The following is a 115,343-nucleotide window of genomic DNA, read 5'->3' on the forward strand; positions in this document are numbered from 1 at the left end:
AGGACCAGTTTAATGCCGACGAGCACCGGCGCTATACCGAAAGCCGGTACAGCATGAGTACGGTAGCAGCGCTTACCGGTCTGAAAGACCAGGCCTTGCTGGACTTTATGAATGCTTATCCCATACCTTACGATTTTGCCCGTACAGCTACCGATGTGGAAGTGAAGATGTGGGTATTGTATAATTACAGGATATGGTCCGGCAAAAGAAAATAGGGACAGCTTGCGCGTGTTAACTGCTCAGATGCACTGCTGGCCCGTATTCCGGCGTGCAGGTATGAAGATTGTTTATGATTACCCTTTAAGGAAATGGACGTTACCGTTTCCCGGGCTTAAGGATGTACCTGGCCTGCAGGCAAAGAAGATCAGATCGATTTTACGGGCGCTGTTAAAACGTCGCCATTGCGCTGGTCGCTTTCGATCTGCCCGTCGCGCATCAGCAGCGTACGGTCGGCCATAGCGGCCAGTTGTTCGTTATGGGTAACGATTACGAAGGTCTGGTTATAAGCTGCTCTCAACTCCAGGAACAATTGGTGTACTGCCTGGGCATTGGCCGTATCGAGGTTGCCGGTAGGTTCGTCGGCGAAGATCACGGCCGGGCGATGTACGATGGCCCGGGCTATGGCTACCCGTTGCTGCTCTCCGCCCGAAAGCTCGCCGGGCTTATGGTTGAGCCGGTGTCCCAGTCCTACGGTCTCTAAGATCGCTCCCGCAGCGGCCTGTGCCTCTTTTTTGCCCTGGCCTGCAATCCATAAAGGCATGCATACATTTTCGATGGCGGTAAACTCGGGCAGCAGGTGATGAAACTGGAATACAAAGCCCATGTTCTGATTCCGGAATGCTGCCTGTTTTTTGCGGGACAGCCGGAACAGGTCCTGGTTCATCAGTTGTACCCGGCCGCTATCCGGCACGTCCAATGCACCCAGCAGGTGCAGCAAAGTACTCTTGCCGGCTCCCGAAGGACCAGCAATCGCAACAAATTCCCCCTTACCGATATGTAAAGAAACATCGCGCAGCACCGTTAACCGGCCGTATTTTTTCGAAAGATTCTGGGCGTCGAGCATGTAGGCTTATTTTCGGATCAGCTTGTAGTTTTCAAATTCAAACAATCTTTTTCCCGTTAGTTTATTCAGCAGGAACATAACACGGTCTTTAAGGCTCATATTCGACTGCGCAGGATCGTAGTCGAAGGTCCAGTCCTGCGCCGCGATGGTCTCGTTCATATAAACAGGATGCGGCTTATCGAAGCGTTCCAGGCGATCGACCTCGTTAAAGTCGAAAGGCTTTTGTGTCGTATGGTTGTGTACCCATTCGTCGTTATGCCAGAAGCGGTTGAAGTAGTCGGCTTTCCGTTTCATGAGGGCCGGGTTGCGCGAGTAGGAATAGTGGTAAACCGGCACATGGCTGTTGAGCACCCGCAATTTTTCGCCGGCCTCGCCGGCCCGGTAGGCTTCCTCCGAACTATACTTCCGGAATCCCTGCGAGTCTTTGTACGACCAGATGCGCCCCGTATTGCGGAACGCGCGTATCTCGAAAGGGTGGGTCTTGCGGGTATTGCGGATATGGTTAAAGTCGCCCCAGAAATGATAAAAGGGGAATAACAGGCCTTCTACCTGCGGGTCTTTATCGGCAGTGTAGATGAGTTGCCGGAGGCGGGCCTGGTCGTTTTCGTGTAATACCTCGTCTACCTGCAGGTGCACGGCCCATTGCCCGCTTACCTGGTCGAGCCCCAGGTTCGATTGCTGTGCAAAAATGGTACCGCCTTCCCTCATCTTTTCATCCCATACCGTGTCTATAATTTTGATGCGGGGATCGTTCAGCGCTACGATAGCTTCGCGGGTACCGTCGGTCGAATCGCCTACTACCACGATCAGTTCGTCTACTACAGGCAGCAGTGATTGTAACGAAGGGATAAAAGGGTAGCCGTATTTAAAGCCGTTTCTGACATAGGTAAAGCCGCTGATTGTCATCATGTATCTGCTATCGGGGAATAAAAAACAAATTTACCATTTTAATTAAACTATCCCCGGTATAAAATTGTCTGAATGGAAACGCAAAGGGTACGCCCTGCTTAATAACAAAAAGAAAACGTACCAAAAAGATACAATTGTTCGTTTTTGGTAGGGAAACCTTACATTTGCACAAATCAACATCACATAAAAAAATATTAAAATATGTTTTGGACTTTAGAATTAGCTTCTCACCTGGAGGACGCGCCCTGGCCCGCTACAAAAGATGAATTGATTGATTATGCGATACGTTCGGGCGCTCCGCTGGAAGTAGTAGAGAACCTGCAGGAACTGGAAGACGAAGGTGAAATGTACGAAGGTGTAGAAGATATCTGGCCCGACTACCCGACACAGGAAGACTTTTTCTTTAACGAAGACGAGTATTAATTAATCAAAAGCGATGCAGCCTGTGATATACAGTATGCTTCGTGCTTTATAATATTAAGCGCTTCAGAGCGTACACAGCATCCCTTCCCCGGGGATGCTATTTGTTATCGTAATAAGTGGCGTTAAGCGAAGTAGAGAACAGCAGGGAGTATAATACCACGAACGCCATACTGGTTACCAGGGTTGCCAGTACTTTAATCAGCAGGTAGCCCATGCTGCTGAAACTCCAGATCTCGATAATGTAAAACACAAGATGGTGCAGCAGCAACAGCACTGCAGAATAGGTGAGGAAAGGCGTCCAGCCCATGCTCTTGATATTGGGCGAGGTATTGGGATATTCGGAAAGCCTTTTGGGTAATAGCGCCACCAGTACATTGGTACGGAAGAAAGCCATCAGTACGCAGGCCGCAGCATGTATGCCACCGGTGTCCATAAAGGCATCTATGGTAACGCCCATGGTAAAGCTCGAAATAAGCAGGAACCATACCGGTGTAGACAAGGGCAGCACCAGGATGAATAAAGGGTAAATAAAGGGAGTATAGGGCGGAAATCCGGAAGGATTGGCCCACCAACGCAGCGGTATCTTATTAAGCAATAAGACCTGGATCAGTACCAGCAGTACAAAACGGAAAATATTGCGGAGGTATATACTCATTGTGCTATCATAATGGCCGGGAGGTATTCCCTGTGCCTGGCTTTTAAATTAATGCGCAGGTTTGGCGGTTTCTGCTTCTACCTGTTTTTTCTCTGCTCCCATTTTATCGTCTACCACGTAAACATACTGCAGGCTCCTGAAATTTGTCGACAGGCGCACTTTCAGGTTTTTGGCACTGCTCGCTTTCATCGTATCCACCTTTGCTACCGTACCGATCAGTACGTTTTCGGGGAAGAAAGAATAGCCTGTAGTGTACACGCTATCGCCTTTTTTTACTTTGATATAGACCGGCACTTTTTCCGTAACCACGTATTCGGGCGAGCCCGGGTTCCATATCGTGATCAGGTTGGAAGTACCGTCGGGGAGTTTCGAACTTATTTTACGGTCGCTCAGTACAGATACTACGCGGGCATAGTGGGCCGATACGTTGGCCACCCTGCCTACCACACCATTGCCGCTCACTACGGCCATGTCTTTCTGCACACCGTCGCTGGCGCCGCGGTTAATGGTTATAAAGTTGATCTTGTCGTTGCTGATCGAGTTGTTGATAACGCGGGCAGGAATATAGTTGTATTGCGCGTAGCGAATGGTTTTGAGCACACCCTGGGTATTGATGCTGTCCTTTTTGCTCGTATCTCTTACCGTTATCGGGATGCGTACGGTGCTATCGCGGAACTGGTCGATATTGCTTACCTGGGCGATCGCATTGCGCAGCCGGGCATTTTCGGTAAGCAGGCTGTCGTTCATCTGTTTCAGCTGGAAATAGTAAACGACATCATTCTGCTTTTTGTACATATACCCGACAACCGAGTTGGAGGAACTGACGATATCCACTCCCTGCATATTACGGTTCTTGGATATCAATGCCAGGCTTACCACTTCCAGGATCAGGAAGAGGATAAGGTTCCAGAAGCGGCGGATAAGAATAAGAAAGTTGCGCACAAAAATATCGGGTGAAAGGAGAAGGGCCTAATGGCCCTTCGGTATTATTTCATTAAGAATGTAAAACGGTTAATGTTTTTCAGCGACATGCCGGTACCGCGTACTACGGCGCGCAGCGGATCGTCGGCTACATGAACCGGCAGTTTGATCTTATGCGAAATACGCTTGTCGAGGCCGCGCAGCAGGGCGCCACCGCCGGTCAGGTACAGGCCGCGACGGTAAATGTCGGAAGCCAGTTCGGGTGGGGTGCTTTCCAATGCTTTAAGAATAGCTTCTTCGATTTTGAAGATGGATTTATCCAGCGCTTCGGCTACTTCCTGGTAGGAAACCTGGATCTGCTTGGGGATACCGGTTACCAGGTCGCGCCCGTTTACGGCGATGTCGTCGGGTGGGTTATCGAGTTCTTTCAGCGCCGAACCTACGTGGATCTTGATCTGCTCGGCCGTACGTTCGCCGATGTTGAGGCTGTGGTAGCGGCGCATAGCTTCCATGATGTCGGTGGTGAACTCGTCGCCTGCAATACGGATACTCTGGTCGCATACGATACCGGCCAGCGAGATTACCGAGATACCGGTAGTACCGCCGCCTATATCGATAATCATGTTACCGGTAGGTTCTTCTACATCGATACCAATACCCAGCGCTGCGGCCATAGGCTCGTGGATCATGTATACTTCTTTGGCGCCAGCCTGTTCTGCGCTGTCGCGCACCGCACGTTTCTCTACCTCGGTAATGCTGGATGGAATACAGATAACCATACGCCAGCTCGGTGGAAATAAAGGCTTCTTGGGATATACCATTTTGATCATCTCCCGCAGCATGCCTTCCGCCGCGTCGAAGTCCGCAATCACACCGTCTTTCAGGGGACGTATCGTCTTCAGGTTATCATGGGTTTTTTCATGCATCATCATCGCTTTCTTACCCACCGCCACAATTTTATTTGAGGACCGGTCTTTTGCTACGATCGACGGTTCATCTACTACTACCTGGTCGTTATGAATGATTAATGTATTGGCTGTGCCAAGATCTATGGCAATTTCCTGTGTTAAAAAATTGAACAATCCCATTGTCTGTCGGAACTCCGAAAATATTAAAAGAGGTGAAAATATTAGTTGTTGAAAGATAACTGCAAAATTGCAAAAAATAAATGTCTTTATCCAAGAGTTTTCCTAAAAAAAGTATAATTGTCCAAACAAAACGTACCGTGTCATAGGTCTGTAGTTTATATATGTTATTTCTGTGTTGCCAGGAAGCAGCGCTGGCCTGACATTTGTCACCGGGATGTAAATATTTTGCCCTGAAAACCAAAAAATCAGGGTTGCTTATATGGTTATAGTACTTATGTAGTAACGATTACTTAATTTTGCAGCCAAATTCGAAAAATGATACAGACAGATATAGCTATTATAGGCGCTGGTCCCGTGGGTTTGTTTGCAGTGTTCGAGGCAGGATTGCTGAAGATGCGTTGCCACCTTATCGACTATCTGCCGCAAATCGGCGGGCAGCTTTCCGAGATCTACCCGAAAAAGCCAATCTACGATATTCCCGGTTATCCTTCCGTACTGGCACAGGAACTGATCGATAATCTTAAAGAGCAGATACAGCCGTTCCATCCCTCCTTTACGCTGGGCGAGCGTATCGAAACCCTGGAGAAAAGAGGCGAAGCAGACTTCCTGCTCAAAACCAATATGGGTACCGAGATCGAAGCCAAAGCCGTGGTAATTGCCGGCGGATTGGGTTGCTTCGAACCGCGTAAACCTGCAGTAGAAGGCCTGGACGAATTCGAAAACGGTAAAGGCGTAAACTACATGATCCTCGAGCCCGAGCATTTCCGCAACAAACGCATGGTACTGGCCGGCGGCGGTGATAGTGCACTCGACTGGACCATTCACCTGGCCAATATCGCAGAGCGCGTAACCCTCGTACACCGCAGCGAAAGCTTCCGTGGTGCGCCCGATTCCGTAAACAAAGTAATGCAGCTTGCCGAAGAAGGAAAGATCGACCTGATCCTGAATACCAACCTGACACAGGTACATGGCAACGGGCACCTGCACAGCGTATCCATGCAGGACGCCAAAACCAAGGAAGAACAGACCATCGAAACCGATTACCTGATCCCGCTGTTCGGCCTTAGCCCCAAGCTCGGCCCTATCGAAGGCTGGAACCTGAACATCGATAAGAACGCGATCGAAGTAAATACGGAAGATTACTCGACCAATATCCAGGGTATATGGGCCATTGGCGATATCAATACTTATAAAAACAAGCTGAAGCTTATCCTGTGCGGCTTCCACGAAGCAGCGCTGATGAGCCATAGCGTTTATAAATACATTAACCCGGGTGTGAAATACACGATGAAGTATACTACCGTAAACGGTATCGCTGAATTCTAATCCCGGTTGCAAAAGCCTGTAAAGCCCGTCGCTACTACAGCGACGGGCTTTTTGCTGGTGCAGGCCATAGCGAATAAGCAAGGCGGTATGGCTCCCCGCAGGCTTGACGCGGAACATAAAATTGCATAGCTTTGCAGACCGGTATGCGCATTGCAAACCCGGCATTCCTAATCTTAATATTTTTTATGGAAGATAACCTGATAACCGTCTATGTACAAGACAGGAACGGCAACGAAAACGCGCTGGAAGCCCCTACAGACATGAGCCTTAGCCTTATGGAACTGCTGGTGGCCAACGAGTATGATGTGCTGGCTACCTGTGGTGGTATGGCCCTCTGCGCTACCTGCTGCGTAGATGTGCTGGAAGGGGAGGAGCACCTGAGCGAAATGAGCGATGATGAATATGCCATGCTCGATACCCTGCCCGACCTGCTGCCCAATTCGCGGCTGGCCTGCCAGCTGAAGCTGAGCCAACAGATGAACCATCTTAAAGTAAAACTGCACGGCGAAGGCTAGGTAAGTTTGTATACAAGAAACAATAACGGCCACAAGCTTTGTGGCCGTTATTGTTTTTATAAACGATCGTCGTTGCTTACCGGTTTTACCAGTTCATGGGTCTTTACAAACTTGCACCAGGCGCAATCAGGCTCGTTACAACCCCGATCAAATTCCTGGTTCCTGATGCGTTTATCGGCTTCTTTGATCTGCTCGGTTACCGTAAGCAGGTCGGCCGGGGTAATGGGCACAAAATACCGTACAAAATCGCCTGCATCATTCTTTTCGATATAATCAAACAGCCCGGCTTTCATATGCCAGTGCTGCGCCTGTGCATAAGGGTTATTGTCGAGCAGCAGCCGGTAAAATACCATTTGCCGCCAATAGTCGCCGCCATTGGGATGGCTTTCGCTGGGGGGTAATAATTCCTTCTTTTTACTGTACTCCGGGTTGCCCGTTTTATAGTCGACCACGGTACACTCATTGCCTTCAAATTCGATCTTATCCAGCTTGCCTTTTACCGGTACGCCGGCTACTTCCATATTGCCAAGCATGCGTTCTATAACTACTACTTTATTGAAGTCGCGGATGTAATGGTCGTAGTACTCGGTAAGGATCTTGGCGCCTAGTTCCTTGCGGCGTTTATACTGGATCTCGGTAAAGGCATCTTCATGACGCCAGAGCATTTTTTCAAAGTCCTGGATCATTTCCTCTTTACCCGGGAATTGCTTCTCCGGGGCATCGATCATTTTTTTGAAAAGCTTTTCGAGGGCATAGTGTATGGCAGTACCAAAGGCCATTGCATCGTTCTTGGCCACAGGCACCTGTAGTATGGTCTCGTAATAGAAGGCTATCGGGCATTTCAGGTATTTGTTCAGGGCCGAGGCGCTCATGACGAAACGTTCCAGCCTGCTTTCCAGCAATTCTTTTTTAGCGAGCGCTATCTGTACCGGTGGTACCGGTACAAAGGCCCAGTGCAGGTAATCCATTACCTGTTCTGTAGACACATAAGACAGGGCCTGTTCGGCAGCCTGTTTTTCGGTCTCGCCGAGTTCGTCTACAAATTGCGAAGCCTCAAGATCCTTGCCGGCATTGTCTTTGAGCGCATAAGAGAGCTGCAGGTATTTTTTTGCACGGGTAAGCGCTACGAAAAATACGCGGCGCATTACCTCTTCTGTCGCGCTGTGCTCTTCCGAATCGCCGGTTTGGGTAAGGGTGTCGGGTAGCTGGAAGCCACGGCTGGCGCCACGTTTCTTCTCCCAGAAGTTTTTGGTAAGCCCGATCAGGAACACGTATTCGAACTCGTGTCCCTTAGCGCTGAACGCGGTATAAAAGCGTACGCCGTTTTCCTGCCGTACTACTTTCTGCACGGGTACGGTAAGGCCTTCGATCTGCATATCGTCGATAATACGCAGGAAGCCTGAAATCGTGATCCGGGGCTGGCGGGCGCATTCTTCCTTGGCAAAATTGAAAAAGGTATGCAGCACCTGCATCTCCCATACCTGGTTATCGCCCTTCAGGATGTTAGCCATCAGGCCGGTATCGTAAAGGATCTTTTCGAGCAGCATCGGTATCGTCAGGTTGCGGGCCTGGTGTATCCATTCCTCGATAGCCATACCAATGCGGATCAGTGCCGGCGAGGATTCCAGGTCCATAGCCATCAGGTGCAGGCTGTCGAGCAGGAGGAACCGCCAGTATTTATGTTTGGTATCTTTCTCCTGTTTGTGAAGGCTCAGGTGGGCCAGGTCTACCGGCGATATGCCCAGTTGCGGTACATGCAGCAGCTCAAACAGGTACATCTCGCCGCTGAAGGGTTTCTTCTGTTCGGCTTCGATATACTTCAGCATATGGATCAGCTGCTGGATCATGGGCAGGTCCAGCACGTTTACCGGGCGTTTTACCCAGTAGGGTATACCCTTGCGCTCCATCAGGTCTATAATGTTATTGGCCTGTTTGTGCTGCGAATAGAGGATGGCCACATTGCTGAGGTCCACGCCCTGCTGCTGCAGCGTTTCGATCTGTTGTACGATGTCCGCTTCTTCGTGCAGGATGTTGTGATAGGCCTTCAGCACGGGTTTCACCGGTTGATCCGCTACAAAGCGCGGGTGTGCCGACCGTATGTTTTTATCCAGCGCCAGTTCCTGCAGTTTTACGATAAGCCGTTCCTGGTTATGGTTGATCAGCAGGGTTGCCTTATCAAGTATCTCCTGGCTGGAGCGGTAATTTTCTTTGAGCACGATCACCTTAATGTCGGGCTGGTAGCGGTTATAGAAGTCTACAATGTTTTTAAGCCTTGCACCCTGGAACTCGAATATACTCTGGTCGTCATCGCCTACGATAAATATATTGGGACTGTTCCAGAAGTCCATCAGCAGGGTAAGCAGCTCGCTCTGGGAGCCGCTTGTATCCTGGAACTCATCGACCAGCACATATTGAAAACGCTCCTGGTAGTTACGCAGGAAGTCTTCATTTTCCTTAAAGGCCTGGAGCACCCAAAGGATCATATCGCTGAAGTCGTAACGGCCCAGGGCCTGCATGCGTGCCTGGTATATGGGGAAGAGTCTGGCGGCGGCCAGCGTACGCTCCATGCGTGCCGTTTCTTTGTCTATATCCTTCTGTTTTACATCGCCCGCTTTAATGCCCTGCTTGGCATTGGCCCGTTTATAGATAAAGGCTTCCCGGTTGGGCAGGTCGGCCAGGTAGGCTGTAACCGCCTGTTCCACTTCGGCAGGTTGCCAGTCTTCGGTCTTCATCAGGTCGAAAAGACTGTGCAGGTTCTGGGCATCGTAATAGATATTGCCTTTAAGCCTGCGCAGGATATTGCCTTCCGGCAAGGCCTCCAGGATACCATGCAGGATCTCGGTGCGTTCCAGGTCGCTTACGGGTTGCAGGTCGCGAAGGCCGAAGTATTCGGCATTGCTTTGGATCAGGCTGTTGCAAAAAGCATGGAAGGTGAAGATGTGCACGCGGTGGGCATCTTCGCCTATAATCTGGAGCAGGCGCTTGCGCATGGCTACGCTGCCCTCGTCGGTATAGGTAAGACAAAGGATCTCGTAGGGTTGTACCTGGGCTTCGCTGCGCAACAGGTTGGCGATACGCATCGAGAGGATCTCGGTCTTACCGGTACCCGGTCCTGCAATAACCATCACCGGTCCTTCTGTTGTATCCACTGCTAATCTCTGCTTTTCGTTCAGCTTCTGGTAGCGGTCCAGGAAGAGGCGTTCATTTTTGATCATTGCTGTCTTTGCTTTCGTAGCGCAAAGGTAACATTCTGCGGGTCCAAAATAAAGGCATGTTCCTGTGCTGGCGCCGGGTAGGATTTGATGTGCTGCATACGCAAAAAAACGCCCGGCATCAGGCCGGGCGCGGGGGTAAATATCGGTATGGTATTACGCTTAGAGGGCAGTAAGGTATTCCGCAGAGGAATAGCCTTCCACGCCGTCATTGGTGCGGATCAGGAACCAGGCGTCGTTGTATTTGCTCAGCAGGGTTACTACGGAGTCGTGGCCCGCTTTGCCCAGGATAGGCTGGTCGGTACCGGGTCCTTTACGGATGTTGAGGTTAGAGCTCTGGGTAGTTACCTTCAGCTGTGTTGCAGCGGCAGCAGGCGATACATTGATGTTCATAACCACATCGCCGCTCCGGAAGTCCGGGTCGATTTTGTCGTATACGTTCCACAATTTATCTTTTACTTCTCCGCTTGGAACTTCTCCGTCGATGTACAGCACATTATCCTGCTCGCGTACCTGCAGGTTAGTAGCTCCGCTTGCATTGGCTGTATTGATCAGCTCTGCATATTTATCTTGTAAAGCCATTGGATTTGTTTTTTGAAGTGAATAAAAAGCCGGCGCTTATTTTACGGTAAGTTTATTGTCTACTTTTTTAGGCTTGATGCTGTTCATGGCTTGCATCAGTTTGGGCAGGTCCGCTTTCTTGATCTCGCCGGTAAGGGTAACCACGCCATCTTTCACGGCAACGGTTACGCCGTTGTATTCTTTTGCAGCAGCAGCTGCGGCAGTGGCCAATGCCTCGTCGGGGTTAATTTCTACCGGTGCGGGCATCGGTGGTGGCGGCGGTGTGGTCGTATTGTTCACTACAGACTTAACGCCTTCTACGCCTTTTGCAGCCGTTTCCATGGCGGCTTTGGTGGCATCATCCGATATGGGGCCGCTCAGGGTGGCTACCCCATCCTTTACTTCTACCGTTACACCGGGAGCCAGTGCTTCGATCTTAGCCTTGGCTGCGGCATCTTTTTTTTCCTGGGAATTACAAGAGGCCATGCCCATTGCCATGCCGGTAACGAGCGTAAGCGCCAATGCGGTGTGCTTTAAATTCATAATTGTGTGTTTTGAATTGTTAGAAAGATAATCGCGTAAAAAAGGAAATACAATGTACACAATTGTTTATATCAAAACACATGCCAATCAAAAGATTAACGTTAAATTCTTATATTTCTTAAAAGACATAAAAAAAGCCAGCCCGGGATGAACGGGATGGCTTTTCAAAAAAATGTGTGCTGGTTAGCAGTATTGCTCGTAAGCCTGTTGCAGGTTAGCGGCGATCATGGCAGCAGAGCGGCCTTCGATCATGTGACGCTCGATCATATGCACCAGCTGTCCGTCTTTAAAGAGGGCAATAGCCGGGGAAGAAGGCGGGTAAGGCAGCAGGTAAGTGCGGGCCTGTTTTACCGCATCCAGGTCGAAACCGGCAAAAGAAGTTACGGTACGGCTGGGTTTTTTACCTTCTGTCTGCAGGGATTGCAGTACACCCGGACGGGCAGTACCGGCGCTGCAGCCACATACGGAATTAATAACCAGCAGGGTAGTACCTTCCTGGGGTATAGTATTGTCGACTTGTTCGGGCGTTAAAAGTTCCTGGAAACCATGCTCTGTCAGCTGGTTTTTCATGGGGATCACTAATTCGGCAGGATACATGATATTTATATTTTTGTGAAATTATTAGAGCACAAAATTAAGTCATTTCGGGCGGTTAACACAGCGCAAAGGTTCAGCTTTTTCTATAGCAGGATAAGATTTTTGTGCCGCGTTGCCTAAGTTTGCAGTCCATAGCGCTAAAACCTGCTTTATGCCTCACTTACACCCCCTTACACCGCAAGTTTTGAAAAACCTGCTCGCCCTCCGCGAAGGCGAAACTAAATTTGGATCCTGCATTGGCCTTGCATCCGGCGATAACTGGCTGCAACAGCCCGAATTCCGCGATGCCACTTTCGTACTGCTGGGCCTGCCGGAGGATATCGGGGTGCGGGCCAATGGTGGTATAGGCGGCGCGCATACCGCGTGGCCGGCCTTTCTGAAGAGTTTGCTCAATATCCAGGAAACAGAGGTATTGAGCGGCAGGGATTTTTTCCTGCTGGGGCAACTCGACTTTACTGATTGGCTGAACGCCTGCGTCGATGCAGGTACCGAAACCCTGAGGAAATATACCGCAGGTATCGACGAACTGGTCTACCCGCTGATCCGCGATATCGTAGCCGCCGGGAAAATACCCGTGGTTATAGGCGGTGGGCACAATAATGCTTACCCGCTTTTAAAAGGATTGTCCCTGGCAAAAGGGATGACGGTTAATGTACTCAACCTCGACGCTCATTCCGACTTTCGCGTAGCCGAAGGACGGCACAGCGGCAATGGTTTCCGGTATGCCTACCAGGACGCTTACCTGAAACGCTATGCCATGCTGGGACTGCACGAGCCCTATAACAGCAAAGGGATCGTAGCCGAACTACAGGCCAACGACGACCTGCTGCCGGTATTCTGGGAAGATATTTTCCTGCGGGAAAAAGAAGCCTGGCCGGCGGCCCTGCAACGTTGCCTGGATCATGTAAGCGGCGCTGCATTCGGCGTAGAGCTCGATGTGGATTGTATCGAAAATGTACTGAGCAGTGCGGCCACACCTGTGGGTATTACCGTACAACATGCCCTGCAATACCTGTACCGTTGCGGCTGCTCGCCGCATGCGGCCTACCTGCACTTGCCCGAGGGCGTAAGCCTCCGTGCCGACGGCCTTTCCGATCCTTTTACCGGTAAGTTGCTGAGCTACCTGGTGCAGGCCTTCGCCAAGGGGGTACTGGATAGGAGGCTTTAGGTATTAGATATGAGATATGAGATATGAGATATGAGATATGAGATATGAGATATGAGATATGAGATATGAGAGGGAGTATTGTCATCCTGAGCGCAGCGAAGGATCTCCTGCTATGAGTATCAGGTAGCAAGTATCAAGTATCACGAAGGGTTCGTTGTCATCCTGAGCGTAGCGAAGGATCTCATCCGTTAGCTGGCTTTAACAGCGTGAAAAGTAACAAGTATCAGAGGGAGTAGTGTCATCCTGAGCGCAGCGAAGGATCTCATCAATTAGCCGGCTTCAATGGAGCGCACCTACCACTAGTCAAGGTTGTGCCTGAAGAACACGATCGCCTTGTCCAGTACCTGCTGCATTGCAGGGGGCAGGACCGGTTCCGTCCAGGGATGCCTGCGGCCGAATACATGATCGGATGGCAGCAGGTATAATTCGGAGTCCGGTTGTGCTTCGTGTATGGCATAGGCGCTGCTGACCGGTACACTGGTATCTTCGGTGCCATGGCAAACCAGGACAGGCACTTTTATCCTGGCGGCTGCTGCCAGGATGTTCAGCCTTTTGCTGTGTTGCTGATAGTCTTCGTAGAGCTGGTAGTACAGGGGCATTTCCTGTTTGGTGCGGCCATTGGTATAATATTGTACACCGGTCTGTTGCCATAGGGCCAGCTTTTCCTGCGGCCAGTTGGTCCAGGGTGTTTTACATTCGGCTATGGCGGCCCAGGTACATAAGGCTTTAATGCGGGAGTCTTCGGCCGTTTTAATAATACTGATGCCGCCACCCATGCTGTGCCCGATCAGGCCTATGCGGCTGGTATCCAACAGTCCGGCCAGCCCGTGTCGGTCATCCTCCAGCCAATCGAACACTATGCTGAGATCGGCAAGCTGCAGGCTGTAATTGTTGTGGCCAAAGGCTTCCAGGTCGGCAAAGTCCTGCAGGTGTTCTGGTGTAGTACCGTTATGCGAGAAGTTGAATTTGAAAAAAGCAAAGCCCGCATCGGCGAACCGGTTGGCGATCAGCGCACCATTCCCCCAATCCTTGAAACCGTTAAAGCCATGCGCATAAACGATTACCGGCTGGTTATCGCCTTTTGCCGGGTTTATGGTCAAATCGGCGGTTATGGGCCGGTTATTACTACCCGGGAATTGGAAAGATTGCTGGATCATAATCTTGCATTTTAAGCATTGCGGCTTCTAACGTACGTTATTCAATAAATATAAAACCTCCGACCAAGGCCGGAGGTTTTTAATAAAATAGTTTTTTAGTCGATGGAATAGCTCATTTCACCACCTTTCTCATCTTTCAGCTGTATGCCTTCTGCAGCCAGCATATCCCTGATCTTGTCGGAAGCGGCATAGTCCTTACGGTTGCGGGCTTCTTTACGCATCTCGATCACCAGCTGCAGTACCGCGTCCAGTTTCGCGTCCCGGTTCTGCTGCAGCGGCTTCAGGCCCAGGATATCTTCCAGGTAGGTCTTAAAGGTATGCAGCATCAGTTCGTGGGTAGCGGAGCTTATGGCACCGGCCTTTACCTGTCCTCCTTTTATCCCGTTAATGGTAGGCGCCAGCTCAAACAGGTTGGCCAGTACACGGGCGGTATTGAAGTCATCGTTCATATCATCTGCGCAGTTATGGCAGAAGGTCCGGATATTGGCGTCCAGTGCGGCATCTGCGGCTTCGGCATTGGCCGGCACCGGCAGTTTTTGCAATACCTCGTAGGCTTCCCATAAGCGGCGCAGGGCTTTTTCTGAAGCCTGCAGTGCTTCGTTCGAAAAATCGAGCGTGCTGCGGTAGTGTGTTTGCAGGATGTAAAACCGGATCACCATCGGGTGATAGGGTTGTTCCAGCATGGGATGATTGCCGCTGAACAGCTCGGTCAGCTTGATCACGTTGTTATAACTCTTGCCCATTTTGCGGCCTTCGATCGTGATCATGTTGTTGTGCATCCAGTAGTTAACCGGGGCGCAACCATGCGCGATGGTGCTTTGCGCGATCTCGCTTTCGTGGTGCGGGAATTGCAGGTCCATACCACCGCCGTGGATATCGAAACGCTGACCGAGGTATTTGCTGCTCATGGCCGAGCACTCGATGTGCCATCCTGGGAAACCTTCTCCCCAGGGGCTTTTCCAGCGCATGATGTGCTCGGGAGGGGCATTTTTCCATAAGGCAAAATCGGCACGGTCTCTTTTCTCTTCCTGGCCTTCCAGCTCGCGCGTGGTCTCCAGCAGGTCATCGATTACGCGGCCGCTGAGTTTACCATAAGGATATTCGGATGCATATTTTTTTACGTCGAAATATACCGAGCCGTTCACTTCGTAGGCATAACCCTTGGCTATAATATCTTCGATCATGTTGATCTGTTCGATAATGTGGCCCGTAGCGGTAGGTTCGATAGAAGGTTCGAGGCAGTTGAACTCCTGCATGCCCCAATGGTACAAGCTGGTGTATTTATGAACAAGCTCCATAGGCTCGAGCATTTCGAGCAGGGCTTTCTTGGCTACTTTGTCTTCGGCTTCGCGGCCTTCTTCTTCGAAGTGGCCGGCATCGGTAATGTTGCGTACATAGCGTACTTTGTTGCCCAGGTGTTGCAGGTAACGGTTTACCACATCGAAGGTGATGTAGGGACGGGCATGGCCCAGGTGGCTTTCGCCGCTTACGGTAGGACCGCATACATACAGGCCCACATGGCCCGGCGTTATCGGCTCAAATTTTTCTTTTTGGCGGCTATAGGAATTATATAAATGAAGTTCGGACATATACGGGTCGAGTGAAAGGCAAAAATAAGATTTAGTTGCCAATGGCGGCGCAATAAAAGCTATCGGCCTATTGGTAAGGCAAGATAAGCGCCGGGCGCCGGTTTACGGCCGTTAATTGCCCAAATGCGGTATTGCCGGTGCCTAAACCGCTTCTGCCGGAATAAACGTATTTTTGCAGCCTGTTTATTATTGATTTCATTCCTAAATAGAATGCCTCAAACCATTACACTCCGTCTTACGCCCGGCGAGGCCGCCCGGGAAGCCGCTATCCGGCAATATGCAGCACATACTTTACAGGTAAAACCCGGCAGGATCAATGCGGTGCAGGTCTTGCGCCGTTCTATCGATGCCCGTGGCAGTCAGATCATGATGCAGCTGCAGGTCAACGTGTTTATCGAAGAGCCCTTTGTCGACGCCTTTAGCTTTACACCACAGTTGCAGGACGTAAGCCGCGCCGAACCGGTAATCGTTGCCGGGGCCGGACCGGCCGGGCTCTTTGCCGCATTGCGGCTTGTGGAACTGGGCTATTGCCCCGTAGTGCTGGAGCGCGGTAAGGATGTGCGCAACCGCCGCCGCGACCTGGCCGCCATGAACAAACAGGGTATCGTAAATCCCGAATCCAATTACTGTTTCGGAGAAGGGGGCGCAGGTACCTATAGCGATGGTAAATTGTATACGCGGGCTACCAAAAGAGGCAATGTATTGCGCAGCCTGCAATGGTTCCGGCATTTCGGCGCCGAAGAAAAGATCATGTACGAGGCGCATCCGCATATCGGTACCAATAAGCTGCCCGGTATTATCGTAGCCATGCGCGAGGCTGTGGTAGCCTGCGGCGGACAGGTAATGTTCGATACCAAACTTACCGACCTGCTTATCGAAGGCGATAGCCTGAAGGGTGTGGAGGTGAATGGTAGTGAGCAGATCCGGGCCAAAGCGCTGATCCTGGCTACCGGTCATTCGGCGCGTGATATTTTTACCCTGCTGGACCGGAAGCATATTGAAATAGAGTCCAAGCCTTTTGCGCTCGGTGTCCGTATCGAACACCCGCAGGCGCTGATCAACCAGATCCAGTACCGTTGCGACCCCGCAGTGTTCGGCGATATGGTAGGCCCCGCTTCCTATTCGCTGGTCAGCCAGGAGCTGGGGCGTGGCGTGTTCTCCTTTTGCATGTGTCCCGGGGGCATTATCGCCCCGGCTTCCACTTCCGAAGGCGAATTGGTCGTTAATGGCTGGTCGCCCTCCAAGCGCGATAATCCCTATGCCAACTCGGGTATGGTGGTAGCGGTCGACGAGAAAGACTTTGCAGCATATGGTTTTAAAGGTAACCTGGCGGCCATGCATTTTCAGCAGATGGTGGAACAGAAGGCCTGGCAGGCGGGCGGCGGCGCTTTAAAGGCCCCGGCGCAACGCATGACCGACTTCGTAAAAGGAAAAGTATCGGCCTCATTGCCGAGCTGCTCTTACCTGCCCGGCGTTACCAGTACCCTGTTGCAGGAAGTGTTGCCCCAGGAGGTGTTCCAGTCTTTGAGCAAGGGCTTTGTAACCTTCGGTAAAAAGATGAAGGGTTATTATACCGAAGAGGCGATCGTAACGGCTACCGAGTCGCGCACTTCTTCGCCGGTACGCATCCCAAGGGATAAGGATAGCCTGCAGCATACCCGTATCAAAGGGTTATTTCCCTGTGGCGAAGGCGCCGGTTATGCCGGTGGTATTATCTCTGCCGCTATGGATGGTGAACTGGTGGCCGAAGCGGCTTCCGCCTATTGCCGCAGGTAAGGCCGGGACTGTTGCCTGTCGCGGTTTTCGCAACAATTTTTATACCACACGATATATCAATTAAAAGGGCTTGCATCTTGCAAGCCCTTTGTTTTATTTTACCACTACCTGTACGGTATTTCTTGTTTTTTGTTCGAGTAAAATTACCCGGCCTTTGGTCAGCTCTTCGAGTATCGAAGGCGTATAGTGACGCACCGTAAGCAGTTGCACATCGTCGTTCTTCAGCACCTTATAATCTTTTTCGAGTTCCTGCACCAGCGACTGGATCTTGTCTACGCGGTTGTCTACGCAGACCACCAGGCTGATGGCCGCATTCTGGATCAGGTTGATCTTGACATGCTGGCCGTAAAAAATATTATAGAGGTTACTCAGGTTGTCTTCAGTAATAAAAGAAAAGTCGCGGCTGGTGATCTGCAGCAGGATCTGGTCTTTTTTCAGTACGATCAGGGGTGGGTATACAAAGGTATCGGTCGTGTTCTTGATCACGGTACCCTTCAGTCCCGAATCCAGGAAGCATTTTACATACAGCGGAATATTCGCGTTCTGTAAGGGTTTAATGGTTTTGGGGTGGATCACCTGCGCACCATAGTAGGCCATCTCGATCACTTCGTGATAGGTAATCTCTTCTATTTTTACCGTATTGGGAAACAGCTTGGGATCCGCGTTCAGCAAGCCTTCCACGTCTTTCCAGATGCTTACGGAAACGGCAGGCAGCATAGCGGCAAACAGCGCAGCCGAGTAGTCGGAACCTTCGCGGCCCAGGGTAGTGGAGTTATTGTCGGCCGTACTGCCGATAAAGCCCTGGGTAACCACGATATTATGTTTAGCCAGCGCCGGGGCCATCGTTTTCTGGACCTGTGCTTTCGAAAATTCGAAATCTACGACCGGGTCGCGGTAGATCTCGTTGGTACGGATAATATCGCGGGCATCGATCCATTGGTTGGTCATACCCTGCTCGTTCAGGTAAGCGCTGAATATAGAGGTCGATAATATTTCGCCGATGCATACCACCTGGTCGTATACATAGTCGTTCGATTGCAGGCCGGCATCGTCGATAGCCCAGTGCATTTCGGTGTAATACTCATTCAGCCTGGGTTGCAGCTCTTCAAAGCCTTTGGGGCTTAGCAGGGAGGCAGCATAGGTATTGTGGGCTGCTTCCAGCGCTTCTATCTTTTGGAGCGCTTCTTCCCGTTTGCCTTCCAGAGCCGAAGCAACTATTGCTTCCAGCGCATTGGTCGTTTTACCGTATGCCGAAACGACCACAACCAGTGGACTTCCGCCGTATTGAATAATGGGCAATAATGCCTGCATCCTTTCTGGTGTGGCTATGGATGCGCCGCCGAATTTGTAAACCTGCATTTTTTGGATAAACAGTTATGGATTTGGATAGAATGAAGGCCCCGGTATGCTTTGGCCCGGGGCCCCTTGCTTGTCATATTATTGTAAGGCCGACAGTGCATGTTCCAGTTTGCTGAACACTTCGGGCAGTTCTTCGAGTTTGCAGGTGCCCACGCTGATGCGGTACCAGGGCGATTCGCGGTCGGCGCCGAAGCAATGGAAAGGTACGATGGCCAGACCCGCTTCGCTCAACAGGTACTGCGTTACATCGGCCTGGTTGCTGATCTCCTTGTCGCCCGCTTTTTTGCCTTTCAGGTCGATCTTTACCGTAAGATAGATCGCCGCCTGGGGTACAATGGCATCTACCGTATAACCTTTCTGCTTCAGGGCTTCAAAGCCTTTGTAGATGGTCCAGAGGCGCTCTTCGATGTTCTTTTTGATATGTACCAGGTAGGTATCTACCGCTTGTTCGTCGGCCAGGAAATCGGCTGTGGCTTTTTGTTCGGCCATAGGCGCCCAGGCGCCGATATGGCTCAGCAACGCCTTCATCTTGGCAATTACCGGTACCGGGCCCAGGGCCCAGCCCACCCTTACGCCGGTGGCGGCAAAGGCTTTGGAGATACCGTCGATCAGGATGGTATATTCCTTCATTTCAGGACGCAGCGCTACGGGGTTGTAGTGGCGGGTATCGCCGAAGGTAAGGGTAAAGTACATCTGGTCGAAAAGTACATACAGCTTCTTCTCATCGGGACCGCGGCTTTTGTTTTCTTCCAGTACCAGGTCGCATATCTTTTCCAGTTCCGATTGGCTCAGCGTGGTGCCTGTCGGGTTTTGTGGTGTGCAAAGACAAAGCAGGGCGGCGCCTTTGATATGCGGAGCAATATCGGCGGCCGTTGGCATAAAGTCGTGTTCCGGTGCGGTAACGATCTCGCAGGCCTGGCCCAGGTTCAGGTTGGTATAGTGGTTGTTGTTCCAGGAGGGAACAGCGTAGATCACTTTGTCGCCGGGGTTAACCACGGTGGCAAACAGGGAGTAGATCAGCGGGCGGCCGCCGCTTGCGATCTGTACTTCGTTCACCGCATAGCTAATGCCCTGGTGTTTGCCGATAAAGGCTGCTACCTGTTCGCGCAGCGGCAGTATACCATCGGCGGCGGGATAATTGGTAAAGCCGTCGCGGTAAGCCGTTACGATAGCGTCTTCCAGCTTTTTCGGTATCGGGAAAATAGCCGGGGCAAAATCACCGATCGTATAGTTGTATATCTTTTCACCATTCCTGATCCTGTTACTGATCTCGTTACCCAGTTTTACGATTTCGGATCCTACCAATGATTCTGCTAAATTGCTGAGTTTGCTCATTAATTTTTTGGTTTTTAAAATGAAAAAAGAGGCTTACCCGGATAAGGTAAGCCTCTTTGTATATGGTTGCAGGTACACAATACAACACAGGATTACCTTTGAAGGGTAAAACGTTTCATGTTTTTATATACCTTATTGAAATGCTTATTGTTCATTGCTCAGGCTGCGAAGATAGTATTCCTGGTTTATTTTACAAAATGATAACCCGTTTTTTGCCGCTCCGGGCTCCTTATTTTCTATAACAGGGCATCAGCAGAGGCGCAGTTTCGAGGGGCTTAACCCGTATTTTTTCTTGAAGGCCGCCGAAAAATGCTGTACATATTCATAACCGCAGTAGCCCGCGATCTCGTTAATACTCTTACCCGTATCGCGCAACATTTTGCGGGCCTGCTGCATGCGCAGGTCGCGCAGGTAGCCGAATACCGTGGTGCCGAATATTTCCTTGAATCCCCGTTTCAGCTTGAAGTCGTTGAGTTGTACCTGCCGGGCCAGTTCGGCCAGGGAGTAAGGCTCGTCCATATGTTGTTCGAGCAGGAAGCGGGCATGGTGCAGCTTGTCTATATCCTGGGGCAGTATACCGGCTTTGAGCCGCGACTTACCGGTACTTTCAAACTGTTCTACCTGCAGCATCAGCAGCTCGAGGGTTTTGCCTTCGAGGAAGAGGCGCTTCAGCGCACCCTGCTTGTTACAATTGCTCATTTCGGCAATGATCATGGCCATCGGCGCCGTAATGTCCATATTATGGCGGTGCATGCATGAGGCCTGCTGTTTTTCCACCCGTTCGCTAAACCGTTCGAGGGTGGCATTACCACTGTTCAGCCGCCGGAAGTATTTTTCGGTAAAGTGGATTTCGAATACCTGGTTCTCTTCCTGGTGTTTTTCGGCGGTCATGCGGCCCTCGAAGCAGGGCATGTAATATATATTATGCTGTTTGTCGCTGAAGATGTACTCCTCCGTACTGTTCCAGAGCCGGGCTTTGCTTTTGCCGGCCAGGCTAAAGTGCATTTCGATCACGGGCGTATCGTTTTCGGCAAAGAGTTCGATATTCTTGTTCAGCTGCAATCTGCCATGGGCTATGTGTACGCCTTCAAACCAGATCTCGTTAAAGGCGGCTTTACCCAGTTGATGCTCCAGCCGGGTTTGCTTTTCCTCGACCCCGTGATCGCTTTTGAAATCCAGGGGAAGGTGGCGTTCGAAGATAATTTCAGGGTAGTCGCCCGAGGTAAGCCGTACCTGCATAAAAATCCGTTTTGCGTAATTGAAAATCCGTTTTGCGTAAATAAATGGTTGCGGGATTAACCATATTTGCGCCACGAAATTAGGTCTTATTCCTCAACCCTGCACTTTTGTTATGCCTAAAATTCCCAAATGGCTCGGCGATACGATGGAAGTTGTTTTCCGTAAAATGGTACACCCGGCAACGGTTGTCGCCGTGGAATACATACCGCCGCGGCTTAAGCGGGTAGTACTGCAAGGCGACCTGGGGCAGTTGAAATTCGTACCGGGCAATGTGGTCGAATTCCGGGTTAGTGACCGGGAGTTCCGGCATTATACCCTTTCGGCCTTTGACCCGGGCAGGGGGCAGTGCGAGGTGTTGTTTTACCTGCACGACCGTGGTGTGGGCAGCAAATGGGCGGCACAGCTGCAGGTGGGCGATACCGTAAAAATGATGGGCCCGGGCGGCCGTATCCGCTACAACCGCGAGTTGCAGCACCATTTTTTCTTTGGCGATGAAACCTCGCTGGGGCTGGTACAATGCCTGCAGCAGGAGGCCCTTAGCCGCGGACACCAGTACCGGGCCGTGGTAGAGCTGGAAAAAAAACATTACTGCCTGCTGGACGCGATGGGGCTACAGGCGGCGGCCGTAGGCAAGTCGTACGAAAAACCCGGGGGCGAGGCTATTGCGCATGTAGAGGCTGCCATCCATTTCGAGGCCTGGCTGCAGGGCATGTTTTACCTGACGGGCAGGGCGCGGTCGATACAAGCCATGCGCCGGTACCTGTTGCAGCGCGGTGTTGCATCGGGCCGTATCCGTTGTGAACCCTACTGGGCAGAAGGTAAACAGGGCCTTTGAACGGGGAGTGCAAAAGCTAAAACATGTAAAAAAATATTAGTTCTTTTTGTTGAGAACTAAAAGCTGCTTACCTTTGCGCCCGTTATGGAGCAGTTCAGAGCAAAAATTGAAGAACACGGTAATCATTACGAGAAGCAGGGCTTTTCGCCTGTAGCCTCCCGGATCATGATCTACCTTATTTTACACCCCGAGGGTGAAGCTACGTTCGAAGATATCGTAAGCTATTTCGGCGTGAGTAAAAGTGCGGTGTCCAATGCCCTGAAGTTATTGTCTGCGATGAAGATCGTAACGGAAATGACCAAGTCGGGCGGGCGTAAGCGGTATTTCAGTTCCAATTTCAAAGAGGTGTTTTCTACCGAGTGGGCCGTAAAAGGCTACCGCGAAACCCGCGAGATATTGGAAGATATCCGCAAGATCCGCAAGCAAAAAGATAAGGTTACCGAGGAGTTGGGCGTTATTATAGAGTTTATACGGTTATTGGAAATAGAGTACCCGAAGATCTACGAAAAGGCGAGAAAGAATAAACAGAAAAAGTAAATACTAAAACGGTAGTCATAACGTTTACTGTTTGGTTCTGAACTTAGAGAACTTCATTCACCGATGAAAATTGTTGGTTCGTCGAAGAAGAGCCACCGTTCGGATAAAATCGTTTTCCTGCCGGGATACTGCATATTAATTTCGCAAAAGAAAATTAAAACCAGGTGCGTGCGATATAGTTGACAGGTCACTATACCGGCGCCCGGAAAAAATTAAAGAGTTGGTAGCAGGCGCATGGGGGTAAAATTGATTTTAGTTGTCTTATCCCTTAACCATATCAATACCTCATGCTCGCATCTGCTTATTACCAATCGAAATTTCAAAATTATACAGAGATGAAGAATAGTTGTGACGCCGATATGATGCAATGGGACAAGTTCTTTTCAGAGATGAAGGATTCGCTTTTGTTCCAGATGCATCGCATCCACAGCATTATGTTCAGGGTTGCCAACGGCCTTATTCAAAAGGCTGCAGTGCCGATCAAGATCGAACAACTGCCGGTACTGATGACGGTCTTCGACTTCAGGAAATTATCACAACAGGAAGTAGCCGACATCATCAGCCGCGATAAATCTTCTGTACAACGCACCGTTGTGGCTTTACAGAAAAAAGGCCTGGTGCAGGTAGAAGCCGACGAAAAAGATAAACGCAAAAATATACTCAGCACTACCGAGACCGGCACCTTTGTCGCTACCCAGATCAGGGACATTATGCGTAAAGTGGAGGAGGAGATATTTTCGGCTTTCGAATCGAGCGACAGGCTTACCACCATCAACGTTATCAAAGAAACCGCCGACCGGCTGGAAGGCGCTGCATACGGCTGATACAGCACTGCCAGGCAGCCCCGCCGCATACAAGAATTTTAAAACTACAATATGAAACCCCGGATTAATATACTGGCGGCTTTGCTGCTGTCTGTTGCGGGCCTTAAGGCCCAGGCGCAGGAAGCACAGCGCCTCACACTGAAAGAAAGTATCAGCTATGGTTTACAGAACCACCGTTCCATACGCATCAACAGGAATAATGTTGCCGCCGCACATGCCAAAGCCCAGGAAGCCCTGTCGGGTTACCTGCCACAGGTAAGCATCAATGCCGGTCTTGATTATAACATCAAGCTGCAGCAGAACGTGATTCCCGCGGGTAGCCTTCCCGGCCAGACCGAAGAACAACGGATCACTTTCGGTACCAAATACAACTCCAGTACGGTAATACAACTGGACCAGAAGATCTACGATCAAAGCCTGATCACCGGTCTGAAGGCCAACAAGTATAACAACCAGATGGCCGATCTGAACGAAGAAGACAATAACCAGACATTGATCTATAACATCGCTTCTTCCTATTACCAGATCATTGTTACGCAAAAGCAACTGGACCTGCTGTACAGCAACAGGGACCGCTTTGAAAAGGTACTGCGCGTAACCCAGCTGCAGGCCGACCAGGGTGTGGCTAAAAAGGTAGATGTAAAACAGGTACAGGTTAACCTGAACAATGTACTGTCGCAGATCTCCGTAGCCGAGAACAACCTGAAGCTGGCTAAGAACACGCTGAAGAATAACATGGGGCTTTCGCAACAGGAGGACATCGTGCTTACAGATACGGCGCGCTGGCTGAATACCAACCCGCCAAGCAAGCTGTACACGCCTTTCGACTACAAGAACACGGTTAGCTTCCAGTTGCAACAGGCGCAGGTAAACTTGTACGACATTAACCGTAAATCGGTACGCGACCAGGCATTGCCTACGCTTTCGATATATGGCCGCTATGGCGCCAACGGTTTCGGGCAGGACAATATCAAGCAGGCCTTCGATCCTTTGCTGGACTATTCGGCAATGGGCGTAAAGCTATCCTGGAACATATTTACAGGTCTGCGCAGGCAGGCGCAATACAAACAGGCAACTATAGACTTCGATAATGCCAAGGAAAAACTGAAGCTGAACGAAGACCTGCAGAACCTGCAGTTCCAAAACGCCGGAGCCGCTGTAACCCGTGCCCAGAGTACTATTGCAACCAATAAAAATAATATGGAGCTGGCCAGCGAAGTGTATGAGAATGCTACCCTGCAACACAAACAGGGTGTGGCTACCATCAGCGAACTGCTCAACGCCGAGCTCTCTTACCGCGAGGCCCAGAACAACTATATCGGTTCGCTGCTGGATTATTACCTGGCCGATCTCGATGTACAAAAGGCCAATGGCAACCTGAGAAATTACTTCTATAAACTGTAAACTGCCCTCATCAAAAAACTAAAGAACATCCTCATTCAAATACCTGTTTATAATGAAAAAAAGAATCATAATCATTGGTGTAATCGTATTACTGATCGCGGCAATCGGCATAAAGCTGGCCGCGAACAAGAAGAACATTGATGATAAGAAAAAACCGACATTGACCTCTAATGTGTCTATACCGGTAAATACCGTAATCGTAGGGCTGCTGGATGCGAATAACCAACTGGTAAAAACAGGTAACCTGGTGCCTTTTAAGGAAGCCGACATTATGGCGATCAGCTCCGGTAAACTGGTATCGGTAAACTTTAACCTCGGCTCTATGGTAAGCCAGGGCGGCGTTGTAGCCCAGGTAGATAACCGTATGCTGCAACTGAACCTGGAGCAGGCAAGGCTTGCAAAAGATAAATCCGATAAAGACTACAAACGCTACAAGACCCTGCTGGAAGGCGAAGCGGCTACCGAAGTAAATTACCAGGACGCTAAGCTGAACTCTGAAAATGCAGGCAACCAGATCGAATTGCTCCAGAAGCAAATGGCCGACAATAATATCAAATCGCCGGTAAGCGGCCAGGTGGTATCCAAAGTGAAAGAAGCCGGCGAGTTTGTAAACCCGGGTACCGTACTGGGCCACGTGGTCGACATCAGCCAGCTGAAAGTAAATGTACTGGTAGGTGAGAAAGACGCGTATACCCTGCAAACCGGTCAGAAGGTAACGGTTACCACCGATATCTATCCCGATGTGAAGTTCGAAGGTAAGATCACCTTTATCAGCGGACAGGGCGATGCTACCCACAACTACCAGGTAGAGATCCTGCTGCAGAATAACGGGCAGCATAAGCTTAAAGCCGGAACCTTTGTGTATGCGGACTTTGCAAGAGAGAGCCAGCAGAAACTGATGCTGATCCCGAGGTCGTCACTGGTAGAAAGCCTGAAGAATCCTTTTGTATACGTGATCGAAAATGGTAAGGCCGTAGTGCGTAAGATCTCCGTGGGCCGCGAGTTTGGCGACCAGATCGAAGTGTTGTCCGGCTTACAGGAAAAAGACCAGGTGATCACTGCCGGACAGGTAAATATCAAGGAAGGCTCACTGGTTAAAGGCATCGTGGCCAAGTAAGAAACCTATTACAGGATAAATGCTGCACACGCAGGATTTCAAATCTAATTTTACATGAAGAAACTTACAGAACTGGCCATAACCCGGCCCCTGTTAATTACGGTTGTGTTTGTAATTCTCATCCTATTCGGACTGATCAGTTACAACAGCCTTAACTATAACCTGCTTCCTAAATTCGATGCCCCGATCGTTTCGGTGATCACCACCTACCGCGGTGCTTCTGCAGAGGAGATCGAAAGCACGGTTACCAAAAAGATCGAAGATGCGATCTCTTCGCTGGAAGGTATCGACAAGATCAACTCTTCCTCCATGGAAGGCGCTTCCATGGTGATCATCCAGCTGCTTAACGGGGTGGATGTAAACAAGGCGCAGAACGATGCCCAGCGTAAAGTGGATATGATCCGGGCAACCTTACCCAAGGAGCTCGACGACCCGATCGTAAATAAATTCTCTTCCGACGATATTCCTGTATTGCGTATGGGTGTTACGGCCAATGCGGATGATAAAACATTGTATGACCTGATCGATCAGCAGATCAAACCCCAGTTATCCAATATACCGGGTGTGGGACAGGTAAACCTGATCGGCGGTAACGAGCGCCAGTTGCGGGTTAACCTCAACAAGAACAAACTGGAATCCTACGGCCTGTCTGTATCGCAGGTAGCCAATGTCGTGAACATGGCGAGCCTCTCCACCCCTGCGGGTAAAGTGGAAACAGCCGAATCGGAGTTTGCGATCAAGTTCGATGCCAAGTTCACCAACGGTGAACAACTGCGCAATATGATCGTAGCCCGGCAGCAGGACGGTGGTAAGATATACCTGAAGGATGTAGCCGAAGTAGTAGACGGGCAAAAGGATGTAACGACTATCAACCATATCAACGGCCTGCCTTCTATCGGTATACAGATCCTGAAACAGACCGATGCCAACGCGGTAGAGGTAAGTAAGCTGGTGCAGAAACGCCTCGATAAACTGAAGCAGGATTATAAGAATATCAATATCGATTTTAAGATCGCTTCCGACCAGTCGGTGTACACCCTGCAATCGGCCCATGCGGTAATGGAAGATCTGATGCTTGCCGTAGTGATCGTATCGCTGGTAATGCTCATGTTCCTGCATAGTGTACGCAGCTCGCTGTTTATCCTGGTGGCGCTGCCGGCTTCTATGATCCCCACCTTTATTATGATGTACCTCTTCGGTATGTCGTTGAACCTGATGACGCTGATGGCCCTCTCGCTGGTAGTAGGTATCCTGGTGGATGACTCTATCGTAATCCTGGAGAACATTATGCGGCATATGGAGATGGGCAAGAACAAGCGGCAGGCCACGATCGACGGTCGTGCGGAGATCGGCTTTACCGCCATGGCGATCACCCTTGTGGATGTGGTGGTGTTCCTGCCAATGGCCTTGGTAAACGGTATGATCGGTAATATCCTGAGAGAGTTTGCCCTCGTGGTGGTGTTCTCTACGCTGATGAGCCTTATGGTCTGCTTTACGCTTACACCGTTGCTTGCAGCCCGTTGGGGTAAGATCGTGCACCTTACCAACAAGACGTTATGGGGCCGTATCAGCCTGTGGTTCGAGCGGATGATCGATAACATGCGCGATAGTTATACCAGTATCCTGAAATGGTCGCTGGGACATAAGCGCTGGGTATTTATTGCCATCATCCTCATGTTTGTGGGCACCATAGGCCTGATGGCCGGCGGCTTTATCGGCGGGGCCTTTATCTCCGAAGGCGACCAGGGCGAGATGGTGATCAAGCTGGAGCTCGATCCGAACTCCTCGGTATACCAGACCAACCAGGTAACGCAACAGGTGGAACGCATGCTGATGGCCGATTCCAACGTAACCACGGTATTCTCCAATATCGGTACATCGGCCAATGGCGGTCTGGGTTCTGTAAGTAACAGTAACTACGCCGAGGTTAACGTGAAGCTGGTAGATAAAAAGGAACGTAAGTTTTCGGCCAACGAATTCGGGAGCCGTATGCAGGCCCGCATCTCCCAGATACCGGGTGTAAAGGCTACGATATCGCAGGTAGACATTACGGGTAATGCCAACCAGGCGCCGATCCAGATCCTGGTAAAAGGCAACGACCGTGAAAAGATACGCCTGGCGGCCAACCAGATAAAGAAGATCGTGGAAAATACGCCGGGTACGCAATATGTAGAGTTCAGCACCAAGAACCCGAAACCCCAGATCGATGTACAGCTCGACCGCGAGAAGATGTCGATCTACGGGCTCAATGCAAGCGAGGTGGGTGCAGCCCTGGGTAGCGCATTCCGGGGTAACGACCAGTCGAAATATAAATTCGAGGGTAACGAGTACGACATCATGGTACAGAGCGATGACTTCGACAAGTCGAGTATCGACGATGTGCGGAACCTTTCTTTTGCCAACGCACAGGGACAGGTATTCCAGTTATCACAGTTTGCCAATGTTACCGAAACACTGGGTGAGAGTGTGCTCGAACGTATGAACCGCCTGCCTTCCATCACGATCAACGCCAACCTGAACGGCCGTTCGGCCGGTACGGTATCGGGCGAGATCACCGAATCGATCAAAAAGCTGAAAATACCGGAAGGGGTAACCTGGCAGTATGGCGGCGATATCGAATCGATGCAGGACTCATTCTCGAGCATGCTGGCTGCACTGGGTATCGGTATCCTGCTGGTATACCTGATCATGGTGGCCTTGTATGAAAATGCCATTTACCCGCTGGTGGTACTGACCGCGCTGCCGCTGGCAACCATCGGCGCCTTCATGGCCCTGGCGCTTACCATGAACGAGATGACGATCTTCTCGATGATCGGTGTGATCATGCTGATGGGTCTTGTGGCGAAAAACGGTATCCTGCTGGTCGATTTTACCAACCAGCGTAAGGCCGAAGGTGCAGGATTGATCGAGGCGCTGATCGATGCGGGTAAGGAACGTTTCCGCCCGATCCTGATGACGACCATCGCCATGATCGTGGGTATGCTGCCCATCGCCCTGGCTACGGGTTCCGGCGCTGAGGTGAAGAATGGTATGGCCTGGGTAATTATCGGCGGTCTGACCAGCTCGCTGATCCTGACCCTGCTGGTGGTGCCTTGTGTATACTATATCGTGGATAAGATCCTGAACCGTTTCCGCGGCAGAAGGAGAAAACGCCTGGTGAAGAAAGTACAGGAAAGACAACTGGAAGCCAAAGTGGTTTCTATCTGATAAAAATTGTTTTATAGTTTTTAAAAAGTGCAGGGCTGCGCCACACCGGTGCAGCCCTTTTGTTTTGGAAACCCTAATGGTTATGATTTATTGCCGGTAGTAGCGTTTCTGTACCTGCTTTATTACTTTTGCCCCCAAATCAACACATCATGAAAAAAATACTGATCGTAATGTCCCTGTTGCTGGCCGTAACACAGGCAAGGGCAGGGGATTGTAAAGGCGTAAAAGAACGCGTCGATCCTTTTAGCAACAAAGCCGAGAAAACTGCCCAGTTTACAATCGGCGGTATGTTTACCAAGTGGACTATTGAGATGGAGCAGAAAGAAGGAGCGGCAACCATGCGTTGGGGTATTGCCGCACAAGGCGAATTTAACCAGAAGCTGGACATAGGTACCAAACTGCTTTTACGCCTCGAAGATGGTACTATTCTAACACTGGGCACTATAGAAGCCAGTACCCCGGTAACGCAGGCAGTAAGCGGCGGCGGCGCCGTAAATGTTTTTTCTGTTTACTATTTGAAATTTGCTCTGTCAGAAGAAACACTGGGCGCATTATCCAAATCGGTTGTTACCGATGTGAAAATTGATGTACCGGGTTTAAAAATAAAGAACCCGACGCTAAAAGGACGGCAAATGGAAAAGATAAAAGACGTGAGCAGTTGTTTCCTGAATAAATAATTACCTGGCCGGCAGCACCGGCAGGATCGCCCTGATCCCGCAGGTGCCGCCTTTTTTCCTAACTTGCGCTCATGAATCCCGAACTCCTCCCGGAACTGGTTAGTTTTAAAATGCCGTTTGGCAAATACAAGGACACGATCATTGCCGATCTGCCCGAAAACTACCTGGTATGGTTTGCCACCAAGGGTTTTCCCAAGGGAAAACTGGGTATGCTGTTGCAGACCATGTACGAGATCCGGCTCAACGGGTTGGAGTACCTGCTCAAACCGCTGCGTACGCCCGGCTCCTTTTCTTAATAAAATGATAAATTAGATGCGGATCAGCCCCGATTGGGGTGACTTCAGGGTACCCGGTATCCCTGCCAGGCATATTCTGCACGTACAAAAGCGTTTCATTGCGTACTTTTGCGCACCCTTTGAACTTTTTTAAGCAACATCTGTTGCCGTAAGGGCGATTAATCGTTTATTTATCAGTTTGTTAAATAAATGCATAAATAATTCTTCAAAAAAATTATAATCCAGTATGTGGCAACGTCTCGCTGATTTTGTACTCCGTTTCCGAATTATCCTGTTGCTGATTATCCTTGTCATTACCGGAATCATGGGGTATTACGCTTCGAAGGTGGAGTTGAGCTACGATTTTACCAGTGCTATTCCTACCGATAACCCTAAATACCAGGACTACCAGAAATTCAGGAATATGTTCGGGGAAGATGGCAACACCATGATGGTAGGGGTACAATCCGAAAAGTTCTTTACACCTGAAATGTTTACAAGTTACGTAACCCTGACGCAGGATATTGCCAAAGTAAAGTCGGTGGAAAACGTACTGGGTATCCCCGCGACGGTAATGGTCGTACAGGACAGCGCCAGCAAGCTGGGCGTCCGCAAAATATTTCCCGATAACCTGGCCGGGGCCGATATCGACAGCCTGAAACAGGTATTTATGAACCTGCCTTTTTACAGGGGCCTGCTGTATAATGATAAGACCCACGCTTATGTCATGGCCATTACCATCAATAAGCAAACCCTGGCCTCGAAAGACCGTACCCGGGTGATTAACGAGATTATCGCGCTGGGCGATAAATTCGGCAAACAGTTCAACACCGAGATCCATTATTCCGGGCTGCCGCATATCCGCACCCAGATGGCCAATAAGGTGCAACACGAGGTACGCCTCTTCCTGATGCTCTCCTTCGCCCTTACGGCCGTTATCCTGCTTATCTTCTTCCGTTCCATACTGGCTGTACTCACTTCCATGATCGTGGTAGCGATCGGGGTAATCTGGTCGTTTGGTACCCTTACCCTGCTGGGTTATAAGATCACGATCCTTACCGGTATGATCCCGCCGCTGATCGTGGTGATCGGTATTCCCAACTGTGTGTATTTCCTCAATAAATACCATACCGAATACGGTATACTCAATACCAAGGTACCGGCGCTTAATGCCATGGTGAGCAAGATGGGCGTAGTAACCCTGTTTACAAATCTTACCGCAGCCATAGGCTTCGGGGTGTTTTACTTTACCAAAAGTATTATCCTGAAAGAATTCGGCCTGGTGGCCGGGCTTAATATCATGGCCCTGTTCTTCATCTCCCTGGTCATCATTCCTGCGGTATTCAGCTTCTTACCACCGCCCAATACGCGCCACACCAGCTACCTCGACAGCAAATGGATCAATAGCCTGCTGGATTCGCTGACGACACTCGTATTCCACAACCGTAAAAAATTATACCTCGTTACCATCCTGGTATGCGTTGGCGCTGTAATCGGTATGGCGCGCCTTAAAGCCGTAGGCCATATCGTCGACGATCTGCCGCATTCGGATAAGATCTATACCGACCTTAAGTTTTTCGAAAAGAACTTTAAAGGCGTAATGCCGCTGGAGATTATCGTAGATACGAAAAAGAAATACGGCGCCATCTCTTCGCTCGAAACCTGGGAGAAGCTCGACTCGCTGACCAACCTGCTCGAAAGCCGCCCCGAAATAGGAGGTGGTCTTACGCTGATCAAGGGCATTAAATTTGCCCGCCAGGGTTATGCCGGTGGTAATATTGAAGAATACCGCCTGCCCGATGCCGTAGAATTCGGCGCTTTGCGGCCTTCCCTCATCAGTATGCTGCGTAAGCGCGACAATGCGAATCCCAACTCGATGAGCAAACTGCTCAACTCCTTCGTGGATACCAGTATCCAGAATGTAAGGATCAGTGTGCGGATCATGGATATCGGTTCGGTGGCTATGCCCAAACTCCTGGACGAGATCAAGCCGCAGGCCGAAAAAATATTTGATACGGCCCGCTACAACCTCACCTTTACCGGCACCAGTATTACCTTCCTCGAGGGTAGTAAGTTTATCATCAACAGTCTGCGGGATAGTCTCTTCTGGGCCTTTGGTATGATCCTGGTATGTATGATCGTACTGTTCCGCAACTGGCGTATCGTACTGATCGCTATAGTAACCAATATCGTACCGCTGGTTATTACCGCCGGTGTGATGGGCTGGCTTAATGTGCCGCTGAAACCCTCTACAGTACTGGTGTTCAGCGTGGCGCTCGGTATTACGGTCGATGTAACGATACGGTTCCTCGTCAACTTCAAACAGGAACTGGCCACGCATAACGAAGACATTGAAATGACGGTGCGCCGCAGTATACACGATACGGGTATGAGTATCATCTTTACTTCCCTGATCCTGACGGCCGGTTTCGCGGTATTTGCCGTATCCGAATTCGACGGTACGAAATCATTGGGTTACCTGACCTCGCTTACCCTGTTGCTGGCCATGGTGATTAACCTGACCCTGCAGCCCGCGTTGCTGCTGTGGATGGATAAGGCCAAAAAGAAAAAACTGGATAATAATAGTAACGGGGATAACAACCCGGTGAAATAAGTAAAAGGGAGCGATGCACATCGCTCCCTTTTTTATGCTTAACGCAGGATCATTTTTGTAAGCGCTCCGATGCAGCCCAGGTGCAGGCCTTCGTGGAACGGCAGGAACCTTAATGCCTCGTCGATATTATTGATGTCGACGCCATAACGTGTGGTCCAGCTTACATAATCTTTAAACAGCCCCTGGTCGTAGTCGCGTTCCAGTTGCTCCAGGGAGGAGAAGAGCAGTTCCCGGATCTGTTCTACGGCTGTAGCGCTTACAGCGCCTTCGGGCCTGGTGCCGGGTTTGTAGCGGTTAAAAAACTCTTCGCCGGTAAAGGGAGGCAGGCCCATGCGTACATAACATACGCCTTGTTGGGCCGCTACCATATGGCCCATGTTCCAGATAATATTATTGTTGAAGCCGGCAGGTATCTCGTTGAGCTGGTCGAGGGAGAGGTCCCTGATGGCATTAAGCAGGAAGAGCCTGGGTTTCCGCAGTATTTCCAATTGTTTCTTCATGTTGTGCTTATGATTAAAGAGCAAAAATGGTATAGCAAGCTACGTTATTCGGGGCATTGCACAATAGGCTTATTCCTAATTATTGACCATCGGTTTCAGCCGGTTGTCTTTATTGCGCAGGTCCAGCCCGCCTTCATATACCGATTTCAGGTTGACGAGGTAAAAGGACCAGCCGGTGGCGCAGCCCAGGCGTATATGCTGCCGGGCCTCGTCGGTATCGGGTATCCCGCTTTGGGTAAGGGTTATCAGTACATAGTCGTCCTGTTGCTCCAGGCTAACCTCCACCAGGCAGTCGCCGGCGAAGGAAAAGGCGACCTGGTCGGTACCGTTGGCCGCTTTGATGGTACCCTGTTCGGTTTCTGCATAGAGGAACCAGGTCCAGTCGTAGGTACAGCCGCTATGGTAGGGTGTGCGTGGGTCGAGGGTAGCCTGGTGTTCTTCCTTAAACACGGCTTTGCTCAGGAACCAGGTTTCGATGCCCGCAGCGGTGGTCCAGGCTTGGTACAGCGCTTCCAGCGGCGCTTTGATGGCAATTTGCCGGGTAAACTGCGACCAGTTAAAGTCTTTCATAAAGTGGTTTTTAGGTTATGGGCGATGGTATTGCCCGGTAAAAGCAGTACCGTATTACTTCAAATATACGCACCGGTTGCGGTATTTAGGGCAGGGTGGCTAAAAGGCATGGTCCGGCAGCCAATATTAAAAAATAGTATAAAGGGCGGTTTTATTTGCCCGGGCCGGCTTAAAACGCTAATTTTGCGGCGCTTGGAGGAACAACAGGTGGCCGGAGGCGGCGGGCTGCACTTGTTCTTTATTTTTTAACCAGCCTGCTGCCCAATATATTATGAAAAAAATAGGCGATTACCGCAAGTTGTTCGGTGTTAACAAAGACGCGGAGCTTAAAGATCTGAAAACGATTTACCGCAACCTGATCAAAGAGTGGCACCCCGATAAGTTCCAGGACGAAGATGGCAAATCAGGCGCTGAAGAAAAAAGCCGCCAGATTATCGAAGCGTACCATTTCCTTGTGAGCATAGCTCCCGAAACCCGCGAACAGATGCTGCCGGAGTACAACGAAACCATTGCGACCACGCTCGTAGACTTTTCCTACAAAGGCATTACGCTGGTGCTCAATTTTATGGACGGCAGCAGCTACGAATATTTCGAAGTGCCCAAAGCCATTTATACCAAACTGGTCAACTCCGACGTGCCGGGCCGTTTTGCCCGCAGGCATATCTGCCATTCTTTTGTATACCGTAAGGCAACAAAAGCGGTGGAAGCCTAGTTGTAACGATATTTGTGGAAAGGCTGCCTCTTAGGGGCGGCCTTTTTTTATGGGTGGTATTGGGCGCATTTTAAATTAAAGGAAGCTGCGGCAATCTGACAGGGGACATTTACTATCTTCCCGCGGCGTTGCGGGTGCAACTTCCCTCCTGATCGTTTCTTTCCGCTATGGTTTGCCCGGGAATGCTGCGTAACGAAATAAATATATATTTTTGGAGCGAAAAATGTCGTCCATGAAAAAGTTACAACGATATGCCGGTCTGGCCGTACTCCTGCTGGGGCCCGCTTTGTTTACCTCCTGCAAAAATGAATTCCAATGTACCTGCACCGATGCCCAGGGCAAGGTAAACATCACGACCATCGAAGGCTCGAGCAGGGCCGAAGCTAAAACCGCCTGTGAATCGGTAACGATTGCGGGAGAAACCTGTGTCTTGAATTAAGAACAGGTGCGGATTAAATAAACGGGAAGGGTGGGGGTTAAACAGCCCGCTCTACCTTAATGCTGCCGATGCGCAGTTTTTCGATAGAGAGTATGGTGAAGTCGAAATCGCCGTAGCTGATCCTTTCGTTTACCGTAGGGAATTTGCCGGAGATCTCGAGCACAAGACCCGCCAGCGAATCGCTTTCGCCACGCACCTCGTCGAAGGTTTCGAAAGGCAGGCCCATGGCCCTGCACATATCATTGATCAGCATTTTGCCTTCGAAAATATAGTTGTTGTCGTCGATCTTGCGGAAGTTCAGGTCGTCTTCATCAAACTCATCGCGGATATCGCCGATAATCTCTTCCATAATGTCCTCCAGGGTTACGATACCCGAAGTGCCGCCAAACTCGTCTACGACCACGGCAAAGTGGATGCGTTTCTGCTGGAACTCGTGCAGCAGGTCCTCGATCAGTTTGTGCTGGTGTACAAAGTAGGCCGGCCGTATCAGCGAATGCCAGTCAAACTCGTCGATCTCGCTGTAAGGCAGGAAGTCCTTGGTATGCACCATACCTACGATCTCGTCGATATTGGTTTTGTATACCGGCATGCGGGAGTAACCGGCGGCGAGCATTTTATCGCGTACTTTCGGAAAACCCCAGCTTTCCCGGATGGCGTTTACGTCCATACGCGGGTGCATGATCTGTTTTACGGTGATACTGCCGAATTTCATAATGCCCTTGAAGATGTCGACTTCCTCTTTGGTAGCCGTATGGCCCATGCTCAGTTCAACGGCTTCTTCAAACTCGGTGCTGTCCATCTCCATCAGCTTTTTACGCGCCTTTTTACGGTCGATATAGTCGGTAGAGTCGGTAAGCATAATGGCCGCGGGCCGGAATATGCTGAACAGTACTTTTACGATCGGGGCCGAAAAGAGGCTGAGGCGTACATTGTTTTCGCGGGCATACACTTTAGGCAATATTTCGCCGAAGAGCAGCAGTAGGAAAGTGATACCGATAAAGATGACCACGAACGAAATAATGGGGTTCTCTTTAGGCGGCAGGAAAATATGGGTCATGTAATTGGCCGTAATGATTACGGCTATGGCCAGCGTATATTTCGATGCCCTCAGCGTCGACAGCAGCAGGTCGGGTTTCTCGAGCAATTGCACGACCTGGCGCGAACCGGGCTGCTCCTTGGTCTTCAGGTAATTGACATCTTTGGTGTTCAGGGTAAAAAATGCGACCTCTGCCCCGGCAGCAACGGCTGTCAGGAAGAGTAAGGCGAGTACCAGGATGATAAATGCCGTTACATGGGTGGCAGGCAGTATGACCGGAGCGGCATCCCATAAGATTGCCGTGAGGTGTTGGCGCATAGAACTGGGAACAATTGCTGTCAGAAATTAATAGCAAATATAAGCAAGTAGTATTCTATTCCGATAGAGGAAATTTATAAAATATTAAAAGGGTAAAATAGAATTCGAACCGTCATCTTTCGGCATGCCAAAGTCCAGGTCGTCGTCGTCGGCTGTATTTTTTATGGATGAGGTGCTGATCGTCGCTTCGGTAAGGTGCTCGTTATCTTTCCGTTTTTCCAGCATCACCAGGCTTTCTCCCACGATCTCGGTCTGGAACCTCCTGTTCTTGTCTTTGTCCTCCCAACTACGGGTACGCAAACGGCCCTCAATGTAGACCAGGCTGCCTTTATGCAGGTATTTGCTCGCCAGTTCCGCCAGGCCGCGCCACAGTACCACGGTATGCCATTCTGTTTCCGATACCACATTCCCGTTACGTTCTTTTCGCATTTCAGTAGTTGCCAGGGGGAACTTGGCCACAGGTATGTCTCCTTCGATATATTGCACATCCGGGTCCCTGCCCAGATTCCCAACCAACATAACTTTGTTAACGCCTCTCATGATTTGGTCTTTTAATCTGTTATAGAATTTTCCTATTAAGTGTAAAAAGGAATCTAAAAATAGTTTTTTCTATTAAAAAAAGAAAGAATTGTTTTGGGAAAAGCATAATTTTTCAATAAGGCCTGCTTTACCCAAATGCCCTCGCCGGGCAGTTCCGGTTTCTTTTCCAGGCCGACCAGGTAAAAATCGCTGATGATAAGCTGGTGGGTAAGCCGCTGGCGGTTGCTGAATACGGGGGCGGGCAGCTGTGTAATGCCTGCAGGTGGTATATCGCCCGGCTGCAGGGTGGCCTGGCCGGTCTCCACCAGGTAAAATTCAAACAGGTCCTGCCAGATATCCTTCTCCCGGCGTTGGCGTATAAACACCTCGTCGCCAACCTGTAATACAAAATAATGGAAGTAGCGCTCCGTTACTTTAATCTTTTTGCCTTTTACCGGCAGCAGGTCTACCATATCCCGCCTATAGGCCTGGCATTCGGGCGCCAGTACACAGGTGGTGCAGGCCGCAGCTTTGGGTTTGCATACCGAAGCGCCAAAATCCATGATCGCCTGGTTAAAAGCCGCAGGTTGTTCGGGGTCGAGCAACTGCTGGACAAGCTCCTGGAATTGTTTTTTGCCTGCCGTGCTGTCGGTTTCGGTGTCGATACCGAAATACCGGGCCAGCACCCGGTATACATTGCCATCGAGCACGGCATAAGGCAGGCCAAAGGCAAAGGAGGCAACGGCGGCGGCGGTATAATTACCTACGCCTTTCAGCGCCAGTATTTTTTCGTAGTCTGCGGGGAACCTGCCTTTATAATCGCGGCTTATGGTCTGGGCGGCAGCGATCAGGTTGCGGCAGCGGTTATAATAGCCCAGGCCTTGCCACAGGCGGAATACCTCGGCTTCCGGCGCATCGGCCAGGCGGTGCACATCGGGATACTGTGCAATAAAGCGTTGATAGTAGGGCAGGCCCTGCTCGGCGCGGGTTTGTTGCAGGATGATCTCGGAAAGCCAGATTTTGTAAGGGTCCGTTTCGTTTTTCCAGGGGAGTTGCCGGTCGTTCTCTTCAAAGTGCCATTGCAGCAGGTTCCGGGTAAAAAAAGTCCTTGCAGTAAGGGTTGTGGGCATGTACAGCGGTTAACCAAACAAAGATAATATATTTGCCTAACTTTACTGTTCACGCTACTCTTTGGTATAAACAAAATAACTAATGTTTAAATTCAGACTGCCCGGCTGGATGCTTTTCCTGATCTGCGCCGGTTTTTCAATCCCCTCCTTTGCACAAAAGGAGATCGATAAAGAGGCTTTAGGCCGGTTGACCCAACTGGAAGATTCGCTGGTGGTTTTGGCCGATTCGATGTACAATACGCCCATCCCCGATTTCAGGATCGATTACTGTGTCCGGTTTACCAAAACACTACGCCAGGCGCTCGATATCCCCAATTCATTTTATTATCCTTTTACCAAACTGGAACAGAAAGTACATATCCTGTACCCGGAAGATAAGAGCTTCCGCATCATCAACTGGATGGTAGCGCCTTCCGATATGGTACGGCGTTACTACGGCGCCATACAGATGCAGGGCAGCGCCCTGAAGCTGTTCCCGCTGCGCGACTTTTCGGATAAACTGGAACGGGGCGCCGAAACGGCTACCCTGAATGCCGACCAGTGGTATGGTTGCGAATACTACAAGATTATGACGCAAACGATACAGGGCGAAAAAATGTACCTGTTGTTCGGCTTCAATTCCAACGGGATGAGCAGCAATAAAAAGATACTCGATATCATGTCGCTTACAGAGAGCGGCCCCGTGTTCGGAGCGCCGGTGTTCCTCCTGCCTGATGCCCGCGGGCAGCGGCTTATGGCGCAGAACCGGGTGATACTCGAATACAAGAAAGCAGCACAGGTATCGCTGAACTACGATGCTGCCAAAGGCATGGTGATGTTTAACCGGCTGATGTCGGAGATCAACGATCCTAACCGGAAAAATACCTATATCCCTACCGGCCAGACCGATGGTTTGCGCCTGGAAAACGGCCAGTATATCTATGTAAGAGATGCTATACCGGTACTGAAGCTGCAGGATGGCCAGGCCCCCATAGACGGGGTAATGTCGGGTGGTAAGTAGCAGGTGCCGATAAAACCGACCGAACCGCAGAGGAGAAAAGACATCGTTCACCGGATTAAATAGTATAGCAGAAGTATATGGCAGTAGAAAAAGTATGGAAGATAAAGCATGCGGACCAGGCCATCGTCGACAATATCGCACAAAGTATAAAGATACATCCTGCCCTGTGCCGGTTGCTGGCCCTGCGCGGCATGACGGACTACGACAGCTCGAAAGATTTTTTCCGGCCTGTTATGCAGCATCTTCACGACCCTTTCCTGATGAAAGGCATGCAGGTGGCGGTAGACCGCATCGGGCAGGCCATCAGCAGGGGAGAGAAGGTGATGATCTACGGCGACTACGATGTGGATGGCACTACTGCCGTATCTGTGGTATATTCCTTTTTTATCAAAAATTTTCCTGCCGGTCTTTTCAGTTTTTATGTGCCGCATCGTTATCGCGAAGGGTATGGCCTTTCGCAGGAAGGTATAGATACTGCGGAGACCCAGGGCGTGACCCTGGTGATTACCCTCGACTGTGGCATTAAATCGGTAGAACGCATAGCCTATGCGGCCGGCAAGGGTATCGACGTGATCGTATGCGATCACCATACCCCCGACGATCACCTGCCCGATGCCGTGGCTATTCTCAACCCCAAACAACACGACTGCCCTTACCCCTTTAAAGAGCTGAGCGGCTGCGGTATCGGGTACAAACTGATCAGCGCCCTGGCTCAGGTGCACCAATTGCCCGAAGAAAACGTGGTCAAATACCTGGACCTGGTAGCGACCAGTATAGCCGCCGATATCGTACCGATGGACGGCGAAAACAGGGTACTGGCCTACTATGGCATTAAACGGGCCAACGAGCAGCCCTGCCTGGCATTACAAACGATCAAACAAATGGTCAGTATAGACCGCGATCTCAATATCTCCGACCTGGTATTCATTATTGCCCCGCGCATTAATGCCGCCGGCCGTATGGACGATGCCCGTAAGGCCATCGACCTGTTTATAGAAGAAGACCCGCTGCGTTCCAAAGAGCTGGCCGAAGTATTGCATGCCGATAACTTCGACCGTAAGGAGGTAGACAAGAGTATGACCGAAGAGGCCATAAACCTGATGCAACAGGACGTAGCAGGCGCCAATAACAAGTCTACCGTGCTGTTTCAGCCCCATTGGCATAAAGGCGTGGTGGGCATTGTGGCCTCCCGCCTTATCGACCATTACTACCGGCCTACCATTGTGCTTACGGAGTCTAACGGGAAAGTAACCGGCTCGGCCCGTTCGGTAAACGGGTTTAATATTTACGAAGCGATACACCAATGCGGCGACCTGCTCGAAAACTATGGCGGGCATTACTTTGCCGCAGGTATGACCATGCACCCCGATAACCTTGCTGCCTTCCGCGAACGTTTCGAACAGGTGGTACGCGATACGATAGAGCCGGGCTCCCTGCAACCGGTTATCGATATCGATGCAGAGATCCGGCTGAGCGATATTACACCCGGTTTTTTCAATATTATCCGGCAGTTCGAACCCTATGGACCTACCAATCTCAGGCCGGTGTTTATGAGCCGGGCCGTGAGCGACTGGAAAGGATACAGCCGGGTAGTTAAGGAGATGCATATCCGCTTTGTGGTTGCCCAGCAGGAAGGGTTCAGCATAACCGGCATTGGTTTTGGCATGGTCGATAAATTCGGCCTGGTAGCCGGCGGTCAGCCCTTCGACATTATTTACACCATCGATGAAAATGAATGGAACGGATCGAAAACCCTGCAGTTAAAAGTAATTGATATCCGTGCTGCGGAAGCGCAGGCGATAAACGATAAATAACCACGATTCATGAATGTTCAGATAGAGCCCAGCTGGCAGCAAGTGCTGGCGCCGGAATTCGACAAACCTTATTTTGCCGGTATCGTACAGTATCTTAAAGCCGAAAAGGCCGCCGGTAAAGAGATCTATCCTGCAGGCCCGCTTATATTCAACGCCTTTAACCTGACCCCCTTCGACAAGGTAAAAGCGGTATTGATCGGGCAGGACCCTTATCATGGTAAGGGGCAGGCTCATGGACTCAGTTTTTCGGTGCCTCCGGGCATTAAGCCGCCGCCCTCGCTGATGAATATGTACAAAGAGCTGAAGGACGACCTGGGTATCGATGCACCGGCGCATGGTTGCCTGGAACACTGGGCCAGGCAGGGTTTGCTGATGCTCAACGCATCGCTTACCGTAGTGGCAGCCACGCCTATGTCGCACAGCAAGATAGGGTGGGAACAATTTACCGACGCGGTTATCCGTACGGTGTCTGATAAGAAGGAAGGCGTCGTTTTTATTTTATGGGGCCGGTTTGCCCAGCAGAAAGAAGCGCTGATCGATAAAAGCAAACATTTTGTATTGAAGGCTGCGCATCCCTCGCCCTTTTCGGCGCACAGCGGTTTCTTCGGCAGCAAACCTTATAGCCGTACCAATGAATTGCTGGTACAGCAGGGCAAAACGCCCATCGACTGGAACCTGGACTGAGTTTATTTTTGAAATCTATTGCGGGGCCGGGGTACGCCCGGCAGCTACCCGCGGTTTGTTTAATACAGTATCGTGAATATGGAAAAGAATGCAGAAAAATTAAGAATCGATAAATACCTCTGGTCTATCCGGGTATTTAAGACCCGGTCGCTGGCAGCAGATGCCTGCGAGGCGGGCAGGGTACGGTGGAACGGTAACCCGGTAAAGGCTTCGAAACAGGTAAATGTGGGCGAGCAATACGATATCCGTACACCCGAACGCCGCTGGAACATAGAAGTAACCGGCCTGTTGCAGACCCGCAAGGCCTATCCCGAGGCCGTTAAGTTTTATATCGATCATACCCCCGAAGAGGATAAGACCATTACCGGCAGCCAGGCTTCCAGCTTCTACACCGGCAAGCGGCTCAGTAAAGTGGGCCGTCCTACGAAACAACAACGACGGGATCTTGATGAGTTCCTGGATAATTAAGAAAAAGGCAGGGTCGTGCAGCAGCACGGCCCTGTTTTCTTTACAGGCGGACCGGCCTGTTTATGTAACCTGGTTGTTTTCTGCCACCTGAAGAAGTGATTTTCAGTACCGGGTATGTTAAAAATATTTGAAGGCCCGGCCCAACTTTTTTATGAGAAAACACTATCTTGCTAGTATACTGGCGCAATACACAAAAAAGTTGAACTAAACCCGATATGATAAGAAATATACGCACTAAGCTGACGGCGGGTCTGCTTATGTTTGCCGTGGCCCATGGTTATGCCACCGATAACCATTGGAAGCAGTTTGCCGGACGAACCGCCCCGTCCAGTCTGCCCATGACCACCAAACCCAAAGACTACAAAATATTTACGCTCGACCAGCAGAAAATGCTGGCCTTCCTGAGCAACCTCGGTACCGACTACGACAAGGGGGAGTCGATACTGCTGCCTACGCCCGATAACAAGTACCGGGCGTTCCATGTGTGGAAAACACCGATGATGGAAGAGGGACTGGCTGTGCAACATCCCGAGATCCAGACTTTTACCGCGGTAGCCGAAGACGACCAGAACGTAACGGCCAAACTCGACTATACCCTCTACGGCTTCAGGGCCCTGGTACTCGACGGCAACAGTTCTTTTATGATCGATCCGTACAGCGATGCAGCCGACGGTTATTATATTTCTTTTTACCGCAGCGATTTCCTGTCCCAAACGGTTGCCCATGCCTGCGAGGTAGGCATGTTTCCCGAACTGCAACCTTCGGATAACGCTACGCAAACCGTAACCGGCGGTCCTAAAAGCGACCTGGCCCGAACCCATGGCACCCTGCGCAGGACCTACCGTCTTGCCGTAAGTTGTACGGGTGAGTATGCCCTCGCTGCTGTCGGGCCGGGCGCCAGCAAAGCGCAGACCCTCAATAAGATCGTATCTACGGTAAACCGGGTAAACGGCGTATACGAAACAGAACTTTCGGTTTCGATGAAGCTTATCGCACGCAATTCGGACATCATTTACGTTAACCCTGTTACCGATTCCTATAACTGTAATACCAACCTGGCCTGTCTCATTAACGAGGTACAGACCAAGATTACCTCGGTGATCGGCGATCAGAACTACGACATCGGCCATATACTCTGTACGGCCGGTGGCGGACTGGCGCAGGTACGTGCCGCCTGCGGGACTGGTAAAGCCAGAGGTACCAGTACCTCCGGCGGGCCCGACGACTTCAGCACCATGTTGCATGAACTGGGGCACCAGATGGGCGCCAACCATACCTTCAGCGCCAATAGCGGCGGCTGTAACAACAACGGTAATACAGGCACAGCCTACGAAGCCGGTGCTGGCATCACGATTATGTCGTATGCCGGCCTCTGCGATCCGAACAATGTAGGCAACGGTCAAAACTTTTTCCACATCAACAGCCTGGACGAAATTACCACCTACCTGGGTGGCGCAGGCGGAACCTGCGGTACCACCACGCCGGGTACGGCAGCAGTAATGCTTCCCCAACTGGTGGATACCTATTTTATCCCGCGTAATACGCCATTCGAGCTTACCGGGCCTAAAGCAACCTCTACACAGCCTGCAGCGGCCATTACCTATAGCTGGGAGCAGTACGACCTGGGTAACTTCGGCGGTACAGAAGCCAATAACAGCGCCGCCCCTGCCGGCCCGCTGTTCAAGTGTTACCTGCCCGATACTTCCCGTTCCCGCTCCTATCCAGAGTATGGACGCATAACGAGCGGCGGTTACGGTACGGGTGCTGCCAGCGCCGGCCAGCGCCTGCCTACGGTTGCCCGCGAGGTACATTTCAAATTGGTAGCCCGGAGCAAATACCAGGGTTGGGGCACCTTTAATTTCAGCGATAAGGATATGGTGCTGAAAGCCGACCAGAGCGCTTCCGACTTCAGGGTTACCTCGCAGGCTACTGCAGAAACCTGGCAGCCGTTTACGCAGAAACGTGTGGAATGGAGTGTGGCCAATACCGATAAAGACTCCGTTAAATGTAAATGGGTAAACATCTACCTGTCGCGCGACGATGGTAAGACCTTTCCTTACCTGCTCGTGGCCAATGCCCCGAACAACGGCGCATACAATGTAACGGTACCCAATGTGTATACCCAGCAGGGCAGGATTAAGGTAAAAGGTTCGGGTAACGTGTTTTTCGATATCAATAAAGGACAACTTACCTTAAACGGCGATCCTACCGGGGTTAAAGACCTGGACCTGTATTCGGCCCTGAGCATTTATCCTAACCCGGCTACCAACCGTGTACACATCAGTGTTAAAGAGAGCTCCGGCGCTACCCTTAAAGTGATCCTGTACAATGTAGTGGGACAACGTATGTGGAGCGGCGATCTTCAAAAAGAAACAGACATTCCTGTAGCAGGCTTCGCAAGGGGCAATTATCTCCTGCAGGTAGTGAATACCAATACTGGGGCTAAATCGACCCATAAAGTTGCTTTGCAATAGCGGTTAATCAACATGTTTACCGGCGCTGCTCTCTCCAGGGCAGCGCCTTTTTTATGCCTGCAACTATAGCGGCGTATCGCCATGTTGACTTCAATCGTACATATTACCGTTTCGTCGGTTCTAATTCCTTATTGGTCGGCAAGTATAAGCAGAATGAAAATCAGGCTTGGTAATTTAGTCCCCGGACACCATTTTTAATCAATCACGAAAGCCTCTTTTATGAAATTAAAATTACTCTTACTCTCTGCCTGCTCGATGATGGCTATGGCTGCAAGCGCCAACAAGCTTACGATCACCGTACAGGACTTTAAGTTTACACCGGCCGATGCGACCATCGCACTGGGCGATACCGTACTGTTTACCTGGATCAATGGCTCGCATACGACTACCAGCAGGACTATTCCGAGCGGCGCAGCTGCCTGGGATCACCCGATGACCGCCGCCAGCACTTCGTTCCAGTACGTGCCTACGGTAGCCGGTGTATATAACTATGTATGTGTACCCCACGAATCTATGGGCCATATCGGTAAGTTTACCGTAACCGGCGGTACCGGCGTAAAAGATTACGAACTGGGCAAAACAGCGCTGGACGTATATCCTAACCCTGCATCATCCAAACTGAGCATTGTTTTTAAAGAATCTAAAAAAGCATTTGCCGTAGCCGTTACCGATATCTCCGGCAGGACCGTGATGGCTCCGCGCATGGTAAATGCCGAAGGCACTACGCTGGACATCAGCCACCTGCCCGAAGGCATGTATATAACCCGTATTGAGCAGGATGGTAAAACGCTGTTGCGCAAGTTTACCGTTGCCCGCTAAAGTTTTGTTGTGTGTTGATTGGTTTATATTGACGAAAGGCCGCCAGACGCAGGTGGCCTTTCTCTTTTTTTAATCCTCCGCTCCTTCCTGCTCCAGCCGGCGTAACAGGCCCCGGATATTTTTCAGCAGGATCTCTTTCTCCGCCAGGGCTACAGGCGCAATGATACGACGTACCGGTTCGGTATAAAACGAGGCAATGTGGGCAATGTCGGCCCCCCATTCCGTAAGTCTTACCGAATGGCTCCGCGCATCATCCGGGTCTTTGTGCCGGCCGATCATGTGCTTGCGCTCCAGCGAACGTATGGCTTCACTCACCGTGGGTTTGGTGAGCATAAAGTGCCGGGCCAGCCCGCTGATCTTTACACTTTGCGCTTCCCGGATATGGATCAGCAACTGGATCTGCAGCGGACTCAGGTCGTGCTCGCGCGCCTGCTCCCACAAGAGGGCGCGATAAGCATGGCCAATGGCTTCGAGGCCGCTTACGATCGCGGTGTCTATATCCTGCTTTTCTGAATGAGGCATGGTGGTTGCTTTTGTTAGTTTTTGGTTAAAGGCCATGGGCTTTTATAATGTTAGTAGTGCTAACTAAATGCGGCGCTGACCGGAACCGGGGTATGATCTTATCGTTAAGCGCTACAAATATAGTTTGTAATCCTAACTATTTACTGTTTTCAGGCGCGATTCCTGCTAACGCAGGTATATATGCGTTTTTTGCGCCTGTGTGGTGTTTGCCGCTTCGGTATTGATACTTATATCTTTGCGACCCTAATTGCAGATTTTATGAGTTCGAAATTTTACACAATGGCCCTGTTGGCCCTGTTGAGTTGCCAGTGCCTGCACGCGCAGGAGCCCGAAAAAGAAGAAGACGACAGCATTGATAACCCCGTAATGGAAGCGGACGGTGTGCTGTCGACAGCGCCCACCGATACCACGGGCGATAAGGTTTATTATCTCCGTCCCATTAATGATATCGTGATCCAGGAAAACCGCCTGCAGATCCCTTTTGCGGAACAGAACCGGAATATCCGGATCATCGATCAGAACCTAATCCGTACCCTGCCCGTTAAGTCGGTAAACGAATTGCTGACCTATGTATCCGGTATCGATGTGCGGCAGCGCGGCCCCTGGGGTACCCAGGCCGATATCGGCATCGATGGCGGCACCTTCGACCAGTCGCTGGTGCTGATCAACGGTATTAAGATCAGCGATCCGCAAACGGGTCATAATATGATGAACCTGCCCATTCCCCTCGACGCTATCGAACGCATCGAAGTACTGAGAGGTCCGGCCGCACGCCTGTACGGCGTTAATGCCCTGACCGGCGCCATCAACATCATTACCAAAAAGCCCACCAATACCGGTATTACCGCCCATGTGTATGCCGGCAGCAGCTTTAACCGCGATACCAGCAATAACAAGCTATACGGCGGCTACGGTGTACAGGTATCGGGCAGCCTGGCCGGCGACAATGCCCAGCATTATTTTTCGCTGGGCCGCGAGCAGGCTTCGGGGTATCGCTACAATACGGCGTTTAACAACAACAAGGCCTTCTACCAGGGCAACCTGGACCTGGGTAAGGCCAGTTCGCTGCAGCTTATGGGCGGCTTTATCTACAACGATTTCGGGGCCAATGGTTTTTATTCCGCACCGGCCGACAAGGAATCGAACGAAACGGTGCAGACCGGCCTGGCCGGCGTAGGCGCTACCATAGCCGTAAACCCGTACTGGACCATGAAACCCAGGCTGAGCTACCGCTATAACCACGACGACTATATCTTTATCCGCCAGAAACCGGAGGTATACCATAACCGGCACGAGACCCATGTAATCGATTTTGAGTTCAACAATACCTTCGACACCGACCTGGGTACTTTTGGCCTGGGGCTCGAAGCGCGCAACGAACGCATCAACAGCAGCAACCTGGGTAACTGGGAACGCACCAACTACGGCTTCTTTGGCGAGTATAGTTTTAATAAGGTGAAAAACCTGCTGGTCAATATCGGGGCCTATGCCAATTACAATTCCGACTTCGGCTGGAAAGTACTGCCGGGTATCGATATGGGCTACCGGATCTACAAGGGTTTACGGGTATTTGCCAATGCCGGCCTGGGACAGCGCCTGCCTACCTATACCGACTGGTATTATAAAGGCCCGCAGAATATCGGTAACGACAAGCTGGCGCCTGAATATTCGTACAGCGTAGAGGGCGGCTTGAAATACAACGATGAAAAATTAAACGCATCGGTTAGTTATTTCAGCCGTACTACCGACGACTTTATCGACTGGGTAAAAGATACCATAACCGCACCTTGGCAACCGGTAAACTTCCACAAGATCGTAACACAGGGATTCAGCCTCTCGGCCGACTACCGCTGGCGTAACGAAAACCGTAATGCGCCTGCCGTAGCGTTGATTACCGGCTTATCCTATACTTACCTGCAATCGACCATTAAAGACGAAAATAAGGGCGGGGCTACAGAACAGCTTTCCCGTTATGCGCTCGAAAACCTGAGGCACCAGCTCTGTGTTAACGCCAACCTCGAATTGTTCAGGATGATCAATGTAACCCTCGCAGGCCGCTACCAGCAACGGGTCAATTACAAGGATTACACCCTGCTCGACGCCCGCGTGGCCTTTACCCGCAAGGTATGGAGCGTATATGCCGACATTACCAACCTGACCAATGTGCAATATATCGAAGCCGGCGCCGTACCGATGACGGGGCGCTGGTTTACCCTGGGCTTTAAATGGGCCTGGTGGCAACACTAATCTTCCTCTTTATCATACTCCTAGCACAAAAAGAGCAGCGCCCGGCGCTGCTCTTTTTGGTATTATGTTTTTTTAATTATTTGTAACAAAATATTATATTTGTAATACCTGAAAATACGACTATGAGAAACATTTTATGGCTTTTAGCCCTGCTTGGTGCAGGATGGCAAGCACAAGCGCAGGTTCAATCTTCCTGCCAATCGACCGCAGTCCTGCAAACCCTTTACGGCAAAGACATAGCGCATATGGCGCTGGTTTACCTGTACGACATGAATTTGCCCGATACGGCGTTGATCGACATCCCGCAACCTTATATCGATTCGGTAGAACGGGCCATGGCGGCGGTTTTTAATTTGGATAACCAGCTGGAGGCCGACTCGGTAATGCGCCGGCACTGTATCCGCCAGGATCGTCGCATCGAGCCCCAGCACCTGTCCGGCGCCCGCAACGGCGTTTTCCTGCGGGTAAAAATAGATACCTCCAAAACCTGGACGAATGGTTGGAGCAGTCTTAATGCCGTTACCGGTTATGCCGCACTGGATGGGCTAATGGCGCATTACAACTTCTGGGTAGAAAATTATACTGGTGTCGCAGGCTCCCTATACGACCACTCCGCTACCATCCGTACTGACCGGATCATCAATGCCAAGGCCTTTGCCGATAGCCTGTCGAAGCTGGAGGGTATTCAGCATGTCTGGTATGTACCTGCCGCCGGCGATGGTAATTATATCCACTACGGTTGCGATAACGGCGTGGCCTATCTGTTATTCCGGCTGGGCTGGGCCGATTGTCCGCTGGGCTGTACGGCCGAGAAACTTTGGTACTACAGAGTAGACACCCAGTGCCGGGTTACGCTGGATTCCGTAAAGACCTTCCCGGCGCCCGGTACTTACCCTGTCCCCAGCAACTGTGGTATTACCGGCTTCCGGGATCCGCAGCAGGATATCGCTGTTTCCGTTTATCCCAATCCTACCACAGGCGGCGTATTGCTGCAAACCAGCGGCAATAAAAGTTACGACTACAAGCTGCTGGACCAGCAGGGTAGGGTATTGCTGAAAGGCAGGGTAAATGGTAAGGAAACTTTACGGCTGGATGCTTATGCTAAAGGTATTTACCTGCTGCGCCTGTCCGATGCAGGCGGTAAAGGGCGTAGCGAAAAGATCCTGTTGCAATAGCAGGGCTTAACGCAGTAAACCTATATTTTGAAAAAAGAGCAGGACCGGAAGTCCTGCTCTTTTTGGATGTTATCTTTTTTTATTTTTCGTAACAAAAAATTATATTTGTAATACAAAAAAATAACCACCCTATGAAACAAGTATTATGGATTTTAGCCCTGCTTTTTGCAGGATGGCAAGTGAATGCGCAGGTACCCTCATCCTGCCTGACCAATACGGAACTGGAAGCGCTTTACAGGAAAGATATAGCACACATGGCCCTGGTTTATATGTACGAAACACATGCATCCGACACTACGCTTATCGACATTCCCCAACCCTATATCGATTCCGTAAAAAGAGCCATGGCAGCCGTTTTTAACCTTGGCGCCCAACTGGAAGCCGATTCTGTAATGCGGCGTCATTGTATCCGGCAGGACCGGCACATGGAGGGCTTTCATTTATCGGGCGCCAGGAATGGCGTTAACCTGTACGTAAAGGTAGATCCTTCCAAGACCTGGACCGACGGTTGGAAAAGTCTAAATGCCGTTACCGGTTATGCTACACTGGATGAGTTAATGGCCCATTGCGGCTTCCAGGTAACCGGGTTCAATAATACATCGGGCACGGCCAATATCAAAACCGCCGAGATCATCAATGGCAAAGCCTTTGCCGATAGCCTGCTGAAGCTGGACGGTATACTGGAGGTCTCTTTTATACCGGCTGTGGGGGATGGTAATTATATCCGCTACACGTACAATAACGGCGCGGCTCACCTGGTGTTCCGCCTGGGTTGGGGCGATTGCCCGTCGGGCTGCACGGGCAACAAGCTATGGTATTATACCGTAGACGGGCAGTGCCGGGTTACCCTGGACTCCGTACGCACCATCCAGGCGACTGGTACTTACCCTGTTCCCAACAACTGTGGTATAACCGGGTTCCGCGATCCGCAACAGGATATCGCTGTTGCCGTTTATCCCAATCCTACCACAGGCGGCGTATTGCTGCAAACGAGCGGCAATAAAAGTTACGACTACAAACTGATGGACCAGCAGGGCAGGGTATTGCTGAAAGGCAAGGTAAATAGTAAGGAAACTTTACGACTGGACGCTTATGCCAAAGGCATTTACCTGCTGCGCCTGTCCGATGCAGGCGGTAAAGGACGTAGCGAAAAGATCCTGTTGCAATAGCAGGACTTAACGCAGTAAACCTATATTTTAAAAAGAGCAGGACTTCCGGTCCTGCTCTTTTTTGATGTCATCAAAGCCGTTCTGGTACCTGTTCCAGGTACAGCTGTATTTTATCGCTTACCGGTGTGAGCGGTACCCGGTCCTGCGTGGCCAGCCGGTCTATAAATAAAGTGCCGCGTATATGATCCGTTTCATGCTGGAAAATAACGGCGGTATATCCTTCCACCATCTCTTCGCGCCGTTGTCCTTTGCTATTGGTATACCGGACCCGGATCGTATAGTTCCTCAGCACCTCTTCCTTACCGCCGGGTACCGAGAGGCAGCCTTCCTTCCCTTTTTTCAGCAGGGCCGAGCGCCAGGTAATTTCAGGGTTGAGGTAGAGTTCGAAGGGTTTGCCTGCTTTATCGAAGCGCTGTACCCAGAAGAGGTTGCGATTAATGCCTACCTGGGGCGCCGCGATACCCACACCCGGGTTGGCGGTGTCGCGCATGGCCAGGTACATGCGCCTGGCCAGCAGGGGCAGCAGGGGATCGGCGGGGTTGATGTCCTGCGAATTACGTTTGAGTACCAGGCTGTCGCCGGGCCGGTCGATCTGTATTACCCGCAGTTTTGTAGCGGTATCGCCCGAGGTGATCAGCGCCTTTTCACCGGCACTCAACCGTTGTGCAGCGGCGCCGGGAACCAGGCCTGCCAGCAACAATCCTGAAAATAAAAACTTCTTCATAGTTTATACGATGGTACTGTTGGATTAAGGTATGAAATTAAGGCATTTATGTATAATGCCCGCCAGGTAAGGCCTGCAGCGGACATAATTCCTGCATAAACTTGTTTGTTTGGGCCGGTCCATTGTATATTTGCGAAAAAATACATATATGGATTACAAAGAATAAATTATACAACAGGTAATGTTTTGGTAACATTAGTTTGGCAATTTTGCCCTATAATTAAACAATCGGATATGAGGTTAAAATTCAACATGCTCTTCCTCCTGCTCTTTGCATTTACGGGCTGGAGAACATTTGCACAGGTTACCACTGCCGGCCTTACCGGCTTCATTAAGGACCAGGAAAACAAGGGGTTGCCCGGCGCAACGATCAAGGCGACCCACGTACCTTCGGGAACGAGGTACGGCACCATGACGCAAACCGATGGTAACTTTATCATCCAGGGTATGCGTGCCGGTGGTCCCTACACCGTAGAGATCACCTATATTGGTTTCGCCCCCAAAAAAGTAGAGGGTGTTTACCTGGTACTCGGCGAAAATTTTGTACTGAACGAAGGTATCAGCCCCGGCGAAGATGGCGAAACCATTAAAGAAGTACAGGTAGTCGCCAACAAAAGCAAACTGCTGAATAGCGAAAGGACCGGCGCTGCGACCAATATCAGCTCCACCAATATCGCCAGGATGCCTACACTGAACCGTAGCCTGTCGGACATGACCCGTTTATCGCCCCAGGCCAGCGGTGTGGCAACACCCGCAAGCAGCAGCGGCGGTTTTGCAGGTCGCGATGGCCGTTATAACAATACCCAGATCGATGGCGCCAACTTCAACAATGGCTTTGGTCTGAGCTCCGATCCCATGCCGGGTGGTGGCAACCAGCCCATCTCTCTCGATGCGATCGAAGAAGTACAGGTAAATATCGCGCCCTACGACGTACGCCAGACCGGCTTTACCGGCGCCGGTATCAACGCCGTTACCCGTAGCGGTACCAACGAAGTTACCGGTTCTATCTATGGTTACTTACGTCCAAACAGCTTTACCGGCTTAAACGTCGGCAGCGATAAACTGGATAAGACGGCACGTACTTCCAACAAAATTATCGGTGCAAGGCTTGGCGCGCCACTGATCAAAAACAAATTGTTCTTCTTCGGAAACTTTGAATATGAAAACAGGCAGTCGAGCGGTAATACCTGGTTGGCCGACCGGGGCGTAAAGGGTGCTAATATTACCCGTGTAGCAGCTTCCGATCTCGATGCCGTAAGCAACCTCCTGAAAACCAAATATGGTTACGACCCGGGCGCTTACGAAAACTACGCCAACAATTACCAGAACAAAAACTTTAAAGCGTTGCTCCGCCTCGACTGGAACATCAGCGATAAACATAAGTTTACCCTGCGTTACAACCAGATGACCGGTACCAGCGAACAGGGTACCAATAACAACTCCGGTCCTAACAAACGTTCTTCTGTAAACAGGATCAGCAGCGAGTCGATTGCTTTTGAGAATGCCAACTACTCGTTCAAAAACAAAGTACACTCCCTTACTGCCGAACTGAACAGTAATTTCTCTTCCAAAATTTCCAACCAGTTCCTGGCTACCTACAGCCGTATCCAGGATACCCGCGAAACACCGGGCGCCCTGTTCCCCTTCGTGGATATCTGGAAAGACGATAAGAATTACATGAGTTTCGGTACCGAACTGTTCTCTTACAACAACGACGTAATCAACCACAACTTCTCTTTTACCGATAACTTTACTTACCTCACCGGTATCCACACCATTACAGCGGGCCTGAGTTTCCAGACCATGAGTTTTGGTAACAGCTATATGCGTATGGGCACCTCCTACTACAGGTTTGCTTCTGTAGCCGACTTCCTGAATGGTGGTAAGCCTTCTGTTTACGGTATTACTTATCCTTTCGACGGAAGCGATGGTTATGCCAAAGTAAAATTCGGTATGGGCGGCGCTTATGCCCAGGACCGCCTGGCCCTGAGCCAGAACTTCAACCTGACCGTAGGTCTGCGTGTAGATCTGCCGCTGTTCCTCGACAACCCGCCTAACAACCCGGCACTGGATACCTTATCCCTGCTGGATCAAAACGGTAACCGCACTACTTATACTACCGCACAATGGCCTAAATCCAAACCATTATTCTCGCCACGTGTCGGCTTTAACTGGGACGTAATGGGCGACCGTAGCCTGCAGGTACGTGGCGGTACCGGTATCTTTACCGGTAATATACCGTTTGTATGGTTTACCAATATGCCTACCAATGCCGGTGTACTGCAAAATACCTTCGAACCGGTGGATAGCGCTACTTTAAGCAAGATTACCCATTTCGAAAAAGATCCGGAGTACTGGGTAAACCAGCTGCCGGATAAATTCCCTAAAAAACCAGGTACCAAAGCACCGGGCAGCGCTGCCCTGATCGACCGCGATTTCAAAATGCCACAGATCTGGAGGTCTAACTTCGGTGTGGACTATAAGATCCCGGGAACTCCTTTAGTAGCTACTTTCGACGTTATCTACAATAAAGACATCAACGCGATCTACCAGTTCAACGCTAACCGTAAACCGGCTGCAGGTGTACTGAATTACTCCGGCGATAACCGCGAATTCTGGAATGGCGCCAACAATGCCCGTTACAACGCGGCAACCGGCAACATCATCCCCGTGCTGAGCAATACCAGCAAAGGATACTCTGTAACCACTTCTATCGGTGTTACCCTTACACCATGGCATGGTTTCTCCGGAACCCTGTTCTACACCTACTCCGGTGCTAAAGACATTAGCGGTAACCCTGGTTCTGCCGCCGGTTCTGCCTGGAGCAACAACTACTCGATCAACGATCCGAACGAGCAACTGATGGGCTACTCTCAATATGCCGTGCCACACCGTATCATCGGTTCGCTGTCTTACCGTAAAGAATACCTGGGTCACCTGGGTACTACGCTTTCCCTGTTCTTCCAGGGTGCTAACCAGGGCCGCTTTGCCTATACCTATAACGGTGATATCAATGCCGACGGGGTAAGTCTCGACCTGTTGTATGTACCGAAAAATTCTGCCGATCTGAACTTTGCCGAATACAGCGTGAAATATAAAGACGCGAACAATGCAGAGCAGACGGTAAAATTCACACCTGAGCAGCAACGCCAGGCTTACGACCAGTTCGTAAACAACGAGAAAGCGCTGCGCGACAGCAAAGGCAAATATGTAGAGCGTAACAATGGCCTGATGCCCTGGATGAACCGCTGGGATTTCCGTTTACTGCAGGACATCTTTACCGGTGTCGGTAAAAACGACCGTCGCCACACGCTGCAATTCAGCCTCGATATCCTGAACGTAGGTAACCTGCTGAACAAAGACTGGGGACTGTACAAGCAGCTCAACGGTGGTTCTGACTACAACTACGCCCTGCTGAGCGTAACCAAAGTAGATGCAACCGGCGTGCCTACTTTCAATATGATCAATATTAAAGACAACGCAGGCAGGCCCGTACTGCCTACCACACCGTACCGCAACCTCTTCAGTGCTTCCAACACCTGGGGTATGCAGATCGGTCTGCGTTATACCTTCTAAGCGGGAACTACTTCCTGCCCCCATACCAACAGGCAGCCGTACCCTACGGCTGCCTGTTTTTTTTCGTAAAGCTAAAATGCTGAAAAGTAAGGCATTGGATTTTTGGGCGATGTTATTTATTGTTGATTTTCAGTTGTTTGTTGGTATCGATTACTGCCTGTTAAGCATTCTTAAAAGGATGGGAGATACTGGCTGAAAGGGATATCTTTGAAAATATCTAAAATTAACTCCTATGAAAAAGACCATTCAGAAAAAACTTACCCTGGACAAAAAAGTGATCAGCAACCTGGCCCTGCAACAGCAACAGGCCGTACTGGGCGGTAAATCGGGTTACGAATCGATTTGCTACTGTACCGGCGGCTGCGCTACGCACCCGGGCGTATGCGCCTGATCTACCGGGGGGCAACGGTTCTATCCGTTGCCTGGTAAAATAAAAAAAGCAACCCGGACCGGGTTGCTTTTGCTATAAAATAAGGGGGTGTATTTATTCTTCTTCGGTGGCAGCGGCGGCTGTACCTTTTTTTACTTTATCTCCTTTTTTCTTACCGCGGTTATCGCGGGCCATCCTGGAGTAGATCGATATGTCTTTGCTGAACAGGAACTGGAACAGGAGCACGGTATAAGAAGTATGGTACCCGAGTGTATTGTAATAATTGCCGGCAAATTTCCTGATCTTAGGCAGTTTGTTCCAGGGCACGGACGGGAAGTCGTGGTGCTCGTTATGATAGCCGACATTCAGGTTTACGGTATTCAGCGGACCATAATAACTTTTGGTTTCCTGGTCGCCATGGGTAAGGAAGTGCTCCTGTACCCAGCGTGCGCCCAGGGGGTGCAGGCCGATCGAGAAGAAGAAGCTGGCTACGAGGTATACCGTGGCTTTAGCGCCAAAGAAATACACGATCGCGCCCATAAATACAATTTGTATGATCCAGTTCAATACCGTCCACTTATCGAAAATAGAGATCTCTTTGGTAAGACGTAAAGGGCGCAGGGCCTGGAATACAGGGTAGAACAGCAGCCACAGGGCCTTGCCCACCGGCGCATTATTGATCAGCTTGGCTTCCCAGCGGAAGGGCATATCGGCATCTACCGCTTCCACACCCTGGAAGGAATGGTGTTTGAGGTGATACTTGGTAAAGGAGATCGAGCTCGGAAATACCTGGGGCAGGTTAGCGATCAGGCTGGCAATGGTGTTCAGCGTCCTGTTTTTGAATACCAGGTTATGGGAGCATTCGTGTACACATACATACAGCGTATGGCAGGCAAAGGCGCCTACCAGGTAAGCAACGATAAACACGATCCACCACGACACGTCTTTCAGAAAATACGACAGTGCGATCTGGATGCCTACGCATAAAAGAATGACTAAAAAAGTATAAGGGTTCCGTCCGATCAGCGATCGTATTTCCGGGTGATTCTGGATGATTTCTTTCGTCCGTGCTTTATGTGGCTCGGGGTCCTCAGACCAGCGAAAAGAGGTTAATTTTGCCATCTCAATATTTAATCTTTAAATGAATCTTCAAAAGTAACAAATTCGTAATAATTTTGACTTAGCATTTTCCTATCCGCTCATTTTTTCAAACCTCCTCAATTCATGCGCCGCTTACTTGGCTTGCTTTTCCGTTGGTTCCTGCAGGGTCTGATCATTATCGGTCCTATCGGGATTACGGCATACACGATCTATATTGTTTTTACCAGTGTCGATAACCTTATCCCCATCGGCAATATTCCCACGGGCATCGGGTTTGTATCCGTCGTGCTTATCATTACCCTGATCGGTTATATGGGTACCCGGTTTTTTATAGGCCGCTGGCTGGTAGAGGCTTTTGGTCACCTGCTCGAGCATACGCCCGGTATAAAGCATATTTACTCTGCGGTAAAAGACCTGTTGGATTCTTTTATGGGCGATAAGAAGAAATTCAATAACCCGGTTTGGGTAAAAACGAATGCAGAACCTGAGATCTGGCGCATTGGCTTTCTCACCCAGAACGACCTGGCGGCAATGGGGCAGCCGGGTAAGGTAGCCGTATACCTGCCGCATTCCTATGCTATTTCCGGTTGGGTAATTATTGTGTCGGAGGACTATGTAAAGCCGGTATTGGAAATGAATGCCGCCGAAGCCATGAAGTTTGCGGTAAGCGGGGGAGTAGCCGGGCATGGTACTGTCGAGCAGCACCACACCGGGCTTTAATTTTTTTTCGTGACTAGTGTTTGGTCAGTAGTACAGTGGCATACGCCATTACGCCTTCTTCGCGGCCTACAAATCCCATTTGTTCGGTAGTGGTCGCTTTAATGGATATTTCGTCCCGTGATATGCCCAGGGTAGCTGCTATCGCCTCTTTCATTTTTGGGATATGTGGTTTCAGTTTGGGCTCCTGCAGGCATACTGTAGAGTCGATATTGACGATCCAGTATCCTTTTTCCTTTACCAGGTTGTAACAGCGGCGCAGCAGCACCTTGCTGTCTATGCCTTTATACTTCATATCCGTGTCGGGAAAGTGGGTGCCGATATCGCCCAGGCTTACCGCCCCGAGCAGGGCGTCGCAGATCGCGTGTAATAAAGTGTCGGCATCCGAATGGCCTACCGCGCCTTTCGTATGCTCCAGCTGGATGCCGCCCAGCCAGAATGGAATCCCCGTTTCCAGTCGATGAAAATCAATGCCGTTTCCGATACGTAATTGCATGGTGAAAAAATGAATTAAGGTGTTGTGAATAGACCGTTTACAATAATAACTGCAGGAGATGAAACCCGCAGTTATAGCAAAAATAAAAAAGCCTCTTTTACTTTGCAAATGTAAAAAGAGGCTTTTATATTAAATTAATCTCTTTTATCAGAGATTGTTAGGTAAGGTGGCAGATTAACTTCGGAAACACACAGCCAATTGATATTGCCCCGGTAGATCCGCCACCTTAGTATCTTGTGCTTGTTTATCCTTCTTTCTTGCCAAAGGCGCCTTTGTCGAAGTCGAAGGTAAGCGAGAAACGCAGGGTATTGGAAAGCGGGTTACGCGCTACACCGGAACCCGAAGGTACCAGGTAGGAGAAGTTAAGACCGAATACGCTGTAACGTACGCCCAGACCACAGGTAAAGTACTGGCGGTCGCCGTTGTTTTTGTTTTCGTAGAAATAACCGGCACGTACGGCAAACTGATCCTGGTACCAGTACTCACCACCTACGGATACGGTAGTACCATAACCCGGAGGCGCTTTACTGAAGGAGCTCAGCATACCGGAGATTACCCCTTTTTCAGGCAGGGCCAGCGAATCGCCATTAACGCCTGCATAGGTAACGGGGGCAGGTACCAGGGCCTTGTTCAGGTCCAGGGAGCCGGTAATTTTATTGTAGTTGTCGATTTTGTAAGTATAAGCAACACCGATACCCAGGTTTACCGGAAGGAAGTCCCTGCGGGTTTCGGAATAGCTGATCTGGGAACCTACGTTGGAAAGCACGGCGCCGGCAGAGAATGTTCCGCTGCGCTCTTCGCTGATCTCTTTTGTTTTGCTATAGAAAACACCGATATCGCCGGCAAAAGCCTTACCGGGTTTGTAGCTGGCAGAGTTGTCCTGGGCAGCACCGGCGGCGATATTAGAGCTGATATAACGCAGGGTTACACCTAACGACAGGTAAGGAGAGAACCGGCGGGAGTAACCTACGTCGAAGGAGAATTCCCTGGGTTTACCACTTCCTGCAGGCGTAGCGTCGATGGTTGTATAGTCGATATTACCGAGGTTGAAATAACGGAGTGAGCCACTGATCGCCTGGTCGTTGTTTTCACCGAATTTTTTATAAAGAGATACATAACCCAGGAATACGTCGGGAACGAGATCCTTTAACCAGGGGGTATATGTTACTGATGCACCGAAATCCTTTGTGTTGGTTGCCACCTTGGCCACGTTCCAGTACTGGGCGTTGGCATCCGGAGACAAAGCAATACCCACATCACCCATTGCACCGCTGCGGGCATCCGGGGAGATTCGCAAAAAGGGAACCGCAGTGGTAATTGTACCTACCTGCCCGTTTAACCCTGTTTTTTGTGCATACGATCCTGTAGCCATCAAACCGGATAATACGGTTATCCCGGCAATTGCAAAGCGTTTAGCCATTCTTCTTCTTAATTTGTTAGGAAATAGTAATAATAGTTAATGTAGATATATTGCTGCTATAGGCTATGGATTATATTTTACTATCCTTTCGTTTAGGGAGGGCAAAGATAAGGGATTTTATAAAAAACTAGTTTAAACTTATGGTAACCGGCCGGCGGTATTTCCGGACAGCCGGTTACCAGAGTTATTAACGGAGCAGGACCAGTTTTTGGTATGCTGTGGCTGAAATTCCTTTTTCGGTTTTGGCGGTAAGACGATAGAAATAAACGCCTTTTGCCAGCCTGTAGCCGCCATAACCGCAGCCGTCCCAGGTAATTTCGGTACGGTTGCCTTCGGCTTTAAAGCTCTGTTGTATGGTTCTTACCAGGCCGCCCGCGGTATTGAATATCTGCAGGGTCACGTCCATCTGTTCGCCTTCCTGGTTGTGCTGGAATACAATTTGGGTCTTATCCTCAACCGGGTTGGGGTAGTTGTACAGGTCGCTGATAAAGCCGGCACCTTTGTTTTTTACTTCAAAGTGTACGATGCCTTCTCCCGAGTTATTGTACACATCCCAGGCCTTAACGCGGATGGTATGCTTGCCGTCGGGCAGGTTGTACAGCGGAAAATTAATATAACCATTACGGTAATCATTTTCCAGCGGGGTATAATAATCGTTCATGGTCATCGGGTTCTGCACATCTTCATCGAGGATGGCTACGATATCGTGCCCGATCGCACTACCCGAAAAGTTAATACCGTTATCGTCGTACAACTTTACAAACAGCAGCGGGTTGGGGCCGGTTACGCCACCGTCGCGGAACTTGTCGTTATCGATATAAGGCTGCACTACGGGACCTTCGTTATCAACTTCGGCATCGGTATTGTAACCGCCTACGGTGATATTGGTATCGATGCCCGAAGCATCGGTTGTTTCACTGTTGGCATAATAGCTTATTTTACCCAGGCCGTAATCATAGTTCAGGTCTTTGGGCGCCACGAAGGTAACGCTGAATACCCCGTTGGTAACCGTTCCCCTTGTCTTGGCAATGGTATTGGTCTGCACTTTAAACGATGGGGTAACGCCAACTACCGTAGGGCGGCTGTTGATGGTTTGTACAGAACGTACCTTGTCGAAAATAGACACATATACTTCGCCGTTAAAGTCGGTCAGTACATTGTTGTTCTTATCGGTTATCGAACCGGTCAGTTTATAACGTCCCAGTGCTGCAATGGTATCGGAGGGTATGGAGCTGCCGTTGTTCTCGAAGAATACCTTGTCGGTACGCACTTTATGCACCGGCATCTGCAGTTTAAGCGCCGGGTCGCCAAGCACTACGTATTTGTGGTTGTTACTGCTGGCGCCCGGTGTAGCCGTGGCATTTTTTGCAGCGGCCAGGGCCTCGCCCAGTGTGCGCCAGTTGCCCGAACTATTGGGCGTAAACTGCATACGGGTATAGGCTTTGTTCACTTCTGTATTCTGGAACTGGTATACCACCTGTGTGGTGGTGATCATGGCAATGGAGCCGCCTTCCGGATTAAGCATAAGCCTGGCGCCTGCAGAGCGGTGTCCCGGATCGTCGAACCGGCCAAAGTCGCAGGTTGCGGTAACAATAACCGGCAGCTTATTCTTATTGGTCCAGGAGCCGTAATCGTCGGCCGTAAGGATCGCTTCTTCTGCCCAGCGGTCGGGGTTGCCGTGGCCACTGTAGCTCATCAGGAAGGTACCGTTATAGATCTGGTCGTTAATGGTTTTGTTTACGGAGGGATAGCGCGCACCGCTCGGTGTGTTCACTACTGGGAAAGCGTCGGAGTAAATCTTGTACAGGTTATATTGCCTGTCCGACAGGCGGAAAAAGTCGCTTACGGTTTCGCAATCCATCAGGTGGTTCATACCGCCGGGACCTTTGTCCTTATCGTCGGCTACATAAGATACAACGTTTTTCCAGGGACCGAACGAATTGGGGCTGGCGTAGTTTTTGATCTTCTGTACCGCTTTCAGGGCTTCATCCAGGTTGTAGGCCGGTATACGCCCGGTACCGATATCGAGCGCGCCCACATCATCTATGTTATCGCCGTCATCGAGCAGGGCATAGAAGTCGTCGGAACTGTAAGCTCCGCCGCTAAAGCTTTCGCTGATCACGCTTTCGTAAGTCTGGAAGGTGGGTACGAGATTGGTATTGTAAGCCAGGCGGTTTTTATAGTCGTACGAGGCAGCACCGAACAGCAATACGTTCTTGATCATATCCTCTTCGCTGGATGCGCGTTCGTAAAACATTTTTATAAAGTTGCGGATGCCGCCTATGTCCTGTCCGCCCGAAGAGAATTCGTTATAGATCTTGTCGAGGGTGGCTACCGTAACGGTAATGTTATCATGTTGGCGGTGGAAGTCCGCAAGGGCTTCTGCCGCTGGTTTCAGGCTGTCGTTGGTAATGATCAGCAGGTCGGTGGGTCCGAGGCCGTGCAGGTTCTGGTTGGCCACCAGTGCGGGTGAGGCTGCTGTCGGGGTATTGTACTGCGCACCGTCGAAGGCAATAAATTCGCGCAGGCGGTTGCCTTCCCGTACTACCGTATAGTCGCTGCCGTTGAGGGAGCCCGTAAGCGCTACCGGCGCCAGGGGATTGGTTACTTCCCATACATTCAGCCCGGCAGTGGCATTGCTGATCTTAAAGGCCGCTTGCTGTCCGCTGCCCAGGCCCGCGGTTTCCCAATCGCGGAAAGAGAGTTGGTTTACGCCGGCCATCGATAAATTACGGCGGTAGTTGAACCGGATATAATCGACATAGGCAATACCGGTACCGCCCGATTGGTAAGACAGTTGTACGGTAAGGTTGCCGGTGCCCGGGTTGATCGTAAGGGCATCGCTGCCCAGAGCCGCGGCTACAGCTGCAAAGCTATTGCCTTGCGTACCCAGTGCAAAGTTTTTGGCTACTACGTTATTGAAGCTCAGCCGCAGGTTATTGCTCGCAGCATCGCTGGTATTGCCTACATAGGCTTCTACGGTTATCGGACCGGCAACATTGCCCAGGTTCACGTTAAAGGAAGGGTTCAGTGAGCTGCTGTTTACTGAGCTCATCCGGTGGCCCCACCACACTTTACCGATGCCGCCGATATTGAAACTGTCCACATCATCGGCGTAATAATCGTTGAAGGTGGTACTGGTAACGTTTGCGGTGCCGGTTGCCGCCTCTGTCTGGATGCGTTTACCGGGTCCCAGGTCATAGTTCAGGAAATAGTAGCTGTAATCTTCGTAGTAGTTGTTGCTGTGTACAAATCGCTGCCGCACCGAGTCTTTTTCCCAAAGGCGCGGGCCGTTGGCATAGAAAAGCACATAGTCGCCCTGGGCAAAAGAAGAGCCGGCACTGTGCACACTGATGGCATTTTCGACCAGGTCGTCAGGTTGGGTGCTGTCTGCTTTTTCGGGCAATACTGTGCCCCCGTTGCCATAGATCCGGATATTGGCCGGATTGATGCTTCCGGGGCTGATACCCAGGCTTTGCAGGAAGGCATAGTCGATTTTGTAAATGCCGCGGGCCGGTACCTTTATCTTGTACCAGGTGCCGCTGTTCAGGATCGAGGTGTTGACCAGGGTGGGTTTATGGGCATTACCGCCTTGGGGCGTAGTGCCTTCTTCAAACTGGGTAACCTCCAGGTCGTAAGCCTGGAGCCTTTCGATACGGCCGTTCAGTTTGCGGTAGGCTGGAATGGTAATATAGGCGACCGGGCGTTTGCGCTCCCGGGTTACGATCACATCCGGTTCGAAGGTGTTGCTGGCCGGCGTCTGCAACGGCAGGCCGGCGACAACAGTGGCACGTACATTGCTCATTTTTATAAGCGGCGTCCTGTCGCTTTCCAGGTATATTCTCTGGGTAAGGGTACCCTTGCTGCTGATATCTGCCGGATCGACCTGGGCCGCGCTTGTTGTCACCTTCGTGTTTTGCTGTGCAACAACAACCGCACCGGTACTGCATAACATCCACAGGCACACTAAAAACTTGTTCATTCCAGAATAAAATTATTTGAAAATAATAAAGCAGTTTTTATATTAAACGAAAACTGCCGCCCAAAAAGTATCAGGACCTGATGGGTTCTCAAAATTACGATAAAACAGACATATTACGGGCGCAAATTCGTTAGGGCCGGCAACGATGCCGGTCGCATATAATAAAGCCTGCAGCATATCCGAAAGGTTATCCTGCAGGCATTTATGGTGTTATTTTGTATGTTTTTTATTTATATTTTTAGCGATGCCCGCTTTTATATCCTGTTCAGGATGCGGCTTACCGAACGGCGCAGCAGGAGCCAAAGCAGCGCCAGGATCAGTACCAGCAGTACCGGCAGTATCCAGGCATCGGTAATACTGATCCGGAGTTCCATTTTGCTGAGCCACTGCGCCAGTACCAGGTGGCAGGCCAGTGCAATACCGGCCGCCACGATTACTGCCGAGCCGAGCCAGGGCAGGAAGAAACGGTTCAGTATTTTCTTCAGTGTTTTGGGCGCATAACCCAGTTGTTTCATCAACCGGATATGGCCTGCAGCACGTTGTACCGTAAGCTCGATAAAAAGAATAAAAGCCAGCACGGCCATACCCACCACGATAAGCGCCACGGCGCCCACCGAGGTCACGATAGCCTGTACCGCGGTACGGATGCGGTTCCAGCGCAACTGGTCCTCGTTGGTGGTATAGTTTTTGGCTTTCAGGAAGTCTACAAAACGTTGGTCCGAAGGGTCCTTTACTTTCAGGATAAGGCGCGACGAACGGTTGGCGGTAGTATCGCCGTAACGCTTGTTCATGGCCTGCATAAAGCCCTGGGGCACCAGCACCGAACTGATGCGGTCGGTAAAGCCCACAATCTGTGCACGGTATTGCTCCTTGCCCTTGGCTACCGTAATCTGGAACGGAATGGCCTTGATCGAGGATTGGGAAAGCTGCGGCAGGCCCTGGCTCAGGGCAAAGCCGTAGTTATACAGGTTCAGGAAGTCGTTGGACATAATGATCGGCAGGGTAGGCTGCCCATCCTGCCAGGACCAGTCTTCTGGTATGGCATCGAGGTATTTGTCGTCGACCGATTCCAGGAACATTTCTGTATAAAAACCCAGGTTGCCACCCAGGCTGGCCGATACCGGGTAACGGTTGGCTGTGAGCGGGCCCACTTCGCTTACACCGGGCAATTGCCGCAGTTGGGTGATATCGGTTTCGGTAAAGAGATTCTCGACCGTATTGCGCTGCATGCTTTCATTGGTCACTTTTTTACCAATCACCACAAACGACGACATACTTTCCTGTTTGTCTTTACCCGAAAGTACCTGGTTGAAATCGGACCAGGCCAGCGCTGCGGCAAAGAGCAGCAGCAGCCCGATACAGAGTGCTGCCCAGGATCCGTACATCCGGGCTTTCTGGCTGCCCGGCCTTAGTAATTTCAGGATAATCTTGTTTTGTTGCATGTATTCAGATAAAGATAGTGTGCCGGTTAGCGCCGGAAGATCAGCGAATATACGGTCTGGTTGTCGTTTTCGTCGCTTGCCGTTATCACCAGTTTGTGGTTGCCCGGCGTGCAGTGCTCATCAAAAGTATAGGTATAGGTATTACCCGCTCTTACAAAACAAAGCCAACGGCCATCGAGCTCGGCCCTGAACTGTTTTACGGAAGTCATTTTATCGGTTACCTTAAACCGGATGTTTTTGGCTTTGCTTAAATCCGGGCCTTTCTGCAGCGGCTGCAATACCGGTGGTACGGTATCCACGCCTACGCAATAATTGCCGAAGGTACGTACCGGGGCCCAGGCCCAGCCTTTATCGTAGCGGGCCGCAGCGCCGTCCTGCGGGTTATTGCCGGGTAGTGAAGCGGCCTTGATATGATGGATAAAAACGAGTTTGTTGCGCAGGTCGAAGGGCAATGCCTGGTTGATCTTGAGACCGAGATCAGTACTGCTTTGCAGCGGTATCTTGGCATCGTGCAGCTGCAGCACATCCGAATAGTATTGTTTGGACGGACTTTCGGTATAGCGGAAACAGATCCTGTCGTAGAGGGCCTGCTCATCGGTTACGAACGAGGTATTGCGGGTTTGCAGGGCGTTGCTTTTACCCGGCATCCAGGTATTGGTGCAGGTTTTAACCGTGGTTTTGCCAGCATAACTTACCGTAAAGTTTACCTGGGCTTTGTTGCGATGGGCATCTTCGAGCTCGATGCGTACCTGGTGCTCTTTACCATCGCTTATATCCAGCATGCCGTTCTGTGTATTAAGATCGGTGTATACATCCAGCTTATTGCCTGGCAGGCGATACAGGCCCTGGTACCAGGTGCCTTTTTCTTCCTTGGTCTTAAAATCGGCATAGGCATTTACATAACGGTTCTGCGCAAAGTCGATCTCGCGCAGTTCTGTTGCGGCCTGCAGGGTTTCGTCGAGGTAGAGTTTCATGCGGTATACGCCCAGCCAGTTGGTACTGTTGTTGATATAGTCCTGGGCCTGGATACCGATATACAGGTGCGGACTACTGCTTTTGTAAGCGCCCGTCTTGGTGGTATAACCACTGCCTTTTTTCAACAGGGGAATAAGCGCCGGTTGTTGTTCATAAATACTTTCATCGGCGTTGTACACGGCGATGCTCCTGGCTTCCGGCGCACGGGTATCGGTAATGGGCAGGCCAAACAACATGCCATTCAGCACATGCCCGCTCGTATTGCTCCGGATCTCGAAATGCAGGTGCGGACCGGTACTGCCGCCAGTGGTGCCGGAGTAGGCCACCAGTTGTCCCTTTTTTACGGCAAAACGGTTGGCCGGTAAAGACAGGTCGCAGCTCCAGCTTTCCTGTTCGTACTGCTTTTGTTTCAGGTATTGCTGCAGTTCGGGGTAAAAGTCGTTGAGGTGGCCGTATAAGGTCGTATAACCGTTGGGATGGGTAATGTAAATAGCATTGCCATAACCTGCGTGGGAGATGGTAATACGCGATACATAACCTTCGGCCGCAGCATACACGGGCATGTTTTCCTGCTGGTTGGTTTTGATATCGATGCCGGTATGAAAGTGATTGGGCCTGCACTCGGCAAAGCCGCCTGCGAGGGATATGGGAATGTCGAGCGGGTTACGGAAATAGTTTTGCGGATAGTCCGGCTCCCCCTGCGACCATGCCGCAAGCGGAAGCATACAACATAAAACAGCGCTGGTTAACTTCATGCCTTTTGGGTAATAATACGCCTGCCATCAGGCCGGCGTGGTTACAGGATAATACTGCAAGATAAAATATATTGGGGAACTTATATTTTATGCCCCTGCTGCTACCGGCAGGGCTGTATAAAACAAAACGCCGGGCGACTGCAAGCAGGCGCCCGGCGCAGGGGATCATGTACGATTTAAAATAAAGTTTCCAGGTGCTTTTCCAGCTCGTATTCGGTCGTTATCAATACATCGCGGGGTTTGCTGCCGGCTGCCGGCCCTACAATGCCGGCTGCTTCCAGTTGATCCATAATACGGCCGGCCCGGTTATAGCCCAGGTTGAATTTACGCTGTAACATAGATGTGGAGCCACTTTGCGAGTTGACCACCAGGCGGGCGCATTCTTCAAACATCTTATCGCGTTTCGAGAGGTCGATCATTTCTTTCTCGGCACGTTCGTCTTCGGCGCCTTCGTATTCCGGCAGCTCAAAAGCGGTAGCATAACCTTTCTGGTTGCCGATAAACTCGACGATACGTTCTACTTCGGGCGTATCGACAAAGGCGCATTGCAGCCGCAGCAACTCGCTGCCATGCGATACCAGCATATCGCCGCGGCCGATCAACTGGTCGGCGCCACCGGCATCCAGGATGGTACGGCTGTCGACCTTGGCCGATACCTTAAAGGCCATACGCGCCGGGAAGTTGGCTTTGATAATACCCGTAATTACGTTAACCGAAGGACGCTGTGTAGCAATGATAATGTGGATACCTACAGCACGCGCCAGCTGTGCCAGGCGGGCGATCGGCATCTCCACCTCTTTACCCGCAGTCATGATCAGATCGGCAAACTCGTCGATAACCAGCACGATAAAAGGCAGGTACTTGTGCCCGTTATTGGGGTTCAGCCTGCGTTTAATAAACTTCTCGTTGTACTCTTTAATGTTACGGGCGCCGCCGTCCTTCAACAATTCATACCGGTTATCCATCTCGATACACAGCGCGTTAACGGTGTTTACCACCTTCTTGGTATCGGTAATGATGGGCTCCTCTTCGTTAGGCAACATGGCCAGGTAATGCTTTTCGATCAGCCGGTAAATGGATAGTTCCACCTTCTTCGGATCGACCATCACGAACTTCAGTTGCGAAGGATGTTTTTTATACAACAGCGAAACCAGGATGGCATTGATCCCTACCGATTTACCCTGGCCCGTGGCGCCGGCCATCAGCAGGTGGGGCATCGTGGCCAGGTCTACGATATAGTTTTCGTTATCGATCTTTTTACCCAGGGCAATGGGCAGGCTCATTTTGCTGTTCACAAACTTTTCGCTGGCCAGCAGGGTACGCATAGGTACCATCTGCTTATTGGTATTGGGCACTTCGATACCGATCGTACCCTTGCCCGGTATAGGCGCTATGATACGGATACCCAGCGCGGCCAGGTTCAGCGCGATGTCGTCCTCCAGGTTACGGATCTTCGATATACGTACGCCCTCGGCCGGTACGATCTCGTACAGGGTAACGGTAGGTCCTACCGTTGCGGTAATGCGCTGGATCTCGATACCGAAGCTGCGCAGGGTACTGATGATCTGGTTCTTGTTTTTTTCCAGCTCTTCGCGGTCCAGCGAAATAGCGCCCTGTTCCGTTTCGTCGAGCAGGTCGAGCGTGGGGAATTTATAATTGGGCAGGTCGAGCGAGGGGTCATAGGGTTCGCCGCTTTCCACGGTAATATGACTGCCATGCGCAGGTACTGCTGTTGGTTCTTCTACCGTCCTGATCTCGAAGTCGAGCATGCCATCGGTTGTGGCTTCTTCTTCTTCATAAACCTCTTCTTCGTAGGCTTCTTCTTCCCAGGGTTCTTCTTCCATTGCCGCCGGATCTTCGGCTACGGGCTCGTTGATCACCAGCTCGTCGGCCTGTGGCAACTCCAGGTGGATGCCCGGTTTGCCGGTAGCGGCGGGTTGGGATACCGGGGTTTCCGGTTCGCTGCGTTCCACGATGGTCATTTCCAGGTTGCTGCCGTCCCAGGGTTCTTCTTCCGGTTCTTCTTCCGTAACGAAGGGCTCTGCCATCCCGTTACGGTTCAGTTTGTTGTTGCTGCCGGTTACCATTGCCGCTTCTTCGTCCGTTTCGGACAGTACCGGCGCAGCTTCCATATCCTGCTTATCCAGGCGGAAGCCTTTAAACCGGTCGTTGTTATCGCTTGCGGTTTCGGCAGTTGGAGCATCGTCCATAGCGGCATCGCCGGTAGGATTAACCGCCGGCATGCGTGCCGGTATCAGCTTGCGCGCCCTTCGCAGCAGGGGTTTAATGTCCCACTGGAATACGATAAAGGCAAAGAAGCAAAACACCGTGATCAGCATAAATAAGCTACCGGCCTTGCCGGCAAAGCCATTGGTCCATTCGATCAAACCGTTGCCCAGTGCACCGCCCAGCGGGAAGGCCATTTGCGGGAAGGCGAAGGAGAACAGCGGGCATACGAATAAGAAACCCAGGGCCATCCACCGGATCCATTTAAAAATGGGGATCACGATGCGCCCGTATACGAGGTTTACGCCCCAGGCGCCCAGCCATATGGTAAACAGCAGCGAGGCGATACCTACGCCACGGTACACCAGTATATGTGCCGCGGCTGCACCCAGCCGGCCGCACCAGTTTTCTACCGGGGCCTTGTCATGAAAAAGAAAATTGAATAAACCCCGGGAGGAAAGCAGGTGGTGCTGATCCTGCTGCCAGGTAAAGCAATAACTGATTACCGACAGGGTAAAGAAACTGCCCAGTAACAGGCAGAGAAAACCGAGCGCCAGCCTGATATTCCGTTTCCTTGCTGCACTCATACTACTGTTCTGACCGGCATTGGATGCCTTTTTACCCGGGGAATTAGAAGCTGCCTTTTTGGTCTTTGTTGCTGCCATTTGTAATTAAACCTCTGTAATTTGTACTATAATATTAAACTAAAACACAAAAGTAATCTTTAATTCTTTCCCATATAGATTGAATTAATGTGGGTATTGATGCCGGTAATTCCGGCAAAAATCCCCGTACCTTTGCGTGCTTCCAGGTGCAAATGAAGGTTTTTTTACTGTTTGATTACTGTTAATTTCCTGAAGCAGCCTGGTAGCTACACCTGAGCATTACACAGCCCTTAAATTTTTAGCATTTTGGAGAAAAAGAAGGCAGGCGGCCTCTCGCTGCTGAAACGTATATTTTCCTATACCCGGCCTTACCGCACCCGGTTGTGGACCAGTATCGTGCTGGCGATCGTGCTGGCGGTGCTGGCTCCCGTACGCCCTTACCTGATCCAGCTTTCGGTCGACCACTATATTTCCAATAAGTTATTGCAGGGGCTCATTACCATTACGGTCATCCAACTGGGTATCCTGTTGCTCGAAAGCGTGCTGCGCTTTGTATTTATGTATACCACCAACTGGCTGGGCCAAACGGTAGTCAACGATATCCGGCAAAATGTATTTAAGAAGATCGTGCACCAGCAGCTTTCCTTTTTCGACAATACGCCCATCGGTACGCTTACCACGCGTACGGTAAACGATATCGAGGCCATCAACGATATCTTCTCCGAAGGCCTGATCTCGATCATTGCCGATGTGCTTACCATTATCGCTATTATGGTGATCATGCTCTATACCGACTGGCGGCTTACCCTGGTATCGCTGTCCGTGTTCCCCGTGCTGATCCTGGCTACCTATTTCTTTAAAGAGAGCGTTAATAAATCGTTTCACCAGGTAAGGAATGCCGTGGCGCGCCTCAACGCGTTTGTACAGGAACACATTACCGGTATGTACGTGGTACAGTCGTTTGCCGCCGAAGACCGCGAGATCGCAAAGTTTACTGAGATCAATAAAGATCACCGCAACGCCAATATCAAAGCCATTTTCGCTTATTCCGTTTTCTTCCCCATTGTAGAGATCATCCTGGCTATTGCTATGGGCCTGCTGGTATGGTATGGCGCCTCGCGTATGCTCGATTATAAAGTTACCCAGGGTGTCATCATCGCCTTTATCATGTACCTCAACCTGTTGTTCCGGCCGCTGCGTATGCTCGCCGATAAGTTCAACACCCTGCAGATGGGCCTGGTGGCAGGCGAGCGCGTGCTTGGGGTGCTCGATAGCGAAGAGTACCTGCACAACAACGGCACCTATGTGCCCGCGGAAGTAAAGGGTAAGGTAACATTTGAGCAGGTAGCTTTCGAGTATAAAAAAGATGTACCGGTACTGCGGGGCATCTCCTTCGAAGCCCGTGCCGGCGATACCGTAGCCCTGGTAGGGCATACGGGCGCGGGTAAAACTTCGATCATCAGTATCCTGAACCGCCTGTACGAGATCAAATCGGGCCGTATCCTGATCGACGATAAACCACTGGAGGAGTACGATATCCATGCCCTGCGCAGGCATATCGGTATCGTGCTGCAGGATGTATTCCTGTTTTCAGGTACGATCTACGAAAACATCACCATGCGCAACCACGATATACCGCTGGAGCGGGTTATGGAGGTCTGCCGCCTGCTGGGTATCCACGATTTCATTATGCGCCTGCCCGGTCATTACGAGTTCAACGTGATGGAGCGGGGCAATATGCTGTCGCAGGGACAGCGGCAATTGCTTTCCTTTGCCCGTGCCCTGTTGTACAATCCTTCTATACTCATCCTCGACGAAGCCACGGCCTCGGTCGATACCGAATCGGAGATCCTGATCCAGCAGGCAATCGAAAAACTGATCCAGGGCCGCACCGCCATCGTGATCGCGCACCGCCTGTCTACCATCCGTAAGGCCAACCAGATCATCGTCCTGGACAAAGGGCATATCGTGGAGCAGGGCGCGCACGACGAGTTGCTGCAGCTCAAAGGCATCTATCAAAAGATGTATACCGCTGCCATGTCTTCCGAACAGCAGATGGCCTGATTATAAAGAACAGTTAATTTTATACGTCAATTTTTGCATTATTTTTCACTATCCTTTAACGGTTTGGGCAAGATTCCTCTATATTTGGAATCTAACAAAACCTTGAAATGAAAAGATACCTTTTGTCCGCTTTGCTGATTGCGTCTGCAGTCGGGGCAAATGCCCAGCAGTGGTTAGGCAACTATCCCTATGTGGCACAGGAAGTAAATAATGATCATTTAGGCTTTTTTGCAGAATTGGGCGTAAACTCCAGCAGCGGGTTTGTAGACCGGCAGGGCTATTCGGCCACCGCCAAAGGCGCGCTCAGCATGGTACCCAAAGCAGGCGTATATTACCAGAAAGGTTTTGGCGAACGTTTCTCTATCCGCGGTTCTATCGCTTTCGGCAGGGCCTCCTTTGCCTACAAATATGCGCCCGCTTACGACAGTATGGGCGCCGACCAGAACGCCTATGCCACCAAGAAGGCGAAATACCAGACCATCAAACATCCTACCGCCTTTGTACAGCCCCAGATCGACCTGGGATACCTGTTCGGACCGATTAAGAAAATGTATATGATCGAACTCCGCGCCGGCGTAGGTATGCCCATGTACCTGGGTAAATCGGACGACTCTGCTTCGGTGGCGGCGAAGGGCCTTATCCGCTACAAGGGCGATAATGCGGGTAACCTGGAGTACTTTTCGACCGAAACCGGCCACTACGGCAAACCCGGCACCTGGGGCATCCTCGTCGCTGATGTTTATGTAGGATTGCGCTGGAAAAATACCAATAGCCCCCTGCTTAACCGTTCCGGCCTGGGCATACAGGCAACACTGCCCCTGAGCATTACCAATGCCGGTTATTCGCAGATCGAATATAAAGAGCGGTTCCTGTACTACTATATCGGTGTCGACAAAGTCAATATGGGGCTGTTCTCCTTCGGTATACGTTATAGCTATAATTTCCTGTAGCGGGGGTATGTTAAAATGCCGCTATCGCAAATGAGCGGAATTATAAAATGCTTACCTTTGAGATATGATGTTGAGATTCGTTCTTTTCCTGCTGATAATATTCCTGCTCATCCGTTTTATGATGCGTTTTCTCCTGCCCGTGTTTAAGATCACGCGGATGACGCACCAGAAGATGAACGAGATGAAAAAACAAATGGATCAAATGCAGCACAATACCGGCAAACGTTCCGGTAAGCATATTGACGGAGATTTTATCGAGTACGAGGAAATTAAATAAACTTCCCACCCGCGCATGATGGCGGGATATACAAAAGCCCGGACGTTGTATAACGTCCGGGCTTTTTCTATACAGGCAGGTTGCGGCTAGCGCAATACCATTTTATAATCATTGATCATGCGACGCATATTGATCAGGGCATACCGCATACGGCCCAGGGCAGTATTGATACTTACGCCGGTTATATCCGAGATCTCTTTAAAGCTCATTTCTCCGTAAATACGCATCACCACTACTTCCCGCTGCTCTTCCGGCAGGCGGTCTATAATCTGTTGCATCCCGGCCTCCGACTGGCGGCGGATCATCACTTCCTCGGCATGCTCCTCCTTAAGGGGAAGCAGCGAAAAGAAGTCGGTACCATCGGGCATCGTAACCTTTACCTGCTGTTTTACTCTTCTGAAATGATCGATACAGAGGTTATGCGCAATACGCAGCGCCCAGGGCAGGAATTTACCCTGTTCCGCATACTTGTCATTGCGGATACTGTTCACGATTTTCAGGAAGGTATCCTGGAACAGGTCTTCGGCAATGTACTTATCTTTTACCAGCAGGTAAATCGAAGTGTAAACATTGCTTTGATAGCGATGCACCAATTCTGTAATAGCGGATTCACTTCCTGTGCGGAACAGTTGAACTAATGCGTGGTCTGAATGTTGCTTCAGGCTATTTGTCATAAGAGATAAAATTCTACAAAGGTTTAAACAATGCGTGCACGTTGTGTGATTGCCGGTGCGAACTGGTTTAAAGTATAAAAATGTAGATTTTTCAGCCTATAAGCATTTGTAATTGAAGGGTGGCAAAAATAGTGTTTTCACAAAAAGAAAGTTAAAAAGGACTATTTATTTTTAAGAATTCTTTCTGTTAATAGATAGACGAACAAATAGGTAAGCCCGTTGGGTGGTCCGGGTTTTTTTTTGATAATTTTTCAGGAGTTGTTAAAAGGACACTCTTCTGCCGCAATCAGGGCTTACGCAGCGAGAAGTTGGCAATGATCGGGTAATGGTCTGATAGTCCGACGTTAAGCCTTTCGAAGCCCTCGGCTTTTAACGCCGTATCGTCGAAGAAAATGTAATCGATACGCAGGGTGGGGAATATGTGCTGGTAGGTGCGGCCTATGCCGGCGCCTTTGGCAATAAAAGCATCGGCCAGTTTACCTTTTACCCGGTCGTATACATACGATCCCGGTACGTCGTTAAAGTCGCCGCAGATAATAATCGGGTAATCCATTCGCCTTTTGAGCGAATCGATCTGGTTGGCCAGGTCGGCCCGGCGGGCCGATGCGGTATAAAGCTTGCGCAGTAAGGATTTGGATTTATTTTTCTCCTGGGCATCAACACCTTCCGACTTTACCTCCTGGATATAATCCATCTCCTTGCGGCCAAAGCCTACCGAGGTCAGGTGGGTTACATTCAGGCTCAGGGTATGGGTACTGTCGATCACGACTTCCACGCTCAGCATGTTGTAGTTTTGAAACAGCTCATGCCGTTGCTCGTTGCGGAGCGGGTATTTCGAAAATATGGCATGCCCGGTACAGATGGTATCGTTTTTGCCGGCATTGCTGGTAATTGTTCTTTTGCGGAGCTGGTTTTCCACCGAAAACTCTACAAAGGGATATCCCATCTGCTGCAGGATCGCGGTATAGGGTTCCGTTTCTTCATTCTTGTTCCAGTAAAACTCCTGCAGGCAAAGAATGTCGGGGCTCTCCTCCCGGATCAGTTTTATGATTTTAGCGCGCGATGTTTTGTCCTTGGTCCATTCGCCGAGGTCGAACATATGCACATTCCAGGTCATGATCTTCAGTCCGCCGGCATCGGGCGTTATTTTGTTGCTGCCGAAATAGTTGATCCCGGCCAGGGGTCTTACCACATTCCAGCACAGCAGCAGGGTAGCCAGCGAGAGCAGCGACCGCCATTTCTTACGGGAAAAAAGCCAGCTTATAACAAATATGATGTTGGCCAGCACGGCAAACAGGCAGGAGAAGCTGATCAGGCTCAGCAGGGTAGGTTTATGCGCAGGATCGTGGATCGAGGCCCACTTACACAGGAACAACCATACGATTACTCCTAAATTGAGTAACAGGTAAATGCTCCTGAGGATCTTTGAGAAAATTGCGGGCCGTTTCAAGATGTCGGTATAAAATAGGAATAAAGCCGGTGGGCTGTGGGCGATGCGGGCTTAACCTTCTTTGCTGGCGCGCATCAGCAGCTCTTTCTCTTCTGCAGTAAGCGAATCGTAGCCTTTCTGCGATATTTTATCGAGCAACATATCAACCGAGTCTGCAGTGGATACTTCCTTTTCCTGTTTTACCTGTTTTAAGGCCTGGTTCCTTCTTTTCTGGTGGTGTGCCGGGTTGAACTCTTTGGGGGTAACCCAGCCCTGCATGGTATTACCGGTATTGTATAACCAGAGACCGGGACGGTTGCCGGCACGCAGGGTGCGGATATAAATAAAACCGGTAATTGCGCCGGTTCCGGCCAGCACCAGCATGCCCGGGCTGTTCGGCGCAAAATTGAGACCATTGAGCAATAGGAAGATCACCAGCAAAACCCATAGCGGTATGGCCAGGTTCTCGCCCAGGTGGAAACGGAAGCCCGGCGCCAGGGTAATGGCGCCTATGGCAAAAGCCATAATACCGGGCAGCGCGCCAAGGTACATCAGGCCCTGGGTGGCCGGCCAGAAGGCCGATACGCCAATATAGGCCAGGCCGGATATGAGTGAAGAGATGATATATAAAGGTATGATTTCCTTATAGCCCACCAGGTTCTGGATCACCGAAGCAAAGCAATACATCCACAACATATTGCTGAGCAGGTTCCAGAAGGAAGTATGGCCCAGCAGGTACGTTGCCAGTATCCAGGGGCGGTGCATAAACACATCCCAGGATTGCAGCGCCACTTGCGGCAGTACAATATTGTGGAATACCGTTTTGGGCTCATCAGAGAGGACGAGGATAATAATGTTTACCGCATGCAGCAAAATAAACCCCATACCCAGCACCGCTACCAATTGCATAACCGCATTATGACTGTAATTGGACAGTAAACCCTCTTTTCTTCTTGTAAATTCTGTTTTCATAAAAACTATGCAATTCCGTAGCAAATTAACAATAAATCGGTAAAACGAAGCGGCAAACCTGTCTATTTAACGATTAGTTTTCGTGTACAGGTTGTATTTTCTGAAGCGGAGACAGCCCATTTTACTAATAATACAGCCACCCGGTGCTTTGGTTCAAATTTGTCATAAATAGCAGGATGGCCGGTTGGCGGCTTCTTTTGCTACGACAAGATAATGAAAAAACATCCATGTTAAAAATGTTTAAAATAATATGGGCTGCCGGGCGTAAAGCTTACTTTTATCCATATGCCGGACCCAAAAACGGCGTGCATATAAACCATCTAAAAATCTGAGGTTATGAAAAAAAGAAGCCTGCAGGCCAAACTGGCCCTCAACAAACAAACAGTAGTAACACTTACCGGTGAACAGGCCGAAACGGTTAAAGGCGGACAAAGCCTGGCCTGTATCCAGAGCCGGCTGAGAAGTTGTATCGCCAATTGTGCCAGTGTAGTTAATGCCTGTATTACCCAAACCGAATTCCAGACCTGCCGTTGCGTATAAGCAAGCCGGCTACCAACTGAGAGCGCCTTATGATCCGGTCATAAGGCGCTTTATTTATATTTTTTAAGATGTTTAATACCGGTTGATATTCCTGCCGGACATACTCCAGATTCTTAGCAGGATAAAGGCAAACAACATGCCGCCGAGATGCGCAAAGTGGGCAACATCATCGCCAGGGCTACCTTGCAAACCAAAGAACAGTTCAATGGCCGCATAAATTGCTACAAAGTATTTTGCCTTTAAGGGGAAGAGAAAATAAATATAGATCATCAGGTTGGGGAACAGGTAGCCGAACGCGAAAAGCAGGCCAAAGATGGCTCCTGAAGCACCTACCATAGGTATGTAAGGGTTAGGGGTGCCCAGAGACATAACACTCTGGTAGCAGATGGCTGCGCCGATACCACAAACAAAATAAAAGATAAGGAACCTTTTGGGGCCCATCACGTTTTCCAGGGTATTGCCAAACATCCACAAGGCAAACATGTTGAAAAAAATATGACTTAATCCAATGCCTACGCCGAACTGGGCATGCATGAACATATGAGTTACGAGTTGCCAAGGGCGGAAAAAGGGAGAACTCCAATGATATAAGGAAAGATTCTGGTAGAGAAAATTAGATATGGTAGCACCGGTAAAGTTTGAGGCGATATAAACCAGTACATTGATAATAATCAGATTCTTTACAACTGGGGGCAGGATCTGGAAGCCCCCGGGACGGTATTCATTCATGGACAAAATTGATTTTGGATACTAAGCTCGTCTAAGGAATTCAAAATTAAGGAAAACGAAGGTACAACGTTAGTCTGCACAAATTGTTGTATTGTTGCGGTGCCGTACGCCGGTCCTGACGGGGCCTGGGTACCGGCAACAGTAACCGAAACAACAGCATGAAAGCTTTTCTTCTCGCGGCGGGCCTGGGTACCCGGCTCAAACCCTTTACCGATCATCATCCCAAGGCCCTGGCGCCGGTGCACGGGCGTTCCCTGCTCGAGTGGAATATCCGTAACCTGCAACGGTTCTGCATTTTTGATATCGTGGTGAATGTGCATCATTTCGCAGACCAGATTATCGATGTGCTGGAACGCGAAAAAGGTTTCGGCAGCCGGGTGCAGGTATCCGACGAAAGCGATGCGGTACTGGAAACCGGGGGCGGGCTGAAAAAGGCGATGCCATTTTTTGAAGGCGCCGGCACCCTGCTGGTCATGAATGTCGATATCCTCAGCAACTTCGACCTGGACCGTATGCTGGAGCAGCACCGGCAAAGCGGCGCAGCGGTGACCCTGGCGGTGCAGCAACGCGAAACATCCCGGTATTTTTTATTCGATGAAACACGCCAGCTCCGGGGCTGGGAAAATATCAAAACCGGTGAACGCCGCATTCCCGGCGACTTCCAGGTTGCAGACCTCGGGCCTTATGCTTTTAGCGGTATCCAGCTCATGGAAGAAAGTTTCCTGCCGGGTATCCGCCAGGAAGGGAAGTTTTCGCTGGTCGATGTATACCTCGACCGTTGCGTTACGCAGAAAATTATAGCCTGGGATCATACCGGCGATGCCCTGCTCGATGTGGGCAAACCCGAAAGCCTGGAACGCGCCGCAACCCTATTTCCCGATACGATTCAATAATGCGATAAGCGCCCCGCCCGGGCAGCGGCATGACAGTATATATTATATGATGACCGAAAGACAATTATTTCAACAACACCTTGCGCCCACCTCGCCCGAGCCTATGGCTTTTCCTGTAAGCCGTGCGGCAGGCGCTATTTTATACGATGATGCGGATAATGCCTTTATCGACCTGATCGGTGGTATCAGCGTCTGCAATGTGGGGCATTGCCATCCCAGGGTGGTGGCTGCTATCCGGGAGCAGGCAGGGCAATACCTGCATGTCATGGTTTATGGCGAAGCCCTGCAGAGTCCGCAGGTGCAATATGCGCGCCTGCTGGCCGAACAACTGCCCGCTTCGCTGGATTGTGTCTATTTTACCAATTCGGGAGCCGAAGCCGTAGAGGGCGCCATGAAACTCGCCAAAAGGCTGACGAACCGTACCGAGATCATTGCTTGTCACAACAGCTATCACGGGTCTACGCAGGGGGCGCTGAGCCTGCTGGGCGACGAATATTTCCGTAATGCCTTCCGGCCTTTATTGCCCGATATCCGGCATGTACAACACAATAACTTTGAAAGCCTTGCGTTCATTACCGGGCGCACTGCCTGTATCGTGCTGGAAACAGTACAGGCCGAGGGTGGGGTACTGGCGCCGTCCTTATCGTGGATGGAGGCCCTGCGCCGGCGTTGCGACGAAACGGGTGCGCTATTGGTGCTCGATGAAATACAGGTTGGTTTTGGCCGTACCGGTACCTTGTGGGGCTTTGAACAATATGGCATCGTGCCCGACATTTTATTGCTGGGTAAGGCCCTGGGGGGCGGTATGCCGCTGGGGGCCTTTATTGCGTCCAACGGGAAGATGCAGGCCCTGGCCCATAACCCGGTACTGGGGCATATTACTACTTTTGGCGGGCATCCTGTAAGTTGTGCCGCCGGTAAAGCAGCGCTGGAAGTGATGCTGGAAGAGCGTTTGTGGCAGCAGGTGCCGGCCAAGGAGCAATTGTTCCTGTCGCTGTTGCAGCACCGGGCCATAAAGCAGGTGCGCAGCAAAGGGCTGATGATCGCGATAGAGCTGGACAGTTATGAAACGGTGTTGCAGGTAATCGGGGCGTGTACCCGGGGGCAGGCTGCCGACGGGGCGTATAAAGGGGTGTTTACCGACTGGTTCCTGTTTGCCGCCAACTGTATCCGTATCGTTCCGCCGCTTACGATTACCGAAGCCGAAATCACGAGCGCCTGCCGTATATTGCTACAGGCCATGGATCAGGTGGTTGCGTAAGCCTTTTCAAACAGATAACAATTTATTTAGAAAGATTTATTGCAAATCGCTAAACGATTATTCCGGTATGCAGTCTTAATAACAGGAACACAAGACAGTTTTTATTTAAAACTTTTAATTATGAAAAATTTCAGCAACCGGACAGGCGGATTTATTCCTGCTCTTATTCTTGCTGTAATGTTGATGATCGGCGTGGGTATACCCAAAACCTACGCTCAATATGGCGACGACCAATATGGAAGCTATAATGATCTGAGTTATCAGAACTTTTATGACGATCTCTCTCCTTACGGCCAATGGCTCAACGACCCGCAATACGGTTATGTATGGGCGCCTAATGTAGGCAGGGACTTCCGTCCTTATTATACAAATGGTTATTGGATGATGACCGAATATGGTAATATGTGGATGTCCAACTACAGCTGGGGCTGGGCGCCGTTCCACTACGGCCGCTGGACCTTAAGCAGCTATTACGGCTGGATCTGGATTCCGGGCAACGAATGGGGACCGGCATGGGTAAGCTGGCGCCAGGGCGGCGGTAACTACGGTTGGGCGCCCATGGGACCCGGCATCAGTATCAATATTTCTTTCGGATCGGGTTATTATGTACCGAACTCCTGGTGGACATTTATTCCTTACGGCAATATCTACGCCCGCAATTTCCAGCGTTATTACTCGCCCCGCCAGACGGTAAATATTATTAACAACACGACCATTATTAATAATACCTATGTCGATGCCCGTGCCCGCAGCACTTATGTGGCCGGTCCGCGCCGTACCGATGTAGAGGCCGTTACCCGCCAGCGTGTGAATGTATATGATGTAAACACGAGGAGCAGGGCCGGCAGCCCGAGTATAAGCGGCCGTACCGTTAGCGTATACCGCCCTTCTGTGCGGGAGAGCGCTACGCCGGCAAGGGGCCAGCAGCAGGTAACCCCGGCGCCCAGGCAGTTTAAAACACTGGACCGGTCGGTGGTAACCACACCCGGTGGTGCAAGGCAGCCCGACAATGGCAGCAGGTCGAATAGTAACAACAACGGCAGGTCGGGCCAGGTGCGCGAAAGCGGTGTGCAGCCCAATCGCCAGATACAGCAACCCGATGCTACACCGGTACGCAGCAGCAGGCAGGACCAGCAGAACAATACCCGTATCCAGCAGCAACAGCAGCAAGACGTGCAACGCAGCCAGCAGTTACAACAACAGCGGGCACAACAGGAGCAACAGCGTAACCTGCAATTGCAACAACAGCGCACACAGCAGGATCAACAACGTAACCTGCAATTGCAGCAGCAGCGGGCACAACAACAGGATATGCAACGCAGCCAGCAATTACAGCAGCAGCGCGACCAGCAACAGCAGCAGCAAAGAATGCAGCAACAGCAGGACATGCAGCGTAACCAACAGTTGCAGCAGCAGCAGCGTATGCAACAGCAGCAAATGGAGCAGCAACGTAACCAGCAGATGCAGATGCAACGGGCCCAACAGCAGCGCGATGTGCAAATGCAGCAACAGAGAAGTATACAACAGGCTCAGCCACAACGTGTTGAACGTTCTGCTCCCGTAGAGCGCTCCGCACCGGCAGGCGAACGTTCGATAAGAGGACGCTAATAAAAAAACAGCCTGTAAATGTTTTATTTTGAATGAGGTACTTCACAAAAAGTGCCTCATTCTTTTGTGAAGAAAGTCAAAAAAAATATTTTTAAAATGGCTTTGCTTTTCAAAAAGAATATTCTATCATTGTAACTCTTTTATAGAATTAATATTATCATTGCAGGGAAATTTAGCATTGCAATAGTTTTTTTACAGCAAAACACACTGTTTTTTTATTATGAAAAGAACACTATTAGGCTTGAGTTTGTTATGTGTCGGAACAGCGACCATCTTTTCGGCCTGTTCATCAAAAACCAAGGGTGTTTCGGATAAAACCGGATGGAACTACAACGACAGCCGCTTGGGTGGTTTTGATGTTACCAACTATCCCGGTCAGCAAACGGGACCTGGTTTAGTACCAATCGAGGGCGGACGCTTTACAATGGGACAGACTGAAGAGGATCTGACTTACGAAAGAAATAACATCCCACGTACCGTTACCGTTTCTTCTTTTTATATGGATGAGACAGAGGTGGCCAATGTTCACTATCGCGAATATATCTACTGGTTGCAACGTTCATATGGTGCTGACTATCCCGAGATCGTAGCTAAAGCACTGCCCGATAGTACGGCATGGCGTGAGTCGCTGTCTTACAACGAGCCGTATGTAAACTACTATTTCCGTCACGCTGCTTATAACAACTATCCCGTTGTGGGTGTGACCTGGTACCAGGCTAACGAATACTGTAAATGGCGCAGCGACAGGGTTAACGAAATGCTGCTGATCAAAAACGGTATGCTGAAGAAAAATGCCAACCAGGTAAATGAAGACGTTTTCAATTCTGAAACCTACTCAGCGGGTCAATACCTCGGAACTCCGGGTAAAGGCCAGCGGCGCGACCTGGATCCGAATGGTTCCGGACGTCGTAACGCCAGCTACTCTGATGGCGTGCTGCTGCCTGACTACCGCCTGCCTACCGAAGCAGAATGGGAATACGCTGCTTTAGGTTATATCGAAAATAATCCTGAACCCCGCACTAAACGCCGTCGTGGTGAAGAAGCGGTTACCGATCGTAAAGTTTACCCTTGGGGTGATGTGCGTAGTACCCGTTACCAGGGTCGTGGCGCTTCCCGTGGCGAATACATGGGTAACTACTCCCGTGGTGGTGGCGATAAAATGGGTGTTGCCGGTGGCCTGAACGATAATGCTGATATCCCTGGCCCGGTTTATTCCTACACGCCAAACGGTTTCGGTCTGTACAACATGGCCGGTAACGTAAGCGAGTGGGTGCTGGATGTTTACCGTCCTACTTCCCTGCAGGATGTAAACGGATTCCGCCCCTTCCGTGGTAATGAATTCCGCAAAAACAGTGTTGAAGCTGACTTTACCCTGACTGAAAAAGACAGCCTGGGTAACCTGACCAAACTCAATGTAGATAGCAATGACCTCGCTGGCCGTTACGACCACGACTACGAAAGCTACGATGCCCGTTCTGCCGGCGATGGCGACAGCACTTCCGGTTATGTATACGACTATGGTAAAACAACCCTGATCAACAACGACAGCCGCGTAATCAAAGGTGGTTCCTGGAACGACCGCGCTTACTGGATGTCTCCTGGTACACGCCGCTTCATGCAGGCCGGCCACACCAGCAAAACCGTAGGTTTCCGTTGTGTAATGGATCGCCTGGGTAGCCCTGGTTTCAACAACGATCCGGGTGGCAACCAATTCAGCCGACGCAAACGTAATAAAGGATAATATTAAAGTTATAACGAAGCCCCTTTCTGAAACAGGAAAGGGGCTTTTCGGTTTTAGGTGAATAATCCACATAATCTACTTGTCAATAATGAAAAGATTTAATGTCCGGGCTTATGGTATATGGCTGAACGAGTCCGGAGAAGTACTGGTAAGCGACGAAAAAATAAAAGGCCAGCGGATCATCAAATTTCCCGGCGGCGGCCTGGAATTGGGCGAAGGGCTGATCGACGGTCTGAAGCGCGAATGGAAGGAAGAGCTGAGCATCGCAGTGGCTATCAGCGAGCATTTTTATACCACCGATTTTTTTCAACCTTCTGCATGGGACGATTCGCAGGTGATAAGTGTCTATTATAAAGTGCAACCCCTGGAGTACATTCCTATCCCCTATTACAACGGCAGCGAGCACTTTTATTTTGTACCGGTAGATGCGGCACTGGAGTCGCTGCTCAGTCTGCCGATCGATAAAGTGGTTGCCCGGAAATTACTTTAACTTTGTAAATAATATAAGCCGGTGTGCCTGCAAGGGCAGGCCGGTATAGGCGGTTATACTAAACGGATAAGGAATTACGTTAATGCCTTTATTGGAAAGATCATGAGTAGATTTTTTAAAACCTGGATGCTGGTGTTACTGGTCAGCATCCCCGCTGCACTTTACGCCCAGTTGCTGCCGCCCGACAGGCCCGAGCAGGATGCCTGCGGCGCGCTTAGCCTTTGCGGCAATAGCTTTACCACGCCTTACGGTTACCAGGGTATCGGTAACAAATCGGATTTGCCCAATACGCCCTGTGCTTCGGGCGAAGCCAACTCCATGTGGCTAAAGCTGAAAGTAACCGCACCCGGGATAATCGTTTTTACCATTACGCCGGCAGTAGTTACAGACGATTACGATTTTGCAATAGTCAATGCGACCAACCAGGATTGTAACAACCTGGGAACAGGCCCCCTTAGTGTAATCCGTTGTAACTTCAACAACAACTCCCCGGTAACCAATAACGGGGTGGTGGGCCTTAACCTTACCTCCAATGCACTTACGGTAACCAGTGGCGCCAATAACCAGCACTTCCTGCGCAGGATCGATGCCAGCGCCGGCGACACCTACCTGATCATGATCAATAACTTTGGCGGTGCAGGCGGTCCGAGTTCGGGCTTTACCATCGACTTTACGGGATCTACGGCTACGTTCGATAACGGGCCCAGCCCGCGGTTGGTAAGTCTTACCCAAACCTGCAACACCAAAAACGAAGTGCTGATACAGCTTTCGGAAGAGGTAAAATGTAACTCGATCGCTCCCAATGGCAGCGACTTTATGCTGGTACCCGGGGGCACCATAGCCGGTGCATCGGGTATTAATTGTAATGCCTCCAACCAGGGATATACCGACAAAATCAGGGTTACCTTTTCGCCTGCACTGGCGCCGGGCAACTATAGGCTGCGTGCCAAGACGGGTACCGATGGCAATACCCTGCTCGATCTTTGTAATAACCAGCTGGCCTTACCCGATTCGCTCACCTTCAGGGTGTATAACCTGGATACGACCGTTACCCGTACCATATGCCCGGCCCAGTTGCCTTATACCTGGAACGGTATCGTGGTTACCGCGGGCGGCAACAATGTGGCCCAGTTTCATAAAACAAGCGTAATAGGCGGCTGCGACTCTTTAACGCGGCTCAACCTGGTTGTAACCAATGTGATTACCGCTACGGTGAACCGCCGCATCTGTCCTTTCCAGATGCCTTATACCTGGAACGGCATCGTGGTCACTACTCCGGGGCCGGCAGCTGCGGTATACAATACCGTCAATGCCGCCGGTTGCGATTCGGTAGCTACGCTCAATCTCTCCGTACAGGTTGCGGCCAACCAGTCGCTGACGATGTCGGGTTGCGGCAAAGTCGTGATCAGGGGTAATACCTATACCCAATCCCAGATCGTAAAAGACACGATTGTCAGCAGCATTGGTTGCGACAGCCTCTACCGTACCATTAATGTGGTGGTGCACCCGGTTAACCCGACCACGATCGTAAAAGATACGGCGGGTTGCGGCAAAGTCGTATTTAACGGGGTTACCTATACGCAGAGCATAACCCTGCGCGATACCGTATCGAACCAGTTCGGCTGCGACAGTATCTACCATATCGTGCATATCATCGTATATCCCAACGAGCCGGCCAGGGTAACGAACAATGTGGGTGATTGCGATGTGGTTTCGTTTGAGGGCAATAAATACCTGAATGATACCACGCTGGTCGATACCTTCCGTAACTGGCTGGGTTGCGACAGCCTGGTACGCACCACGGTGATCTATGTAGAGCGGTTTAAAATGAAGATAACGGCCGATCCGCCGCAGCCGGTAAAAGGAGATTATGTCCTGTTTACGACCGAAGCCAATGTGTCCGGTTACCGGGTTAATGCCTGGTTCCCTCCCGATTTTTTCAACAACCAGTTTGCCCTCAGCAACAGTACCCTGCTGCCCAGGTCGGATACGGTTAAAGTAGTGGGGCAAAGCCCGCTGGGTTGTGTGGATACGGCCATCCTGTATATCAAGGCCGATTCGCTGATACCGGTGGTGATTATGCCCAACGCCTTCTCGCCCAACGGGGATGGATTGAACGATGTATTCGAACCTAAGTTTGTAAACAAAAGCGGGTATGTCGTGAAATTCTTCCGGGTATTTAACCGCTGGGGACAATTGGTCTACAAAGCCGAAGGAACGCGCAGGGCAGCCTGGGACGGCTATTATTACAACAAGGACCAGAAGGCAGATGCCGATACCTACTACTACATCGTTTCGGTCGAATTTATAGATGGTACCAAGGAGACGATCAAGGGTGATGTGGTCCTGCTCCGGTAGCAGCCTCGAAGTAATGTAAAAAGCCCCTGTTCGTATGGAACAGGGGCTTTGTTTTGCACTTCGTATCAGGGAAAAATATAAATACAGGCAAGGGTCAAAAGCAGCGCCAGGTAAAGCAGGTAGCCGGCGCAAACGGCGCGCCAGTAAGGATACCATTTTTTACGGTTGCCACAGGCAAGCAGCCTGGCCGAAATAAAAGCCTGTATAAAAAAGAGCTGCACGACAAACGGAAATACAAGGGCCAGCAGGATGTATCTTTTCTTCAGGGCTGTCGCGGGCAGGAACAGGGACCGGTACTGTGCGGCAAGCTGTTGTTCTTCTGCCGTTGTTATCCTGCGCTGATCCCACAACCACTGGACGTGTAACCTGAGGGAAGACTCCAGGCGCTCGTTTTGCAGGAGTGCATAAAGCTGCCGGTTACTTATCTGCTGCATCAGGGTTGTACTTTCAGCTTCATACCCGGTTGTATCTTTTTGGCAGAGGAGAGTTTATTCCATTTCTGCAGTTGCGATACGGTAATATCGTACCGCTCCGCGATACCAAAGGCCGTTTCCCCTCTTTTTACCGTATGGCTTTTGGCTTTGGCTTTTGCTTTGGGTTGCTCTTTATGTTTGTCTTTACCTTTAGCAATGGCCTCCCTGCTGTTCCTGCGGCTGGGCTCGGGTTTGGGCTGGGCGGCGCGTGCAGCCTTTCTTGCCGGCACGGTAGCTACTTCATCGTCGCCGGCATAGTCAGTAGCTGCAGCTGGTGTACCGCTTTGCTGCGGGCTAAAGTGTTCTTTGCGGTCGGCATATACCGAGCGGTCCATATGCGCTTTCAGTTTTTCGAGCGCCGTCATTTTACTTTCGTCGGCTTTCTTTTTCTGGCTGCGTTCGTTGGCAATGGTTTCTTCAACCGGAGTTTCGTCGGCGATGTTTACTTTCTTCTGCGTACGGTTCGCTACTGTTTTTTCCAGCGGTGCGGCAGTCTCTTCTTCATGCACTTCCATCTCGGCGGCGGTAGGCGTGGCTTTCCGGTTTGTCGGCACATAAGCATTGTCAGTTGCGGCAGCAGGCGCTTTAGCGGCATACACAGGGCTGGTAGGACTGGTCGCCCTGGCCCGGCCTGCGGTATATACTTCCGGTTTGTTGTCCGACTCGCCCTGCAGGCTTAATACGGTGCCTTTGGCCGGTTCTTCACCTTTGTCGAGATGGTTATAAAGCCGCAGCTGGGCCAGTTGTACGCCTTCCTGCTGGCTGATCTGGGACAAGGTCTCGCCGTCTTTTACGATATGGCTGGCCTGGTTGCCGGACTTCGATTTACGTTCCAGGTAGATAAACATATCCGCTTCGAGCGGTGCATCGCTAAGGTCGTTCAGTTCCAGGATCTTGGCGTACCGGATCTTATTTTTAATGGCATACTCGAGCAGCATATCGCCTTTGCGGGCGTAGAAGCCGCGTTTGCCGTTTTTAGCGGTGCTAACATAATAATCTTTCACACCGCTTTCGCGCGCCTGTGGCGCTGCTGCAGCCATCATCGGTTCTTCATCGTCGCCGGTATCGGCCGCTGCGGTGCTTCCGGTGGTATAGCTTTCCTGGGGTATATGCTCCCCGGCGGGCGCACGGCGGGCCAGGCCCTGCTGGCCCGATGCATCGGCATAGAATACGGGTGTTTCTTCCTGCACATTGATACCGGCATAGGTATACTCCTGCAGTTTAAAATCTTCGATGGTCTTTATAATCCTTTTGGCATACTGGGGATTGGTAGCATACCCGCAGCGTTTGAGACCGTAGGCCCAGGCTGCATAGTCGGTAGGGGAAAGCTGGAACAGCGTACTGTACCGCTTGTTGTTTTTAAGGAAATCGGAATGATCCTTGTAAGAGGCGAGCGCCGATTCATACTTACGGAAACATTCATCCTTGGCATCGTCGGTGTAGCTATAGGTATCACCGGTCCAGGTGTTCTTGCATTTAATGCCGAAGTGGTTGCTGGCGTTAACGCAGAGTTCGCTGCCACCTGCCGCGGTTTCGAATATGCCCTGGGCCAGCTTGATCGCTGCCGGCACACCCGTTCGTTTTTGTTCGGCTATAGCTACATCCTTATAGCGCGCGATATAGTCCAGCACCTGCTCATTGTATGATTTCTGAGCGAAGCCTGTCCAGGCGGTGGCGCTAAAGGCAAGCAGTAAAAGAAATTTACGCATCATGTTTGTACAATTTTATTTGCGACCTTCCCATGAAGCAGGAGCGATCTTTCCGTAGGTTTAAAATGGAAAATGGATTACTTCTTCCGGATCAGCATCAGGCCGTCGCGGATGGGCATCAGTACCTGTTCCACGCGGTCGTCGGCCGCCACTTTGATATTGAATTCGTGGATGGCGCGGGCGCTGTTGCTTTGCTGGTCTACCGGCAGGATCACCTCGCCATGGAACAGCGTATTGTCGGCCAGGATATAACCGCCCGAAGGGATCCTGTCGATCAGCAGGTCGAAGTACAGGCTGTAGTTCCTTTTATCGGCATCGATAAATGCGAGATCGAAATCGCCTTCGATAGCCGGGATCACTTTGGCGGCCTCGCCGATATGTTGTTTGATCTTATGCTCCTGGCCCGCCTCTTTCCAGTAGCCTTCGCGCATGGCCTGCAGGTCGGGATCTATATCGATGGTATGAAGCTGCCCGCCTTCGGCCAGGCCTTTAGCCAGGCAAATGGCCGAGTAGCCGGTATAGGTGCCCAGCTCCAGTACCTGTTTGGGCGCGATCATCTGGCTGATCATCTGCAGGACCATGCCCTGCAAATGTCCCGAGATCATTTGAGCGCCCCGTACATGGGCATAGGTTTCCTTGTTCAATGCGGCAAGCACTGCATCTTCGGGGCTGGTGTACTGCTCCGAATAGGAGTTGATGGGATCCGGTGTGATAATGTGCTGCATACTAGAAGTTCGGTTTTAGTTTGTTGTGCGTGTAGAATTCCTGGATATAGGTCACCACTTCGTCGGCCGTATCGTATACTTTGATCAGGTCGAGGTCGCCGGGGCTGATATTGGATTCTTTCTCGTGCATCACGGTACGCATCCAGTCGAATAAGCCCTGCCAGTAGTCGGTACCTACGCATACAAGCGGGGTCTGGGTAAACTTACGGGTCTGGATCAGGGTAGCCACTTCAAAAAATTCGTCCATGGTACCCCAGCCGCCCGGCATCATTACAAAGCCCTGCGCGTATTTGGTAAACATAACTTTACGTACGAAGAAGTAATCGAAGTTTACGTTCTTATCGGCGTCGATATAAGGATTGAAGTGTTGTTCGAAAGGCAGGGCTATATTCAGTCCTACAGATTTGCCGCCTGCGATATTAGCGCCTTTGTTGGCTGCTTCCATAATGCCGGGGCCGCCGCCGCTGATAATACCAAAGCCTTCTTCAGAAAGCTTCCTGGCGATCTCTACCGTTAAGTCATAATATTTATGTCCGGGCTTGGTACGTGCCGATCCGAATATGGAAATGCAGGGGCCTATTTTCGATAACTTTTCAAACCCTTCTACAAATTCGGCCATGATCTTAAAGAGCTGCCAGCTTGAGTGTGCCTGATTTTCTGTCCAGTCGCGGAGTTTTACTTTTTGCAGTTGATCTTTCATTCCAATAATATAGCGTAAAAAATTAAGACAAAAGCCTGTTTTTCTGACTGCGAAGATAAGTTTTAATTATGTTACCAAATGTTGATAAGATGTAAATGGGACAAGTAAAATCTGCGGTGCCCGGCGTCCCGGGATTTAGTTGCTCCCCCGCTGTGTTATCTGTAGGCCAGGAAGATGGTCGGTGGGTATATATTTCTTAATTTTGCGCCCTCATGGAATTTGAACTCATTGCTACCGACGCGGAAACCGGCGCGCGGGCCGGTTTGCTGCATACCGATCACGGGACCATCGAAACGCCTATTTTTATGCCTGTGGGCACTGTAGGCAGTGTAAAAGCTGTGATGCAGGAGCAGCTTAAGGAAACGGTCAAGGGCCAGATTATCCTGGGCAATACCTATCACCTGTACCTGCGCCCCGGCACCGAGATCCTGGAAAAAGCAGGCGGCCTGCACAAATTTAACGGTTGGGACCGCCCCATCCTGACCGACAGCGGCGGTTACCAGGTATTTTCGCTCAGCGGCAACCGCAAGCTGAAGGAAGAAGGCGCCCTGTTCCAGTCGCATATTGATGGGTCGCGCCACCTGTTTACCCCCGAAAGCGTAATGGATATCCAGCGTAGTATAGGCGCCGATATCGTTATGGCTTTCGACGAGTGCACGCCTTATCCCTGCGAATACGGTTATGCGCGCAAATCCATGGAACTTACCCATCGCTGGCTTACCCGCTGCGTAAAGCGCTTTGGCGAAACCGAACCTAAATACGGGCATAACCAAAGCCTGTTCCCCATCGTGCAGGGCAGTACCTATAAAGACCTGCGCAGGGAGTCGGCGGAGTTTATAAGCCAGATCGAAGCCGACGGTAACGCTATCGGCGGCCTGTCGGTAGGCGAACCCGAACAGGATATGTACGAAATGTGCGAACTGGTATGTGGCATACTGCCAAAGCAAAAGCCACGTTATCTTATGGGCGTGGGTACCCCCTGGAACATTCTCGAAGGTATCGGCCTGGGTGTGGATATGTTTGACTGCGTAATGCCTACCCGCAACGGGCGTAATGGTATGCTCTTTACCTCAGAAGGCGTAGTGAATATAAAAAACAAACGCTGGGCCGACGACTTCTCGCCTATCGACGCAGGCCTGGAAGACGGACCCAGTACGGTGTACACCAAAGCTTACCTGAGGCACCTGTTTGCCGCCAACGAGATACTGGGCCTGCAACTGGCCAGCCTGCAGAACCTGTCGTTCTACCTGCACCTGGTTAAAGAAGCCCGCAAGCACATTATTGCCGGCGACTTCGCATCCTGGAGGCGGGGCATGCTGGAAACCGTAAAAAGAAGAAACTAAAAATATATTGAGAACAGGTTATCTTGCAATGCATACAACGCCGGCGTGAAAAAATTCTGGACCATAATCGATTCCTTTATCCTGAAGAAGTTCTTATCGACCTTCTTCTTTGCCATTATGATCCTGGCGGTGATCGCCTGTGTGATCGACTATTCCCAGAAGGTAGATTACTTCGTAGAGAACAAGGCGCCGGCAGGACCTATTGCCTTTTACTTTCTCAATTTCGTGCCGCATATCGTGGCCCTGCTTTTCCCGCTGTTTATCTTTATCGCTACCATTTTCTTTACTTCGAAAATGGCCTACCGTACCGAGATCATTGCCACGCTGGCGGCAGGTGTGTCTTTCCGCCGTTTCCTGCGGCCTTATATCGCGGGCAGTATTATCCTTGGTATTATTGCGCTGGTGGCCAACCACTGGATCGTACCCATAGCCAACAAGAATATCAACCATTTTCACGAGCTGTACATCTGGCCCAAAAAGGTAGCGAGTGATAACAATGTGCACCTGCGCCTGAGTCCTAACCTGTATGTGTATATCGAAAACTACAACTACAACGAAAATACAGGCCGCCGTTTTACGGCCGAGACGGTAGACGGTATTCAACTGAAGGAAAAGATCATGGCCGACCGGGCGAGTTATGACACCCTGAAAAAAGAATGGAAGCTGAGCAGTGTGGTGATCCGCAGGAACGATGGCCTGAAAGAGACGCTGGAACTGAAGCCCGAGCTGATCCGTAAATTTCCCTTTACTCCCAAAGACCTCGATGATGATGGCAGGGCCCGGGAAACCATGACCACGCCCGAGCTGATCCGGTTTACGGAACGCGAACGGCAACGCGGCCGGGAGAGCGTTAACTTTTACCTGATCGAACAACATAAGCGTACCGCGCAACCCTTTGCAGGCTTTATCCTCACCATGATCGGCGCCTGTATCGCATCCCGCAAGGTAAGGGGCGGCAGCGGCCTGCACCTTGCCCTGGGCATCGTGATCAGCGCCTTGTACATGCTGTTTTTCCAGTTTACCCAAACCTTCTCTACCAATGCAGGGCTCAGTCCGCTGATCGCCGTATGGATCCCCAATGCTATTTTCGGCATTGTAGCCATCGTGCTGTTCAGAAGGCAGGTCAACTAGGATTTAGGCAACATTGCTTTCTTTTTCCCTAAAAAAAATTACTTTTGCATCCTTATAAAAGAATCTAAAAACTATGTCGCACGCAGTACAACCCGAAAAAACGAACATACCCAGCTCTGCAGCATTCTGGACCGTATTGATCTTTGTAGGTCTGGTAATCGGAGGGGTTAATTTTGTAAAAGCAATGGGCGGTGACGATGCTCATGGTGGTGGTCATGGTGCGCCTACCGAACATGCCGCTCCGGCTGCCGGTCATGGTGCACACAGCGAAGCACACGAAGCGCCTGCCGCGCATAACGAAGCACATGGTACTGAAGCTGAAGGTAAAGGTCATGAAGCTACTGCTACAGAACATACCGAAGCCGGCCATGCAGCCCCGGAAAGCACACCTGCCAAAGAAGAGGCTCATCATTAATCAATAAGGTTTATCCTGGTCCTTCATGGAGAAAAACGAGGTAATTGCTATTACCGGTGCCGCCGGTTTTATAGGGAGCTGTCTTACGGCTTACCTGAATGAGCTGGGTTTTGAGCAGCTGGTACTGGTAGATGACTTTTCGGATCAGCGGAAAGTGCATAATTTCCAGGGAAAAAAATACCTGCATAAGGTGCACCGCGACCAGTTCGCAGATTGGTGCAAAGCGCATCCCGATCAGATACGTTATATCTTTCACCTGGGCGCACGCACCGATACTACCGACCCTGATTTCGAGATCTTCCGGAAGTTGAACCTGGAGTATTCAAAAGATATATGGGAATATTGCGTGGACCGTAATATTCCCCTTATTTATGCCTCGTCGGCTGCCACCTATGGCAATGGCGGGCATGGCTATACCGAAGAGGAAAACCTGATCCCGGAGTTAAAGCCGCTGAATGCCTATGGCATTTCAAAAAACGACTTCGACATCTGGGCCCTGGAACAAAAGCACCAGCCCCCGTTCTGGGCCGGATTTAAATTTTTCAACGTTTACGGTCCCAACGAATACCATAAAGGCCGCATGGCTTCCGTGGTGTTCCATGCCTACCAGCAGATCAAGGAGCGGGGCAGTATCCGTCTCTTCCGTTCTCATAACCCCGGATATAAAGACGGCGCGCAATTGCGCGATTTCGTTTATGTAAAGGATGTGCTGCAGGTGCTTACCTGGACGATGGAACAACAACCGGCCAGCGGCATCTACAACCTGGGTACCGGGCAGGCCCGTACTTTCAACGACCTTGCCCGTTCCCTGTTTGACCAGCTGCACCTGGCGGGTAAGATCGACTATATCGATACGCCTGCCGATATCCGCGACAACTACCAGTACTATACCCAGGCCGATATGGGCAAGCTGCGCGAAGCTGGCTACGATAAAGCCTTTCACAGCCTGGAAGAGGGTATAGGTGACTACCTCAAATATTACCTGGAGCAGGCAAGTTATTATTAAGCACTTGCTCTGACGATACCAAGATCCGGCAAAATATTGCCGGATCTTTTTTTATGGAATTTTTGGGAACCTGTTTCTGAATAGTAAACCACTTGTTATGGAAACTAAAAAAATTCTGGAAGCCGACTACCTGGATCTGATCTTCGATCAGCGCAACAAAGCCTATGGCAGTTACGAATTGCGCAAGCATTACGGCCGCCGTACGCTTAAGGCGCTGGGCATTACCATGGCCATTCTGGCCGGTGGTATTACAGCGCCTTTTGTACTTTCTGAACTGCATGCCAAGACCCCTGTTGAACTGAAACCCGACGAGCGCATTATACCCGCTATAACACTGAAAGATATTGAGCCCCCTAAACCGCCAGCCCCGCCCCCGCCACCACCATCGCCCGAAAAACCACCGGCGCCGCCGCCTGTAGCGCCTTCTTTAAAAAATCTGCCGCCGGTTATCGTACCACCCGAAAGGGTGAAACCGGAAGATGTGCCGCCTACGGCAGATGAGTTGAAAGATAAACTATCGGCCGCTGCCGATAATCCCGGCACACCGGGAGGCATAGCAGCAGCCCTCTCTACCGACAAGCCGGAGGTAAACGGCGGCGGTGAGCCAAGTCCGGCGGAACATAAGGAAGGCCTGGGTCGTAAAGGAAATAACGGTGACTTTGTATTTGTGGAGCAAATGCCCGAATTCCCGGGAGGACAAAAAGCCCTGATGGACTTCCTTCGCAAAAACCTGCGTTACCCCAAAACAGCCATTGAACAGGAGATCGAGGGCAATGTACACGTATCGTTCGTGGTGAATGCGCAGGGTGTGATCGAAAATATAAAACTGCTGCGCGGTATAGGCGGCGGTTGTAATGAAGAGGCGGTCAGGGTTGTAAGCGCTATGCCGAAATGGAAGCCCGGCAAGCAGAATGGCCAGTTTGTAAGAGTCAGTTATATTATGCCGATTGCTTTCCGGCTTGCCCGATAATAAACAACATGGGCTGCATCATACGATGCAGCCCATGTTGTTTAAGGTCAGCTGTATTTCAAGCCCATGCTGTATTTGGGGTCGTACTTCACAAAGAAGGCGATCCATATAGAACGGGACATACGCATCAGGATGGGTTGTACCAGTATCATCAAAGCGATATTAATACCCAGCCACCAGAAGATACGGTTATCTTTCAGCGAGATGCCGATCAGCAATACCCAGAGTATAAAGCTGAGGGCACAGAACAGGATAGACAGGCCATAACTTACATAACCGGTACCGTAATAAAAGCCGATCTCCGGCTCCATGGCCTGGCCGCATACGGGGCACTGCTCGGGCATAGCGGTTATCTTTTTCAGGTTGTAAGGGTTGCTGCTCAGGAAAAGGTTTCCCTGTCTGCATTTCGGGCATTTGTTACGCAGTACGCTGCTCATCAGGCCGGGTGCTGCATGTGGTTTTTGGGCGCACATAAACTAAGATTTACTGTTGTGATCCATTATGGCTTTCCTGAATTGTTCAGGCGTTATGCCGGTTAATTTTTTGAAGAACTTGGTAAAGTAGGAGTTGTCGGTAAAGTTGAGGTCGTAAGCGATTGATGCGATCTGCATATCCCTGTTTACGAGCAGCCGTTTGGCCTCCAGCAGGATGCGGTCGCGGATGATCTCGCCGGCCTGTTTGCCCAACTGGTCCTTGCACAGCGCATTCAGGTGGTTGGGGGTAATGTACAACATGGCGGCATAGTCCTTGGGCAGTTTCAGGGTAGCGAAATGTTGTTCCACCAGCCTGCGGAAGTTGCGCAGGGTAACGATATTGTGTTGCTGGCTTTGCTGTATATGCGGGCTACCTTCGCTCCGGCTTACCGTAATAAACAGCTGCAACAGGCATATCCGTATAACGTCCATAGCCAGGGGCTGCTTTTGTTCCGCCTCTTCCAGTATCTTACCCATAAGGGCTTTCGTCTCTTCGTATACCTGGCCTTTGAGTTGCAGTACCGCGTTGGCGGCAATGCCGTCGAGGAAGGTAAACTGGTCGGTATAGCGATCATTCTTCAGGAAGGAAGAAAGGAAATGTTCCGAAAAGTTCAGTACGAATCCGTCGGTCTCCCCTTCGAACTGCCAGCTGTGTACCTGGCCCGGCGCCATAAAATAGATCTGTCCTTTCGCTACCGGGAACTGTTCGAAATCGATCGTATGCATGCCTTTGCCTTTGGTAAAAAGCAGCATATGGTAGAACGAATGCCGGTGCGGTACGGTAAGGTGCGGATGCCTTTTCAGGTAAGCGCCGAAAGGCTCGATGATGAGGTCGTCGTGCAGACTGCCGCTGTTGTCCTGCAGTGCGCAGATATCGTAGACCGGTATGTGTTTTGCCTTGCGTTGCATCTGGATACAAAGTTACGACCGCCCCGGCGTCCGTAATGGTGCTAAGCGGTCCGTTAATGGTGTTTTTTACTGATCGGTAAATTACACAATTAAAAAGGAGCAGCGGTAAAGCTGCTCCTTAAATTATGTTTAGCGGTTAGGTATTACCTGCCTGGCGGCGGGCCATAATCGCCGCCCATACCGGGGGCCATGCCCGGAGGCGGCATCATACCGCGGTCCATCATACCCCTGTCGCTATTGCGTTCTGCATCCTTCATCGATGCACCGCCTTTAAAGAAGCGCAGGTTATAGGTAAAGGTCAGCATAAAATAACGCTGCAGTACATTGGTCCTCAGATCCTGCGTATACGTCTCGGTAACGCTGCGGGCAATGCTGTTGTTCTGTTTCAGCAGGTCGAATACCGACAGCTTTATCTCGCCCTGTTGGTTCTTAAATACCTTCTTGGCCACGCTCATATTCCATAACAGGAAGTTCTGGTTGTAACCCGCCGACAGGCCGGTGTACAACTGGTGGTTCAGTTCGGTATTGAAAACGATACCTCTCCAGAAAATATAGTTGAGTGACAAGCGGGAGCTCTGGTTGAAGTATTTATTGTTGGCGGTGGTGTTGAGGGTGTTGGTAACGATATTGTATGACGAGTTGGACGAAATGGTAAAGTCTACCTTTTCGCTGATATTACTGCTCAGTACCAGGCCCAGTCCGAGATTGGTATTGTTGGCATAGTTCTTCCGGTCGTTGATCAGGCCGGGTATACGTACATAACCTGCGGAGGCATTGATGTTCAGGTTGGACTTAAGCGCGGCTACCGGCATACCATAGGTGGCAAAGCTGCGCAGGTTTACATAACCATCGAGGTTTACCGGTTTGCTCAGCTGTGCGCCGCGTTCCAGGAACACGTGGTTCACCGTCATGGTATCTTCCGCGATAATGGTGCTGTTGGCAATATAGTTCTGCGTAAGCGATCCCGACAACATTGCAAAGAAGGTGCTCGACCGTGCGGTATTAGTCGCATTATAGCGCGCCATCAGGTTGTGCTGGTACGACTGTACCAGGTCGGGGTTACCCACCGATTGCTGCAGCAGGTTCGCATTGTTGATCACATCCTGCAACTGGGTTACCGAAGGTGCGTTGGTAGAGGTGCGGTAAAACAGGCGCAGGTTTTTCTTCTTATCGAAATTATACTGGAACCTGGCCGAAGGCAATATATTGTTGAAACTGCGCTGCAGGTTATTGGTATAAGGCAATACGCGGTCGTTGTTGAGCGTGGCATACTGGAAGTCCACACCGATATTAAAGTTAAAGGCCGTATCCATATACCGGTAGGTAAGCCCGCCGCGGTGCGTCAGGTAATCGGTGGTAAAGGTATTGCTCAGCAGGGTATCGGGCAGGGTATAGTCGCCGGTCTGCTGCGAAAAGTTATAAGTCCTTTTATCCGATTCGCTTTCCTGGTAGCGCAGGCCGTATTGCACCTGCATAAAGCTCTTGCGGGATAGGGGCTCGGTATAGTTGATGTTACTGTTCAGCGTCCAGCCGTTTTGTTGCTGGATGGCTTCCTGGTCGGTTATCACCAGCGAGGTATCGTAGATGGTGTTGGAGTACAGTTTGGTATTGCCCTCGTTATCGTTATACCCGCCATTGGCCATTAAGGAAAGGGTACGGCCGCGTTTCTTAAACTTATGGCGGTACAGCAGCATACCATTCAGGTTATAACCCTTTAATTTGGAATTGAAGTTATTGGTAATGCTGTTGATTACATCGCTGCCGGCATAGGTCTTGCCATCGAGTGTAGAGTTGCTGTTGTTGTTCTGTGCCGAAATGGTGGGGATAAACAGCAGCGAATTGGAGGAGTCGATGGTATAGTTCAGGCGCATGTTGAACCGGTGGTTATAGTTATTGGTAGTGGCATTACTCAGCTCGTCGTAGGTCTGGTCGGCCTGCGAGGGTAGCAGGTATTGCCTGTTGGTCTGCTGGTCCTGTACGTTATTGCTGTTGTTGAAAAAATAGCTGGCTGTAACATCCACCTTCTTGCCCCATTTGTCGGAATAGTTAAAGCCTACGGCATTGGTTTTGGAAATACCGCCCTGTTGGGCCGTCATAAAATTATTGCCGGCCATACCGCCGCCGCCGTCACCGCCGCGCCGGCCGCCACCGCCAAAGCCGCGTCCGCCGCTGCCGCCCGATATGCCGAGCAGGTCCTGTGCCGCAAAATTCTGGATATTGACATTATTGGTTTGCCCTATAAGGCTGATGCGGCGATCGCCCTGGAAGTAGTTGATATTACCGCCTGCATTATACTTGTCGTCGTAGCCATAAGCGCCGTATACCTTGCCGAATACGCCCTGGCGTTTGCCGGGTTTGGTTACGATATTGATCACCTTCGAGGTATTGCCGTCATCGAAGCCGGTAAACTGCGACTGCTCGCTCTTTTCGTCGTATACCTGTATTTTGTCGATGACTTCGGCAGGCAGGTTTTTGAGCGAAGAGGTGGCATCGTCGCCAAAAAAGGGTTTACCGTCCACCAGCACTTTGGCCACTTGTTCGCCTTGTGCCTGGGGCGTACCCGAGCTCAGGTCTATACCCGGCATTTTGCGTACAAGGTCTTCGGCACTGGCATCGGGGTTTACTTTATAGGAATTGGCATTGAACTGGGTGGTATCGTCTTTTTGCTGTACGGCAATCGCTTTTTCCACGATGTCGACTTCTTTAAGCGCGGTGGCTTTGCTCGGTTCCATTTTTACAATGCCGAGGTTAAACTCCGTGGCGCCCACCGAAATTTCTTTGGTATAATCGGTAAATCCCAGGTAGGATATCTTTACCCGGTAGGTGCCCGGGCTGATATTGCTGATCACGAAATGCCCGTCGATATCTGCCGCACCACCGCCGGCGTAAGCGCCTGCAGGGGTTTGCAGCGACACAGTGGCGCCGATCTGGGGCTCGTTCACATTATCCTTTACGATACCCGAAACGGCAGCGGTAGCCGCTGCGGCCGGTTCCTGGGCATGGAGCAGGTTGGCGCATCCGAAAATAAAAAGGAGGGTATATACTATCCTGGATTTATACATATTAAAACCAATATTGAGCTGGCAGCGATTTGACTGGTCAAATATCCGTTAGTTTAAGGTTAAAGAGGAAATAATTTAACCCTGCCTGCCTCTAAACTTTCTTACCTTCGTCCTCCCCCCAGAAAAGTCAATTTTTAAAATTTCAGGAATTATATGTTACGGGAAGAAGCTGGTAAGACGGTCCGCCTCGCGCTGCCGATCATATTCGGTGAACTGGCGCAAATGGCACTGCACATTATCGATACGGCCATGGTCGGAAGGGTAGGTTATAAGGAACTTGCGGCTGCCGCGTTGGTGATGAGTGTAATGAATATCCCTTTTGTGATCGGTATCGGTATTACGATATCTGTATCGCAGATGGTATCGATGGCGCATGGCCGCCGCGACGGGCAAATGGTATCGCACTACCTGTACAACGGGTTCTGGCTGTGTGCTATAGCCGCCGTGTTTATTTCCCTCGGGCTTGAGTTGGGCAAAGGCATCCTCTTCCACCTGGGGCAGGATCCCGAGGTGGCCCGGCTGGCCGTGCCCTTTATGCAGCTTATGGGCTGGTCGGTAATCCCGATGATCCTGTTTATGGCGCTCAAACAATTTACCGACGGGCTTGAGTTTACACGTACCGCCATGTTGTTGTCTGTGCTGGCCTTACCGCTTAATGTATTTATCAACTGGCTGCTGATATTCGGCAACCTGGGTTTTCCACGGCTCGAACTGGTGGGCGCAGGTTGGGGTACCCTCATTACCCGTACCCTTATTTTCGTGATCATGGGCCTGGTTATCCTTACCCACCGCACCTTCCGCAAGTATGTAGCCATCAGGAGCAGGCAGTGGAAACTGAAACTGCTGACCATAAAAGAACTGTTACATATCGGTGTGCCCAGCGGGCTGCAGATCGGTATGGAAGCCGGCGCCTTCGCGGTATCGGGCATCCTTATCGGTACCATAGGCGCGGTAGAGCAGGCGGCACACCAAATTGCGCTCAGTTGTGCTTCTTTTACCTTTATGGTTTCTATGGGCCTTGCCCAGGGCGGCTCGATCCGTACCAGCAATGCTTATGGCCGCGGCGACCGTATACGCATTACCGCCATCGGCAAAAGCACGCTCATCGTAGCCTTGCTGTACGGCTGTTTTTGTGCGGTCGGCTTTGTGGTATTACGTAACCAGCTGCCTTATGCCTTTAACGACGAACAGCCGGTGGTGGAAATGGCTTCTATGTTATTGTTTTTTGCCGCTATCTTCCAGATCTCCGACAGTACCCAGGCCATCGGCGCGGGGCTGCTGCGGGGTGTCAAGGATGTGAAGATACCAACGATCCTGATCGCTATCGCTTACTGGGTGGTGGGTATACCGGTGGGTTGCCTGCTGGCCTTTACCTTTAAGCTCGGCGCTTCGGGCATCTGGCTGGGCTTTATCATCGGTCTTACGCTTTCGTCTGTATTCCTCTCTGCCCGTTTCCTGAAGATAGCCGGCAAGCCGGTAAAAGAGATGCAGGAGGTTACCGGATAAGATTATTGAGGATAAACATAGGCGCCGACCCACCATGGATGTCGGTGTCTTCCACCTTGCCCTCGCGTATGCTCTGGCCTGCATTGGCAGGGTTATTGCCGCTGCCCAGGGGCCAGCTGCCCTTTGTCTCTTCAATCCGGATGCCCGCAATCGCTGCAACGCAAAGCCCGAAATCGGTACAGTTATTCCGGTTCAGGTTATACTTGCTTTTGCTGTATTGCTTTACCATTCTCAATATCTTCCGGAAGCGTTTTCGGGAGATAAACTTGCCCACCGTTTCATCCCAGTCATGGTCGCCGTCGTCCTTAAACACCGAACTGGATGCGGGCAGGAAAGGGGTGGCAGAAAAGAGGTTGTCTTTATCGGGGTAAAAGCCGAAGGTGCGCGATACATAACCTGAATCGGCGTTGAACTTAATGAGGGTAATGAACATATGCCCCACATTATTGATGCCCGTAAAAGCCTTGCGCTCGCCCGATACGGGTTGTTTGGTATGCAGCAGCACGCCGTAAGCCAACGCTTTTTTATGGTCGCGGAACGGTTGGATAATGTCTTTAGCTTTTAACCTGGCTGCTTTGCGCGTTTGGGGCAGATCGTGGTCGAGCAGTATCGTATCCTTATCAATTACCAGTTCATTGCTACCGAAGCTTATGTTTGCATCATAGAGCCTGAAGCGGCCGAGGCTGTCCTGGTTGAGCAATTGCCGCGGGTCGGTAGGCAGGTTGTCGTCGTCGTCATGATCGTCATCGTCGGCAACCAGGCCGCTGGCTTCTTCCTCGTCTTCCTGCCGGTTGTGCAATCCCGAGGCTTTATGGAAATACCGGAGTGCCTCCGGGTATTTTTTGATGCGGGCAAAAACCATGGCCATACTGTAATACAGCTTTTCGGCCAGCTGCAGGTTTTGCAGGGTCTTTTTCCGTTTCAGGGACCGGATAAAGCTGGACAGCGCTTTTTTGTCTTCGCCCTTACCCGAATAGGCATTGCCGATATAATACAACGAATACGCTGCCTCTTCCTCGTTACCGGTAAGGCGCGCCAGCTCCAGGGCCTGGCCGGCATACCGGGCGGCCTGTTGGCCCTCGCCCGCGGCTATAAGTTGTGCGCTTTTGTTGTTAAGGTAGGTAATATAAAGAGCCGTATCGTGTGTATCCGGCATGGCAAGCGTATCGGCGCCGGCATAAGCGCCCGCCGGCAACAGGAAATACAACAGCAAAATAAGCGGTAAAAAGCGTTTCATCGGTCAGCGCCTGCAAAGCTAAAGCATATGGCCTTGCAAAGCGCAGGAGGAAGGGCTGTTTTGCCTCTATTGCCCTATCGATGCGATCCCGGCGGCTTTTACGGCATTTTAACAACAGGAAATAATATAATGCTTAGTTTTGCAGCATGCGTTTGCGGAAACTCATAGCAATACCCCTGCTGGTACTTTACATCATAGCCGTATCCGGGACTATGGTGCAGATCCACTTTTGCGGGCGTAAAGTGTCCTCCTGGAAGATCAACCAGGAGCATGCCGCATGCTGCTGTAAAGATGCGGCAACCATGCCCGGCAAGTCTGCTACCGCTGCTGTGCAGGACGACGACTGTTGTTCCAGCAAAGTGGTGACGCTTAAGATCGCCCAGGATCAGAATAAAGAAAGCATCCAGCAGCTGCAGTTGACGACTACCGATGTATTCGTTCCGCTGACGCCTCAATTCGCCGTTCCTGTCTTTTTAGGATATACTTCCGAAGCTACCCGCCAGGTATATCAATCCAATGCGCCCCCCGGAAGGTGGCAGGATATACCACTTTATAAATTACATACGCGTTTCACTTATTACGGTTAAAATAACTATCTTTCCTTTGGCATATGTCTGTATGCCGGTTATTTTATTATTATCCCGGGCCTGGCCGCAGTGGTTATTTCTTGCCTTGCAACCCGTCCCGGTGTTTTCAATCCGTAATCAATCCAAATAATGAAACGTATTTCAGGGCTTTTAGCCATCCTCCTTATAGCTGTAAATTTTTCTTTTGCCCAGGGCAAAAAAGATATAGCCACCGAAAAAATAACGGTACAGGGTACCTGTAACCAGTGTAAAAAACGCATAGAAGACGCTGCTTACAGTCCTGGCGTAAAACGTGCGGAATGGAATAAAGACACTAAGGAACTGACCGTTACCTACAAACCTTCCAAGACATCGCTCCAGAAGATCGAAGAACACATAGCCCGTGCCGGTCATGATGCGGGTGATGTACACGCGACCGACAGTGCCTACAACCAATTACCGGAATGCTGCGCCTATAAAAGTGAACACGTAGAAGCGCACTAAGCGGTATGCACCTTTATCATAAACCATACCCGGCCGGGCCCCGAAAGCCCCGCCGGTCGAACTATAGCACAATCCTGATCTTTTCCGGACTTTTGCTGTCGGCCACCTATGCATCAGCGCAGGATGCAGGTATACGGCAGATCTCCGGAACGATTACCGATGCAGGCACGAAAGAGGGCCTGCCGGGCGCTTCGATCCGCGCCCTGGGCTCGGATCATGGTACCGTTGCCGATGCGGAGGGCAATTTTAGCCTTAGCCTGCCGGACAGTGCCGCCCGGGTAGTCGTAAGTTATGTGGGCTTCGAGAATGATACCCTTGATGTGGCTGCCGGCACGACTCCGTTTACCGTGGCCCTTCGCGAAACCCGCAACCTGAAGGAAGTAACCATCGAAAGCCGCCGGAAAAGTACCGAGATCAATTTGCTGGGTACGATGAAGACCGAGAAGATCGGCTCCCGTGAACTGATGAAAGCCGCCTGTTGCAACCTGAGCGAGAGTTTCGAAACTACTCCTTCGGTCGACGTGGGCTTTACCGATGCCGTAAGCGGTTATAAACAGATCCAGATGCTGGGACTGGCTGGATCGTATACTTCCTTTACCCGCGAGAATATACCCGATGTACGCGGACTGGCCGCTATTACCGGTCTTACCTTTACGCCGGGCGCCTGGGTGGAAAGCATGCAGCTGAGCAAAGGTGCAGGCAGCGTGGTGAACGGCTATGAAGGCACTGCAGGCCAGATCAATATTGAATGGCGCAAACCCTTCGCCGAAAAAGAACCCCGCCTGTATCTCAATGGCTACCAAAGCGTGCAGGGGCGTACAGAAGGCAACCTGGTACTGAGCCATAAATTCTCGGAATCCCTGAGCACCAACCTGCTGTTGCATGGCCGCGGCGACTGGGCTAAGATAGACCAGAATAAAGACGGCTTCCTGGACCAGCCGCTGGGCCAGACTTTCGTAGGCTCTAACCGCTGGTTTTACTTTGGTAAATCGGGCCTGGAGATCCAGGGGGGTATCAAAGGCGTATACCTCGACAATACCGGCGGCCAGAAGGCCTACAGCAAAGGTACCGAACAGGTAACAGGCAATCCCTGGGGATACGAGCAGCAGATTAAACGAGTGGAAGGCTGGGCCAAGATCGGTAAGGTGTTCCCGGCCAAGTCCTGGAAGAGCATGGGCCTGCAGTTATCCGGTATTTACCACGATCAGCAGAGCCTCTTCGGCGGCCGCAATTACGATGGCCGGCAAAAGAGCTTTTATGCCAATTACATCTACCAGACCATTATCGGCAATACCAATAACATCATCAAAGGCGGCGCCAGTTTCCAGGCCGACGACTATAAGGAAAGCTTTACCGGCGCCGGTTATAAACGTACCGAATATGTGCCCGGCGCCTTCGTGGAATATGCCTATAACTACCTGACCAAATTCAGCGTGGTTGCGGGCTTGCGGGGCGACTACCACAATATATTCGGCGCCTTTGTAACACCGAGATTGCATGTCCGTTATGCACCGCTGGAAAATACGGTGTTCCGTGCATCGGCGGGCAGGGCGCAGCGTACGGCTAATATCTTTGCCGAAAACCTGGGTTATATGGCCAGCAACAGGGCTTTCGTAGTGAATGGCAACGGCGGTAAAGCCTATGGCCTTAACCCGGAAGTAGCCTGGAATATGGGCCTTAACTTCACCAAGAAGTTTATGCTCAACTATCGCGATGGGGCTTTCAGTATGGATTACTACTATACCGACTTTACCAACCAGGTGGTAGTAGATATCGAACAACCGCATGAAGTGAAGTTCTATAACCTCAACGGGAAGTCTTATGCACACAGCTTCCAGGCGCAGCTCGACTATGAGCCCGTGCGCAACCTGGATGTAAGACTGGCTTACCGTTATTACGATGTAAGGGCCACTTATGAGGGTGTATTGAAACAAAAGCCACTGATAGCGCCGCATCGTGCCTTTATGAACATCGGTTACGAAACGAAGAACAGCTGGAAGTTTGACTACACCCTGCAATGGGTAGGTACGAAACGTATACCGGCCCACCTGACTGATGATGAACCCGGCGGACATGTTATGGATTCGCAGTCGCCTTCTTTTGTGCAGATGAATGCACAGATCAGCAAAAGCTGGCAGGATGGCAATGTGGAAGTATACCTGGGCGGCGAAAACCTGACCGGTTATATGCAGCATAACCTGATCCTGGGCGCCTCCGATCCTTATGGCAAGAGCTTTGACGGCTCGCTGGTATGGGGCCCGGCTATGGGACGTAACTTTTACGTTGGCTTCCGGTACAAACTGAAATAGTGTGTTGATAAGCTAAAATGAAAGACCCGCCGGATACCGGCGGGTCTTTTTGTTGGATATATGGGGCGTAGCGGGATGCTATGACCAGATAGAGCAGTGTAGGTAACGGGTGTTGAGCAAAGCATGCCTATGCGGTTGGTGGCCAGATGTTACGACCAATGTGCACAAGTGCGCCGCGTCGCTGTATCGCTGCGAGAAAAAAAGTATTCCATTGCTGCAAATAGTTTAGCTGCCAGGGCATGTAAATTCGTAGCGAGATAACACGAATAGCGAAGCAAATCAATAGGGATCTGGCAAAATGATGATTCGTTTTAAGAACAAGGCTTTTTATTAACCCACAGGAATTCCGCTTGATCCAGTATATATGGGTCATAGCGTGACGCTGCAACCAGCGCAGGATCGCAATAAAAAAAGCCGCTTCGGATGAAGCGGCTTTGCAATTGTATCTTTAAGCTTAGGCGATCTTTTCTACCTGTGAATAGTTCAGCTCTACCGGGGTAGCGCGACCGAATATCTTCACGACGATCTTCAGCTTTTTCTTCTCTTCGTTTACTTCTTCGATGGTACCGTTGAAATCGTTGAACGGGCCGTCGATGATCTTGATGGTTTCGCCCACGATATAAGGTTCTGCATAACCGATGCCGGCTTCAGAAACCTCATCCAGTTTACCGAACATCTTGTTCACCTCGCTTTTGCGCAGGGCGATCGGATGCTCCTTGCCCAGGAAGTGGATTACGCTGGTTACGGCAGTAATACCCTGGATCATGGTGTCGTTCAGTTTGCCGTCGAGCGCTTCCAGCATGATATAACCCGGGAACAGGGTTTTTTCACGCAGCACTTTTTTGCCATTCACTACCTTGAACACTTTTTCTACCGGGCAAAGGATCTGCAGGATTGCATTTCCCCAGCCGTTTATCTTCACTTCCTTATCAAGGTGTTCTTTTACTTTTCTCTCTTTACCGCTTACAATACGCAGTACATACCATTTGGTCTCCTGTTCTATTGCTTGTGGTGTAGTATTTTCACTCATTTGTTAAATTGAATTTCTAAGCCGTAAAATCGCTTTGTGGTTTACTTGGTCATACCGTAAATCAACTTCATTACAGCTTCTGAAGCGGCGTCCATGCCGAAGATCAGAGCGGTAACGATAGCCAGGGAAGCTAAAACGATCAACGTGGTCTGTTGCAGCTCATTCCAGGAAGGCCAGCTTACTTTATGGATCAGCTCATCATATGACTCCTGGATATAGGTTCCGAATTTGCTCATAATAGGTATAATAAGATAAAAAGGTAAATATTAAACATGGGTTGCTTTGATTGCAATATTGCTACTGCCACTTCCGATCTTTAAAATTTACCTTTTACATTAAAATTAGCACGGGCACTAGGATTCGAACCCAGATCAAAGGTTTTGGAGACCCGTATGCTACCGTTGCACCATGCCCGTGTATGTACTTATGAAAGAACTCAAAATAAAAAGTCAAAAGAAGAACTTTTGACTTTTGAACTCTTGGAGCGCAAAGATAAGAAACCTTTTGAAATAAAAAATTCTTTTTTCGAAGAAGTTAAAATTTCAGGGCTTTCCTGGAGCTTGACGAATGTCAACCGGCGGATAAAGTAAGCAGAAGTAATACAGCAATTTGCGAATTAAATTTGTGGAATGACGGCTGTTTCCTAATTTAGCAGCCCAATAGGAACGGCTTGTATCCGTCCGCCTTATTTAATTTTTAGAGCAATTCATATATTCTTTCCATGATCGAAATTAAAGTGCCGCCAGTAGGCGAATCCATCAGCGAAGTAACCCTTGTAAAATGGTTGAAAAACGACGGGGATTATGTTGAGCGGGATGAAATCATTTGCGAATTGGAGTCCGAGAAGGCTACTTTTGAGCTGAATGCAGAACAAGCCGGTATTTTACAGACGGTAGCCAAAGAGGGCGATACCCTGAACATCGGCGATGTGGCCTGTAAGATCGACGAAACTGCCGCCAAACCGGAATCAGCTGCCCCTGCAGCCGCTCCGAAAGCAGAGGAAAAGAAAGAAGAACCTAAAAAAGAGGCGGCTCCACAGGCACAAGCTGCTGCGCCCGCCGCTGCAGCTTCCGATGTAAAAGCAACCCCGGTGGCCAACGCGATTATGGCCGACAAAAAAGTACAGCCCGAAAGCGTAAAAGGAAGCGGTTCTATGGGCCGTATCCTGAAAAGCGATGTGCTGGCAGCCCTCGAAAACCCCGGCCGTACACCTGGCAAACCGCTGTATAGTCGCGAAGACCGTCCGCAAAAAATGAGCAACCTGCGTAAAACCATTTCACGCAGACTGGTAGAAGCCAAGAATACAACGGCCATGCTCACCACGTTCAACGAGGTGGATATGACCCGTATCATGGAGATCCGCAAGGTATACAAAGACAAATTCAAAGAACAACATGGCGTAAACCTGGGCTTTATGTCCTTCTTTACCAAAGCATGTTGCATAGCGCTGCAGGAATGGCCTGCCGTAAATGCCTATATCGACGGCGATTCCGTGATCTACCATGAATACTGCGATATCTCTATCGCCGTATCTGCGCCTAAAGGCCTGGTGGTTCCGGTTATCCGTAATGCCGAAAGTATGGCTATGAACGAGATCGAGGCCAAGGTGGTAGAACTGGCTACTAAAGCCCGCGACAACAAACTTACGATCGAAGAAATGACCGGCGGTACCTTTACCATTACCAACGGTGGTGTATTCGGTTCGCTGATGAGCACACCGATCATCAATATCCCGCAATCGGCTATCCTCGGTATGCACAAGATCCAGGACCGCCCGATGGCCATCAACGGTAAAGTAGAGATCCGCCCGATGATGTACCTGGCGCTGAGCTACGATCACCGTATTATCGATGGTCGTGAGTCTGTAGGTTTCCTGGTAAGGGTAAAAGAACTGCTCGAAAACCCCGAACTGTTGCTGATCGGCAAAGATCCTGTAAAAGCCCTGCTGGAACTCTAATTCCGCAGACAACATCTATAACGATCCCCCTTCTTACCGGAGGGGGATTTTTTTTGTGCTTGTGGTTATGGGAGGCAGGTGTGCTGTTTATACGCGGCTGCCCGATAGGAGGAGCGTTGGCTGTAAACCGGATAATGGGTATTTTTAAACGGTAAAAATGTAAATACAGAACATGGAACAAGACTGGTTGAAAAAATATGAAGCGGTAAAAGACATCCTGGTATGTCCTACCGACCTGGAATCCTATTTTACCCCGGGCGAAATCTGCGGCGCACCTATGGAAACGATGCCTGTCGGCGACATCTACCTGCCTACAGGCAAGCTGGTGGTCCGCGATCCGCTGGTTACGTTAAATGCAGGCGCTACACCTTATCTTACCGAGGCGCCCAAAGGCACCTTTCCGGTAACCATTGCCGTGGTGAAGTCTGCCAGTTGGGGCGACCGCTATGCCGCGGTAAAAGTGACTTTCACGGCAGAAAAACCGGCGGTGTACCGCGAAGCCCTGGTGGGCATGGAAAACCTGGAAGGCCTGAAAGACGGCGATTTCTTTGGCTTTGGCGTCGATGCGGGCCTGGGTTGTATCGCCGATGTGGAAGCCCTCCCTTATTTCGATAAATTCTTTGAAGAACAGCAGATCGAAAACACCTACGACGATTATTTCGCCGGCCTGTTTGAACAGAGTTTCCAGGCAAATCCCAGGAATCAGAGAAAAGGCGGCGACTGGATCAACTGGCAGATACCGGGTACCGATTACCGCATCCCGATGTTTGCCAGCGGTTTCGGCGACGGTGTATATCCCGTATACTTCGCTTATGATGCGCAGGACCGGATCTGTGCTTTGTATATCCAGTTTATCGATATCGAACTGGAGTTTAGCGGCGCCGGTGAAGGATAAAGCACCGGCAGGCGGCAGGCAGCCGGGCTACAGCCTGCCTACCGTAACATCACTGCTGTCGAGCAGGGCTTCGATCTTTTTCTCGGCCTTTACCACCTGGTAGCGTAGGGGCGAAAGCAGCCAGCGGCTGCGGATACGTTTAAGCCGGTCGCCGGGTGGTTGCAGGAAGATCCGCAACAGCCAGGTAAAAGGCAGCGGGTTGCGGAAGGTGCGTGATAGCTTTACATAATAGATCACCGTTTCGGGGCTGCATTGTTCCAGGATCTCGGCCACTTCTTCCGGGCTGTTGAGCGAGGAGATGCATAATACCGATCCGTAGCGGGGCTGGAAGTAACCGCTCAGTTCGCGGTCGTTATGCCAGCTGCTGTTGCTGATGATGCGTTGTACATAAGCCTGCATATCGGCCTGCTCCGCCACCTGCAGGGTTTGGTCGGGTATGAATTTTACCTCCCATTCCTTTTGGTTCAGCGTTTCGTAGGCGGTCCATACACAGTTTTTATAATGGTTCAGCATTTCGGCGGCAAATACATTATTGCGTTGCAGATCGCCGAGGGCGGTATGGAAACTGGCATAAAAGTAAACATGAGAGGCATAGGGATCGTAGATCTCCGGCACGCGTACCACCAGTTCGCGGTTTTTGGCATAGACCTTCCATACGATACGGCGCACATCGTCGCCGCTTTCAAAATCTTTATAGTTCAGGTATTCGCCGTCTACCCGGCGCAGCTGCTCGATGCGTACATCCGTCTGTTCCGTCTTGCGGGGCAGGGCTTCTTTTTCCTCCATACGGACACGTTCCGGCGCCTGGTAAAAATGCCCCTGTACCGGTTGCCGTACCGGGAAGGAAAACAGCTGCAGCATATCCTCGAAGTATACAAAACCACCTTTTACCGCGTACTCCTTAATGTCGGGCAGTTCCAGCAGGCTTTTGCCCGATACGCCGTCGCGCCAGAACTGTTGCGGGCGGCGTTTGTTGGAGGCCAGGATAAATTTGTCGGTCATGCGGTGATCGTCGTAGAACAGGCGGCCTTTGATAAAACCCAGGAAGGGGCGGCGTACCTGGCGCAGCAAGGCTTCGATCCAGATGCCTTTATGCTTTTCGACCGGGCGGAATACGAACTCCAGCACATGTTTGCGGCTGCGGCGCAGCCACAGGTAATATCCCCAGCACACCAGGCTGCTCAACAGCGAAAAGCCGACCAGCACGATAATGAACCAGAAGGCCGTGGTGCCCATCAGGATAATGAGCGGGCGAAAGGACGAAACTTCCTCTTCTTTAACCGGGGCGCCGGGTTTTACGATCTGTATGCAGGCCCATAGGGCAATGCCGGTAACAAAGGCATTGAGCGTAAGCGGGAAATACTGCAGATAGTACCGGAGACGACGGATCAGGTTTTTCAGCTTCATAACAAGGGGGAAAGTTACGGATTAAATGGAATAACAACGCGCCTCATTGTCGCTCTGCATTTTAACAACCGGGCAGAACAACGCAACCGGCACGAATGAAATTGTATAGCTATAAATATTCTCAATATCCTTTCTACAGATGGTAACAAAAACATTACGACCTTTGCGCCGAAACCCGGAAGATACCCCGGCTAACAAATGTTTAACGAGAGGCTAAAATAAAAATTAATTAAACGTTTGTTTAATTATTGAGTTTCCGTAATTTTGCCTTTGAAATTGGGTAAATAATCTGGAGTATGAGTGATATTTCTTTTAGAGACCGGATCCAGAAAGGCATTTATAAAATTATAAATCCTTTCGTGCGGTTTTTGATCAAGCTGGGGCTGACTCCCAATGCAGTAACTACGATAGGGCTCCTGCTCAATATCGGTGTAACGGTTATTTTTATTGTGGGGGCGGAGAAGGGCAACCGGGGCGAACTGGCTTATGTAGGCTGGGCCGGCGGACTCATCCTGTTTGCCGGTTTGTTCGATATGCTGGACGGGCAGGTAGCGCGTATGGGTAAAATGTCGTCGACCTTCGGCGCTTTGTACGATTCGGTACTGGATCGCTACAGCGAGCTGATCCTCTTTTTCGGCATCTGTTATTACCTGGTGGCCCACCACTATTTCCTCAGTTCCATTTTTGCCTTTGCGAGCCTTATCGGTTCTATGATGGTCAGTTATACCCGTGCACGCAGCGAGGGCCTGGGCATCGAGAATAAAGGCGGGTTGATGCAGCGGCCCGAGCGGGTAATCCTGATCGCGGTATCTGCCATTGCCTGCGGTGTGGCTTCTGCTTTTGTAGCGGGCGACGGTAAAGTATTTGTACCGGGTATCCGCTTCCATGTTTTTGAATTAATGAGCATATTTACAATACCTATTACAGTTATGGCCATCATGACCAATATTACGGCCTTTAAACGCCTGTTCGATGCCAAAAAGGCGATGGACAAGCTGGATAAGGCAAAAGCAGCCGGCAATGTTTCCTCCAAGAAGATTGCAGCTACCCTCCTGTTACTTGCCGGCATTTTCTCGTTCCAGACGGGGCATGCCAAAAAAGATTTTATCGACGACGGCAGCAGGGTGGTGGTAGAAGCGGTAGATACTTTCCCGATCCCTAAGTTCGGCCCCAAAACGCAATTCTATGTACAGCGTACGCCCAATACCAATACCATCATGTACGAACTGAACATAAAAAATGGTGTACTGGACGACGACAACCCGATACATGTATACTGGATCCGGTATGCAAATGGCGGAGGTATAGAAGAATTATCATATATTCAGCGTAAATTTGCCTACGGTCTTAAGGTAAGCAAAGTAGCCGAGGAGAAATATAAACTGCTCTTCGCGGCCTACGATAAGATTCCTTTTTACCTGATGAAGTCTACAGCAGGTATTTTCCATACCTACGTAGAGGTAAACGGCAAAATGATTGTCTTGAAAAGGATTTACATCCGTATCGACAAGGGCGGTACCTTCTGGGCGCCCAATGTAAAGTATGTCGAGTTTAAGGGTACCGAAGTTGCTTCCGGCAAAGAAGTGATCCAGCGGATCAACCCGAAATGGAAACCGCCTAAACAATAGGCATCCGGCCGGTGGCCCCGTTCCCGAGTTTTGAATTATTAATTGAGAGCAATGAAAAAAAATTACGTTTCCAATTCTACCGAGTCTGTACGCATGTTCAAGAGCAATTTCCTGGAGGCTTTCTCCAAGGTGCACTGGACAGTACCCATGATCGCCTACCTGCCGGTGGTCCTGGTATCTGCTTACCTCGCTATTTTTGAAGCGCATACCAGCGTGTTACAGTTTATCGGCATGTTCCTGCTGGGCCTGGTGTCCTGGAGCCTGTTCGAGTATGTGCTGCACCGCTGGGTATTCCACTATGTACCCAAAGCCAAATGGGCGTTGCGGTTACATTTTGTTTTTCATGGTGTGCACCACGATTACCCCAACGACGTAAAGCGCCTGGTAATGCCGCTTTCGGTAAGCATTCCGCTGGCGTTCGGCGTGTTCTTTGCACTGCGTGCTTTTATGCCTCCTGTATACCTGTATCCCTTCTTCTCCGCCTTTGTACTGGGTTATGTTTTTTATGATACCGCCCATTACGCCCTGCACCATTTTAATTTCAAAGGAGAATTGTGGAAGAAAATAAAGAAGCACCATATGCTGCACCACTATTCCGATGCCTCTAAAGGCTTTGGCGTAAGTTCAGAATTATGGGACAAAGTATTTAATTCAGGCTTCCCCAAAAAAACGGTGAAAGACTGAACTGATAATTACAGAACTTCTAAAAATTAAAATGTCCGTTTTACAAAGAATAGGTATCGCGCTGGCGATCAGCGCCGGTTACCTGGTACTTTCCTACTTCCTTATCGGGTTCCGCCCGGAGCAGATCTTTATCTCAGGCCTCTTCACCGTACTGTATGCCGGTACCAAGGGTACCCGCAATTTTGTGCTGGGCTTGATGCCCTTCATCATTTTCTGGGTGTTGTTCGATTATATGAAGGCCTTTCCCAATTACCGGTATAACACCGTGCATATCGGCGACCTGTATGCGCTGGAGAAGAAACTGTTCGGTGTGGTATCGGGCGGCCAGCTGATGACGCTCAACGAATACTGGGAGCTGCACCATGTGAAGTTCCTGGATGTGGTCACCGGCTTTTTTTACCTCTGCTGGATGCCGGTGCCGATCTCCTTTGCCGCTTATCTTTTCTACAAGCAACGCCGGGTAGCATTGGAGTTTTGTTTAACCTTCCTGTTGGTCAACTTCGTGGGCTTTGTGGGGTACTACGGTTTCCCTGCCGCGCCGCCCTGGTATGTGCATTTGCACGGCTTAGCCTTCGATCCGCATACGCCTGGTAATGTAGCCGGCCTGGCCCGTTTCGATAACTTTTTCGGTGTTTCTATTTTCCATGGCCTCTATGCCAAAAGCTCCAATGTATTTGCGGCCATGCCTTCGCTGCATGCCTCCTATGCCCTGGTTTCGGTTTATTACGGGCTGCGCTACAAAGTGGGCCGCGGACTAAATACCTTCCTGGTCCTGGTGGCATTGGGTACCTGGTTTGCGGCGGTATATACCAACCACCATTACCTGCTCGATGTACTTGCGGGTATTGCGGGGGCGCTTATCGGTATCTTTATCTTCCGCAGCATACTGTTGCGTATACCTAAGTTCCGCGCTTTTATGGATGCGTATTACAAGCAGGTGTCTTACCAGTTCAAGATCCGAAGAAGACCAGAAGGCCAATTATCGCAGCAGCCAATGCAGCAATAAGTACGGCGGCCGCACTGATATCCTTTACCTGTTTAATTATGGGATGCTGTTCCCTGGATACCAGGTTGCATAACCGTTCTATAGCGGTGTTGAAGCCTTCGGCCATCCATACCAGCGCTATGGCGAGTGCAATAAAACTCCATTGTGTTGTGGATAGTCCGCGCCATTGCCCGGCTGCAACCACGACCAGGGTGGCCAATACATGTATCCACATATTGTGTTCCGTAAAGAGCAATGCTTTCAGTCCTGCAAAGGCAAAGCGAAAGCTACGTGCCCTGGCCCTGATAAACTTTTTCATAACGCCGGTTTTAGTCCGGTATAAAGGTCGGCATAATCCGAGATACCAGCCGGTCCTAAATACAAAGCGTGCAGCTACCGGTGTAGCTGCACGCTTTGTATATGCGGTATGCGCTGGCTTTTTAGTTTCTTACCACTTTACGCACCAGGGTCGCTTCATTTTTAAACAGGATGCGGGTCCAGTATACACCGGCTTCCAGCGACGACAGGTCGATCTTATCGGTATTATCGGCAGTCATTACCTGCTGACCCAATACGTTAAACACGGTGATACGCTGCACCCGCTCTTCGGCGGTAATGGTCAGGACGCCATTGGTCGGGTTGGGGAAGAGCTGGGCATTGATGGTCGTATTCGGTGTTTCTTTTACACCCAGTACGCCCTGTGTTTTACCCTGCAGGTATACCGAGATCGGGAAATAGCCTTCGCCATTGGCAAACACGGCACTGGGTACCCTTATGCCAAAGCTATGGCTGCCTGCTGCCACAGGACCGAGATTGATCGTCCTGATAGGGATTACATCGCCCGGGCACCAGTTGCTGAACGACTGCCAGGTAGCATCGCTGCGCGGGTTAGCGCCGTAGATGCCATTGCCCTGGGTATTGTACTTGCGGAAAGGTTCGCAGCTGGTACTGCCTGGTTTATAGGTCAGTTTCTGTACACCGTCGAAATAAATAAAATGATCGCGGCGGTTGTACTCTTCTCCGTTGGCATTGGCGCCGTGGTTGGAGGTGATCAGGAACAGCGTGGCATCGGTAAGGTTGCTGGCTACGTTGAAATTGATCGTACGGGTAGTCTTACCCACCGTGTCGGTAGCCGTGCTGTCGTAGTTGTTCAGGTTCTTTTTAAAGTTCAGGGGTATCAGCACATTGTTATTCTCCACAGGCATATTACCGCTGGTTTCGAATTCGAGGGTACCGAAAAACACATCGTTACGGCCGGCGCATCCCGGTACTTCGTTATTGGCGGCATAGGGTACGCCAAACAACTCGAGCTCCGCCCAGATATCGTAATTGGCAGTAATGCTGCTTTCTTTAAGCAGGTGGGCCACATTGCCGATATTGTACTGGTAAGGTACGGTATCGGGCTGTTTGTTCTTGTTCATGAACGGGGTAATGTAACGGCCGATCTCGATACGGCTTACCTGCGACGGGGTATAGGTGGTAGCACCCTTCGGAACCAGGGCCAGGTTTACATTGCCGATCCTGTCGTAGTTATCGCAGGAGGCTTTAACGATTACCCGCATAATGAGGTTGTCGCCTATGGATTGCAGCTCCTGGTCGGTAAGCTTGCGGGCATAAAGGTCGTTGCGGTGACGGATCACGTTTGCCGGTACCGGTTCTGTTACCGTAGCGGCATAGCCATCATAAAAAAGGATCTTATCGAAAACCGTAATCTTCGTTTGGGCCAGTGCCTGCTGTCCCGTCCATGTACACAGTGCGGCAGTTAAGAGTAGTAGCGCTTTTTTCATATGTATATAATTGTAAAGACTTGCAAATTAGTTAAAAAACTATATCGCCGTTGCGTGTATCAGCCGGCCTAAGCGCTTACAGGCCACTTTTACACGCAAAATGCCCTTTTCCTCTATCATTATGTAGGGTAGGTATCTATCATTATGTAGGGGACAAAGGCGTTCAGGCAGCGGGTATCAGCAAGCGTTGCCGTACTTCGGCCAGGGGCTCGGGTACCAGGGCAAACCAGTCGAGGCGGTTGAGCGAAGGTATGGCCCGGCCCTGTTTCCAGGCTTTGCGGCAGGCCGCCCAGGATTCGGGCAGGATAACCAGGCCTACCGCCACGCTGAATACGACGGGCAGGGTAATACGGCCATTGGCGAGCATAAAGCATTGCAGGCAGACCTCCCCGGCCTCGCTGGGCGGGAAACCGAGCACCACATGTTTGATATCGTGCTTCTCGTAATGGGGCAACATATCCAGGTTGTTATCGCTGAAGAAGCGGTACAGCTCCCGGCCTACCGTGCCTTCCGGGTATTGTTGCAGCTGGGCCAGGGTATAGGGAAAATTATAGTTGCGGCGTACCAGCTTAAAATAGGGCAGGGCAATATCGTGGGCCAGCCAGATCAACAGCTGTTTCCGGAGTTTTTTGATTGTTTTTGTCATTATAAAAGTGCTTTGTTTTTCAAAGTATTTGAAGAAAAAAATTTAGCTGATGTGCCGGATAATTTTTTCGAGTGCATCGAGGTGGGCGCGGAAAGCCTTTTCGCCGGCTGCAGTTACGGTGTATACCGTATTGGTCTTGCGGCCGATAAAGCCTTTGTGCACTTTAATGAATTTATGTTCTTCCAGTGTTTTCAGGTGAGTGGCCAGATTGCCGTCCGTAGCGTCGATCAGGGCTTTGAGGTCATTGAAGTTCATGTCTTCATTGACCATAAGCGCACTCATGATCCCGATACGGATGCGGCTGTCGAATATCTTATTGAGCTGGTCTATTTCTACTCTCATTGCTGATCATATTTGCGCCACATGATAATGCCATACAGGATGTGCAA

At 50.6% G+C, this 115,343-nt stretch carries 101 protein-coding genes and 1 tRNA gene (2 of these 102 running past the window's edge); 53 read left to right on the forward strand and 49 right to left on the reverse strand.

The genetic code is table 11. The annotated features are described in order from the left end of the window. On the forward strand, positions 1–215 hold the final stretch of the coding sequence (locus B0I18_RS05150) for a carboxypeptidase-like regulatory domain-containing protein (RefSeq protein ID WP_106521562.1). Its footprint begins 529 nt before the window's first position; 215 of the gene's 744 nt are visible here — the last part of the coding sequence; its start codon lies beyond the left edge, outside the window; its stop codon occupies positions 213–215. A gap of 149 nt (positions 216–364) precedes the next feature. Here B0I18_RS05150 and B0I18_RS05155 read toward each other — a convergent pair whose 3' ends face one another. Then, positions 365–1,063 carry an ABC transporter ATP-binding protein gene (locus B0I18_RS05155; RefSeq protein ID WP_106521563.1) on the reverse strand — a complete coding sequence of 233 codons (699 nt, stop codon included), beginning with the start codon at positions 1,061–1,063 and terminating at the stop codon, positions 365–367. A gap of 6 nt (positions 1,064–1,069) precedes the next feature. Next, complete coding sequence (locus B0I18_RS05160) at positions 1,070–1,972, reverse strand: glycosyltransferase family protein (protein WP_146146658.1); 903 nt, start codon at positions 1,970–1,972, stop codon at positions 1,070–1,072. 201 nt (positions 1,973–2,173) lie between these two features. Here B0I18_RS05160 and B0I18_RS05165 point away from each other — a divergent pair, with 201 nt between their 5' ends. Continuing rightward, on the forward strand, positions 2,174–2,395 hold the full coding sequence (locus B0I18_RS05165; protein WP_106521565.1) for a DUF2795 domain-containing protein: 222 nt from the start codon (positions 2,174–2,176) through the stop codon (positions 2,393–2,395). 97 nt (positions 2,396–2,492) lie between these two features. Here B0I18_RS05165 and B0I18_RS05170 read toward each other — a convergent pair whose 3' ends face one another. From B0I18_RS05170 to B0I18_RS05180, 3 genes are read right to left on the reverse strand one after another with little or no spacing between them, the layout of a single operon-like run. Further along, positions 2,493–3,050, reverse strand: a complete 558-nt coding sequence (locus B0I18_RS05170; protein WP_106521566.1) for a rod shape-determining protein MreD — start codon at positions 3,048–3,050, stop codon at positions 2,493–2,495. A gap of 48 nt (positions 3,051–3,098) precedes the next feature. Then, entirely contained in the window at positions 3,099–3,992 is an 894-nt protein-coding gene (mreC, locus tag B0I18_RS05175; protein WP_181358342.1) for a rod shape-determining protein MreC, read from the reverse strand. Positions 3,993–4,036: 44 nt separating this feature from the next. After that, positions 4,037–5,059, reverse strand: coding sequence for a rod shape-determining protein (locus B0I18_RS05180; protein WP_106521568.1), 1,023 nt, complete (start codon positions 5,057–5,059; stop codon positions 4,037–4,039). Between the two features lie 315 nt (positions 5,060–5,374). Here B0I18_RS05180 and B0I18_RS05185 point away from each other — a divergent pair, with 315 nt between their 5' ends. Continuing rightward, a complete protein-coding gene (locus B0I18_RS05185) occupies positions 5,375–6,385 on the forward strand; it encodes an NAD(P)/FAD-dependent oxidoreductase (RefSeq protein ID WP_106521569.1) in 1,011 nt (336 codons plus the stop codon). A 185-nt stretch (positions 6,386–6,570) separates the two neighbouring features. Next, the gene (locus B0I18_RS05190) at positions 6,571–6,900 is read left to right on the forward strand and encodes a 2Fe-2S iron-sulfur cluster-binding protein (RefSeq protein ID WP_181358343.1); all 330 of its coding nucleotides are present in this window, start codon (positions 6,571–6,573) and stop codon (positions 6,898–6,900) included. Between the two features lie 56 nt (positions 6,901–6,956). Here B0I18_RS05190 and B0I18_RS05195 read toward each other — a convergent pair whose 3' ends face one another. The 4 genes from B0I18_RS05195 to B0I18_RS05210 all read right to left on the reverse strand — a co-directional run bounded on the left by B0I18_RS05195 (position 6,957) and on the right by B0I18_RS05210 (position 11,813). After that, the gene (locus tag B0I18_RS05195) at positions 6,957–10,115 is read right to left on the reverse strand and encodes an ATP-dependent helicase (protein WP_106521570.1); all 3,159 of its coding nucleotides are present in this window, start codon (positions 10,113–10,115) and stop codon (positions 6,957–6,959) included. Between the two features lie 159 nt (positions 10,116–10,274). Next, positions 10,275–10,694 carry an SH3 domain-containing protein gene (locus B0I18_RS05200; RefSeq protein WP_106521571.1) on the reverse strand — a complete coding sequence of 140 codons (420 nt, stop codon included), beginning with the start codon at positions 10,692–10,694 and terminating at the stop codon, positions 10,275–10,277. 36 nt (positions 10,695–10,730) lie between these two features. Then, the gene (locus tag B0I18_RS05205) at positions 10,731–11,216 is read right to left on the reverse strand and encodes a BON domain-containing protein (RefSeq protein WP_106521572.1); all 486 of its coding nucleotides are present in this window, start codon (positions 11,214–11,216) and stop codon (positions 10,731–10,733) included. 183 nt (positions 11,217–11,399) lie between these two features. Further along, the gene (locus B0I18_RS05210; protein WP_106521573.1) at positions 11,400–11,813 is read right to left on the reverse strand and encodes a BrxA/BrxB family bacilliredoxin; all 414 of its coding nucleotides are present in this window, start codon (positions 11,811–11,813) and stop codon (positions 11,400–11,402) included. 151 nt (positions 11,814–11,964) lie between these two features. Here B0I18_RS05210 and B0I18_RS05215 point away from each other — a divergent pair, with 151 nt between their 5' ends. Further along, positions 11,965–12,981 (forward strand): formimidoylglutamase, encoded by a 1,017-nt coding sequence (locus B0I18_RS05215; protein WP_106521574.1) that lies wholly within the window; start codon positions 11,965–11,967, stop codon positions 12,979–12,981. 299 nt (positions 12,982–13,280) lie between these two features. Here B0I18_RS05215 and B0I18_RS05220 read toward each other — a convergent pair whose 3' ends face one another. Further along, the gene (locus tag B0I18_RS05220) at positions 13,281–14,138 is read right to left on the reverse strand and encodes an alpha/beta hydrolase family protein (RefSeq protein ID WP_106521575.1); all 858 of its coding nucleotides are present in this window, start codon (positions 14,136–14,138) and stop codon (positions 13,281–13,283) included. 95 nt (positions 14,139–14,233) lie between these two features. Beyond that, positions 14,234–15,727 (reverse strand): cysteine--tRNA ligase, encoded by a 1,494-nt coding sequence (cysS, locus tag B0I18_RS05225; protein WP_106521576.1) that lies wholly within the window; start codon positions 15,725–15,727, stop codon positions 14,234–14,236. 210 nt (positions 15,728–15,937) lie between these two features. Here cysS and B0I18_RS05230 point away from each other — a divergent pair, with 210 nt between their 5' ends. Then, positions 15,938–17,503 carry an NAD(P)/FAD-dependent oxidoreductase gene (locus B0I18_RS05230; RefSeq protein WP_106521577.1) on the forward strand — a complete coding sequence of 522 codons (1,566 nt, stop codon included), beginning with the start codon at positions 15,938–15,940 and terminating at the stop codon, positions 17,501–17,503. A gap of 93 nt (positions 17,504–17,596) precedes the next feature. On the opposite strand, the gene B0I18_RS05235 is transcribed toward B0I18_RS05230, so the two are convergent. The 3 genes from B0I18_RS05235 to B0I18_RS05245 all read right to left on the reverse strand — a co-directional run bounded on the left by B0I18_RS05235 (position 17,597) and on the right by B0I18_RS05245 (position 21,436). Next, a complete protein-coding gene (locus B0I18_RS05235; protein ID WP_106521578.1) occupies positions 17,597–18,862 on the reverse strand; it encodes an aspartate kinase in 1,266 nt (421 codons plus the stop codon). Positions 18,863–18,940: 78 nt separating this feature from the next. Continuing rightward, positions 18,941–20,197 (reverse strand): pyridoxal phosphate-dependent aminotransferase, encoded by a 1,257-nt coding sequence (locus B0I18_RS05240; RefSeq protein ID WP_106521579.1) that lies wholly within the window; start codon positions 20,195–20,197, stop codon positions 18,941–18,943. Positions 20,198–20,446: 249 nt separating this feature from the next. Next, on the reverse strand, positions 20,447–21,436 hold the full coding sequence (locus tag B0I18_RS05245; protein WP_106521580.1) for a helix-turn-helix transcriptional regulator: 990 nt from the start codon (positions 21,434–21,436) through the stop codon (positions 20,447–20,449). A 112-nt stretch (positions 21,437–21,548) separates the two neighbouring features. Here B0I18_RS05245 and B0I18_RS05250 point away from each other — a divergent pair, with 112 nt between their 5' ends. The 9 genes from B0I18_RS05250 (at position 21,549) to B0I18_RS05290 (ending at position 32,926) form a co-directional block, all read left to right on the forward strand. Continuing rightward, positions 21,549–22,271, forward strand: a complete 723-nt coding sequence (locus B0I18_RS05250; RefSeq protein WP_106521581.1) for a siderophore-interacting protein — start codon at positions 21,549–21,551, stop codon at positions 22,269–22,271. 84 nt (positions 22,272–22,355) lie between these two features. Then, positions 22,356–22,808, forward strand: a complete 453-nt coding sequence (locus B0I18_RS05255; protein ID WP_106521582.1) for a GbsR/MarR family transcriptional regulator — start codon at positions 22,356–22,358, stop codon at positions 22,806–22,808. Positions 22,809–23,143: 335 nt separating this feature from the next. Further along, positions 23,144–23,632: a MarR family winged helix-turn-helix transcriptional regulator gene (locus tag B0I18_RS05260; RefSeq protein WP_181358344.1), complete on the forward strand. Its 489-nt coding sequence runs from the start codon at positions 23,144–23,146 to the stop codon at positions 23,630–23,632. A 51-nt stretch (positions 23,633–23,683) separates the two neighbouring features. Next, positions 23,684–25,036 carry a TolC family protein gene (locus B0I18_RS05265; protein ID WP_106521584.1) on the forward strand — a complete coding sequence of 451 codons (1,353 nt, stop codon included), beginning with the start codon at positions 23,684–23,686 and terminating at the stop codon, positions 25,034–25,036. A 52-nt stretch (positions 25,037–25,088) separates the two neighbouring features. Continuing rightward, positions 25,089–26,153, forward strand: a complete 1,065-nt coding sequence (locus tag B0I18_RS05270; RefSeq protein WP_106521585.1) for an efflux RND transporter periplasmic adaptor subunit — start codon at positions 25,089–25,091, stop codon at positions 26,151–26,153. Between the two features lie 54 nt (positions 26,154–26,207). After that, complete coding sequence (locus tag B0I18_RS05275) at positions 26,208–29,360, forward strand: efflux RND transporter permease subunit (RefSeq protein WP_106521586.1); 3,153 nt, start codon at positions 26,208–26,210, stop codon at positions 29,358–29,360. A gap of 149 nt (positions 29,361–29,509) precedes the next feature. Beyond that, positions 29,510–30,037 carry a hypothetical protein gene (locus B0I18_RS05280; protein WP_106521587.1) on the forward strand — a complete coding sequence of 176 codons (528 nt, stop codon included), beginning with the start codon at positions 29,510–29,512 and terminating at the stop codon, positions 30,035–30,037. 71 nt (positions 30,038–30,108) lie between these two features. Further along, a complete protein-coding gene (locus B0I18_RS05285; RefSeq protein WP_106521588.1) occupies positions 30,109–30,333 on the forward strand; it encodes a DUF3820 family protein in 225 nt (74 codons plus the stop codon). Positions 30,334–30,559: 226 nt separating this feature from the next. Next, positions 30,560–32,926: an efflux RND transporter permease subunit gene (locus B0I18_RS05290; RefSeq protein WP_106521589.1), complete on the forward strand. Its 2,367-nt coding sequence runs from the start codon at positions 30,560–30,562 to the stop codon at positions 32,924–32,926. A 38-nt stretch (positions 32,927–32,964) separates the two neighbouring features. On the opposite strand, the gene B0I18_RS05295 is transcribed toward B0I18_RS05290, so the two are convergent. Both B0I18_RS05295 and B0I18_RS05300 read right to left on the reverse strand, forming a co-directional pair. Beyond that, entirely contained in the window at positions 32,965–33,426 is a 462-nt protein-coding gene (locus B0I18_RS05295; RefSeq protein ID WP_106521590.1) for a DinB family protein, read from the reverse strand. A gap of 75 nt (positions 33,427–33,501) precedes the next feature. Continuing rightward, positions 33,502–33,996 (reverse strand): SRPBCC family protein, encoded by a 495-nt coding sequence (locus tag B0I18_RS05300; RefSeq protein ID WP_106521591.1) that lies wholly within the window; start codon positions 33,994–33,996, stop codon positions 33,502–33,504. Positions 33,997–34,267: 271 nt separating this feature from the next. Here B0I18_RS05300 and B0I18_RS05310 point away from each other — a divergent pair, with 271 nt between their 5' ends. Together B0I18_RS05310 and B0I18_RS05315 are read left to right on the forward strand one after the other, a co-directional pair. Beyond that, positions 34,268–34,708: a KTSC domain-containing protein gene (locus B0I18_RS05310; RefSeq protein ID WP_106521593.1), complete on the forward strand. Its 441-nt coding sequence runs from the start codon at positions 34,268–34,270 to the stop codon at positions 34,706–34,708. 232 nt (positions 34,709–34,940) lie between these two features. Beyond that, on the forward strand, positions 34,941–35,147 hold the full coding sequence (locus B0I18_RS05315; protein WP_106521594.1) for a hypothetical protein: 207 nt from the start codon (positions 34,941–34,943) through the stop codon (positions 35,145–35,147). 37 nt (positions 35,148–35,184) lie between these two features. Here B0I18_RS05315 and gldE read toward each other — a convergent pair whose 3' ends face one another. The 3 genes from gldE to mutY form a co-directional block, all read right to left on the reverse strand. Further along, positions 35,185–36,501: a gliding motility-associated protein GldE gene (gene gldE / locus B0I18_RS05320; RefSeq protein WP_106521595.1), complete on the reverse strand. Its 1,317-nt coding sequence runs from the start codon at positions 36,499–36,501 to the stop codon at positions 35,185–35,187. An 84-nt stretch (positions 36,502–36,585) separates the two neighbouring features. Beyond that, a complete protein-coding gene (locus B0I18_RS05325; RefSeq protein ID WP_106521596.1) occupies positions 36,586–37,041 on the reverse strand; it encodes a single-stranded DNA-binding protein in 456 nt (151 codons plus the stop codon). 53 nt (positions 37,042–37,094) lie between these two features. Then, positions 37,095–38,150, reverse strand: a complete 1,056-nt coding sequence (gene mutY, locus B0I18_RS05330) for an A/G-specific adenine glycosylase (RefSeq protein WP_106521597.1) — start codon at positions 38,148–38,150, stop codon at positions 37,095–37,097. Positions 38,151–38,232: 82 nt separating this feature from the next. On the opposite strand from mutY, the gene B0I18_RS05335 reads away from it, so the two are divergent. From B0I18_RS05335 to B0I18_RS05360, 6 genes are all read left to right on the forward strand, one after another. After that, entirely contained in the window at positions 38,233–39,150 is a 918-nt protein-coding gene (locus B0I18_RS05335) for a hypothetical protein (RefSeq protein WP_106521598.1), read from the forward strand. 77 nt (positions 39,151–39,227) lie between these two features. Beyond that, the gene (gene recJ / locus B0I18_RS05340) at positions 39,228–40,964 is read left to right on the forward strand and encodes a single-stranded-DNA-specific exonuclease RecJ (protein ID WP_106521599.1); all 1,737 of its coding nucleotides are present in this window, start codon (positions 39,228–39,230) and stop codon (positions 40,962–40,964) included. 9 nt (positions 40,965–40,973) lie between these two features. Then, positions 40,974–41,648 carry a uracil-DNA glycosylase gene (gene ung / locus B0I18_RS05345; RefSeq protein ID WP_106521600.1) on the forward strand — a complete coding sequence of 225 codons (675 nt, stop codon included), beginning with the start codon at positions 40,974–40,976 and terminating at the stop codon, positions 41,646–41,648. A gap of 78 nt (positions 41,649–41,726) precedes the next feature. Continuing rightward, complete coding sequence (locus tag B0I18_RS05350; RefSeq protein WP_106521601.1) at positions 41,727–42,116, forward strand: RNA-binding S4 domain-containing protein; 390 nt, start codon at positions 41,727–41,729, stop codon at positions 42,114–42,116. A 215-nt stretch (positions 42,117–42,331) separates the two neighbouring features. Continuing rightward, positions 42,332–44,590, forward strand: coding sequence for a zinc-dependent metalloprotease (locus tag B0I18_RS05355; protein ID WP_106521602.1), 2,259 nt, complete (start codon positions 42,332–42,334; stop codon positions 44,588–44,590). A 219-nt stretch (positions 44,591–44,809) separates the two neighbouring features. Beyond that, positions 44,810–45,409: a T9SS type A sorting domain-containing protein gene (locus B0I18_RS05360; RefSeq protein ID WP_106521603.1), complete on the forward strand. Its 600-nt coding sequence runs from the start codon at positions 44,810–44,812 to the stop codon at positions 45,407–45,409. Between the two features lie 69 nt (positions 45,410–45,478). Here B0I18_RS05360 and B0I18_RS05365 read toward each other — a convergent pair whose 3' ends face one another. Beyond that, positions 45,479–45,931: a MarR family winged helix-turn-helix transcriptional regulator gene (locus tag B0I18_RS05365; RefSeq protein WP_181358345.1), complete on the reverse strand. Its 453-nt coding sequence runs from the start codon at positions 45,929–45,931 to the stop codon at positions 45,479–45,481. Positions 45,932–46,189: 258 nt separating this feature from the next. On the opposite strand from B0I18_RS05365, the gene B0I18_RS25035 reads away from it, so the two are divergent. The 3 genes from B0I18_RS25035 (at position 46,190) to B0I18_RS05380 (ending at position 50,522) form a co-directional block, all read left to right on the forward strand. Then, positions 46,190–48,178, forward strand: a complete 1,989-nt coding sequence (locus tag B0I18_RS25035) for a TonB-dependent receptor plug domain-containing protein (RefSeq protein WP_181358346.1) — start codon at positions 46,190–46,192, stop codon at positions 48,176–48,178. Positions 48,179–48,300: 122 nt separating this feature from the next. Beyond that, a complete protein-coding gene (locus B0I18_RS05375; RefSeq protein WP_106521606.1) occupies positions 48,301–49,353 on the forward strand; it encodes a T9SS type A sorting domain-containing protein in 1,053 nt (350 codons plus the stop codon). Between the two features lie 131 nt (positions 49,354–49,484). Continuing rightward, entirely contained in the window at positions 49,485–50,522 is a 1,038-nt protein-coding gene (locus B0I18_RS05380; RefSeq protein ID WP_106521607.1) for a T9SS type A sorting domain-containing protein, read from the forward strand. A gap of 70 nt (positions 50,523–50,592) precedes the next feature. Here the strand turns inward: B0I18_RS05380 and def are convergent, their stop codons facing one another. Further along, positions 50,593–51,246, reverse strand: coding sequence for a peptide deformylase (def, locus tag B0I18_RS05385; RefSeq protein ID WP_106521608.1), 654 nt, complete (start codon positions 51,244–51,246; stop codon positions 50,593–50,595). Positions 51,247–51,480: 234 nt separating this feature from the next. Here def and B0I18_RS05390 point away from each other — a divergent pair, with 234 nt between their 5' ends. Beyond that, complete coding sequence (locus B0I18_RS05390; RefSeq protein WP_106521609.1) at positions 51,481–54,822, forward strand: TonB-dependent receptor; 3,342 nt, start codon at positions 51,481–51,483, stop codon at positions 54,820–54,822. 232 nt (positions 54,823–55,054) lie between these two features. Next, entirely contained in the window at positions 55,055–55,213 is a 159-nt protein-coding gene (locus B0I18_RS25040; RefSeq protein WP_181358347.1) for a class I lanthipeptide, read from the forward strand. 93 nt (positions 55,214–55,306) lie between these two features. Here the strand turns inward: B0I18_RS25040 and B0I18_RS05395 are convergent, their stop codons facing one another. Next, entirely contained in the window at positions 55,307–56,314 is a 1,008-nt protein-coding gene (locus B0I18_RS05395) for a fatty acid desaturase (RefSeq protein WP_106521610.1), read from the reverse strand. Between the two features lie 102 nt (positions 56,315–56,416). Here B0I18_RS05395 and B0I18_RS05400 point away from each other — a divergent pair, with 102 nt between their 5' ends. Then, positions 56,417–57,013, forward strand: coding sequence for a DUF502 domain-containing protein (locus B0I18_RS05400; RefSeq protein WP_106521611.1), 597 nt, complete (start codon positions 56,417–56,419; stop codon positions 57,011–57,013). Positions 57,014–57,026: 13 nt separating this feature from the next. On the opposite strand, the gene ispF is transcribed toward B0I18_RS05400, so the two are convergent. The 6 genes from ispF to B0I18_RS05430 all read right to left on the reverse strand — a co-directional run bounded on the left by ispF (position 57,027) and on the right by B0I18_RS05430 (position 68,971). Continuing rightward, positions 57,027–57,506, reverse strand: a complete 480-nt coding sequence (gene ispF / locus B0I18_RS05405) for a 2-C-methyl-D-erythritol 2,4-cyclodiphosphate synthase (RefSeq protein WP_106521612.1) — start codon at positions 57,504–57,506, stop codon at positions 57,027–57,029. Positions 57,507–57,750: 244 nt separating this feature from the next. After that, complete coding sequence (gene porV / locus B0I18_RS05410) at positions 57,751–58,926, reverse strand: type IX secretion system outer membrane channel protein PorV (protein ID WP_106521613.1); 1,176 nt, start codon at positions 58,924–58,926, stop codon at positions 57,751–57,753. A 187-nt stretch (positions 58,927–59,113) separates the two neighbouring features. Beyond that, positions 59,114–62,908 (reverse strand): type IX secretion system sortase PorU, encoded by a 3,795-nt coding sequence (gene porU / locus B0I18_RS05415; RefSeq protein ID WP_106521614.1) that lies wholly within the window; start codon positions 62,906–62,908, stop codon positions 59,114–59,116. 254 nt (positions 62,909–63,162) lie between these two features. Continuing rightward, positions 63,163–64,350, reverse strand: a complete 1,188-nt coding sequence (locus B0I18_RS05420; RefSeq protein ID WP_106521615.1) for an ABC transporter permease family protein — start codon at positions 64,348–64,350, stop codon at positions 63,163–63,165. A gap of 26 nt (positions 64,351–64,376) precedes the next feature. Next, positions 64,377–66,080 carry a M23 family metallopeptidase gene (locus B0I18_RS05425; RefSeq protein ID WP_106521616.1) on the reverse strand — a complete coding sequence of 568 codons (1,704 nt, stop codon included), beginning with the start codon at positions 66,078–66,080 and terminating at the stop codon, positions 64,377–64,379. Positions 66,081–66,256: 176 nt separating this feature from the next. Then, positions 66,257–68,971 carry an FtsK/SpoIIIE family DNA translocase gene (locus B0I18_RS05430; protein ID WP_245882052.1) on the reverse strand — a complete coding sequence of 905 codons (2,715 nt, stop codon included), beginning with the start codon at positions 68,969–68,971 and terminating at the stop codon, positions 66,257–66,259. A gap of 246 nt (positions 68,972–69,217) precedes the next feature. On the opposite strand from B0I18_RS05430, the gene B0I18_RS05435 reads away from it, so the two are divergent. The 3 genes from B0I18_RS05435 to B0I18_RS05445 all read left to right on the forward strand — a co-directional run bounded on the left by B0I18_RS05435 (position 69,218) and on the right by B0I18_RS05445 (position 72,202). Continuing rightward, positions 69,218–70,975, forward strand: a complete 1,758-nt coding sequence (locus B0I18_RS05435) for an ABC transporter ATP-binding protein (RefSeq protein WP_245882053.1) — start codon at positions 69,218–69,220, stop codon at positions 70,973–70,975. Between the two features lie 107 nt (positions 70,976–71,082). Further along, a complete protein-coding gene (locus B0I18_RS05440; RefSeq protein ID WP_106521618.1) occupies positions 71,083–71,925 on the forward strand; it encodes a hypothetical protein in 843 nt (280 codons plus the stop codon). Between the two features lie 64 nt (positions 71,926–71,989). Continuing rightward, positions 71,990–72,202 (forward strand): hypothetical protein, encoded by a 213-nt coding sequence (locus tag B0I18_RS05445; RefSeq protein ID WP_106521619.1) that lies wholly within the window; start codon positions 71,990–71,992, stop codon positions 72,200–72,202. Between the two features lie 86 nt (positions 72,203–72,288). Here B0I18_RS05445 and B0I18_RS05450 read toward each other — a convergent pair whose 3' ends face one another. From B0I18_RS05450 to B0I18_RS05460, 3 genes are all read right to left on the reverse strand, one after another. Further along, positions 72,289–72,876 carry an RNA polymerase sigma factor gene (locus tag B0I18_RS05450; protein ID WP_106521620.1) on the reverse strand — a complete coding sequence of 196 codons (588 nt, stop codon included), beginning with the start codon at positions 72,874–72,876 and terminating at the stop codon, positions 72,289–72,291. Between the two features lie 286 nt (positions 72,877–73,162). Further along, complete coding sequence (locus tag B0I18_RS05455) at positions 73,163–74,326, reverse strand: endonuclease/exonuclease/phosphatase family protein (protein ID WP_146146659.1); 1,164 nt, start codon at positions 74,324–74,326, stop codon at positions 73,163–73,165. Positions 74,327–74,377: 51 nt separating this feature from the next. Beyond that, a complete protein-coding gene (locus B0I18_RS05460) occupies positions 74,378–75,277 on the reverse strand; it encodes a rhomboid family intramembrane serine protease (protein ID WP_106521622.1) in 900 nt (299 codons plus the stop codon). 336 nt (positions 75,278–75,613) lie between these two features. Here B0I18_RS05460 and B0I18_RS05465 point away from each other — a divergent pair, with 336 nt between their 5' ends. Continuing rightward, positions 75,614–75,817, forward strand: a complete 204-nt coding sequence (locus B0I18_RS05465; RefSeq protein WP_106521623.1) for a class I lanthipeptide — start codon at positions 75,614–75,616, stop codon at positions 75,815–75,817. Positions 75,818–75,889: 72 nt separating this feature from the next. Here B0I18_RS05465 and B0I18_RS05470 read toward each other — a convergent pair whose 3' ends face one another. After that, positions 75,890–76,546: a rhomboid family intramembrane serine protease gene (locus B0I18_RS05470; RefSeq protein WP_219905905.1), complete on the reverse strand. Its 657-nt coding sequence runs from the start codon at positions 76,544–76,546 to the stop codon at positions 75,890–75,892. A 158-nt stretch (positions 76,547–76,704) separates the two neighbouring features. On the opposite strand from B0I18_RS05470, the gene B0I18_RS05475 reads away from it, so the two are divergent. The 6 genes from B0I18_RS05475 (at position 76,705) to B0I18_RS05500 (ending at position 84,897) form a co-directional block, all read left to right on the forward strand. Next, the gene (locus B0I18_RS05475; protein WP_106521624.1) at positions 76,705–77,439 is read left to right on the forward strand and encodes an NTP transferase domain-containing protein; all 735 of its coding nucleotides are present in this window, start codon (positions 76,705–76,707) and stop codon (positions 77,437–77,439) included. A gap of 46 nt (positions 77,440–77,485) precedes the next feature. Beyond that, positions 77,486–78,700: an aspartate aminotransferase family protein gene (locus B0I18_RS05480; RefSeq protein WP_245882054.1), complete on the forward strand. Its 1,215-nt coding sequence runs from the start codon at positions 77,486–77,488 to the stop codon at positions 78,698–78,700. Between the two features lie 120 nt (positions 78,701–78,820). Further along, positions 78,821–80,308, forward strand: a complete 1,488-nt coding sequence (locus B0I18_RS05485; RefSeq protein WP_106521626.1) for a DUF6600 domain-containing protein — start codon at positions 78,821–78,823, stop codon at positions 80,306–80,308. 220 nt (positions 80,309–80,528) lie between these two features. Next, the gene (locus tag B0I18_RS05490; RefSeq protein ID WP_106521627.1) at positions 80,529–82,049 is read left to right on the forward strand and encodes an SUMF1/EgtB/PvdO family nonheme iron enzyme; all 1,521 of its coding nucleotides are present in this window, start codon (positions 80,529–80,531) and stop codon (positions 82,047–82,049) included. A gap of 88 nt (positions 82,050–82,137) precedes the next feature. Then, a complete protein-coding gene (locus tag B0I18_RS05495; protein WP_106521628.1) occupies positions 82,138–82,539 on the forward strand; it encodes an NUDIX domain-containing protein in 402 nt (133 codons plus the stop codon). A gap of 102 nt (positions 82,540–82,641) precedes the next feature. Then, on the forward strand, positions 82,642–84,897 hold the full coding sequence (locus B0I18_RS05500) for a T9SS type B sorting domain-containing protein (protein ID WP_146146660.1): 2,256 nt from the start codon (positions 82,642–82,644) through the stop codon (positions 84,895–84,897). Between the two features lie 65 nt (positions 84,898–84,962). Here B0I18_RS05500 and B0I18_RS05505 read toward each other — a convergent pair whose 3' ends face one another. From B0I18_RS05505 to B0I18_RS05520, 4 genes are all read right to left on the reverse strand, one after another. Next, positions 84,963–85,331: a hypothetical protein gene (locus B0I18_RS05505; protein ID WP_106521630.1), complete on the reverse strand. Its 369-nt coding sequence runs from the start codon at positions 85,329–85,331 to the stop codon at positions 84,963–84,965. Then, positions 85,331–87,082 (reverse strand): glucosaminidase domain-containing protein, encoded by a 1,752-nt coding sequence (locus B0I18_RS05510; protein WP_106521631.1) that lies wholly within the window; start codon positions 87,080–87,082, stop codon positions 85,331–85,333. Before B0I18_RS05510 ends, B0I18_RS05505 begins: the two co-directional genes overlap by 1 nt. 74 nt (positions 87,083–87,156) lie before the next feature. After that, on the reverse strand, positions 87,157–87,804 hold the full coding sequence (locus B0I18_RS05515) for an O-methyltransferase (RefSeq protein WP_106521632.1): 648 nt from the start codon (positions 87,802–87,804) through the stop codon (positions 87,157–87,159). Position 87,805: 1 nt separating this feature from the next. After that, a complete protein-coding gene (locus B0I18_RS05520) occupies positions 87,806–88,504 on the reverse strand; it encodes an LOG family protein (RefSeq protein WP_106521633.1) in 699 nt (232 codons plus the stop codon). A gap of 212 nt (positions 88,505–88,716) precedes the next feature. On the opposite strand from B0I18_RS05520, the gene tgt reads away from it, so the two are divergent. The 5 genes from tgt (at position 88,717) to B0I18_RS05545 (ending at position 93,369) form a co-directional block, all read left to right on the forward strand. Then, positions 88,717–89,847, forward strand: a complete 1,131-nt coding sequence (gene tgt / locus B0I18_RS05525; protein ID WP_106521634.1) for a tRNA guanosine(34) transglycosylase Tgt — start codon at positions 88,717–88,719, stop codon at positions 89,845–89,847. A 45-nt stretch (positions 89,848–89,892) separates the two neighbouring features. Beyond that, positions 89,893–90,978, forward strand: coding sequence for an LptF/LptG family permease (locus B0I18_RS05530; protein ID WP_106521635.1), 1,086 nt, complete (start codon positions 89,893–89,895; stop codon positions 90,976–90,978). Between the two features lie 73 nt (positions 90,979–91,051). Then, entirely contained in the window at positions 91,052–91,393 is a 342-nt protein-coding gene (locus B0I18_RS05535) for a hypothetical protein (RefSeq protein ID WP_106521636.1), read from the forward strand. Positions 91,394–91,418: 25 nt separating this feature from the next. Beyond that, a complete protein-coding gene (rfaD, locus tag B0I18_RS05540) occupies positions 91,419–92,399 on the forward strand; it encodes an ADP-glyceromanno-heptose 6-epimerase (RefSeq protein WP_106521637.1) in 981 nt (326 codons plus the stop codon). A gap of 97 nt (positions 92,400–92,496) precedes the next feature. Further along, positions 92,497–93,369, forward strand: a complete 873-nt coding sequence (locus B0I18_RS05545) for an energy transducer TonB (RefSeq protein ID WP_106521638.1) — start codon at positions 92,497–92,499, stop codon at positions 93,367–93,369. 47 nt (positions 93,370–93,416) lie between these two features. Here the strand turns inward: B0I18_RS05545 and B0I18_RS05550 are convergent, their stop codons facing one another. The 3 genes from B0I18_RS05550 to B0I18_RS25415 form a co-directional block, all read right to left on the reverse strand. Further along, positions 93,417–93,842, reverse strand: a complete 426-nt coding sequence (locus B0I18_RS05550) for a DUF983 domain-containing protein (RefSeq protein ID WP_106521639.1) — start codon at positions 93,840–93,842, stop codon at positions 93,417–93,419. Between the two features lie 3 nt (positions 93,843–93,845). Further along, entirely contained in the window at positions 93,846–94,751 is a 906-nt protein-coding gene (locus B0I18_RS05555; RefSeq protein ID WP_106521640.1) for a helix-turn-helix transcriptional regulator, read from the reverse strand. Positions 94,752–94,894: 143 nt separating this feature from the next. Next, positions 94,895–97,813, reverse strand: a complete 2,919-nt coding sequence (locus B0I18_RS25415; RefSeq protein WP_106521641.1) for an outer membrane beta-barrel protein — start codon at positions 97,811–97,813, stop codon at positions 94,895–94,897. Positions 97,814–97,966: 153 nt separating this feature from the next. Between B0I18_RS25415 and B0I18_RS05565 the strand changes: the two genes are divergently transcribed. Further along, complete coding sequence (locus B0I18_RS05565) at positions 97,967–99,319, forward strand: MATE family efflux transporter (protein ID WP_106521642.1); 1,353 nt, start codon at positions 97,967–97,969, stop codon at positions 99,317–99,319. Here B0I18_RS05565 and B0I18_RS05570 read toward each other — a convergent pair. After that, the gene (locus tag B0I18_RS05570) at positions 99,309–100,556 is read right to left on the reverse strand and encodes a tetratricopeptide repeat protein (RefSeq protein ID WP_106521643.1); all 1,248 of its coding nucleotides are present in this window, start codon (positions 100,554–100,556) and stop codon (positions 99,309–99,311) included. The genes B0I18_RS05565 and B0I18_RS05570 overlap by 11 nt on opposite strands. Before the next feature lie 146 nt (positions 100,557–100,702). Between B0I18_RS05570 and B0I18_RS05575 the strand changes: the two genes are divergently transcribed. From B0I18_RS05575 to B0I18_RS05585, 3 genes are all read left to right on the forward strand, one after another. Then, positions 100,703–101,143: an HYC_CC_PP family protein gene (locus tag B0I18_RS05575; protein ID WP_106521644.1), complete on the forward strand. Its 441-nt coding sequence runs from the start codon at positions 100,703–100,705 to the stop codon at positions 101,141–101,143. Positions 101,144–101,272: 129 nt separating this feature from the next. Next, positions 101,273–101,626 carry a heavy-metal-associated domain-containing protein gene (locus tag B0I18_RS05580; RefSeq protein WP_181358348.1) on the forward strand — a complete coding sequence of 118 codons (354 nt, stop codon included), beginning with the start codon at positions 101,273–101,275 and terminating at the stop codon, positions 101,624–101,626. Between the two features lie 5 nt (positions 101,627–101,631). After that, complete coding sequence (locus B0I18_RS05585) at positions 101,632–103,935, forward strand: TonB-dependent receptor (RefSeq protein WP_106521646.1); 2,304 nt, start codon at positions 101,632–101,634, stop codon at positions 103,933–103,935. A 454-nt stretch (positions 103,936–104,389) separates the two neighbouring features. Here B0I18_RS05585 and nusG read toward each other — a convergent pair whose 3' ends face one another. The 3 genes from nusG to B0I18_RS05600 form a co-directional block, all read right to left on the reverse strand. Then, positions 104,390–104,965: a transcription termination/antitermination protein NusG gene (gene nusG, locus B0I18_RS05590; RefSeq protein WP_106521647.1), complete on the reverse strand. Its 576-nt coding sequence runs from the start codon at positions 104,963–104,965 to the stop codon at positions 104,390–104,392. A gap of 41 nt (positions 104,966–105,006) precedes the next feature. Further along, positions 105,007–105,201 (reverse strand): preprotein translocase subunit SecE, encoded by a 195-nt coding sequence (gene secE / locus B0I18_RS05595; protein ID WP_106521648.1) that lies wholly within the window; start codon positions 105,199–105,201, stop codon positions 105,007–105,009. Positions 105,202–105,310: 109 nt separating this feature from the next. Continuing rightward, positions 105,311–105,381: transfer RNA gene (locus tag B0I18_RS05600), tRNA-Trp, on the reverse strand. Positions 105,382–105,686: 305 nt separating this feature from the next. Between B0I18_RS05600 and odhB the strand changes: the two genes are divergently transcribed. Both odhB and B0I18_RS05610 read left to right on the forward strand, forming a co-directional pair. Beyond that, a complete protein-coding gene (gene odhB / locus B0I18_RS05605; RefSeq protein ID WP_106521649.1) occupies positions 105,687–106,922 on the forward strand; it encodes a 2-oxoglutarate dehydrogenase complex dihydrolipoyllysine-residue succinyltransferase in 1,236 nt (411 codons plus the stop codon). 172 nt (positions 106,923–107,094) lie between these two features. After that, positions 107,095–107,817: a DUF4241 domain-containing protein gene (locus B0I18_RS05610; protein WP_106521650.1), complete on the forward strand. Its 723-nt coding sequence runs from the start codon at positions 107,095–107,097 to the stop codon at positions 107,815–107,817. A gap of 27 nt (positions 107,818–107,844) precedes the next feature. On the opposite strand, the gene B0I18_RS05615 is transcribed toward B0I18_RS05610, so the two are convergent. Further along, positions 107,845–109,224, reverse strand: coding sequence for a DUF58 domain-containing protein (locus B0I18_RS05615; protein ID WP_106521651.1), 1,380 nt, complete (start codon positions 109,222–109,224; stop codon positions 107,845–107,847). A 296-nt stretch (positions 109,225–109,520) separates the two neighbouring features. Between B0I18_RS05615 and B0I18_RS05620 the strand changes: the two genes are divergently transcribed. The 3 genes from B0I18_RS05620 to B0I18_RS05630 are packed head-to-tail and all read left to right on the forward strand — an operon-like array spanning position 109,521 to position 112,542. Continuing rightward, positions 109,521–110,852 carry a DUF4833 domain-containing protein gene (locus B0I18_RS05620; RefSeq protein WP_106521652.1) on the forward strand — a complete coding sequence of 444 codons (1,332 nt, stop codon included), beginning with the start codon at positions 109,521–109,523 and terminating at the stop codon, positions 110,850–110,852. A gap of 51 nt (positions 110,853–110,903) precedes the next feature. Further along, entirely contained in the window at positions 110,904–111,536 is a 633-nt protein-coding gene (locus tag B0I18_RS05625; RefSeq protein ID WP_106521653.1) for a sterol desaturase family protein, read from the forward strand. A gap of 31 nt (positions 111,537–111,567) precedes the next feature. Then, positions 111,568–112,542: a phosphatase PAP2 family protein gene (locus tag B0I18_RS05630; RefSeq protein ID WP_106521654.1), complete on the forward strand. Its 975-nt coding sequence runs from the start codon at positions 111,568–111,570 to the stop codon at positions 112,540–112,542. On the opposite strand, the gene B0I18_RS05635 is transcribed toward B0I18_RS05630, so the two are convergent. The 5 genes from B0I18_RS05635 to B0I18_RS05655 all read right to left on the reverse strand — a co-directional run. Continuing rightward, on the reverse strand, positions 112,487–112,840 hold the full coding sequence (locus tag B0I18_RS05635) for a diacylglycerol kinase family protein (protein WP_106521655.1): 354 nt from the start codon (positions 112,838–112,840) through the stop codon (positions 112,487–112,489). The genes B0I18_RS05630 and B0I18_RS05635 overlap by 56 nt on opposite strands. Positions 112,841–112,961: 121 nt before the next feature. Continuing rightward, a complete protein-coding gene (locus tag B0I18_RS05640; protein ID WP_106521656.1) occupies positions 112,962–114,308 on the reverse strand; it encodes a peptide-N-glycosidase F-related protein in 1,347 nt (448 codons plus the stop codon). Positions 114,309–114,471: 163 nt separating this feature from the next. Then, positions 114,472–114,954 (reverse strand): Coq4 family protein, encoded by a 483-nt coding sequence (locus tag B0I18_RS05645; RefSeq protein WP_106521657.1) that lies wholly within the window; start codon positions 114,952–114,954, stop codon positions 114,472–114,474. A gap of 42 nt (positions 114,955–114,996) precedes the next feature. Further along, on the reverse strand, positions 114,997–115,296 hold the full coding sequence (locus B0I18_RS05650) for a winged helix-turn-helix domain-containing protein (RefSeq protein WP_106521658.1): 300 nt from the start codon (positions 115,294–115,296) through the stop codon (positions 114,997–114,999). Further along, positions 115,293–115,343, reverse strand: partial view of a hypothetical protein gene (locus B0I18_RS05655; protein WP_146146661.1) — the 3' end only. Its footprint extends 549 nt past the window's final position; only the last 51 of its 600 coding nucleotides appear in the window; the start codon falls outside the window, past its right edge; it ends in the stop codon at positions 115,293–115,295. The genes B0I18_RS05650 and B0I18_RS05655 overlap by 4 nt, the downstream gene beginning before the upstream one ends.

Origin of the sequence: Taibaiella chishuiensis, assembly GCF_003014535.1 — a bacterium.
Classification (GTDB): domain Bacteria; phylum Bacteroidota; class Bacteroidia; order Chitinophagales; family Chitinophagaceae; genus Taibaiella; species Taibaiella chishuiensis.

Excerpts from the sequence above, each read along its gene's own strand:
- gldE (WP_106521595.1), bottom strand. The coding sequence starts at position 36,501 with ATGCGCCAACACCTCACGGCAATCTTATGGGATGCCGCTCCGGTCATA.
- B0I18_RS05285 (WP_106521588.1), top strand. The coding sequence starts at position 30,109 with ATGAATCCCGAACTCCTCCCGGAACTGGTTAGTTTTAAAATGCCGTTT.
- B0I18_RS05165 (WP_106521565.1), top strand. The coding sequence starts at position 2,174 with ATGTTTTGGACTTTAGAATTAGCTTCTCACCTGGAGGACGCGCCCTGG.
- B0I18_RS05250 (WP_106521581.1), top strand. The coding sequence starts at position 21,549 with ATGCCTAAAATTCCCAAATGGCTCGGCGATACGATGGAAGTTGTTTTC.
- def (WP_106521608.1), bottom strand. The coding sequence starts at position 51,246 with ATGAAGAAGTTTTTATTTTCAGGATTGTTGCTGGCAGGCCTGGTTCCC.
- B0I18_RS05300 (WP_106521591.1), bottom strand. The coding sequence starts at position 33,996 with ATGAAAGACTTTAACTGGTCGCAGTTTACCCGGCAAATTGCCATCAAA.
- B0I18_RS05625 (WP_106521653.1), top strand. The coding sequence starts at position 110,904 with ATGAAAAAAAATTACGTTTCCAATTCTACCGAGTCTGTACGCATGTTC.
- cysS (WP_106521576.1), bottom strand. The coding sequence starts at position 15,727 with ATGTCCGAACTTCATTTATATAATTCCTATAGCCGCCAAAAAGAAAAA.
- B0I18_RS05210 (WP_106521573.1), bottom strand. The coding sequence starts at position 11,813 with ATGTATCCTGCCGAATTAGTGATCCCCATGAAAAACCAGCTGACAGAG.
- B0I18_RS05460 (WP_106521622.1), bottom strand. The coding sequence starts at position 75,277 with ATGAAAACAGAATTTACAAGAAGAAAAGAGGGTTTACTGTCCAATTAC.
- B0I18_RS05170 (WP_106521566.1), bottom strand. The coding sequence starts at position 3,050 with ATGAGTATATACCTCCGCAATATTTTCCGTTTTGTACTGCTGGTACTG.
- B0I18_RS05310 (WP_106521593.1), top strand. The coding sequence starts at position 34,268 with ATGAAAAAAATAGGCGATTACCGCAAGTTGTTCGGTGTTAACAAAGAC.
- odhB (WP_106521649.1), top strand. The coding sequence starts at position 105,687 with ATGATCGAAATTAAAGTGCCGCCAGTAGGCGAATCCATCAGCGAAGTA.
- B0I18_RS05420 (WP_106521615.1), bottom strand. The coding sequence starts at position 64,350 with ATGCAACAAAACAAGATTATCCTGAAATTACTAAGGCCGGGCAGCCAG.
- B0I18_RS05630 (WP_106521654.1), top strand. The coding sequence starts at position 111,568 with ATGTCCGTTTTACAAAGAATAGGTATCGCGCTGGCGATCAGCGCCGGT.
- B0I18_RS05505 (WP_106521630.1), bottom strand. The coding sequence starts at position 85,331 with ATGCAGCAGATAAGTAACCGGCAGCTTTATGCACTCCTGCAAAACGAG.
- B0I18_RS05190 (WP_181358343.1), top strand. The coding sequence starts at position 6,571 with ATGGAAGATAACCTGATAACCGTCTATGTACAAGACAGGAACGGCAAC.
- B0I18_RS05440 (WP_106521618.1), top strand. The coding sequence starts at position 71,083 with ATGAAAAGATACCTTTTGTCCGCTTTGCTGATTGCGTCTGCAGTCGGG.
- B0I18_RS05635 (WP_106521655.1), bottom strand. The coding sequence starts at position 112,840 with ATGAAAAAGTTTATCAGGGCCAGGGCACGTAGCTTTCGCTTTGCCTTT.
- B0I18_RS05465 (WP_106521623.1), top strand. The coding sequence starts at position 75,614 with ATGAAAAAAAGAAGCCTGCAGGCCAAACTGGCCCTCAACAAACAAACA.
- B0I18_RS05615 (WP_106521651.1), bottom strand. The coding sequence starts at position 109,224 with ATGAAGCTGAAAAACCTGATCCGTCGTCTCCGGTACTATCTGCAGTAT.
- B0I18_RS05350 (WP_106521601.1), top strand. The coding sequence starts at position 41,727 with ATGGAAAAGAATGCAGAAAAATTAAGAATCGATAAATACCTCTGGTCT.
- B0I18_RS05645 (WP_106521657.1), bottom strand. The coding sequence starts at position 114,954 with ATGACAAAAACAATCAAAAAACTCCGGAAACAGCTGTTGATCTGGCTG.
- B0I18_RS05265 (WP_106521584.1), top strand. The coding sequence starts at position 23,684 with ATGAAACCCCGGATTAATATACTGGCGGCTTTGCTGCTGTCTGTTGCG.
- B0I18_RS25035 (WP_181358346.1), top strand. The coding sequence starts at position 46,190 with ATGAGTTCGAAATTTTACACAATGGCCCTGTTGGCCCTGTTGAGTTGC.
- nusG (WP_106521647.1), bottom strand. The coding sequence starts at position 104,965 with ATGAGTGAAAATACTACACCACAAGCAATAGAACAGGAGACCAAATGG.
- B0I18_RS05260 (WP_181358344.1), top strand. The coding sequence starts at position 23,144 with ATGAAGAATAGTTGTGACGCCGATATGATGCAATGGGACAAGTTCTTT.
- B0I18_RS05335 (WP_106521598.1), top strand. The coding sequence starts at position 38,233 with ATGTTTAAATTCAGACTGCCCGGCTGGATGCTTTTCCTGATCTGCGCC.
- B0I18_RS05240 (WP_106521579.1), bottom strand. The coding sequence starts at position 20,197 with ATGAGCAAACTCAGCAATTTAGCAGAATCATTGGTAGGATCCGAAATC.
- secE (WP_106521648.1), bottom strand. The coding sequence starts at position 105,201 with ATGAGCAAATTCGGAACCTATATCCAGGAGTCATATGATGAGCTGATC.
- porU (WP_106521614.1), bottom strand. The coding sequence starts at position 62,908 with ATGAACAAGTTTTTAGTGTGCCTGTGGATGTTATGCAGTACCGGTGCG.
- B0I18_RS05280 (WP_106521587.1), top strand. The coding sequence starts at position 29,510 with ATGAAAAAAATACTGATCGTAATGTCCCTGTTGCTGGCCGTAACACAG.
- B0I18_RS05520 (WP_106521633.1), bottom strand. The coding sequence starts at position 88,504 with ATGAAAGATCAACTGCAAAAAGTAAAACTCCGCGACTGGACAGAAAAT.
- B0I18_RS05430 (WP_245882052.1), bottom strand. The coding sequence starts at position 68,971 with ATGGCAGCAACAAAGACCAAAAAGGCAGCTTCTAATTCCCCGGGTAAA.
- tgt (WP_106521634.1), top strand. The coding sequence starts at position 88,717 with ATGGAATTTGAACTCATTGCTACCGACGCGGAAACCGGCGCGCGGGCC.
- B0I18_RS05400 (WP_106521611.1), top strand. The coding sequence starts at position 56,417 with ATGCGCCGCTTACTTGGCTTGCTTTTCCGTTGGTTCCTGCAGGGTCTG.
- B0I18_RS05515 (WP_106521632.1), bottom strand. The coding sequence starts at position 87,804 with ATGCAGCACATTATCACACCGGATCCCATCAACTCCTATTCGGAGCAG.
- B0I18_RS05220 (WP_106521575.1), bottom strand. The coding sequence starts at position 14,138 with ATGATCCAGCAATCTTTCCAATTCCCGGGTAGTAATAACCGGCCCATA.
- B0I18_RS05390 (WP_106521609.1), top strand. The coding sequence starts at position 51,481 with ATGAGGTTAAAATTCAACATGCTCTTCCTCCTGCTCTTTGCATTTACG.
- B0I18_RS05200 (WP_106521571.1), bottom strand. The coding sequence starts at position 10,694 with ATGGCTTTACAAGATAAATATGCAGAGCTGATCAATACAGCCAATGCA.
- B0I18_RS05215 (WP_106521574.1), top strand. The coding sequence starts at position 11,965 with ATGCCTCACTTACACCCCCTTACACCGCAAGTTTTGAAAAACCTGCTC.
- B0I18_RS05445 (WP_106521619.1), top strand. The coding sequence starts at position 71,990 with ATGATGTTGAGATTCGTTCTTTTCCTGCTGATAATATTCCTGCTCATC.
- B0I18_RS05500 (WP_146146660.1), top strand. The coding sequence starts at position 82,642 with ATGAGTAGATTTTTTAAAACCTGGATGCTGGTGTTACTGGTCAGCATC.
- B0I18_RS05545 (WP_106521638.1), top strand. The coding sequence starts at position 92,497 with ATGGAAACTAAAAAAATTCTGGAAGCCGACTACCTGGATCTGATCTTC.
- B0I18_RS25415 (WP_106521641.1), bottom strand. The coding sequence starts at position 97,813 with ATGTATAAATCCAGGATAGTATATACCCTCCTTTTTATTTTCGGATGC.
- B0I18_RS05230 (WP_106521577.1), top strand. The coding sequence starts at position 15,938 with ATGCCTCAAACCATTACACTCCGTCTTACGCCCGGCGAGGCCGCCCGG.
- ispF (WP_106521612.1), bottom strand. The coding sequence starts at position 57,506 with ATGCAATTACGTATCGGAAACGGCATTGATTTTCATCGACTGGAAACG.
- B0I18_RS05395 (WP_106521610.1), bottom strand. The coding sequence starts at position 56,314 with ATGGCAAAATTAACCTCTTTTCGCTGGTCTGAGGACCCCGAGCCACAT.
- B0I18_RS05470 (WP_219905905.1), bottom strand. The coding sequence starts at position 76,546 with ATGAATGAATACCGTCCCGGGGGCTTCCAGATCCTGCCCCCAGTTGTA.
- B0I18_RS05325 (WP_106521596.1), bottom strand. The coding sequence starts at position 37,041 with ATGAGAGGCGTTAACAAAGTTATGTTGGTTGGGAATCTGGGCAGGGAC.
- B0I18_RS05195 (WP_106521570.1), bottom strand. The coding sequence starts at position 10,115 with ATGATCAAAAATGAACGCCTCTTCCTGGACCGCTACCAGAAGCTGAAC.
- B0I18_RS05155 (WP_106521563.1), bottom strand. The coding sequence starts at position 1,063 with ATGCTCGACGCCCAGAATCTTTCGAAAAAATACGGCCGGTTAACGGTG.
- B0I18_RS05585 (WP_106521646.1), top strand. The coding sequence starts at position 101,632 with ATGCACCTTTATCATAAACCATACCCGGCCGGGCCCCGAAAGCCCCGC.
- B0I18_RS05575 (WP_106521644.1), top strand. The coding sequence starts at position 100,703 with ATGCGTTTGCGGAAACTCATAGCAATACCCCTGCTGGTACTTTACATC.
- B0I18_RS05365 (WP_181358345.1), bottom strand. The coding sequence starts at position 45,931 with ATGCCTCATTCAGAAAAGCAGGATATAGACACCGCGATCGTAAGCGGC.
- porV (WP_106521613.1), bottom strand. The coding sequence starts at position 58,926 with ATGGCTAAACGCTTTGCAATTGCCGGGATAACCGTATTATCCGGTTTG.
- mutY (WP_106521597.1), bottom strand. The coding sequence starts at position 38,150 with ATGCCCACAACCCTTACTGCAAGGACTTTTTTTACCCGGAACCTGCTG.
- B0I18_RS05580 (WP_181358348.1), top strand. The coding sequence starts at position 101,273 with ATGAAACGTATTTCAGGGCTTTTAGCCATCCTCCTTATAGCTGTAAAT.
- B0I18_RS05640 (WP_106521656.1), bottom strand. The coding sequence starts at position 114,308 with ATGAAAAAAGCGCTACTACTCTTAACTGCCGCACTGTGTACATGGACG.
- B0I18_RS05355 (WP_106521602.1), top strand. The coding sequence starts at position 42,332 with ATGATAAGAAATATACGCACTAAGCTGACGGCGGGTCTGCTTATGTTT.
- B0I18_RS05290 (WP_106521589.1), top strand. The coding sequence starts at position 30,560 with ATGTGGCAACGTCTCGCTGATTTTGTACTCCGTTTCCGAATTATCCTG.
- B0I18_RS05610 (WP_106521650.1), top strand. The coding sequence starts at position 107,095 with ATGGAACAAGACTGGTTGAAAAAATATGAAGCGGTAAAAGACATCCTG.
- B0I18_RS05375 (WP_106521606.1), top strand. The coding sequence starts at position 48,301 with ATGAGAAACATTTTATGGCTTTTAGCCCTGCTTGGTGCAGGATGGCAA.
- B0I18_RS05315 (WP_106521594.1), top strand. The coding sequence starts at position 34,941 with ATGAAAAAGTTACAACGATATGCCGGTCTGGCCGTACTCCTGCTGGGG.
- B0I18_RS05535 (WP_106521636.1), top strand. The coding sequence starts at position 91,052 with ATGTCGCACGCAGTACAACCCGAAAAAACGAACATACCCAGCTCTGCA.
- B0I18_RS05275 (WP_106521586.1), top strand. The coding sequence starts at position 26,208 with ATGAAGAAACTTACAGAACTGGCCATAACCCGGCCCCTGTTAATTACG.
- B0I18_RS05360 (WP_106521603.1), top strand. The coding sequence starts at position 44,810 with ATGAAATTAAAATTACTCTTACTCTCTGCCTGCTCGATGATGGCTATG.
- B0I18_RS05255 (WP_106521582.1), top strand. The coding sequence starts at position 22,356 with ATGGAGCAGTTCAGAGCAAAAATTGAAGAACACGGTAATCATTACGAG.
- B0I18_RS05490 (WP_106521627.1), top strand. The coding sequence starts at position 80,529 with ATGAAAAGAACACTATTAGGCTTGAGTTTGTTATGTGTCGGAACAGCG.
- B0I18_RS05245 (WP_106521580.1), bottom strand. The coding sequence starts at position 21,436 with ATGCAGGTACGGCTTACCTCGGGCGACTACCCTGAAATTATCTTCGAA.
- B0I18_RS05295 (WP_106521590.1), bottom strand. The coding sequence starts at position 33,426 with ATGAAGAAACAATTGGAAATACTGCGGAAACCCAGGCTCTTCCTGCTT.
- ung (WP_106521600.1), top strand. The coding sequence starts at position 40,974 with ATGAATGTTCAGATAGAGCCCAGCTGGCAGCAAGTGCTGGCGCCGGAA.
- B0I18_RS25040 (WP_181358347.1), top strand. The coding sequence starts at position 55,055 with ATGAAAAAGACCATTCAGAAAAAACTTACCCTGGACAAAAAAGTGATC.
- rfaD (WP_106521637.1), top strand. The coding sequence starts at position 91,419 with ATGGAGAAAAACGAGGTAATTGCTATTACCGGTGCCGCCGGTTTTATA.
- B0I18_RS05205 (WP_106521572.1), bottom strand. The coding sequence starts at position 11,216 with ATGAATTTAAAGCACACCGCATTGGCGCTTACGCTCGTTACCGGCATG.
- B0I18_RS05485 (WP_106521626.1), top strand. The coding sequence starts at position 78,821 with ATGAAAAATTTCAGCAACCGGACAGGCGGATTTATTCCTGCTCTTATT.
- B0I18_RS05180 (WP_106521568.1), bottom strand. The coding sequence starts at position 5,059 with ATGGGATTGTTCAATTTTTTAACACAGGAAATTGCCATAGATCTTGGC.
- B0I18_RS05620 (WP_106521652.1), top strand. The coding sequence starts at position 109,521 with ATGAGTGATATTTCTTTTAGAGACCGGATCCAGAAAGGCATTTATAAA.
- B0I18_RS05475 (WP_106521624.1), top strand. The coding sequence starts at position 76,705 with ATGAAAGCTTTTCTTCTCGCGGCGGGCCTGGGTACCCGGCTCAAACCC.
- B0I18_RS05380 (WP_106521607.1), top strand. The coding sequence starts at position 49,485 with ATGAAACAAGTATTATGGATTTTAGCCCTGCTTTTTGCAGGATGGCAA.
- B0I18_RS05650 (WP_106521658.1), bottom strand. The coding sequence starts at position 115,296 with ATGAGAGTAGAAATAGACCAGCTCAATAAGATATTCGACAGCCGCATC.
- B0I18_RS05570 (WP_106521643.1), bottom strand. The coding sequence starts at position 100,556 with ATGAAACGCTTTTTACCGCTTATTTTGCTGTTGTATTTCCTGTTGCCG.
- B0I18_RS05185 (WP_106521569.1), top strand. The coding sequence starts at position 5,375 with ATGATACAGACAGATATAGCTATTATAGGCGCTGGTCCCGTGGGTTTG.
- B0I18_RS05495 (WP_106521628.1), top strand. The coding sequence starts at position 82,138 with ATGAAAAGATTTAATGTCCGGGCTTATGGTATATGGCTGAACGAGTCC.
- B0I18_RS05235 (WP_106521578.1), bottom strand. The coding sequence starts at position 18,862 with ATGCAGGTTTACAAATTCGGCGGCGCATCCATAGCCACACCAGAAAGG.
- B0I18_RS05550 (WP_106521639.1), bottom strand. The coding sequence starts at position 93,842 with ATGTGCGCCCAAAAACCACATGCAGCACCCGGCCTGATGAGCAGCGTA.
- B0I18_RS05555 (WP_106521640.1), bottom strand. The coding sequence starts at position 94,751 with ATGCAACGCAAGGCAAAACACATACCGGTCTACGATATCTGCGCACTG.
- B0I18_RS05425 (WP_106521616.1), bottom strand. The coding sequence starts at position 66,080 with ATGAAGTTAACCAGCGCTGTTTTATGTTGTATGCTTCCGCTTGCGGCA.
- B0I18_RS05450 (WP_106521620.1), bottom strand. The coding sequence starts at position 72,876 with ATGACAAATAGCCTGAAGCAACATTCAGACCACGCATTAGTTCAACTG.
- B0I18_RS05565 (WP_106521642.1), top strand. The coding sequence starts at position 97,967 with ATGTTACGGGAAGAAGCTGGTAAGACGGTCCGCCTCGCGCTGCCGATC.
- B0I18_RS05510 (WP_106521631.1), bottom strand. The coding sequence starts at position 87,082 with ATGATGCGTAAATTTCTTTTACTGCTTGCCTTTAGCGCCACCGCCTGG.
- B0I18_RS05160 (WP_146146658.1), bottom strand. The coding sequence starts at position 1,972 with ATGATGACAATCAGCGGCTTTACCTATGTCAGAAACGGCTTTAAATAC.
- B0I18_RS05270 (WP_106521585.1), top strand. The coding sequence starts at position 25,089 with ATGAAAAAAAGAATCATAATCATTGGTGTAATCGTATTACTGATCGCG.
- recJ (WP_106521599.1), top strand. The coding sequence starts at position 39,228 with ATGGCAGTAGAAAAAGTATGGAAGATAAAGCATGCGGACCAGGCCATC.
- B0I18_RS05480 (WP_245882054.1), top strand. The coding sequence starts at position 77,486 with ATGATGACCGAAAGACAATTATTTCAACAACACCTTGCGCCCACCTCG.